Annotated in this window: 108 protein-coding genes and 1 other RNA gene (2 of these 109 cut by a window edge); 67 read left to right on the forward strand and 42 right to left on the reverse strand. The window is 57.2% G+C overall.

The features are described 5' to 3' along the window. Positions 1 to 477, forward strand: the final stretch of a protein-coding gene (locus tag AC8GFP_RS04770; protein WP_506610790.1) for an NAD-dependent epimerase/dehydratase family protein. 477 nt of this gene lie to the left of the window's left edge; only the last 477 of its 954 coding nucleotides appear in the window; its start codon lies beyond the left edge, outside the window; the stop codon is at positions 475 to 477. A 64-nt stretch (positions 478 to 541) separates the two neighbouring features. Here AC8GFP_RS04770 and AC8GFP_RS04775 read toward each other — a convergent pair whose 3' ends face one another. Then, the gene (locus AC8GFP_RS04775) at positions 542 to 913 is read right to left on the reverse strand and encodes a thioredoxin family protein (protein WP_506610793.1); all 372 of its coding nucleotides are present in this window, start codon (positions 911 to 913) and stop codon (positions 542 to 544) included. Between the two features lie 305 nt (positions 914 to 1,218). On the opposite strand from AC8GFP_RS04775, the gene AC8GFP_RS04780 reads away from it, so the two are divergent. From AC8GFP_RS04780 to hisD, 15 genes are all read left to right on the forward strand, one after another. Further along, positions 1,219 to 1,914, forward strand: a complete 696-nt coding sequence (locus AC8GFP_RS04780; protein ID WP_506610795.1) for an REP-associated tyrosine transposase — start codon at positions 1,219 to 1,221, stop codon at positions 1,912 to 1,914. A 119-nt stretch (positions 1,915 to 2,033) separates the two neighbouring features. Further along, the gene (locus AC8GFP_RS04785; protein WP_506610796.1) at positions 2,034 to 6,722 is read left to right on the forward strand and encodes a glutamate synthase-related protein; all 4,689 of its coding nucleotides are present in this window, start codon (positions 2,034 to 2,036) and stop codon (positions 6,720 to 6,722) included. Between the two features lie 18 nt (positions 6,723 to 6,740). After that, a complete protein-coding gene (locus AC8GFP_RS04790; RefSeq protein WP_506610798.1) occupies positions 6,741 to 8,222 on the forward strand; it encodes a glutamate synthase subunit beta in 1,482 nt (493 codons plus the stop codon). Next, the gene (locus tag AC8GFP_RS04795; RefSeq protein ID WP_506610800.1) at positions 8,219 to 9,034 is read left to right on the forward strand and encodes an ABC transporter ATP-binding protein; all 816 of its coding nucleotides are present in this window, start codon (positions 8,219 to 8,221) and stop codon (positions 9,032 to 9,034) included. Before AC8GFP_RS04790 ends, AC8GFP_RS04795 begins: the two co-directional genes overlap by 4 nt. Beyond that, complete coding sequence (gene mlaE, locus AC8GFP_RS04800; RefSeq protein WP_506610802.1) at positions 9,031 to 9,810, forward strand: lipid asymmetry maintenance ABC transporter permease subunit MlaE; 780 nt, start codon at positions 9,031 to 9,033, stop codon at positions 9,808 to 9,810. The genes AC8GFP_RS04795 and mlaE overlap by 4 nt, the downstream gene beginning before the upstream one ends. A gap of 16 nt (positions 9,811 to 9,826) precedes the next feature. Beyond that, entirely contained in the window at positions 9,827 to 10,306 is a 480-nt protein-coding gene (gene mlaD, locus AC8GFP_RS04805) for an outer membrane lipid asymmetry maintenance protein MlaD (RefSeq protein WP_506610804.1), read from the forward strand. A 3-nt stretch (positions 10,307 to 10,309) separates the two neighbouring features. Beyond that, entirely contained in the window at positions 10,310 to 11,062 is a 753-nt protein-coding gene (locus AC8GFP_RS04810; RefSeq protein WP_506610806.1) for an MlaA family lipoprotein, read from the forward strand. Between the two features lie 33 nt (positions 11,063 to 11,095). Next, entirely contained in the window at positions 11,096 to 11,752 is a 657-nt protein-coding gene (locus AC8GFP_RS04815; RefSeq protein WP_506610808.1) for an MlaC/ttg2D family ABC transporter substrate-binding protein, read from the forward strand. Beyond that, entirely contained in the window at positions 11,749 to 12,030 is a 282-nt protein-coding gene (locus tag AC8GFP_RS04820) for an STAS domain-containing protein (RefSeq protein WP_506610810.1), read from the forward strand. Before AC8GFP_RS04815 ends, AC8GFP_RS04820 begins: the two co-directional genes overlap by 4 nt. A gap of 51 nt (positions 12,031 to 12,081) precedes the next feature. Further along, positions 12,082 to 12,987, forward strand: a complete 906-nt coding sequence (locus AC8GFP_RS04825; protein WP_506610812.1) for an ABC transporter ATP-binding protein — start codon at positions 12,082 to 12,084, stop codon at positions 12,985 to 12,987. After that, positions 12,984 to 13,739: an ABC transporter permease gene (locus tag AC8GFP_RS04830; protein WP_506610814.1), complete on the forward strand. Its 756-nt coding sequence runs from the start codon at positions 12,984 to 12,986 to the stop codon at positions 13,737 to 13,739. Before AC8GFP_RS04825 ends, AC8GFP_RS04830 begins: the two co-directional genes overlap by 4 nt. A 3-nt stretch (positions 13,740 to 13,742) precedes the next feature. Beyond that, positions 13,743 to 13,982 carry a BolA family protein gene (locus tag AC8GFP_RS04835; protein WP_506610816.1) on the forward strand — a complete coding sequence of 80 codons (240 nt, stop codon included), beginning with the start codon at positions 13,743 to 13,745 and terminating at the stop codon, positions 13,980 to 13,982. 15 nt (positions 13,983 to 13,997) lie between these two features. Continuing rightward, a complete protein-coding gene (gene murA, locus AC8GFP_RS04840; protein WP_506610818.1) occupies positions 13,998 to 15,275 on the forward strand; it encodes a UDP-N-acetylglucosamine 1-carboxyvinyltransferase in 1,278 nt (425 codons plus the stop codon). Continuing rightward, a complete protein-coding gene (gene hisG, locus AC8GFP_RS04845) occupies positions 15,272 to 15,919 on the forward strand; it encodes an ATP phosphoribosyltransferase (protein ID WP_506610820.1) in 648 nt (215 codons plus the stop codon). The genes murA and hisG overlap by 4 nt, the downstream gene beginning before the upstream one ends. Positions 15,920 to 15,979: 60 nt before the next feature. Next, on the forward strand, positions 15,980 to 17,326 hold the full coding sequence (hisD, locus tag AC8GFP_RS04850; RefSeq protein WP_506610823.1) for a histidinol dehydrogenase: 1,347 nt from the start codon (positions 15,980 to 15,982) through the stop codon (positions 17,324 to 17,326). 423 nt (positions 17,327 to 17,749) lie between these two features. Here the strand turns inward: hisD and AC8GFP_RS04855 are convergent, their stop codons facing one another. Together AC8GFP_RS04855 and AC8GFP_RS04860 are read right to left on the reverse strand one after the other, a co-directional pair. Next, positions 17,750 to 18,022 carry a hypothetical protein gene (locus AC8GFP_RS04855; protein WP_506610825.1) on the reverse strand — a complete coding sequence of 91 codons (273 nt, stop codon included), beginning with the start codon at positions 18,020 to 18,022 and terminating at the stop codon, positions 17,750 to 17,752. Continuing rightward, positions 18,009 to 18,302 carry a hypothetical protein gene (locus tag AC8GFP_RS04860; protein WP_506610827.1) on the reverse strand — a complete coding sequence of 98 codons (294 nt, stop codon included), beginning with the start codon at positions 18,300 to 18,302 and terminating at the stop codon, positions 18,009 to 18,011. Before AC8GFP_RS04860 ends, AC8GFP_RS04855 begins: the two co-directional genes overlap by 14 nt. A 224-nt stretch (positions 18,303 to 18,526) precedes the next feature. On the opposite strand from AC8GFP_RS04860, the gene cfa reads away from it, so the two are divergent. After that, complete coding sequence (gene cfa / locus AC8GFP_RS04865; RefSeq protein ID WP_506610829.1) at positions 18,527 to 19,672, forward strand: cyclopropane fatty acyl phospholipid synthase; 1,146 nt, start codon at positions 18,527 to 18,529, stop codon at positions 19,670 to 19,672. A gap of 275 nt (positions 19,673 to 19,947) precedes the next feature. Here cfa and AC8GFP_RS04870 read toward each other — a convergent pair whose 3' ends face one another. The 13 genes from AC8GFP_RS04870 to gspG are packed head-to-tail and all read right to left on the reverse strand — an operon-like array spanning position 19,948 to position 32,898. Next, a complete protein-coding gene (locus AC8GFP_RS04870; protein ID WP_506610831.1) occupies positions 19,948 to 21,780 on the reverse strand; it encodes an ABC transporter ATP-binding protein/permease in 1,833 nt (610 codons plus the stop codon). Between the two features lie 6 nt (positions 21,781 to 21,786). Continuing rightward, the gene (locus tag AC8GFP_RS04875; protein ID WP_506610833.1) at positions 21,787 to 22,701 is read right to left on the reverse strand and encodes a 5'-nucleotidase; all 915 of its coding nucleotides are present in this window, start codon (positions 22,699 to 22,701) and stop codon (positions 21,787 to 21,789) included. Between the two features lie 8 nt (positions 22,702 to 22,709). Beyond that, on the reverse strand, positions 22,710 to 23,927 hold the full coding sequence (gene gspF / locus AC8GFP_RS04880) for a type II secretion system inner membrane protein GspF (protein ID WP_506610835.1): 1,218 nt from the start codon (positions 23,925 to 23,927) through the stop codon (positions 22,710 to 22,712). Positions 23,928 to 23,932: 5 nt separating this feature from the next. Beyond that, positions 23,933 to 25,321, reverse strand: a complete 1,389-nt coding sequence (locus AC8GFP_RS04885) for a GspE/PulE family protein (RefSeq protein WP_506610837.1) — start codon at positions 25,319 to 25,321, stop codon at positions 23,933 to 23,935. 2 nt (positions 25,322 to 25,323) lie between these two features. Then, complete coding sequence (gene gspD / locus AC8GFP_RS04890; protein WP_506610839.1) at positions 25,324 to 27,345, reverse strand: type II secretion system secretin GspD; 2,022 nt, start codon at positions 27,343 to 27,345, stop codon at positions 25,324 to 25,326. Continuing rightward, positions 27,342 to 28,112: a type II secretion system protein N gene (gene gspN / locus AC8GFP_RS04895; protein ID WP_506610842.1), complete on the reverse strand. Its 771-nt coding sequence runs from the start codon at positions 28,110 to 28,112 to the stop codon at positions 27,342 to 27,344. The genes gspD and gspN overlap by 4 nt, the downstream gene beginning before the upstream one ends. Next, positions 28,109 to 28,579, reverse strand: a complete 471-nt coding sequence (locus AC8GFP_RS04900) for a type II secretion system protein M (RefSeq protein WP_506610844.1) — start codon at positions 28,577 to 28,579, stop codon at positions 28,109 to 28,111. Before AC8GFP_RS04900 ends, gspN begins: the two co-directional genes overlap by 4 nt. Next, positions 28,576 to 29,757, reverse strand: a complete 1,182-nt coding sequence (gene gspL / locus AC8GFP_RS04905; RefSeq protein ID WP_506610846.1) for a type II secretion system protein GspL — start codon at positions 29,755 to 29,757, stop codon at positions 28,576 to 28,578. Before gspL ends, AC8GFP_RS04900 begins: the two co-directional genes overlap by 4 nt. Beyond that, a complete protein-coding gene (gene gspK, locus AC8GFP_RS04910) occupies positions 29,751 to 30,794 on the reverse strand; it encodes a type II secretion system minor pseudopilin GspK (protein WP_506610848.1) in 1,044 nt (347 codons plus the stop codon). The genes gspL and gspK overlap by 7 nt, the downstream gene beginning before the upstream one ends. After that, positions 30,791 to 31,585 carry a PulJ/GspJ family protein gene (locus AC8GFP_RS04915; RefSeq protein WP_506610850.1) on the reverse strand — a complete coding sequence of 265 codons (795 nt, stop codon included), beginning with the start codon at positions 31,583 to 31,585 and terminating at the stop codon, positions 30,791 to 30,793. Before AC8GFP_RS04915 ends, gspK begins: the two co-directional genes overlap by 4 nt. Before the next feature lies 1 nt (position 31,586). Then, positions 31,587 to 32,012, reverse strand: a complete 426-nt coding sequence (gene gspI, locus AC8GFP_RS04920) for a type II secretion system minor pseudopilin GspI (RefSeq protein ID WP_506610852.1) — start codon at positions 32,010 to 32,012, stop codon at positions 31,587 to 31,589. After that, positions 32,009 to 32,422 (reverse strand): pilus assembly FimT family protein, encoded by a 414-nt coding sequence (locus tag AC8GFP_RS04925; protein ID WP_506610854.1) that lies wholly within the window; start codon positions 32,420 to 32,422, stop codon positions 32,009 to 32,011. Before AC8GFP_RS04925 ends, gspI begins: the two co-directional genes overlap by 4 nt. 23 nt (positions 32,423 to 32,445) lie before the next feature. Further along, positions 32,446 to 32,898, reverse strand: coding sequence for a type II secretion system major pseudopilin GspG (gene gspG / locus AC8GFP_RS04930; protein WP_506610856.1), 453 nt, complete (start codon positions 32,896 to 32,898; stop codon positions 32,446 to 32,448). Between the two features lie 44 nt (positions 32,899 to 32,942). On the opposite strand from gspG, the gene AC8GFP_RS04935 reads away from it, so the two are divergent. From AC8GFP_RS04935 to AC8GFP_RS04945, 3 genes are read left to right on the forward strand one after another with little or no spacing between them, the layout of a single operon-like run. Next, the gene (locus tag AC8GFP_RS04935; RefSeq protein ID WP_506610858.1) at positions 32,943 to 33,524 is read left to right on the forward strand and encodes a hypothetical protein; all 582 of its coding nucleotides are present in this window, start codon (positions 32,943 to 32,945) and stop codon (positions 33,522 to 33,524) included. A 48-nt stretch (positions 33,525 to 33,572) separates the two neighbouring features. Beyond that, positions 33,573 to 33,773 carry a type II toxin-antitoxin system VapB family antitoxin gene (locus AC8GFP_RS04940; protein WP_506610860.1) on the forward strand — a complete coding sequence of 67 codons (201 nt, stop codon included), beginning with the start codon at positions 33,573 to 33,575 and terminating at the stop codon, positions 33,771 to 33,773. Further along, on the forward strand, positions 33,770 to 34,147 hold the full coding sequence (locus tag AC8GFP_RS04945) for a type II toxin-antitoxin system VapC family toxin (RefSeq protein ID WP_506610862.1): 378 nt from the start codon (positions 33,770 to 33,772) through the stop codon (positions 34,145 to 34,147). Before AC8GFP_RS04940 ends, AC8GFP_RS04945 begins: the two co-directional genes overlap by 4 nt. Here the strand turns inward: AC8GFP_RS04945 and AC8GFP_RS04950 are convergent. From AC8GFP_RS04950 to AC8GFP_RS04965, 4 genes are all read right to left on the reverse strand, one after another. Continuing rightward, entirely contained in the window at positions 34,100 to 34,450 is a 351-nt protein-coding gene (locus tag AC8GFP_RS04950) for a helix-turn-helix domain-containing protein (protein WP_506610864.1), read from the reverse strand. The genes AC8GFP_RS04945 and AC8GFP_RS04950 overlap by 48 nt on opposite strands. A gap of 12 nt (positions 34,451 to 34,462) precedes the next feature. Beyond that, a complete protein-coding gene (locus AC8GFP_RS04955; RefSeq protein WP_506610866.1) occupies positions 34,463 to 34,633 on the reverse strand; it encodes a hypothetical protein in 171 nt (56 codons plus the stop codon). Positions 34,634 to 34,735: 102 nt separating this feature from the next. Continuing rightward, positions 34,736 to 35,944 carry a porin gene (locus AC8GFP_RS04960; protein ID WP_506610868.1) on the reverse strand — a complete coding sequence of 403 codons (1,209 nt, stop codon included), beginning with the start codon at positions 35,942 to 35,944 and terminating at the stop codon, positions 34,736 to 34,738. 84 nt (positions 35,945 to 36,028) lie between these two features. Further along, positions 36,029 to 36,889, reverse strand: coding sequence for a porin (locus tag AC8GFP_RS04965; RefSeq protein WP_506610869.1), 861 nt, complete (start codon positions 36,887 to 36,889; stop codon positions 36,029 to 36,031). 292 nt (positions 36,890 to 37,181) lie between these two features. Between AC8GFP_RS04965 and AC8GFP_RS04970 the strand changes: the two genes are divergently transcribed. From AC8GFP_RS04970 to AC8GFP_RS04980, 3 genes are all read left to right on the forward strand, one after another. Further along, the gene (locus AC8GFP_RS04970; RefSeq protein ID WP_506610871.1) at positions 37,182 to 38,195 is read left to right on the forward strand and encodes a tyrosine-type recombinase/integrase; all 1,014 of its coding nucleotides are present in this window, start codon (positions 37,182 to 37,184) and stop codon (positions 38,193 to 38,195) included. Between the two features lie 79 nt (positions 38,196 to 38,274). Further along, on the forward strand, positions 38,275 to 38,529 hold the full coding sequence (locus tag AC8GFP_RS04975) for a DUF4160 domain-containing protein (RefSeq protein ID WP_506610873.1): 255 nt from the start codon (positions 38,275 to 38,277) through the stop codon (positions 38,527 to 38,529). 14 nt (positions 38,530 to 38,543) lie between these two features. Further along, a complete protein-coding gene (locus AC8GFP_RS04980; protein WP_506610875.1) occupies positions 38,544 to 38,798 on the forward strand; it encodes a DUF2442 domain-containing protein in 255 nt (84 codons plus the stop codon). Here the strand turns inward: AC8GFP_RS04980 and ilvA are convergent, their stop codons facing one another. Next, the gene (gene ilvA / locus AC8GFP_RS04985) at positions 38,799 to 40,385 is read right to left on the reverse strand and encodes a threonine ammonia-lyase, biosynthetic (RefSeq protein WP_506610877.1); all 1,587 of its coding nucleotides are present in this window, start codon (positions 40,383 to 40,385) and stop codon (positions 38,799 to 38,801) included. Positions 40,386 to 40,642: 257 nt separating this feature from the next. Between ilvA and AC8GFP_RS04990 the strand changes: the two genes are divergently transcribed. Beyond that, positions 40,643 to 41,092: an OsmC family protein gene (locus tag AC8GFP_RS04990; protein ID WP_506610879.1), complete on the forward strand. Its 450-nt coding sequence runs from the start codon at positions 40,643 to 40,645 to the stop codon at positions 41,090 to 41,092. A 51-nt stretch (positions 41,093 to 41,143) separates the two neighbouring features. On the opposite strand, the gene coq7 is transcribed toward AC8GFP_RS04990, so the two are convergent. Next, complete coding sequence (gene coq7, locus AC8GFP_RS04995) at positions 41,144 to 41,764, reverse strand: 2-polyprenyl-3-methyl-6-methoxy-1,4-benzoquinone monooxygenase (protein WP_506610881.1); 621 nt, start codon at positions 41,762 to 41,764, stop codon at positions 41,144 to 41,146. Between the two features lie 121 nt (positions 41,765 to 41,885). Here coq7 and AC8GFP_RS05000 point away from each other — a divergent pair, with 121 nt between their 5' ends. From AC8GFP_RS05000 to htpX, 8 genes are all read left to right on the forward strand, one after another. After that, positions 41,886 to 43,289 carry an OprO/OprP family phosphate-selective porin gene (locus AC8GFP_RS05000; RefSeq protein WP_506610883.1) on the forward strand — a complete coding sequence of 468 codons (1,404 nt, stop codon included), beginning with the start codon at positions 41,886 to 41,888 and terminating at the stop codon, positions 43,287 to 43,289. A gap of 229 nt (positions 43,290 to 43,518) precedes the next feature. Further along, positions 43,519 to 44,703: a porin gene (locus AC8GFP_RS05005; RefSeq protein ID WP_506610885.1), complete on the forward strand. Its 1,185-nt coding sequence runs from the start codon at positions 43,519 to 43,521 to the stop codon at positions 44,701 to 44,703. Between the two features lie 397 nt (positions 44,704 to 45,100). Then, entirely contained in the window at positions 45,101 to 45,928 is an 828-nt protein-coding gene (locus AC8GFP_RS05010; RefSeq protein WP_506610887.1) for a porin, read from the forward strand. A 95-nt stretch (positions 45,929 to 46,023) separates the two neighbouring features. Continuing rightward, complete coding sequence (locus AC8GFP_RS05015; protein ID WP_506610889.1) at positions 46,024 to 47,190, forward strand: porin; 1,167 nt, start codon at positions 46,024 to 46,026, stop codon at positions 47,188 to 47,190. Positions 47,191 to 47,292: 102 nt separating this feature from the next. Then, complete coding sequence (locus AC8GFP_RS05020; protein WP_506610891.1) at positions 47,293 to 47,925, forward strand: acyloxyacyl hydrolase; 633 nt, start codon at positions 47,293 to 47,295, stop codon at positions 47,923 to 47,925. Positions 47,926 to 48,016: 91 nt separating this feature from the next. After that, positions 48,017 to 49,045, forward strand: a complete 1,029-nt coding sequence (pyrC, locus tag AC8GFP_RS05025; protein ID WP_506610893.1) for a dihydroorotase — start codon at positions 48,017 to 48,019, stop codon at positions 49,043 to 49,045. Between the two features lie 9 nt (positions 49,046 to 49,054). After that, entirely contained in the window at positions 49,055 to 49,774 is a 720-nt protein-coding gene (locus AC8GFP_RS05030; RefSeq protein ID WP_506610895.1) for a DUF3025 domain-containing protein, read from the forward strand. 67 nt (positions 49,775 to 49,841) lie between these two features. Next, positions 49,842 to 50,711, forward strand: a complete 870-nt coding sequence (gene htpX, locus AC8GFP_RS05035) for a protease HtpX (protein WP_506610897.1) — start codon at positions 49,842 to 49,844, stop codon at positions 50,709 to 50,711. A gap of 27 nt (positions 50,712 to 50,738) precedes the next feature. Here the strand turns inward: htpX and AC8GFP_RS05040 are convergent, their stop codons facing one another. Beyond that, positions 50,739 to 52,637 (reverse strand): B12-binding domain-containing radical SAM protein, encoded by a 1,899-nt coding sequence (locus tag AC8GFP_RS05040; RefSeq protein WP_506610899.1) that lies wholly within the window; start codon positions 52,635 to 52,637, stop codon positions 50,739 to 50,741. Further along, the gene (locus tag AC8GFP_RS05045; protein ID WP_506610900.1) at positions 52,634 to 54,415 is read right to left on the reverse strand and encodes an NAD(P)/FAD-dependent oxidoreductase; all 1,782 of its coding nucleotides are present in this window, start codon (positions 54,413 to 54,415) and stop codon (positions 52,634 to 52,636) included. The genes AC8GFP_RS05040 and AC8GFP_RS05045 overlap by 4 nt, the downstream gene beginning before the upstream one ends. Positions 54,416 to 54,485: 70 nt before the next feature. Here AC8GFP_RS05045 and rnpB point away from each other — a divergent pair. Beyond that, an RNA gene (gene rnpB / locus AC8GFP_RS05050) (RNase P RNA component class A) lies at positions 54,486 to 54,821 on the forward strand. A 5-nt stretch (positions 54,822 to 54,826) separates the two neighbouring features. On the opposite strand, the gene AC8GFP_RS05055 is transcribed toward rnpB, so the two are convergent. Continuing rightward, a complete protein-coding gene (locus AC8GFP_RS05055; protein WP_506610901.1) occupies positions 54,827 to 56,479 on the reverse strand; it encodes an MBL fold metallo-hydrolase in 1,653 nt (550 codons plus the stop codon). A gap of 43 nt (positions 56,480 to 56,522) precedes the next feature. On the opposite strand from AC8GFP_RS05055, the gene dapF reads away from it, so the two are divergent. The 22 genes from dapF to lpxC all read left to right on the forward strand — a co-directional run bounded on the left by dapF (position 56,523) and on the right by lpxC (position 81,108). Next, positions 56,523 to 57,383 (forward strand): diaminopimelate epimerase, encoded by an 861-nt coding sequence (dapF, locus tag AC8GFP_RS05060; protein WP_506610903.1) that lies wholly within the window; start codon positions 56,523 to 56,525, stop codon positions 57,381 to 57,383. Continuing rightward, a complete protein-coding gene (locus AC8GFP_RS05065; RefSeq protein ID WP_506610905.1) occupies positions 57,380 to 58,102 on the forward strand; it encodes a DUF484 family protein in 723 nt (240 codons plus the stop codon). Before dapF ends, AC8GFP_RS05065 begins: the two co-directional genes overlap by 4 nt. Before the next feature lie 11 nt (positions 58,103 to 58,113). Next, positions 58,114 to 59,052, forward strand: a complete 939-nt coding sequence (xerC, locus tag AC8GFP_RS05070; protein ID WP_506610907.1) for a tyrosine recombinase XerC — start codon at positions 58,114 to 58,116, stop codon at positions 59,050 to 59,052. After that, positions 59,049 to 60,266 carry a class I SAM-dependent rRNA methyltransferase gene (locus AC8GFP_RS05075; protein ID WP_506610909.1) on the forward strand — a complete coding sequence of 406 codons (1,218 nt, stop codon included), beginning with the start codon at positions 59,049 to 59,051 and terminating at the stop codon, positions 60,264 to 60,266. The genes xerC and AC8GFP_RS05075 overlap by 4 nt, the downstream gene beginning before the upstream one ends. 62 nt (positions 60,267 to 60,328) lie before the next feature. Beyond that, a complete protein-coding gene (locus AC8GFP_RS05080; protein ID WP_506610911.1) occupies positions 60,329 to 61,399 on the forward strand; it encodes a CobW family GTP-binding protein in 1,071 nt (356 codons plus the stop codon). 211 nt (positions 61,400 to 61,610) lie between these two features. Then, a complete protein-coding gene (dksA, locus tag AC8GFP_RS05085; RefSeq protein ID WP_506611410.1) occupies positions 61,611 to 62,702 on the forward strand; it encodes an RNA polymerase-binding protein DksA in 1,092 nt (363 codons plus the stop codon). 295 nt (positions 62,703 to 62,997) lie between these two features. Beyond that, entirely contained in the window at positions 62,998 to 63,426 is a 429-nt protein-coding gene (mraZ, locus tag AC8GFP_RS05090; protein ID WP_506610913.1) for a division/cell wall cluster transcriptional repressor MraZ, read from the forward strand. A gap of 6 nt (positions 63,427 to 63,432) precedes the next feature. Next, on the forward strand, positions 63,433 to 64,359 hold the full coding sequence (gene rsmH / locus AC8GFP_RS05095) for a 16S rRNA (cytosine(1402)-N(4))-methyltransferase RsmH (protein ID WP_506610915.1): 927 nt from the start codon (positions 63,433 to 63,435) through the stop codon (positions 64,357 to 64,359). Next, positions 64,356 to 64,667, forward strand: a complete 312-nt coding sequence (ftsL, locus tag AC8GFP_RS05100) for a cell division protein FtsL (protein ID WP_506610918.1) — start codon at positions 64,356 to 64,358, stop codon at positions 64,665 to 64,667. The genes rsmH and ftsL overlap by 4 nt, the downstream gene beginning before the upstream one ends. Next, positions 64,664 to 66,400, forward strand: a complete 1,737-nt coding sequence (locus AC8GFP_RS05105) for a peptidoglycan D,D-transpeptidase FtsI family protein (RefSeq protein WP_506610920.1) — start codon at positions 64,664 to 64,666, stop codon at positions 66,398 to 66,400. Before ftsL ends, AC8GFP_RS05105 begins: the two co-directional genes overlap by 4 nt. Then, on the forward strand, positions 66,400 to 67,902 hold the full coding sequence (locus AC8GFP_RS05110) for a UDP-N-acetylmuramoyl-L-alanyl-D-glutamate--2,6-diaminopimelate ligase (RefSeq protein WP_506610922.1): 1,503 nt from the start codon (positions 66,400 to 66,402) through the stop codon (positions 67,900 to 67,902). Before AC8GFP_RS05105 ends, AC8GFP_RS05110 begins: the two co-directional genes overlap by 1 nt. Beyond that, a complete protein-coding gene (locus AC8GFP_RS05115) occupies positions 67,899 to 69,302 on the forward strand; it encodes a UDP-N-acetylmuramoyl-tripeptide--D-alanyl-D-alanine ligase (protein WP_506610924.1) in 1,404 nt (467 codons plus the stop codon). Before AC8GFP_RS05110 ends, AC8GFP_RS05115 begins: the two co-directional genes overlap by 4 nt. Beyond that, positions 69,293 to 70,471 carry a phospho-N-acetylmuramoyl-pentapeptide-transferase gene (gene mraY, locus AC8GFP_RS05120; RefSeq protein WP_506610926.1) on the forward strand — a complete coding sequence of 393 codons (1,179 nt, stop codon included), beginning with the start codon at positions 69,293 to 69,295 and terminating at the stop codon, positions 70,469 to 70,471. Before AC8GFP_RS05115 ends, mraY begins: the two co-directional genes overlap by 10 nt. A 2-nt stretch (positions 70,472 to 70,473) precedes the next feature. Then, entirely contained in the window at positions 70,474 to 71,964 is a 1,491-nt protein-coding gene (gene murD / locus AC8GFP_RS05125; protein WP_506610928.1) for a UDP-N-acetylmuramoyl-L-alanine--D-glutamate ligase, read from the forward strand. Continuing rightward, a complete protein-coding gene (gene ftsW / locus AC8GFP_RS05130; protein WP_506610930.1) occupies positions 71,961 to 73,229 on the forward strand; it encodes a putative lipid II flippase FtsW in 1,269 nt (422 codons plus the stop codon). Before murD ends, ftsW begins: the two co-directional genes overlap by 4 nt. Next, positions 73,226 to 74,293 (forward strand): undecaprenyldiphospho-muramoylpentapeptide beta-N-acetylglucosaminyltransferase, encoded by a 1,068-nt coding sequence (murG, locus tag AC8GFP_RS05135; protein WP_506610932.1) that lies wholly within the window; start codon positions 73,226 to 73,228, stop codon positions 74,291 to 74,293. Before ftsW ends, murG begins: the two co-directional genes overlap by 4 nt. Continuing rightward, positions 74,290 to 75,720 carry a UDP-N-acetylmuramate--L-alanine ligase gene (gene murC, locus AC8GFP_RS05140; RefSeq protein WP_506610934.1) on the forward strand — a complete coding sequence of 477 codons (1,431 nt, stop codon included), beginning with the start codon at positions 74,290 to 74,292 and terminating at the stop codon, positions 75,718 to 75,720. Before murG ends, murC begins: the two co-directional genes overlap by 4 nt. After that, positions 75,717 to 76,691: a D-alanine--D-alanine ligase gene (locus tag AC8GFP_RS05145; RefSeq protein WP_506610936.1), complete on the forward strand. Its 975-nt coding sequence runs from the start codon at positions 75,717 to 75,719 to the stop codon at positions 76,689 to 76,691. The genes murC and AC8GFP_RS05145 overlap by 4 nt, the downstream gene beginning before the upstream one ends. Further along, on the forward strand, positions 76,688 to 77,497 hold the full coding sequence (locus AC8GFP_RS05150) for a cell division protein FtsQ/DivIB (protein WP_506610938.1): 810 nt from the start codon (positions 76,688 to 76,690) through the stop codon (positions 77,495 to 77,497). Before AC8GFP_RS05145 ends, AC8GFP_RS05150 begins: the two co-directional genes overlap by 4 nt. A 16-nt stretch (positions 77,498 to 77,513) precedes the next feature. Continuing rightward, a complete protein-coding gene (gene ftsA / locus AC8GFP_RS05155; protein WP_506610940.1) occupies positions 77,514 to 78,743 on the forward strand; it encodes a cell division protein FtsA in 1,230 nt (409 codons plus the stop codon). Between the two features lie 171 nt (positions 78,744 to 78,914). Next, positions 78,915 to 80,174 carry a cell division protein FtsZ gene (gene ftsZ / locus AC8GFP_RS05160; protein ID WP_506610942.1) on the forward strand — a complete coding sequence of 420 codons (1,260 nt, stop codon included), beginning with the start codon at positions 78,915 to 78,917 and terminating at the stop codon, positions 80,172 to 80,174. A gap of 10 nt (positions 80,175 to 80,184) precedes the next feature. Beyond that, positions 80,185 to 81,108 carry a UDP-3-O-acyl-N-acetylglucosamine deacetylase gene (gene lpxC / locus AC8GFP_RS05165; RefSeq protein ID WP_506610944.1) on the forward strand — a complete coding sequence of 308 codons (924 nt, stop codon included), beginning with the start codon at positions 80,185 to 80,187 and terminating at the stop codon, positions 81,106 to 81,108. Positions 81,109 to 81,139: 31 nt separating this feature from the next. Here lpxC and ruvC read toward each other — a convergent pair whose 3' ends face one another. The 4 genes from ruvC to AC8GFP_RS05185 are packed head-to-tail and all read right to left on the reverse strand — an operon-like array spanning position 81,140 to position 85,286. Beyond that, entirely contained in the window at positions 81,140 to 81,667 is a 528-nt protein-coding gene (gene ruvC / locus AC8GFP_RS05170; RefSeq protein ID WP_506611412.1) for a crossover junction endodeoxyribonuclease RuvC, read from the reverse strand. A gap of 5 nt (positions 81,668 to 81,672) precedes the next feature. Next, on the reverse strand, positions 81,673 to 82,425 hold the full coding sequence (locus AC8GFP_RS05175) for a transglycosylase domain-containing protein (protein ID WP_506610946.1): 753 nt from the start codon (positions 82,423 to 82,425) through the stop codon (positions 81,673 to 81,675). 3 nt (positions 82,426 to 82,428) lie between these two features. Further along, the gene (locus AC8GFP_RS05180; protein ID WP_506610948.1) at positions 82,429 to 83,247 is read right to left on the reverse strand and encodes an energy transducer TonB; all 819 of its coding nucleotides are present in this window, start codon (positions 83,245 to 83,247) and stop codon (positions 82,429 to 82,431) included. Continuing rightward, positions 83,244 to 85,286 (reverse strand): ribonuclease catalytic domain-containing protein, encoded by a 2,043-nt coding sequence (locus AC8GFP_RS05185; protein ID WP_506610950.1) that lies wholly within the window; start codon positions 85,284 to 85,286, stop codon positions 83,244 to 83,246. Before AC8GFP_RS05185 ends, AC8GFP_RS05180 begins: the two co-directional genes overlap by 4 nt. A 39-nt stretch (positions 85,287 to 85,325) precedes the next feature. On the opposite strand from AC8GFP_RS05185, the gene rodA reads away from it, so the two are divergent. The 3 genes from rodA (at position 85,326) to AC8GFP_RS05200 (ending at position 89,327) form a co-directional block, all read left to right on the forward strand. Beyond that, positions 85,326 to 86,480, forward strand: coding sequence for a rod shape-determining protein RodA (gene rodA / locus AC8GFP_RS05190; protein WP_506610952.1), 1,155 nt, complete (start codon positions 85,326 to 85,328; stop codon positions 86,478 to 86,480). A gap of 54 nt (positions 86,481 to 86,534) precedes the next feature. Next, the gene (tldD, locus tag AC8GFP_RS05195; RefSeq protein ID WP_506610954.1) at positions 86,535 to 87,995 is read left to right on the forward strand and encodes a metalloprotease TldD; all 1,461 of its coding nucleotides are present in this window, start codon (positions 86,535 to 86,537) and stop codon (positions 87,993 to 87,995) included. Positions 87,996 to 88,211: 216 nt separating this feature from the next. Further along, positions 88,212 to 89,327, forward strand: a complete 1,116-nt coding sequence (locus AC8GFP_RS05200) for a 3-deoxy-7-phosphoheptulonate synthase (RefSeq protein ID WP_506610955.1) — start codon at positions 88,212 to 88,214, stop codon at positions 89,325 to 89,327. Positions 89,328 to 89,338: 11 nt separating this feature from the next. Here AC8GFP_RS05200 and mpl read toward each other — a convergent pair whose 3' ends face one another. Continuing rightward, positions 89,339 to 90,745, reverse strand: coding sequence for a UDP-N-acetylmuramate:L-alanyl-gamma-D-glutamyl-meso-diaminopimelate ligase (gene mpl, locus AC8GFP_RS05205; RefSeq protein ID WP_506611414.1), 1,407 nt, complete (start codon positions 90,743 to 90,745; stop codon positions 89,339 to 89,341). A gap of 97 nt (positions 90,746 to 90,842) precedes the next feature. Here mpl and AC8GFP_RS05210 point away from each other — a divergent pair, with 97 nt between their 5' ends. From AC8GFP_RS05210 to AC8GFP_RS05240, 7 genes are all read left to right on the forward strand, one after another. Then, complete coding sequence (locus AC8GFP_RS05210) at positions 90,843 to 91,433, forward strand: hypothetical protein (RefSeq protein WP_506610957.1); 591 nt, start codon at positions 90,843 to 90,845, stop codon at positions 91,431 to 91,433. Beyond that, a complete protein-coding gene (locus AC8GFP_RS05215) occupies positions 91,433 to 91,969 on the forward strand; it encodes a TlpA disulfide reductase family protein (protein ID WP_506610959.1) in 537 nt (178 codons plus the stop codon). The genes AC8GFP_RS05210 and AC8GFP_RS05215 overlap by 1 nt, the downstream gene beginning before the upstream one ends. 86 nt (positions 91,970 to 92,055) lie before the next feature. Next, entirely contained in the window at positions 92,056 to 92,520 is a 465-nt protein-coding gene (gene accB / locus AC8GFP_RS05220; protein WP_506610961.1) for an acetyl-CoA carboxylase biotin carboxyl carrier protein, read from the forward strand. 9 nt (positions 92,521 to 92,529) lie between these two features. Then, positions 92,530 to 93,882: an acetyl-CoA carboxylase biotin carboxylase subunit gene (accC, locus tag AC8GFP_RS05225; RefSeq protein WP_506610963.1), complete on the forward strand. Its 1,353-nt coding sequence runs from the start codon at positions 92,530 to 92,532 to the stop codon at positions 93,880 to 93,882. Continuing rightward, positions 93,882 to 94,766 (forward strand): 50S ribosomal protein L11 methyltransferase, encoded by an 885-nt coding sequence (gene prmA / locus AC8GFP_RS05230; protein WP_506610965.1) that lies wholly within the window; start codon positions 93,882 to 93,884, stop codon positions 94,764 to 94,766. Before accC ends, prmA begins: the two co-directional genes overlap by 1 nt. A gap of 34 nt (positions 94,767 to 94,800) precedes the next feature. After that, entirely contained in the window at positions 94,801 to 95,487 is a 687-nt protein-coding gene (locus tag AC8GFP_RS05235; protein WP_506610966.1) for a zinc-ribbon and DUF3426 domain-containing protein, read from the forward strand. 21 nt (positions 95,488 to 95,508) lie between these two features. Beyond that, positions 95,509 to 96,393: a carbohydrate kinase family protein gene (locus tag AC8GFP_RS05240; RefSeq protein ID WP_506610967.1), complete on the forward strand. Its 885-nt coding sequence runs from the start codon at positions 95,509 to 95,511 to the stop codon at positions 96,391 to 96,393. Positions 96,394 to 96,444: 51 nt separating this feature from the next. Here AC8GFP_RS05240 and AC8GFP_RS05245 read toward each other — a convergent pair whose 3' ends face one another. From AC8GFP_RS05245 to AC8GFP_RS05270, 6 genes are all read right to left on the reverse strand, one after another. Next, a complete protein-coding gene (locus AC8GFP_RS05245; RefSeq protein ID WP_506610968.1) occupies positions 96,445 to 96,948 on the reverse strand; it encodes a histone H1-like DNA-binding protein in 504 nt (167 codons plus the stop codon). A 184-nt stretch (positions 96,949 to 97,132) separates the two neighbouring features. Beyond that, complete coding sequence (locus AC8GFP_RS05250; protein ID WP_506610969.1) at positions 97,133 to 98,338, reverse strand: ribonucleotide-diphosphate reductase subunit beta; 1,206 nt, start codon at positions 98,336 to 98,338, stop codon at positions 97,133 to 97,135. A 125-nt stretch (positions 98,339 to 98,463) separates the two neighbouring features. Then, positions 98,464 to 101,379: a ribonucleoside-diphosphate reductase subunit alpha gene (locus tag AC8GFP_RS05255; RefSeq protein ID WP_506610971.1), complete on the reverse strand. Its 2,916-nt coding sequence runs from the start codon at positions 101,377 to 101,379 to the stop codon at positions 98,464 to 98,466. A gap of 245 nt (positions 101,380 to 101,624) precedes the next feature. After that, positions 101,625 to 102,191, reverse strand: coding sequence for a 1,6-anhydro-N-acetylmuramyl-L-alanine amidase AmpD (ampD, locus tag AC8GFP_RS05260; protein ID WP_506610972.1), 567 nt, complete (start codon positions 102,189 to 102,191; stop codon positions 101,625 to 101,627). Continuing rightward, positions 102,188 to 102,412: a PP0621 family protein gene (locus tag AC8GFP_RS05265; protein WP_506610973.1), complete on the reverse strand. Its 225-nt coding sequence runs from the start codon at positions 102,410 to 102,412 to the stop codon at positions 102,188 to 102,190. The genes ampD and AC8GFP_RS05265 overlap by 4 nt, the downstream gene beginning before the upstream one ends. Further along, on the reverse strand, positions 102,409 to 103,221 hold the full coding sequence (locus AC8GFP_RS05270) for a cytochrome C assembly family protein (RefSeq protein WP_506610975.1): 813 nt from the start codon (positions 103,219 to 103,221) through the stop codon (positions 102,409 to 102,411). The genes AC8GFP_RS05265 and AC8GFP_RS05270 overlap by 4 nt, the downstream gene beginning before the upstream one ends. A 71-nt stretch (positions 103,222 to 103,292) precedes the next feature. Here AC8GFP_RS05270 and ffh point away from each other — a divergent pair, with 71 nt between their 5' ends. Beyond that, on the forward strand, positions 103,293 to 104,678 hold the full coding sequence (ffh, locus tag AC8GFP_RS05275; protein WP_506610977.1) for a signal recognition particle protein: 1,386 nt from the start codon (positions 103,293 to 103,295) through the stop codon (positions 104,676 to 104,678). Between the two features lie 42 nt (positions 104,679 to 104,720). Here ffh and AC8GFP_RS05280 read toward each other — a convergent pair whose 3' ends face one another. From AC8GFP_RS05280 to AC8GFP_RS05295, 4 genes are read right to left on the reverse strand one after another with little or no spacing between them, the layout of a single operon-like run. Continuing rightward, on the reverse strand, positions 104,721 to 106,205 hold the full coding sequence (locus AC8GFP_RS05280; protein ID WP_506610978.1) for an aldehyde dehydrogenase: 1,485 nt from the start codon (positions 106,203 to 106,205) through the stop codon (positions 104,721 to 104,723). 22 nt (positions 106,206 to 106,227) lie between these two features. Next, entirely contained in the window at positions 106,228 to 107,658 is a 1,431-nt protein-coding gene (locus tag AC8GFP_RS05285; RefSeq protein WP_506610979.1) for an aspartate aminotransferase family protein, read from the reverse strand. Positions 107,659 to 107,685: 27 nt separating this feature from the next. After that, positions 107,686 to 109,065, reverse strand: a complete 1,380-nt coding sequence (locus AC8GFP_RS05290; protein WP_506610981.1) for a glutamine synthetase family protein — start codon at positions 109,063 to 109,065, stop codon at positions 107,686 to 107,688. Between the two features lie 27 nt (positions 109,066 to 109,092). Further along, entirely contained in the window at positions 109,093 to 109,887 is a 795-nt protein-coding gene (locus AC8GFP_RS05295; RefSeq protein WP_506610983.1) for a gamma-glutamyl-gamma-aminobutyrate hydrolase family protein, read from the reverse strand. A 144-nt stretch (positions 109,888 to 110,031) separates the two neighbouring features. Between AC8GFP_RS05295 and pdxR the strand changes: the two genes are divergently transcribed. After that, positions 110,032 to 111,528, forward strand: coding sequence for a MocR-like pyridoxine biosynthesis transcription factor PdxR (pdxR, locus tag AC8GFP_RS05300; RefSeq protein WP_506610985.1), 1,497 nt, complete (start codon positions 110,032 to 110,034; stop codon positions 111,526 to 111,528). Between the two features lie 9 nt (positions 111,529 to 111,537). On the opposite strand, the gene AC8GFP_RS05305 is transcribed toward pdxR, so the two are convergent. Both AC8GFP_RS05305 and speB read right to left on the reverse strand, forming a co-directional pair. Then, on the reverse strand, positions 111,538 to 112,845 hold the full coding sequence (locus AC8GFP_RS05305; protein ID WP_506610987.1) for an NAD(P)/FAD-dependent oxidoreductase: 1,308 nt from the start codon (positions 112,843 to 112,845) through the stop codon (positions 111,538 to 111,540). A 10-nt stretch (positions 112,846 to 112,855) separates the two neighbouring features. Further along, a protein-coding gene (speB, locus tag AC8GFP_RS05310) for an agmatinase (protein WP_506610989.1) crosses the window boundary here: on the reverse strand, positions 112,856 to 113,750 show its 3' portion. It continues 32 nt past the right edge of the window; the window shows 895 of its 927 coding nt (coding positions 33-927); its start codon lies off the right edge, out of view; the stop codon is at positions 112,856 to 112,858.

Below are 113,750 nucleotides of genomic sequence, written 5' to 3' on the forward strand. Positions count from 1 at the left end.
CTGTTGCGCGACAGTGGTTTGCAGTGGGCGGTGTTTCGCTTGGCGGCTGCCATTCCCGTGCAGCTGGTGTTTGAGAAAGCCATGTTCTTGATTCCACAACACAACCGATTGGAATTTGTTCACACGCGGGATGTTGGCTACGCACTGGCCAACGCCGTAGACAAACCTAACTTGTGGGGCATGGTCTGGTTGATTGGTGGCGGCTCACGTTGTCAGCTCACCTATGGTTGCATGCTCAACCAAGTCATGGCGCTCATCGGTCAAAAACCATTGCCCTCCAGCATCTTCAGCAAGCTGGACTACAGCGTGGATTGGCTCGACACCCAAGCCAGCCAGCAGTTGTTGCGCTATCAGCAACGCACCTTTGACGACTATGTGAGCGAATTGCACACCCTCTTGGGCGACAAACTCTATTGGCTGCGCTTGTTCCGGCCGCTGGTGCGGCAGGCGTTGTTGCTGCGCTCAGTGTTGCCCTGAAGGTTTTGCTTTGGTCGTGCTGGGCGCGCGCCAAGCCTTCAATGCAAATTCTGGAAGTCGTTATTCAGTGCGCCACGGCAGCCAAAAGGCCAGGCGCCACATTCAACCATTCTTCGTCGGTCACCAATGGCAAGTCACCAGCCAAGGCTGCTTTGCACATGCGCTGCAAAGTCTCCAAGTGCGGCAACACCGTGCCAGCAAACCGCGCTTGTTGTTGCGCGTCGGCAATCAGCAAAGTGGGGAAGTTCTCAATGTCCAAGTCTTGCAGCAGGTCGTCATGCTCTTCCACATCAACCCATATAAACCGGGCTTGCGGCATGTCTGCAGCCAATTGGTTGAACAGCGGCTGGTATTCGCGGCATGTGCCACACCATTCAGCGCAAAGACACAGCACCCAGAGGCTGGGTGGGGTGGTTGTTGCGGCGGCGTTGTTCATCTCGTTCTGATGTTAAGCCACAAAAAATGGCAAGAAATTGGGGTCAGATTCCAATTGTTTCTGAAGTGATGTTCCAGTTTGACCGACGTGTTGGGTCAAACGTGTAGCGAACGTTGCCACGAAGTGGCGGTGAGCGGCGTTTGAGCCCAGCGCGGCGGGCAAGCTTGTCGTGATTTCCAGAACGCGGGCTCACAGAATGATTTGGAATCTGACCCCCATGACGTGCTCAATGGCAATAAGCGTCACTTCCGCCAAAAGTAAGCCGCACTCAACTGCTGACAAACCAAGGGCGATAACATGCCGCCATGGCCCGCCTGCCCCGCCTCACCCTCACCGACCACCCGCACCACGTCATCTTGCGCGGCAACAACCGGCAAGACATTTTTCGCGACACCGCCGACCGCCAACGCATGCTGGGTCTGCTGGAAACCCAGGCCTTGGCGCACCAGGTCGAGGTGCATGCCTATGTGTTGATGAGCAACCACCTGCATTTGCTGGTCACACCTCGCCAAGACAAGGGCTTGCCGCTCATGATGCAAGACGTTGGACGCAGTTATGTGCGTCAATTCAACCAGCGCCACGGTCGCACCGGCACGCTGTGGGAAGGGCGTTACCGCTCGACGCTTATTCAAACCGAGCGCTATTTTTTGGCCTGCATGGTCTATATCGATCTGAACCCGGTGCGCGCGGGCATGGTGACCCAGGCCGCCGACTTCCCTTGGTCCAGCCATGCGCATTACACCGGCACCCGCCAGGACGCTTGGCTCACGCCCCATCCGTTGTACTGGTCGTTGGGCAACACACCCTTCGCCCGTGAACTGGCTTATGCCCAGTTGGTTCAGGCTGGCATTGAGCAATCACAACAGCACGCGCTCACATCAGCCACCCTCAGCGGCTGGGCCTTGGGCGAGGAAAGCTTTGTCTCAGGTTTACAGCGACTCACCCCCAGGCGGGTCAGCAAGGCCGCGGCAGGACGACCGCTCTCATCTGTCCCCAATTAAATAACCAAGTAAAAAATTCAAGAATTAATTGGAATCTGACCCCAATTAATTTCGTTGAAATGGGTGCTGCGGTGCACTATGCTTAGTGCCCTTGATCGAAAAAACGAAGGATTCGCGCCATGCAACAGGCATTTACCGAGGGTTTGTACCAGTCCAACCAAGAGCACGATGCTTGTGGCGTAGGTTTTGTCGCCCATATCAAAGGTAACAAAACCCACGAAATCGTCAGCCAAGCCTTGAAGATTTTGGAGAACCTGGATCACCGTGGCGCGGTCGGTGCCGATGCCTTGATGGGTGATGGCGCAGGTATCTTGATCCAACTGCCAGATGCGCTTTACCGCGAAGACATGGCGCAGCAAGGTGTGCATCTGCCAGCATTTGGCGAATACGGTGTGGGCATGGTCTTCTTGCCCAAAGAAAACGCGTCGCGTTTAGCTTGCGAGCAAGAACTGGAACGCGCCATCCGCGCCGAGGGCCAAGTGCTGTTGGGCTGGCGCGATGTGCCAGTGAACAAAGACATGCCGATGTCACCCACGGTGCGGGCCAAAGAGCCTTTGATGCGCCAAGTGTTCATTGGTCGCGGCAACGATGTCATCGTGCAAGACGCTTTAGAGCGCAAGTTGTATGTGATTCGCAAAACCGCCAGCGCCGCCATTCAACACCTGAACCTGAAGCACGGCAAAGAGTATTACGTGCCCAGCATGTCCAGCCGCACCGTCATTTACAAAGGCCTGTTGTTGGCCGATCAGGTGGGCACCTATTTCAAAGACCTGCAAGACACGCGCTGCACCTCTGCATTGGGCCTGGTGCACCAGCGTTTTTCCACCAACACTTTCCCCGAATGGCCGCTGGCCCATCCCTACCGTTATGTGGCGCACAACGGCGAAATCAACACGGTCAAGGGCAACTACAACTGGATGAAGGCGCGTGAAGGCGTGATGTCATCAGCTGTGTTGGGCGCAGACTTGCAAAAGCTCTACCCGATCAGCTTCGCCGATCAATCCGACACCGCCACCTTTGACAACTGTTTGGAACTGTTGACGATGGCCGGTTACCCTTTGAGCCAAGCGGTGATGATGATGATTCCCGAGCCTTGGGAAAACCACAACACCATGGACCCGCGTCGTCGTGCGTTCTATGAATACCACGCCGCCATGCTCGAGCCTTGGGATGGCCCCGCGTCCATCGTGTTCACCGATGGCCGCCAAATTGGCGCCACCCTCGACCGCAACGGCCTGCGTCCTTCACGCTACTGCATCACCGATGACGACATGGTGATCATGGGTTCCGAGTCCGGTGTGTTGCCCGTGCCCGAGAGCAAAATCGTGCGCAAGTGGCGCTTGCAGCCCGGCAAGATGTTCCTGATCGATCTCGAACAAGGCCGCATGATCGACGATGAAGAATTGAAGTCCGGCCTGGCCAACAGCAAGCCCTACAAACAATGGATTGAAAACCTGCGCATCCGTTTGGACGATGTGGCCGAGCATCCCGTGGGCTCGCCTGAGCGCAGCGATATTTCCTTGTTAGACCGCCAACAAGCCTTTGGCTACACCCAAGAAGATTTCAAATTCCTGATGGCCCCCATGGCGGCCAACGGCGAAGAAGCCTTGGGTTCGATGGGCAACGACAGCCCCTTGGCCGTGTTGAGTGACAAAAACAAACCGCTCTACAACTACTTCAAACAGTTGTTCGCGCAAGTGACCAACCCACCCATCGACCCGATCCGCGAAGCCATCGTCATGTCCTTGGTGTCTTTCGTCGGCCCCAAGCCCAACCTGCTCGACATCAACCAGGTCAACCCACCGATGCGTCTCGAGGTGAGCCAGCCCGTGCTGGACTTCCAAGACATGGCCAAGCTGCGCCACATCGAAAGCATGACCAACGGCAAGTTCAAGAGCGCCACCTTGGACATCACCTACCCGCTCATCTGGGGCCATGAAGGTGTCGAGGCCAAGCTGGCCTCACTCTGCGCCGAAGCCGTAGACCACATCAAGAGTGGCCACAACATCTTGATCATCAGCGACCGCGCCATCACCGCCACCCAAGTCGCCATCCCTGCATTGCTGGCCTTGTCGGCCATCCACCAACACCTGGTGAAAGAAGGCTTGCGCACCACCGCTGGTTTGGTGGTGGAAACCGGCAGCGCCCGCGAAGTGCACCACTTCGCGGTGTTGGCCGGTTATGGTGCAGAAGCTGTGCACCCCTATTTGGCGATGGAGTCTTTGGCGGCGATGCACGCCGAGTTGCCCGGCGATTTATCGGCCGACAAAGCCATCTACAACTATGTCAAAGCGATTGGCAAAGGCCTGTCAAAAATCATGTCCAAGATGGGCGTGTCCACCTACATGTCGTATTGCGGTGCGCAGTTGTTTGAAGCCATCGGCTTGAACAGCGAAACCATTTCCAAGTACTTCACCGGCACACCAAGTCGCGTGGAAGGCATTGGTATTTTTGACATCGCCGAAGAAGCGATTCGCACCCACACCAGTGCCTTCAGCGACGACCCGCTGTTGGCTCAGATGCTCGACGCTGGCGGCGAATACGCTTGGCGCACCCGTGGCGAAGACCACATGTGGACGCCAGACGCGATTGCCAAGTTGCAGCACAGCACCCGTGCCAACAACTTCAGCACCTACAAAGAGTACGCGCAGATCATCAACGACCAAAGCCGCCGTCACATGACTTTGCGTGGCTTGTTCGAATTCAAAATCGATCCAAGCAAAGCCATACCCCTGGACCAAGTCGAGCCCGCCACTGAAATCGTCAAACGCTTTGCAACAGGCGCCATGTCGCTCGGCTCGATCTCCACCGAAGCCCATGCCACCTTGGCTGTGGCCATGAACCGCATCGGCGGCAAGAGCAACACCGGCGAAGGCGGCGAAGACCCGGCGCGTTACCGCAATGAACTCAAAGGCATCCCGATCAAAGCGGGCGAGTCCTTGAAGAGTGTGATTGGCGACAAGCAAGTGGAAGTCGACATGCCTTTGTTGGCAGGCGACTCCTTGCGCTCCAAAATCAAGCAAGTGGCGTCGGGCCGCTTTGGTGTCACCGCCGAGTACCTGTCGTCCTCCGATCAAATCCAGATCAAGATGGCGCAAGGGGCCAAGCCGGGTGAGGGCGGTCAATTGCCCGGCACCAAAGTCTCTGAGTACATCGGTTTCTTGCGTTACTCGGTGCCTGGTGTCGGCCTCATCTCGCCACCACCGCACCACGACATTTATTCCATCGAAGATTTGGCGCAGCTCATCCACGATTTGAAAAACGTGGCACCGCATGCCGACATCAGCGTCAAGCTGGTGTCCGAGGTGGGCGTGGGCACCATCGCTGCGGGTGTGGCCAAGTGCAAGGCCGACCATGTGGTGATTGCGGGACACGACGGCGGCACCGGTGCCTCGCCTTGGTCCTCGATCAAACACGCGGGTAGCCCTTGGGAAATCGGTTTGGCCGAAACCCAACAAACCTTGGTGCTCAATGGTTTGCGCAGCCGCATTCGGGTGCAAACCGACGGTCAAATGAAAACCGGCCGGGATGTCGCCATCGGTGCTTTGTTGGGGGCCGATGAATTTGGTTTCGCCACCGCACCGCTGGTGGTGGAAGGCTGCATCATGATGCGCAAATGCCACTTGAACACCTGCCCTGTGGGCGTGGCCACGCAAGACCCGGTGCTGCGTCAAAAGTTCTCTGGCAAGCCCGAGCATGTCGTCAACTATTTCTTCTTCATCGCCGAAGAAGTGCGCCACATCATGGCGCAACTGGGTATCGCCAAGTTCGATGACCTGATTGGCCGTGCCGATTTGATCGACATGAAAAAAGGCGTGGAACATTGGAAAGCCAAGGGCTTGGACTTCAGCCGTTTGCTGGCCATGCCCGCAGTGCCGCCAGGCACAGCGCTGTTTCACACGCAAACCCAAGACCACGGTTTGGACAAAGCCTTGGACAAGGTGCTGATTGAGAAAAGCCGCGCCGCCATCGACAAGGGCGAGAAGGTGCAGTTCATGGAAGTCGCCCGCAACGTCAACCGTTCCGTGGGTGCCATGTTGTCGGGTGCGCTCACGCAAGTGCGCCCCGAAGGTTTGCCAGACGACACGCTGCGCATCCAACTCGAGGGCACCGGTGGCCAATCCTTTGGTGCGTTCTTGGCCAAAGGCATCACGCTCTATTTGATTGGCGACGCCAACGATTACACCGGCAAAGGTTTGTCGGGCGGGCGCGTCATCGTGCGCCCCAGCATCGACTTGCGTGGCGAGGCCGTGTCCAACATCATTGTCGGCAACACCGTGCTGTATGGCGCCACCAGCGGCGAAGCGTTTTTCAGCGGTGTTGCTGGTGAGCGTTTTGCGGTGCGTTTGTCCGGCGCCACCGCGGTGGTGGAAGGCACGGGCGACCATGGTTGCGAGTACATGACCGGCGGCACTGTGGCCGTGTTGGGCAACACCGGTCGCAATTTCGCTGCGGGCATGAGTGGCGGCATCGCGTATGTGTACAACGAAGACGGTCAGTTTGACAAACGCTGCAACACCGCCATGGTCAACATGGAACCCTTGCTCAGTGAAAAAGAACAAACCGCATCAATGCCCGCCGCGTTGTGGCACCGCGGTCAAAGCGACGAAGCGCAGTTGAAGAAACTGCTGGAAGAACACCACCGCTGGACCGGCTCCAAACGCGCCCGCGCTTTGTTGGACAACTGGGCCGAGGCACGTGGCAAGTTCGTCAAGGTCTTCCCCAACGAATACAAACGGGCGCTTGGCGAGCTGGCAGCCGCCGCCGAGAAACCCGCCAAGGCCAAAAAAGCCACCGTCAAGTCATAAGCAGTCACAGGATCCATCATGGGAAAAATCACCGGCTTCATGGAATTCGAACGGGTCGAAGAGGGCTACAAGCCCGTGCCCGAGCGTTTGAAACATTACAAAGAGTTTGTTGTGGCTTTGTCGCCCGAGCAGGCCAAAACCCAAAGCGCACGCTGCATGGATTGCGGCACACCGTTTTGCAACAGCGGCTGCCCGGTCAACAACATCATCCCTGACTTCAACGACTTGGTGTTCAACAACCAATGGCAAAACGCGCTCACGGTTTTGCACAGCACCAACAACTTCCCAGAGTTCACCGGCCGCATTTGCCCCGCGCCTTGCGAAGCGGCCTGCACCTTGAACGTGAACGATGACGCGGTGGGCATCAAGTCCATCGAGCACGCCATCATCGACAAAGGCTGGTCTGAAGGTTGGGTCAAGCCCCAACTGGCCGCGCACAAAACCGGCAAAAAAGTCGCGGTCATTGGCGCTGGCCCGGCAGGCATGGCGGCGGCCCAACAGCTCGCGCGTGTCGGTCATGCGGTCACGGTGTTCGAAAAGAATGACCGCGTCGGCGGTTTGCTGCGCTATGGCATCCCCGATTTCAAAATGGAAAAATCCCATATCGACCGCCGCGTCGAGCAAATGCAAGCCGAAGGCGTGGTCTTCAAAACAGGCGTCTTGGTCGGCAACTGGCCCAAAGACAGCAAGGTCACCAACTGGGCCAAAGAAAGCATCAGCGCCGAACAGCTGAAAAAAGAATTCGATGCCGTGCTGCTGACCGGCGGCTCTGAAGTCTCGCGTGACTTGCCTGTCCCAGGCCGAGACTTGAACGGTGTGCATTTCGCCATGGAGTTTTTGCCGCAGCAAAACAAAGTGAACGCAGGCGACAAGATCAAAGACCAATTGCGTGCCGATGGCAAACACGTGATCGTCATCGGTGGTGGCGATACTGGCTCCGATTGTGTGGGTACCAGTACCCGCCACGGGGCTGTCAGCGTCGAACAATTCGAGGTCATGCCCATGCCCCCCGAGCAGGAAAACAAACCGCTGGTGTGGCCGTATTGGCCGCTGAAAATGCGCACCAGCTCCAGCCACGAAGAGGGTGCGGAAAAAGGCGTGCTCAAACGCGAGTTCGCCATCTCCACCAAAGAGTTCGTGGGTGAAAAAGGCAAACTCACTGGTTTGAAAACCGTGCGGGTTGAAATGAAAGACGGCAAGCTCACCGAAGTGCCTGGCACCGAAGAAATCCACAAAGCCGACATGGTGTTGTTGGCCATGGGCTTCACCAACCCGGTGGCCTCGGTGCTGGAAGCCTTTGGCGTGGACAAAGACGCCCGAGGCAATGCCAAGGCCCACACCGAGGAGGGCAGTGGCTACATCACCAACGTGCCCAAGGTGTTTGCCGCCGGTGACATTCGACGGGGCCAGTCTTTGGTGGTCTGGGCCATTCGCGAAGGCCGACAGGCCGCCCGCACCATTGACCAATTCTTGATGGGCGACAGTACACTGCCAAGATGACCACGTCCGCCAACCTCGTTGAACTGCGCGATATCCACTTTGGCTATGGCGACAGACCGGTGTTGGAGGGTGTCAGTTTGCAAGTGCCGCGTGGCAAGGTCACCGCGCTGATGGGCGCTTCGGGCGGCGGCAAAACCACGGTGCTGCGCCTGATTGGCGGCCAGCACCGAGCACAGTCGGGCGCGGTACTGTTTGAGCAACAAGACATTGGGCGCTTGAACAAAGATGAGCTTTACCAAGCGCGGCGTCGCATGGGCATGTTGTTCCAGTTCGGCGCCTTGTTCACCGACATGAGCGTGTTTGACAACGTGGCCTTTCACTTGCGTGAACATGCGCATTTGCCTGAAACCATGGTGCGCGACATCGTCTTGATGAAACTCGAAGCTGTGGGTTTGCGTGGCGCGCGGGATTTGTTCCCCAGTGAAATTTCCGGTGGCATGGCGCGACGCGTGGCCTTGGCCCGCGCCGTGGCGCTCGACCCCGAACTCATGATGTACGACGAGCCCTTCGCGGGCCTGGACCCGATTTCCTTGGGCACGGCGGCGCGTTTGATTCGCCAACTGAACGACGCGCTGGGCCTGACCAGCATCGTGGTGTCGCACGACTTGGAAGAAACCTTTCGCATCGCCGACAAGGTGGTCATCCTGGCCAATGGCCGCATCGCCGCGCAAGGCACGCCCGAAGAAGTGCGCCACAGCACCGACCCGCTGGTGCACCAGTTTGTCAGCGCTGCACCCGAAGGCCCGGTGCGTTTCCATTACCCCGCCCAAGCTGCTGCGCAAGACTATGGCGTGGCCAAGGAGCACGCATGATCAACTTGGCAGCTCGCATTGGGGCGGCCTTCCGTGCGTGGTTGGCCGATGTGGGTCACGCCACCGCTTTGTTTGTGCGGCTCATCTTGTTGGCACCTGCTTGCTTGCGCCGTTTTGGTTTGGTGCGCGACCACATGCATTTCTTGGGCAACTACTCCTTGGCCATCATCTCGGTGTCGGGTTTGTTTGTTGGCTTTGTGTTGGCTTTGCAGGGCTACAACACCTTGCAGCGTTTTGGTTCGGCCTCGGCGCTGGGTTTGTTGGTGGCCCTCAGTCTGGTGCGCGAACTCGGTCCTGTCATCTCGGCCTTGTTGTTCACAGGCCGCGCTGGCACCTCGCTCACCGCTGAAATTGGTTTGATGAAGGCCGGTGAGCAACTCAGTGCCATGGAGATGATGGCCATCGACCCGGTGCAGCGCATCTTGGCGCCACGCTTTTGGGCCGGTGTCTTGGTCATGCCCATCTTGGGCGCGATTTTCAGCGCGGTCGGCATCATCGGCGGCTGGTTGGTCGGCGTGGTCATGATCGGCGTCGATGCCGGTTCGTTTTGGGGTCAAATGCGCGATGGCGTGGATGTTTGGGCCGATGTCGGCAACGGTGTCATCAAAACCTTGGTGTTTGGTTTCACCGTCAGCTTCATCGCGCTGCGCCAAGGCTTTGAAGCCCAGCCCACACCCGATGGTGTGGCGCGGGCCACCACACGCACCGTGGTGATGGCCTCGCTGGCCGTGCTAGCGCTAGACTTTGTATTGACCGCGCTGATGTTCAAGTTGTGAAGAAGGAAGACTAACGATGCAACGCTCGACAACCGATGTGTGGGTGGGTTTCTTGGTGCTGCTGGGTGCGGCAGCACTGCTGTTTTTGGCCCTGCAATCGGCCAATTTGCTCAGCTTCAGCTGGCAAAAAACCTATGCGGTCAGCGCCTTGTTTGACAACATTGGGGGCTTGAAAAAACAAGCGCCGGTGAAAAGCGCGGGGGTGGTGGTGGGCCGGGTACAAGACATCCGGTTTGACGACAAGCGCTTTCAGGCCGAGGTGATTTTGGCCCTGGACCAACAGTACCAATTTCCCAAAGACAGCTCCTTGAAAATCCTCACCAGCGGTTTGTTGGGTGAGCAATACATTGGCATTGAGGCCGGTGCTGATACCGCCAATTTGAAAGCCGGTGACCGTTTGCAAGCCACCCAATCGGCGGTGGTGTTGGAAAACCTGATCAGCCGCTTTTTGTACGACAAAGCTGCGGCTCCTGCCGATCCAACCAGCGGGCAATGAAACATGAATGAGCGTTTGATCCACGGTATGGTGTTGGCAAGTCTGACCGTCTTCTCGGTCGGTTGTGCAAGCCTGCCCGATCAAGGCTTGAACCCGCACGACCCGTTTGAAACCACCAACCGCCGCGTCAGCGATTTCAATGACAGCCTGGACCGCAGCCTGCTCAGGCCGGTGGCGGTGCAATACCAGCAAGTAGCCCCCGAGTTGCTGCGCGATGGAGTTGGTAATTTCTTTGGCAACCTGGCCGATATTTGGTCCACGGCCAACAACGCGCTCCAACTCAAGCCGATTGAAACCGCCGAAACCGGTATGCGCGTCGCCGTCAATTCGGTGTTTGGCATCTATGGCTTGATCGATTGGGGCACCCGATTGGGGCTGCAACGCCACAACGCCGACTTTGGCCAAACCTTGGGCTACTGGGGCGTGCCCGCTGGCCCGTATGTGGTGCTTCCCATTTTTGGCCCGTCCAATGTGCGCGACACGGTGGGTTTGGTGGTGGACATGGATCAAAACCTCTGGGCCAACGTCGATCCCACAGCCACCCGCTACAGCGGCACGGCGCTGCGGGTCATCGACAAACGCGCCGAGTTTTTGGGCATTGACAAGCAGCTCGACCAGGTGGCGCTGGACAAATACGCCTTCATTCGTGACGCCTACATGCAGCGACGCAAGGCGCAAACCCGGCGTGGCGCAGCCGACAGGGACGACGGCAACGGTGCCGGAGACAGCGGCAAGGAGGAGCGCTACGACCAGTAGCCACTGCCACTTTTATACTAAACTTGTCTGACCATGCGAACCAACTCCACCTCTGTACTCTTTTCGTTTCAACAATTGTTGAGCGTGATTTGCGGTTTGGGCTTGGCCTGGGCCCTGCAATCGCCAGCGCTGGCCCAAGAAGCCCCCGACGTCTTCATGCAGCGTTTGTCCAGCGACATGTTGGACACAGTCCGCAAAGACCCGGCCCTCAAAGCGGGTGACTTGCAAAAAATCGCGGCCTTGGTGGACACCCGATTGGTCGAGCACATCAACTTCAGACGCATGACCGCCTCTGCGGTCGGTCCGGCGTGGCGACAAGCCACGCCCGAGCAGCAAAAGCGCCTGATTGAAGAATTCAAAGTGCTCCTGATGCGTTCTTACTCGGGTGCTTTGTCCCAAGTGAAGGACAGCTACACCATCGTGGTCAAACCCTTGCGCACACCTGCCACCGACGCCGAGGTGGTGATTCGCTCCGAGTTGCGCGGCGGCAACGAACCCGTGGCCATCGACTACCGCTTGGAAAAAACCCCAGACACCGCCTCCGGCTGGCGCATCTACAACTTCAATTTGCTGGGCGTGTGGTTGGTCGACAACTACCGCACCCAGTTCTCGCAAGAAATCAATGCCAAGGGCATTGACGGCCTGATTGCCACCTTGACCGAACGCAACAAGGCCAACAACCGCAAATGACCTGCTTCAGCTTGCCTGCTGTCTTGACCCATGCCCAAGCCTCGGCCACGGCGCAGGCCTTGGTGACGGCTGTCAAAGCCCAGCCCCAGTTGACGATCGATGCGTCGGCCTTGCAGCAATTCGACTCTTCTGCACTGGCGGTTTTGCTGGCCGGTATGCGACAAGCGCAAGCCTTGGGTGGCCAACTCCAAGTGCATGGCTTGCCAGCGCGGGCCCGCAGCTTGGTGCAGGTGTATGGCCTGACCGACGTGCTGCAATTGCCACCCGTGCCCGCCTGAAGCCTTCTTCAGGGGAGCAAACACCCCAGGTCGTAGAATGCAAGGCTTCCTATGACCGCTATTTCCTTCCAATCCGTCAGCAAATCCTTCAGCAATGCCCGTGGCACGTTCACCGCACTGGACGGTGTGTCGTTCGACATTCAAGCGGGTGAATTTTTCGGCTTGCTGGGCCCCAATGGCGCTGGCAAAACCACCCTGATCAGCATCTTGGCGGGCCTCATGCAGGCCAGCAGTGGCCGCATTCAGGTGCATGGCCTGGATGTGCAAACCCAATCAGCCAAAGTGCGCAAGATTTTGGGCGTGGTGCCGCAAGAGTTGGTGTTCGATCCGTTCTTCACGGTGCGCGAAGCCCTGCGGTTTCAATCGGGCTATTTCGGCATCACCAACAACAGCGATTGGTTGGATGAACTCCTCGAATGTTTGGGCCTGGCCGACAAGGCCAACCACAACATGCGCCAACTCTCCGGCGGCATGAAGCGCCGCGTCTTGGTGGCGCAAGCCCTGGTGCACAAACCACCGGTCATCGTGCTCGATGAACCCACGGCTGGTGTCGATGTCGAGCTGCGTCAAACCCTGTGGCAATTCATCGCGCGTTTGAACCGCGAAGGCCACACCGTGTTGCTGACCACGCATTATTTGGAAGAGGCCGAGGCTTTGTGCTCGCGCATCGCCATGTTGAAGCAAGGCAAAGTGGTGGCCTTGGACAACACCAGCACCCTGCTTAAAAACGCGTCCAGCAATGTGCTGCGTTTCAAACTCGACGAACAATTGCCCCCCGACTTGGCCGCGCAAGCCCGCATCACCGGGCGCATCGTGCAGTTCCCAGCCAACGACGCGGCGCAAATTGAACACTACTTGGCCGCCGTGCGCAGCGCCGGTTTGCAAGCGCAAGACGTGGAAATCCGCAAAGCCGATTTGGAAGATGTGTTTCTCGATGTGATGGGAGCCACACCATGATGGGATGGCAAGCCCTGTTTTACAAAGAAGTGCTGCGCTTTTGGAAAGTCAGCGCTCAAACCATCGCCGCACCGGTGCTCACCGCGCTTTTGTACATGTTGATTTTTGGGCACTTGCTCGAAGGCCGTGTCACGGTCTATGACAGCGTCAGCTACACCGCATTTTTGGTGCCTGGTTTGGTGATGATGAGCTTGTTGCAAAACGCGTTTGCCAACAGTTCGTCCTCCATGGTGCAAAGCAAGATGATGGGCAACCTGGTGTTCATTTTGCTCACCCCCTTGGGCCCGCTCAGTTGGTTTGCCGCCTATGTGTTGGCGGCGGTGGTGCGCGGTTTGGTGGTGGGCTTGGGCGTGTTGCTGGTCACCATGTGGTTTGCGCCCATCAGTTTCGTGGCGCCCTTGTGGATTCTGGTGTTTGCCTTGTTGGGTGCGGCCATGCTCGGTACCTTGGGCCTCATTGCGGGTTTGTGGGCCGACAAGTTCGACCAAATGTCGTCCTTTCAAAACTTCCTGATCACGCCCATGACATTTCTGAGCGGCGTGTTCTATTCCATCCATTCGCTGCCACCGTTTTGGCAACAGGTCAGCCACCTCAACCCGTTTTTCTACATGATCGACGGCTTTCGCTACGGCTTCTTCGGCCAAAGCGATGTGTCACCGTGGCTCAGCCTGGGGCTGGTGGGCGGTGCCTATGTGCTGGTGGCCGCACTGGCCCTTCAACTGCTGCGCAGCGGCTACAAAATTCGAGGTTGAACCATGACCGCTGACCAAATTGAAACCATGATCGCCACCGGCTTGCCCTGCGACCACGTGCACGTCGAGGGCGATGGTCGCCATTGGTATGCCACCGTGGTCACCACCGCTTTCGAGGGCTTGCGCCCCATTCAACGGCACCAAAAGGTCTATGCCACCTTGGGCGAGAAAATGGCCAACGACGAAGTGCATGCTTTGTCGATGAAAACCTTCACCCCTGCCGAATGGAAGGCCCAGGCCTGAACGGCCTGACACGCTATGGACAAATTGCTGATCCGCGGCGGTCGTTCCTTGAACGGCAACGTCGCCATTGCGGGCGCTAAAAACGCGGCGCTGCCCGAACTCTGCGCCGCGCTCTTGACGGCCGACACACTCACCCTGTCGAACGTGCCGCGTTTGCAGGACGTGTCCACCATGGTCAAGCTGATTCGCCACATGGGTGTCAGCGCCGAGCGCAACGAGGCCGGTGACATGGTGATGAACGCAGGCAGTTTGCACACCCCCGAAGCGCCCTACGAGTTGGTGAAAACCATGCGGGCCTCGGTGCTGGCGCTGGGCCCGTTGTTGGCCCGTTTTGGCCATGCCAAGGTGTCCTTGCCCGGTGGTTGCGCCATTGGCACCCGCCCCGTCGACCAGCACATCAAAGGCTTGCAAGCCATGGGCGCGGTCATTGACGTGGAGCAAGGCTACATGGTGGCGCGATTGAAAGACGGTCGCAGCCGCTTGAAAGGTGCGCGCATCGCCACCGACATGGTGACCGTCACTGGCACCGAAAATTTCCTCATGGCCGCGGCCTTGGCCCAGGGCGAAACCGTGTTGGAAAACGCCGCGCAAGAACCCGAAATTCCCGACTTGGCCGAGTTGCTGATCGCCATGGGCGCGAAGATTGAAGGCCACGGCACCAGCCGCATCCACATCCAAGGCGTCGATGCCTTGCACGGCGCACACCACCACGTGGTGGCCGATCGAATCGAAGCGGGCACTTTTTTGTGCGCGGTCGCGGCCACCGGTGGCGACGTGGTGTTGCAGCATGCGCGTGGCGACCATTTGGAAGCCGTCATCGACAAGCTGATGGAGGCAGGTGCTCAGATTGAAGCCGTGCCTGGTGGCTTGCGTGTGCTTGCCGATGGCCCCGCGTTTGCACACCTGAAAGCGCAAAGTTTTCGCACCACCGAATACCCGGGGTTCCCCACCGACATGCAAGCCCAGTTCATGGTGCTCAACGCCGTGTCGCAAGGCAGCGCCAAAGTCACCGAAACGATTTTTGAAAACCGCTTCATGCATGTGAACGAGTTGCTGCGCTTGGGTGCCCACATTCAAATTGACGGCAAGGTGGCGATGGTGGAAGGCGTGGCCAAGCTCTCGGGCGCGACCGTCATGGCCACCGATTTACGCGCCTCGGCCTCCTTGGTGATTGCCGGTTTGGTGGCCAGTGGCGAGACCACGGTGGACCGGATTTACCATCTGGACCGAGGCTATGACCGCATGGAAGACAAACTCCGCGCCCTGGGCGCAGACATCGAAAGAATCCGATGAGCATCACCCTGGCTTTGTCCAAAGGACGCATTTTTGACGAGACCTTGCCGCTGCTGCGGGCCGCTGGCATCGAGGTGTTGGAAGACCCCGAGAAGTCGCGCAAACTCATTCTGCCCACCAACCAAGACAGCCTGCGCGTGGTCTTGGTGCGGGCCTCGGATGTGCCCACCTATGTGGAATACGGCGGCGCGGACATGGGCGTGGCCGGTTTGGACACGCTGATCGAGCACGGCAGTGCAGGCCTTTATCAGCCATTGGATTTGAAAATTGCGCGTTGCCGCATGAGCGTGGCGGTGCCACAAGGTTTTGACTACGCGGCTGCGGTCAAGCAAGGCGCGCGACTGCGCGTGGCCACCAAGTACGTGGCCATCGCCCGTGATTTCTTCGCCGCCAAAGGCGTGCACGTGGATTTGGTGAAGCTGTATGGCAGCATGGAACTGGCACCCCTCACCGGCATGGCTGACGCCATCGTTGATTTGGTGTCCACCGGCAGCACCTTGAAAGCCAATCACCTGATCGAGGTGGAACGCATCATGGACATCAGCTCGCGCTTGGTGGTGAACCAGGCCTCGCTGAAACTCAAAACCGCGGCCATTCGGCATTTGATTGACACCTTTGACCGCGCCACGTCCAAAGCGGCTTGACCGCCCGCCCACGTCGTTTGTCCACCCAAGATTGTTGATTTCTTCGATCCCTTCACAGCCATGACCGCCCGCCCACTTCGTTTGTCCACCGCCCAAGCCGATTTTGAAACCCTGTTTCAACAGCGCTTGCATTGGTCGGCCGACACCGACGCCGCCATCGAGCAGCGCGTGGCCGACATCTTGGCGGACGTGAAGCAGCGCGGTGACCCTGCGGTGCTCGAGTACACCGCGCGTTTTGATGGTTTGCAAGCCGACAGCATGGCGGCGCTGGAACTCACCCAAGCCGAGTTGAAAGCCGCTTTCGAAGGCTTGCCCGCCGCGCAAAAAACCGCCTTGCAAGACGCCGCCGCCCGGGTGCGCAGCTACCACGAGGCGCAGAAAAAAGCCTCGGGCGAGAGCTGGCAATACCGCGACGCCGATGGTTCTTTGCTGGGCCAAAAAGTCACGCCGCTGGACCGCGTCGGCATTTACGTGCCCGGCGGCAAAGCCGCCTACCCCTCCAGCGTCCTGATGAACGCCATCCCCGCCCACGTGGCCGGGGTGGCAGAAATCATCATGGTCGTGCCCACGCCCGCCAAAGACCGCAGCGCAGCGGGCGCGTCACACGGCGAGAAAAACCCCTTGGTGTTGGCCGCCGCCTATGTGGCCGGTGTCAGCCGCGCCTTCACCATCGGCGGCGCACAGGCCGTGGCCGCGCTGGCCTATGGCACCGCCACCGTGCCCGCGGTCGACAAAATCACCGGCCCCGGCAACGCCTATGTGGCCGCGGCCAAGCGCCGCGTGTTTGGCACGGTGGGCATCGACATGATTGCCGGGCCGTCCGAAATTTTGGTGTTGGCTGATGGCACGACGCCCGCCGACTGGGTGGCGATGGACTTGTTCAGCCAGGCCGAGCACGACGAGCTGGCGCAAAGCATTTTGTTGTGCCCCGACGCCGCCTACATCGACGCGGTGCAAGCTGCCATCGACCGGCTGCTGCCCGAGATGCCGCGCCAAGACATCATCCGCGCGTCCTTGAACGGGCGCGGTGCGCTCATCCACACCCGCAGCATGGAAGAGGCTTGCGCCATCAGCAACCGGATTGCGCCCGAGCACCTGGAGGTGTCGAGCAACGACCCGCACCGCTGGGAGCCGCTGCTGCGCCATGCAGGCGCGATCTTTTTGGGTGCCTTCACCAGCGAGAGCTTGGGCGACTATTGCGCCGGTCCGAACCACGTGCTGCCCACCTCGGGCACGGCGCGGTTTTCATCGCCACTGGGCGTGTACGACTTCCAAAAGCGCAGCAGCTTGATCGAGGTGTCCGAGGCAGGTGCGCAGGTGCTGGGCCTGACCGCCTCGGTGCTGGCGCACGGCGAGGGCCTGCAAGCCCATGCCCGGGCGGCGGAAATGCGGCTCAAACCCCGGTAATTGGTAATTGGGGTCAGATTCCAATATTGGGGGTCAGATTCCAATTAATTCACGCGTCTTGCCGACCACGGTGGGCTCGTCCGCCGCTCACCGCCACTTCGTGGCAACGAACGCTTAAGCGTTCCGACCCACCATGTTCGGCCAGCTGAAGTGGCTTGGTTGGCTGCCCTCAATTGTTCAACGCCAAAACAATTGGAATCTGACCCCAATTGATTTTGGCAGGCCAATTTCTCGACAGCGAGTGATACAAGAAAACGGCAAAACTTTGAATTTATGTATCATAAAAACGCCTGCAAGCCACGCCCCTGCTGACCACACCCTCAAAACAAGGCGTTTTGAGCATCTCCAAAAACGGCCTCTTTTGCACGACTTCAACATGAAAACAATTGGAATCTGACCCCAATTACCTTCAGGGTTGCCAGCTCAAAACTTGGTATCGGACAAGCGACCCGTAACGTATTTGTGCAGCACGCTGGCAATCAAGGTTTGATAGGGCACACCCTCTTGCAAGGCCCTGATCTGGATGTCGCTCAGGTCACCTGAAGACAGGCGGATATTGACCCGCTTGTCTTTGACGGCGGTGCTGCGGGCCGCCGCTTTGAACTTGGCCAATTCTGCTTTGCTGGCCACGGATGTGAGCGCCCCAGCCTCGTAGGCGTTGAGGATGCTTTGTTCTTCGACATCAAGTTTTTTCATCGGTCGTTCCTGGGTTCAAGTAGTCGCGTGTGGCTTTGCGGCTGGGGATGATGGTTTTGAGAAAGAAATAGTCTGCCTCTTCCACCACGGGCACCAAAAAAACGTAGCCATCGTGGGCCACGACCAGCATTTTTTGATGGGGGTATTTGGACGGGTTGGGATGCGACAGCACATCCAACAAACCATGGGCTTCGATGGCGACCACCATGGCTTCAAAACACACTTGTCGATCTTTCAACAGCGTCTCGTTTTTAGCGGGGTTCCAGCGAAAAGGCTTCATGGGGGAGATTCTAGGTTGATGTGTGCCTTTTGTCTTCAGTGGGCGCAAGAAATTCACGCCTGCTTGCCCACCATGTTCGGGCGGCTTAAGCGTGACTTCAACGCCAAAACAATTGGAATCTGACCCCAATTACCAAAAAATAACTCTAAATGACGGTATTAATGAAATTAAATGAGTAATTTATTGGTAATATCTGGCTCCATTTGTCACAGGGAGCCCGGACCATGTCCACCGTCATCAGCACGCTACCGCGCGCCAAGCCAAGCGCCGGTCAAACCAGCGGTCCTTGGTTTGCGCAGTTGCTGGCCTCAGCCGATATCCATCTCAATGGCAGCCGCCCTTGGGACATCCAAATCAAACACCCGCACACCCTGAGCCGCATCATGCGCGAAGGCAGCCTGGGCCTGGGCGAAAGCTACATGGACGGCTGGTGGGAATGCCCAGCCATCGATCAAATGATGACCCGCATGATGCGTGCCCGCCTGCACGAGCACTTGGGCACGCCGCGTGCACATCTGCACAGCTGGTTGGCGCAATGGACCAAGCGCCTGCCGGTGGGCCATTCGCGCATCGTGGGCCGGGCCCAGTACGCCTTTTCCAACCAATTGTTCGCCGCCATGCTCGACACCGGCATGAACCACGGCAGCGCTTGCTGGGACGAGGGTGCAAGCTCACTCAAAGAAGCCCAAGAAGCCAAGATGGCGCAAATTTGCCGCAAATTGAAACTGCAACCCGGTATGCGCTTGCTCGACATCGGCTGTGGCTGGGGCAGTTTCCTGCGCTACGCCGCCAAGCACCATGGCGTGCAAGCCGTGGGCCTCACCCACTCGCCAGCGCAAATGCATTCCGGTCAAAGCTTGAGCCAAAGCCTGCCGGTGCAAATTGAGGTCGCCGACTTTCGGCATTTCAACGCCGATGGCCGCAGCCGCTTTGATGTGGTGGTGTCATTGGGCCTGTTGAATACATCTGTGCAGTCCAACAACACCGCCTTTTTTGCGGCTGCGCGACGCAGCCTGAAAAAAGACGGTGTGCTGCTGTTGGAGACCATGGGCAAGAACCAGCATGGCCAATTGCTGCAAGCTTGGCTGGAAAAACACATTTTGGGACAAGCGCCTTTGCCCAGTTTGGGGGAACTCTCCGAACATGCGCAACCGCACTTTGTCATTGAAGATGTGCACAACATGGGCATCGACCATGACACCACGCTATTGGCCTGGCATCAACGGTTTGAAGCAGCCTGGCCGCAGCTGCGGTTGGCGTATGACGAACGTTTTTACAGGATGTGGCGCTACCACCTGTTGGCCAGTGCAGGCAGTTTCCGCGCACGCAGCACGCAGATTTGGCAAATGTGCATGACGCCCAAAGGCTAGGCAAGCAAAGGGGTTGATTCCATCCCAGCAAAAAAAGGCGACCGTCCCCGGCGCACAAGGCGCGCCCTTCAAACCAGGGCTATGAGCGAGGACGGTCTGAAACTGGCTATCACTTCCCTCGCCCAAAGAGTATCGGGTGCTGAGCCAGTTTCTTGAATCACTCACTTGCAGCACATGGCTCTTGATGCTGCCCTGCGACACGTTCACAGCATGCCTAGTGGCTCACTTGCAGCACACGGCGCTTGACGCTGCCCTGCGACACGTTCACAGCATGCCTAGTGGCTCACTTGCAGCACATGGCTCTTGATGCTGCCCTCAGACACGTTCACCAGTTGCCACAAGCGCTGGTGGTAGACCGCCACGCTGGGTCGGTGCGCAACAGACACCAAGGCACCGCCTTGGCGCATCACCATCAGCAGCAGGCGTTCGTAAATCACCTTCTCGGTCACCTCGTCCAAGGCACTGGTGGCCTCGTCGGCAAACACCCAACTGGGTTGCTTCAAAAACACCCGCGCCATGGCCAAGCGCTGGGCCTCGCCGCCGGACAGTTGCTGGCTCCATTGCCCCACTTGGTCAAGCTGACTGGCCAGGTTGGGCAACAAGGCTTGAACCAGGGCTTCCTTCATTTGCTCATCGGTGTAACTGCCCTCGGGATTGGGGTAGCACAGCGCATTGCGCAAATTGCCTTCGGGGAAGTAGGGCCGCTGGGGAATGAAAACCGCATTGGCGGGCAGGGCAATCGCCTCAGAAATGGCCAAGGGCTGGTGCTGCGGATCCCAGCCGCGCACATACGGCCAAATACCGGCCAGCACCCGCAGCAAGGTGGATTTGCCGCTGCCAGACGGCCCGCGAATCAAGACCGAGTCACCGGCACGCACTTGCAGCACCACATCGTCCAGCAGCACGGTGCGGTCGGGCAGGGTGATGGTGAGGGCGGCGGTTTTCAGATCGGTGGGGGTTGGCTCGTCGGCGCTGGGCGGCTGCACCACGGCGAACGAGATGGCCCGCAAGGTTTCCATTTGGGTGAAGAACACGCTCAAACGGTGGGTGGTGGCCGACCAAGCAGCCAAGCGGCTGTAGTTGTTGACGATCCAACTGAGGGACTCTTGAACTTGGCTGAAGGCCGAGGAAATTTGGATCAGCTCACCCAGTTGAATCGTGCCAGCAAAGTAGCGGGGTGCAGCCACCAAAATGGGGAACACCACCGCGGCTTGGCCATAGGCCGAGCTGAACCAGGTGTAGCGCTTTTGCACTTTCAACAGGCTCATGAAATTGCCCACCACCGCTTTGAAGCGGTGTTGCAAAGACTGGTTCTCAAATTCGGCACCGCGGTCCATGGCAATGGCTTCGCTGTATTCGCGCACCCGAATCAGGTGATGGCGGAAATGCGCTTCCAAACGCTGTTGGTTGAAATTCAAAGGCGCCATGCTGCGACCAATGAAATGACCCAAGATGCTGCCGCAAAGTGCATAAAGCACGGCCATCCAAACCATGAAGCCAGGGATGTCGATCACATAGCCCTCGGTCTCAAAGCTGAAGCCACCCGACAACATCCACAAGATACCGACAAAACTGGCCAGCGTCACCACCGCGTCCAGCAGGCCCAAACTCAGTCCCACGGTGTCCGAGGTGAATTGTTTGATGTCTTCCTGTATCCGTTGGTCCGGGTTGTCCGAGCCGTTCATGCTGTCGTGGTTTTGCAGCGATTGGCGCAACTCGATTTGGTAAAAAATATGGTGCGTGGTCCAGCGTTGCAGAAAATCTTTGGTCATCCAAGCACGCCAACGAATTTCCAGCAGTTGGGTCAGGTAAAAACGGTAGACCGCCACCACGATGAAGGCGCCCGCCAGCATGGCAAACATCTTCAACTGTTCCCAAAACACCAACTCGTCGCGGTTTTGCAAGGCGTTGTAGAAAACACGGTTCCAGTCATTGAGCATGACCAGCACATAGACCATGCCCAGGTTCAAGCCGATGCAAGCCACCAACAAGGCCCGCGCCGACCAGCGCTCTTCCGAGCGGAAATACGGCAGGGACAAAAACCACACATTGCGCAAATGGACGCGGGTTTTGCGCCACATGGCGCGGATCGGGTTGAACAATCGCATGAAGACTTAAGTTGGGTCGGGTAGGGGGGTATTTTGCACCCCGCTGGCCACATGGCCTGCTGGCACGTGCCGGGCCGCCGATTCGATGTGGCCGGTTTGGTCATCGAAGAAAAAATCGGGCTCAAACTCGCGCAAAAACTCACCCTTGGCCAAGCCGCCCAAAAACATGGCTTCGTCCACCTGGATGTTCCATTGCATCAAGGTGCGGATGGCGCGTTCATGGGCCGGGGCGCTGCGGGCCGTCACCAAGGCGGTGCGGATGCGAATGGCCGGGGTGCCCTCGGCTTGCAAGCGGTGCAAGGCCACCAGCAAGGGCTTGAACGGACCGGCCGACAGCGGTTGGCTGGCCTTGTCTTTCTCGTGCTGTTGAAACGCGCTCAGGCCTTGGGACTGAAACACCCGCTCTGCTTCATCGGAGAACAAAACGGCGTCGCCGTCAAACGCGATCCGCACTTCGTTCGGGTGCGCCTCGGAGGCATGGGCTGAATGCGGATACACCTGCGCGGCCGGTACACCCGCGTCCAGCGCGGCCCGCACATCGCTCAGGTGGGCCGATAAAAACAAATTCGCGTTCAAGGGCTTGAGATAACGCCAAGGCGGCTGCCCACGGGTGAACGAGCCCCGCTGGATGTCCAAGCCATAGTGCTGCGCCGAGCGAAACACCCGCATGCCACTGACCGGGTCGTTGCGCGACAGGATGACCACCTCGACCCGCGCCGCGCCTGGCTGGTTGAAGGCCAAGAGTTTTTTCACCAAAGAAAACGCCACACCGGGTTTGGCCGGTTCTTCCAAACGGCCAAGCTGCAAGTCCATGTAGGCGCGGTCGTCGTTTTGCTCGAAGACCTGGTTTTCTTCCTCGAAGTCGAACAGGGCGCGAGAGGAAATCGCCACTACCAATTTGCCGTCCAAGGTGCTTGCCATAGCTGCTTTCAGCGAACGAACTGGTTGAGTTGAATGATGGGCAACATGACCGCCAAGACGATCAGCATGACCACCAAGCCCATGACGACGATGAGCAAAGGTTCGAGCACCGTGGCCAATTGCATGGCGCGGCGTTGCACCTCGTTGCCCAGGTGCTCGGCGGCGTGTTGCAGCATTTGCGGCAACTGCCCGGTTTGCTCGCCCAATCGGGCGAACATGGGCAGCAAGCTGGGCAGGCGTTTGTGTTGCGCCAAGGCCGAGGCCAGTGGTGCGCCTTCGCGCACGAGTTCAATCGCCTGCATCGCGTCGTCCCGCAGCGCCATGTTCGAGAGCGTTTGCGCGGCGGTTTGCAAGGCTTTCAGCATGGGCACACCTGCGCCCACCAAGAGCGCCAAGGTGCTGGCAAAGCGGGCTGCGTTGTAGCCCAAGCTCAAGCGACCCACCAGCGGCAAGCGCAACCAAGCGTTGTCAAACTGTTGGCGAAACGTGGGCTGGCGCAAGGCCAGGCGCAACACCACCGTGCCTGCCACGATCAACAACAGCAGCCACAGCCACAGCGCTTGCACCCATTGGCTGATGGCCAGCATGGCCACGGTCAGCCACGGCAGGCTGCGCTGGGTGCTGGTGAACACCTCGGCCACTTGCGGCACCACATAGGCGAGCAAAAACAGCACGATGAGCAAGGCCACGCCACTCACAATGGCCGGGTAGAGCGATGCCGCCAACAACTTGCTGCGCATGGTGTGCGCAGCTTCCATGTCGTTGGCCAATTGCGCCAACACCTGGCTCAAGCGGCCGCTTTGCTCACCCGAGGCAATCACCGCCACATAGAGCGCGTCGAACTCGCGCGGGTGCATGGCCAGCGCTTGGGCCAGCGGCGCACCCGCGTTCACCTCGGCTCGCAGCTGCGCCACCAAATCGCGTTGGGCGGGTGTGGCGGCTTCTTCGCTGAGCGCAGTGAGGGCGCGTTCCAGTGGCAAACCAGCGGCCACCAAACTGGCCAGCTGGCGCGTCCAGACCACCACATCGGTGCGGCTGAACACACGGGCAGTCCACAGCACGATGTCGCCCGGGCGAGCTTTGGGTGCCGCCACCGGCAACACTTTCAAAGGCACCAAGGCTTGGCTGCGCAACTGGCTGCGGGCCGCGCGTTCCGAATCGGCTTCCACCACACCTTGCTCGGTGTGGCCTTGGGCGTTGAGGGCGGCGTAGCTGTAGGCGGGCATGTCGCTCAGTCGCGCGTCACGCGCAACAACTCTTCAGCCGAGGTGATACCCGCATCCACCAAGCGCTGGCCATCGTCACGCAAGCTGCGCATGCCGTTGCCTTGCGCCGCGTCTCGCAGTGCGGCCTCGCTGGCCTTGTCATGAATCAGACTGCGCAGGCTGTCATTCGTGCTGAGCAATTCAAAAATACCGGTGCGACCTTGGTAGCCGGTTTGGCCGCAGTGGCTGCAGCCTTTTCCTTGGCAATGCCCACACCGCTTGCGCACCAAGCGCTGCGCCAACACGCCAAGCAGTGACGAGCTGAGCAAGAAGGGTTCGATGCCCATGTCGGTGAGTCGGGTGACCGCGCTCACCGCGTCGTTGGTGTGCAAGGTGGCCAAGACCAAATGCCCGGTCAGCGACGCTTGGATGGCGATTTGCGCGGTTTCGTGGTCCCGAATTTCGCCAATCATGATGATGTCCGGGTCTTGCCGCAGGATGGCCCGCAGGGCTTTGGCAAAGTCCAGGTCAATCTTGGGGTTCACTTGGGTTTGGCCAATGCCCGACAACTCGTACTCGATGGGGTCTTCCACCGTCATGATGTTGAAGCGGGCGGCGTCCAGCTGTTGCAGCGCGGCGTACAGCGTGGTGGTTTTGCCCGAGCCGGTGGGGCCGGTGACCAAGACAATGCCGTGTGGCTGCGACAGCAACTGCGTGAAGCCTTGTAGCGTGTGGCCTTGCATGCCCACGGCTTCCAAGGTGAGGCGGCTTTCGCTTTTGTCCAGCAAGCGCAGCACCGCACGTTCGCCGTGGGCGCTGGGCAAGGTGGACACCCGCACATCAATCGCGCGTTGCCCCAAACGCAAAGAAATGCGGCCGTCTTGCGGCAAACGCTTTTCGGCGATGTCAAGGTCGGCCATGATTTTCAAACGCGAAATCAGCGCGGCGTGCAAAGCGCGGTTTGGGCTGACCACTTCGCGCAGCGTGCCATCGATGCGAAAACGCACACTGCTGTGGCGCTCGTAGGGCTCGATGTGGATGTCGCTGGCGCCGTCTCGCGCGGCTTGCATCAGCAAGGCATTGAGCATGCGGATGATGGGCGCGTCTGCCGAGGCTTCCAGCAAATCTTCCACGGCGGGCAGCTCTTGCATCATGCGGCTCAGGTCGGCTTCGCCTTCCACCTCGCTCATCACCAAGGCCGCGCTCGATTCCGCGCCTGCATAACTGGCCCCAATGCGTTGCAGCAGCGTGGCCGCGTCCACATGGGCGAAGCGGTCCACCGGGTGGCAGCGCAGCACCTCGCTCCAAGCCCCGGCGTGCGGCGCGTCCGCATGCCAAAGCGTCAGGTGCCGACCATCGTCCTCCAGCAACAACTGGTGGGCGCGGGCGAAGGCGTAGGGCAGCGGGTGGCGCATGGTCAGTTGGCCGGTGCGCTGTCTTTGCGCGGGAAGGGCGGCAGCACCTGGTCGTTGGGCACCGGCAGCACCGGTGTTTCAGGTTTGTCAGCGTCTTTTTGCAGGCCTTGCATTTGCTCGTAGCGGCCGCTGCTCAGGACTTCTGCGCTGTTGTCGTCGCGCACCACCACCGGGCGCAAGAAGATCATCAGGTTGGTTTTGTTGCGGCTGCGGCTTTCATTGCGAAACAAATTGCCAAAGAAGGGCATGTCGCCCAAGCCGGGCACTTGCTGGCGGCTGTCTTCGTAGTTGTCAGAGAGCAAACCACCCAGCACCACCACCGCGCCATCGGCGACCAAGATGTTGGATTCGATGGAGCGTTTGTTGGTGACCAGCCCGTCGATGTCTTTGCGCGAGCTGTTGACGCTGGACACCTCTTGGTAAATGGTCAGCTTCACCGTGCCGGTATCGCTGATTTGCGGTTTCACTTTCAGAGTCAAGCCCACGTCTTTGCGCTCCACGGTTTGAAACGGATTGACCGAGCCGCTGTTGCTGTTGTTGCTGGTGTATTGGCCGGTGACGAAGGGCACGTTTTGACCGACAACGATCTTGGCTTCTTCGTTGTCCAAGGTCAGCAAAGAGGGCCGCGACAAGATGTTGCTGCCGCCATTGGTTTGCAAGAAGTTGGCCAGCGAGGTCATGATGTACCTGCCGTCAATTTTGCGGGCGCTGCCAATGTTGAGACCTTGCGACACACCGGCTGTGCTGGGGTTGCTGCTGAGCGACAGCAAATTGTTGGTGGCGAAATTGGTGCCCAACACACCCACATTGGCGGCGCTGCTGCTGCCCATCAGGTTTTGCCACTGAATGCCAAATTGAGATTCTTTCGCCGAGTCCACTTCCACAATCAAACTCTCCACCAGCACTTGGGCACGGCGTTGATCGAGCGAATCGATAACCGCCCGCAGCTGGCGGTATTGCGGCTCGGGGGCGGAAATGATGAGCGAGTTGGTGGCGGCATCGGCCTGGATTTGCCCGCCGGTGCTGGGCAGGTTGGACAAAGTGCTGGCGCTGGCGCTGGCGTTGCCACCAGTGGGGGCTGCTGTGGGTGTGGGTGTGAGGCTGCTACTGCCCGTGTTGGCGCTCATGGCAGCGCGCAAGGTGTTGGCCAGCTTGGTGGCGTCGGCATTTTTCAAATACACCACATGGATGTTGCCGTTGGCCAGTTCGCTGCCCGGGCGGTCCAATTTTTCAATCAAAGAGCGCACTTGCGCTTGCTTGGCCGGGTTGGCCGAGCGCACGATGATGGCGTTGCTGCGGGCCTCGGCCAAGATGCTGGTTTTGTAGCCGGTGTCGGCTTGGCCTGCCGCAGCGGCTGCGCCACCCGTCTCCACCAAACGGGACAGCAGCGCGGCCATGTCACTGGCGATGGCGTGTTTGAGGGGTATCACTTCCACATCGGTGGCATTGGCCACGTCCAGCGCCGCGATGATTTTGCCCAAGCGTTGCAGGTTGTCGGCGTAGTCGGTGATGACCAGTGCGTTCGAACCTGGCGTCACATTGATGGTGTTGTTCGGGCTGATGAGCGGGCGCAACACGGCAACCAAATTGTTGGCGTTCTCGTGGTTGAGCTTGAAGATTTGCGTCATCACCTGCGCGTTGTTCGGTGTGCCTTTGGCCACCACCGCGTCTTGGCCGCCTTGCAATTTCGCTTCGGCCTCGGGCACCACCTTGAACAAGCCCTGGGTTTCAATCACCGCAAAGCCCTGCAAACGCAGCACCGCTAAAAATTGGTTCCAGGCCACTTGCGCCGACACCGGTTTCTCGGTGCTGAGGGTGATGGTGCCTTTCACACGCGGGTCAACCACCAAGCTGCGCTTGGTCAAACCGGCCAAGGTGCGGGCCACGGCTTCAATCTCGGCATTCACAAAATTCAAGGTGATGGGCGCTGCGGCTGGTTTGGTTTGCGCCCAAACGGGGGCGCTCAAACCCATGCTGGCCATCAGCAAACAAGCGATCGTGGTGTGTCGGTTCAACATGCTCATCCCCATCTCAAAACAGTGCGGTTGCCCACGCGCTGACCCAGCACGCCCAGCAAATTGGCCAGCGCGGTTTCATGGCCGGTGTTGGCCCGCGCTTCGCCTTCAAAAGAAAAACCGCGTGCGCCAAAAGCGCCGCGTCCTTGCATCAACAACTGGCCTTCGGTGGTGGCCAGCACCAAGCTGGGCTGCGCCCCGCCTTGCAAACGCAGGCTGTAACTGCCCAAGGGCTTGACCGTGGACAAGCCCGACGACAAGCCTTGCAGTTGCAATTGGGCGCTGCCTTCCAACACCGCTTGGGGCTGCTGACCGCGCCAAGTCCAACTGAGTTGTTGGCTTTGCAACTGCAACACGCCGTTCAAGGCCAAGGTGTTCCAAGGCGCTCCCAAGCCCGACAGCCATTGTGCAGGCCAGACACTGCGCGGCGACACCAGCGACACCTGCAGGCCCAGCCAGACCGGTTGCAACTGCAACAACACCGGCTGTGGTGTGCAGCAAGCTGCGTTCAGCCTGAGTTGCAAGCCGTTCCACTGCGGGCGCAGTTGCCAATGCAAACGCTGGGGCAAGGCCAAGGCGTCTTGACCACCGGGCCCACTGGTCAGCACCCATTGGGCGTGGCCCTGCCACACCGTGCCTTGCGCGTCGCGCAGCTGCACATGGCCACGGCTGGCGGCGTTCACACCGCTTGCCAGCCATTGCGCGGGCGCGTGCAAGACCACCGCCAGCAGCAAGCCCAGCGCCATGCCCCAGGAGGAAAAGCGGGCGGTCTTCATGGTTTGTTGGGCAGTGCGAACACCAACTGCCCCTCCCAGCCTGCGGGTTTGAAATGCGTGTGCGCCTCTTGCACTTTGGCATGGGCTTGGCTGCGGGCCTGCGTCAGCAGCTCAGCCAAAGCCTGTGGGCTGAGGGCTTTGAAGTCGAGCGTGACACGTTCGCCTTGGCGGTTGAATTTGACTTGGCCGCCCAAGGCTTGGGCCATTTGTTGCAGGCTTTGCGCGGCTTGCTCGGGGCTGATGCGGGTTTGCTGGCGCAGTTGCTGGGCTTGTTGTTGCAAGGCTTGCATCTGCGCGGTTTGTTGCGCCAAGCGAGCACGTTGCGCGTCACTCGAGCGCAGCACCTGCAATGCAGGCGACACCGCCCATTGCCACACGACAAACACCAACACCAAACCCAGCGCCCATTGGATGCCGATTTGTTCGCGCGGGCTGCGTTGTGACAACCAAGTGTGCCAGGCGTTCATGGCTTGGCCTCGGTGCGCAACACGGCTTGGTTGCCGTCCATGCGGAATTGGTAGCCCAACTCGGGCCAAGGCACTTGCGACAGTGTTTGCAAGGTGTTGGCAGGCACATCGGTCAGGCGCAACTCACCCAAGCGGTAGTCGAGTTTGGCGGGGGGCGTGTGGTCGGGCCAATGCGCCGACAAGGTTTGCAACATGGCATCCAGGTCGGCGGTTTGCGGCAGGCCTGCGCCTTGTTGCAGTGCCTGCACCTCGCGTTGCATTTGCAGCGGGGCATCCACCACCACCGTCACTTTGGGGAAGCTGTCTTTCAAAATGTGCGTCAATGCCGCTTGTTGTTGGCTGAGGGCGGCTTGCTCGCGCCAAGCCCACGCATTCAAGCCGACGAGTTGCACCAGCACCAAGGCTAAGAAACCACGCCGAACGCTGTGCCATTCGGGGCCGTGCCACAGGCTGCGCCAAGCGTGTTGCAACCAGCGTTGGCCGCGCAAGCGGCTGTTTTGCGCCCACTCGCCTTGCGCCATGTTCCATTCCGAAGACGCGGCTTGCAACCAGCGTTGCTGCACGGTTTGAAGCTGGGCAGGCTGTTCGCTCCAGCGGTTGGCGTGTTCGGCCACCGAGGGCTCGGCCCACACAGTGGCATTGGAGAAATTGGCCACTGGGGTCGCAGCCGTGGCTTGGGGCGGCAAACGCCACACCGTGTCGGCTTGAGAAAGCAGGGCTTGCAGCTGGCCGTTGTCGTTCAGCAAATGCAAAGCAGGCGCATCGCTGGTTTGCAATTCAGGCACCAAGCGTTGCACCCGCACACCAGCGGCTTGCAAGGACGCCAGCGCTTGGCGCAACCAGCTTTTGGCACAGGCTAACACCAACACTTGGCCACCTTGGCGCAGGGCTTTGCCCGAAGCCGGCGACAACACCAAATGCATGTCTTGTGGGTCTTGCAGCAACTGTTCTTCCAACAGGCTTTCCAACACGGCGTTGCTGCGTTGGCCGACGCTGGGTGGCAGGTTCACTGTGTGCCAAGAAAGCACTTGCCAAGGCACCACGGCCACCACCTCGCCGCTGCTGTGCGGCAGTTGTGGGGCCGAGGCTTGGCCACTGCCCGACACACTCAAGCCATCGGCGCTGACCACAAACTCGAAAGTGGTGTTTGGATGGGGGGGCAAGTGGATGATCAGCATGGCGGCTCGATTGTAGAGAGGCACCCTGGTTCGCCCAGCAATGGCCGCACTTCGCGCCAAACCGTTTTGGTCTCCACGCCATCGCGCACCACCAAGGCGCGTTGCAGCACGCTCACTTCGTTTTGCCGCAACTGGCCCACCACCTCGAAATAGCGGGTGTTGACACTGTGTCGGCTGTCGCTCAAACCGAGTGTGTCTGCACCCATGCGGCTGCGCAGGTTTTCCAAATTCTCAAACGGTTGCTTGTTGCGCTCGCGCACCCAGTTTTGCGCGGCGGCCAAGTTCAAACCCGGCACACTGGCCGACAGCACCTCGGCGCTGGCGGTGTTGATGTTCACCGGCGTGGCGCTGGGCAAGACCGTGATGTAGGGCGACAAACGCGCCAAACTGCGCGGGCTGATGCCCAGCCAGCCGAGTTGTTCCAAGCGCTGAGGTGGCAGCGGCGCATTCAGCTTGGGGGTGGTTTGCAGCGCCGCCTCCAAAGCCTTGGCCCAAGCCAGCAACTCGGCCTCGGGCAGGTTCAAGAGTTGGTACAGCCGCGCAAAACTGCGCAACTCTGCGCTGTTCAAGCTGCCGCCTGTCACCAAATTGGCCACATTCAAACGCGCTTGCATGTCGCTGATGCGCCCCGACAAAAACACCTGCTCGGCCAAGCCATCGCGCAGCGTGAGCGTGCCGCCCGGTGCAGCGGCCAAAAAACTCGACAAACGCGCTTCGCGCAAAGGCGTGGCCCACGGCTCGGCCAAGTGGTCGGTGTTGCCGGATCGGCCGTCTTCGCGCAGCACCACCCGCGACCAATCTTGAGCACCCACCAACAGCCAATGCGCTTGTTGCGCGTCGCGTTCGGCGGTTTCCACCGACAGGGTGCGCCACTGTTGCCACAGCGCAGACGAGGCCAGCACGGCAATCAAGGCCACCGTGAGCAAAGCCATCAGCAGGGCTGCACCCTTTTGCGTGCGCGTTCGATTCGCAGGCTGTCCCTGGGTCGCAGCCGATGGCTTGGACCTGCATGAGATGGCTGGCAGGGTGGGCTTCATCTATTGCCTGCCCCACCCCGATTCGGGTTGAAGTCGGGCCGCACCCAGTCGAGGGTGAGGGCCCCTTGATCCATGCTGTTGTTGGTGTTCGCCTTGTTTGTGTTGCTGTTGCCGGTGTCGAGTTGCAGCACCATGCGAATCGCGTCGGGTGTTTTCAGCAGCGCTTGGGTTTGTTGGCCATCGCTGCTGAGCGGGTTGGCCCAAGCGTTGTCCCGCAAATAAAACACCTGCCAACTGCCCGCGGGCATCAGCTTGGCCTCTTGTTGCAGGGCTTGGCTGCTGGGGTTTTGGCCCCATTGCGCGGCCTCGCTCCAGGCTTGATCGATTTGTGCGCGGTTGCCCAAATCAGCTGATTGCCAGCGACGCCATTGGCCATCCCGCACGGTCCACGCCGTCACTTGCAAGCCCGCATCTTGGCCCTGCGGCAGCGGCGTGCTGCTGCGACGCAGCAAGCGCATCAACCGGCCGTCCCAAGACAGCGAACTGCCTCCCAAGACACCGGGCAGGGTTTGCATGGCTAGCAAATCGGCACGCCATTGCGACAAACCCATTTGCGCGGCAGCCACGCTGTCGATGCGGGCCTGGGTGCTGTCGCGGGTGCGCATCATGGTGTCCAGGCCGCGCCAACTCAGCACCGCCAGCACCGCCATCAAGGCCAAACCAACCAAGAGTTCCACCAAGGTGAAGCCGGATTGTTTGAAAGAAGCGTTGCTGGGCTTTGCCGCCAACGCCCATGCGGCTGGCTTGTTGGCGCATGCTGGGGGCTGTGGGTTTGAAGGGGGCTTGTGCATCTTAAAAACGCCCTAGCACCGTGGTGATGCGCAGCACCGGGGTTTGCGCGTCCATCACTTGCGCATCCACGCGCCTGAATGAAGGGTTGGGCGTGGTCGCCACCGTGAGCACCACCTTGAATTTGAATTGCGCTTGCGTGCAGTCCAGGCTTTGCTCGCCCACGTTGGCGAACTGCGGCGAAACGCGCAACTGGTGCAAGGCGTTGTCGGCACACACCTGCGCCAACAACACCTGCCATTGGCGCTGGGCATTGCCGGTCATGCTGGAAGCGGCCCGCAGACCCGCCATCAGGCTGATGGACAAAATGGCCAGCGCCACCAACACCTCGATCAGCGTGAAGCCCCAAGTCTGCACGCTTGAGGTGAGAGGGCGCAGGCCTCTTCCATGGCGCGCCGCTGGTGGCATGACGCGAGCTTGCGGGGTCATGGTTGCACCTTGAAGGCTTGCACACCATCGCTTTTCAGCAGCAAGCTGCTGCCATTGAGCATCAGCTGAAACTGCATGGCCGCTTGCACCGGCTCGGCGCTGATCACCCATTCGGCGGGCTGCACCTGGGTGCCGGGGTGCAGCCAGGTCATGGTTTGCTGCGGCGGGCCTTGCAGCGGCAGGCTGCGCAGCGTGAAGCCTTGCGCATCACTGCGCCACACCATGGGCGTGCTGCGGCTGCGGGCTTGGGCTTTGGCGTTTTCCAACACCGCCACCAAGCGGTCGGCTTCTTGGTTGAGTTTTTGTTGCGGGGTATCGCGCAAGCTCAGCACCACCAAGCTGCTGCCAATGGCCACCAAGGCCATCACCACCAGCAACTCGATCAGCGTGAAGCCTTGTTGGCGGCGCATGAAGCGTCAGCGCAAGGGCCGTGTCATTCCCAGCTGCCGATATCGGCGTTTTTGCCTTCGCCACCGGCTTGGCCATCCGCGCCAAAGGACAGCACATCCACCTCGCCTTTGAGGCCTGGGTTCATGAACTGGTAGGGGCGGCCCCAGGGGTCGTTGGGCAGTTTGTCTAGATAGGGCTTCCAATTGGTGGGGATGGTGTCCACGGTGGGCTTGGCCACCAACGCCGCCAGGCCTTGCTCTGCGCTGGGGTACTGCTGGTTGTCCAAGCGGTACAGCTTCAAGGCTTGCATCAGGTTGTTCACATCGGTGCGGGCGGCGGTGGCGCGGGCATCATCGGCGCGGTTCAACACATTCGGCACGATCAGCGCAGCCAAGACGCCAATGATGACCAGCACCACCATCAACTCGATCAGCGTGAAGCCGCGCTGAAGCGTCGTGATGCGTGGTTTGGAAGTGGCTTGAGCGGCGTGGGTCATGGTGTTTTTCGCATGAGAGAGACAGCCTGCATGATAATGCGCCGATGCGTCAATCCATCGCCTCTTCCCACTCTTCAGCGCTGCCCGTTTGGGCTGCGCCCGCTGCAAGTTTTTTGGTGTGGGCGGCTGCCACCGCCTCTTTGGTGGCCTGGGGTTTGGCGTTTTGGCCGGGCGATGGCCGACCCTTGGCCAACAGTGTGTCCATGGAGACCGCCAGCAACCGAACAGGTGTCAGCAACGCGAACATGCCAGCAGCTGGCAAGGGCATAGCGGCAAACACATCCAGCTTGGGTTCCGCTAACAGCAGTGCAGACACATCAACAGCAGATTTAGGCAAGGTTTTGGGAGCCAGCACCGCAGTCCAAGTAGAACCCGCCGCCCCCAGCTTGGTCAGTCGCTTGGCCTTGCTGGGCATTGCCAAACGCGGCAAAGAATTTTCAGCACTCATCGCCGTGGACGGCCAAGCCGCCAAGCCCTTTGCCAAAGGCGCCGAAGTGTTGCCCGGCTTGGTCTTGCAAAACGTGAGCTTGCAACAAGCCAGCTTGGGCGCCAGCATCAGCAGCCCAGCACAAATTCAGTTGGACATGCCCAAGCGGGCCGAGCCTGCCAGGGGTATGGTGCAGTGATGCGATCTTTGATGCAAAATTGCATCAAATAAGCAGCAGGAGGACCCCATGCGAACCACTGTCACGATTGATGATGCGCTCTATGAACAAGCGCTGGCGTTGGCTGACCCATCAATGAACAAGGCAGATTTGCTGAAAGAAGCCATCCATACGTTCATACGGGTTCAGGCCGCCAAACGCTTGGCCGCACTGGGCGCTACCAGTCCTGAGATCAAGGACATCCCTCGCCGCAAATCACGGCCCTCATGACATTCGTTTTGGTGGACACCTCTGTTTGGGTGGATCACTTTCGCTCCGGTCATTCCCATTTGGCGCATTTGCTGGCGCAAGATCAGGTTTTGATGCATCCGATGGTGCTGGGCGAAATAGCTTGTGGCACCCCGCCTGATCGACTTTTGACGCTCAAAAACCTTTCGCTTTTGCGACCAATGCAGGTGGCCACGGCGGATGAAGCCATTCGGTTCGTGGAAACCGAGCAACTCTTTGGACAGGGATGTGGTTTGGTGGATATGTTGCTGCTGGCCTCCACGATCATCACCCCCGGTGCGCAACTCTGGAGTTTGGATAAGCGCTTGTCAGCGTTGGCTGAGCGGTTTGGTGTGATCTACCAGCCTGATTTGTAGTTTTTTCCCGCAGGCTTGGGCGTAACGGCGCAGTGTTTTCAAGGAAGGCGAATAGTCCTCTTTGATCAAACTCGATTCAATGCGAGCCAACACGGGTTGGCTCACGCCCATGCGCAAAGCGACATCTGCTTGCGTCAATCCAGCCTCTTTTCTGGCAGCCAATAACGCCTTGAGTTGATCAAACTCTTCCGCAAGATCAGCGTAGGTTTGTTTGAACTCCGGATCCTTCGCGGACTTCTTGGCGGCTGATTTCTGAGGGCTGAAGGGAATCGGCTTGAATGTGCTGTCTTTAGAAGTTTTCATCTTGCACTACTTTCAGTCTACAAACAGTCCGCGTCCCATGGCTCGTGTGTATGGCAAGCCAAGATCAGGGCCAGAAATTTGCATTTGCTCGGTGATCCTCAAAAAACTGGCATAAATGCCTTTGGGCCAGGCCTCAATGGTTTTCTGAACTTTTTGATTAAAGAAGAAAAGTTTGTATTGCAAATTATAGCCTCTAAGCTATGGCTGTTGTGTTTAAAAAACCCACCTCGTTGCCGAGGTGGGTTCGCGTTTCAAACCTCAAACTGGCTGGTGCCAGCCACGAGATTAGAAGTTGTGGCGCAGTCCCAAGGCGCTGATGGCTGAACTGAACTCGTTACCAGCATCTGTGCCGCCATCGAGCTTTTGTTTGCCATAAGCCACATAGGCGGTGGTGCGTTTGCTCAGGTCATAGGTGAGCAGCAATTTTTGGCCTGAAATATTGAAATTATTTTTATGTTTAAGGGATGAAACAACAATACTTGGATCTCTCGTGTGCTCTGCTTTGGAATACAGATACCCCACATTAACTTGTTCAACGATAGGTACTTTGACGCCAATCACGCTCATTTCGAGCTTGGCTTTGGTGTCTTTCACTTTTTCGGTGGCCATCCCGCCCACAAGTTTGAAAATACCAAAGTTGTAGGAGCCTGCCAAAGCGCTTGAATCACGTGTCTCGCCCCCGTTTGCACTTCGGTAAAGAATGTGGTTCAAACCGTTGATCCCACCAACAGTAAGCTGTGCGGATGTGCCTTTGATTGTTGGTGACAACGTAAAGATTGTTTTGTCAATTCCATTTGTGCCAGTGGCACTGGCTGCAAAAATTCCAGATGCGAGCATCTTTTCTGAGTGCATTGCATAACTGACAAAGAATTTCTGACCATCGGTGAAGATGGCGTGTGCACCTTGGCTTTCGCCTTGTGTACTGTCAGAAAAACCTTTTTGCACCTGAATGAACAAGCCAGGGGTCAGGCTGGGCAGGCTGTAAGTGATGGTGTTGTTGTTGGGTTCAGGTGCCAGGCCGGACAAGCCTGTGCCACTTCGCCCAGCACCTGCAAAACCAGGTGTGGCAGACAACTGTGTGGGATCGATGGCCGCCACGGCAGTGAACAAGGGACGCCATTGGCGACCCAGCTTGACTTTGCCAAATGCGCCTTCCAAGCCGACATGAGAAAGGTAATTGACAGGGGTGCTCGAATCTGAATCTGGCCCGACATATTTCAATGACATCTCGTATGTGGCCTTGAGGCCATCTTCTAAATCTTCTGACCCGGAAAATGACAATGAACTGTAATTGGACAGCGTCGAGGCCGCTCTGTTCACGCTGTCAGTACCTGAAATAGGGGCGGTTGCTGACTTGGGGTTGGTTTTGGTTTCAAACTTCTCGTAGGACTGATCCACCGTGCCTTTGATCAGTACCTGGGCAGAAGCAGTGGCACAAAACGCAGACAGTGCCAGCAATGCGATGCTGTTTTTTTTGAATTTAGATTGACTCATGTTGATCTCCAAGAAAAAAACCCACCAAGTTGCCGAGGTGGGTTTGTGATGAACTAACTTGATCTGGTTTGACTCAGACTGGGTTTAAAAGTCGTGGCGAATGCCAATGGAATTGACCGAGACAGAAGCCGCCGTTTTGTTTTCGTCAGTCACTTTGTTTTGGAAGTAAGCCATGGTGCGCTTGCTCAGGTTGTATTTGGCTGTCAACTCATAAGCTGATGCATCGCCTTTTTCAGAATAGCTGGCGATCAATGTGGCTGCACCCAGCGGAGCGCTGATACCAAAGCCAGTGGCATCTTTTTCGCCAGATTGCGTCAATGAGCTGATGAACACCTTGGCCATGCCAAAGTCATAGGAAGCCCCCAAGCCGTTGACAGCTTTATCCCCTTTGTTTGTGTTTGATGCATAAGAGGCACTGAATGCACCTGTGGTGTAGCTCAGGCTGTAACCGGAAGATATGCCCCAATTCTTTTTGAGTGTGCCGTCTTCTTTGTTTTCACGGGTTGTTTGGTCATTGGCTTGCAACGACACTGTGACGCCAGAGAAATTGGGTGAGGTGTAGGTCACCGAACCATTTGCCTGCAAGCCTGAGCCATTGGCCAGGTTGGAAGAATTGGCCGCGCCGCCAGCTGCGTCGTTGCCCCAAGTGGCCAAAGCCAAGGGGGTGAATTGCTTGCCAATTTTCAAAGTGCCAAAGTCGCCACCCAGTCCAACGTAAGAGTTGTAATTGGTCAATCCGGTGCCGCCGGTGTTGTGGTCTTGCAAGAATGCATAGTTGAAATCGGCTTTCAGACCATTGCCTAAGTCTTCCACACCGCCCAAACGAAACTCGGAACCACCGTTGGTTCCGCCACCAAGACCTTTTTTGGCACCGTCCATGGTGTAGGTGGATTCCATCACGCCGGTGAGTGTCACTTGAGCGAAAGTGACGCCAAATGACAACAAAGATGCTACTGCAACGAGGGTTTTTTAATTATTATGAATCATTAATGTTAATATTTATTGACTTTCAAAATCTTTGACCACCTTTGGATATAAGACCATGCAGCCTCAAACCGTTAACTATTCAATTAAACATATTCAAGCATCTGTGCCTATAAATACCCCAAACTTGGCCGCCGATGTATTCAATTGGATGCCTGGGCCATTTAAAAGTGCGAAAGTACATATTCCATCTAAAGAATTTAATTTAAATAAATCTTTATTCAAAGACCATGTAGCCTTAAATAACTCTAATATGGACAACACCCTGCCGGGTGAATTTGTGGGCATTCAAGAGGTCATTTCCATCATCTTGGCGCAAGAAAAGCACAAGGTTTCGCGCAACGAGGTGACCGAAGGCACCTACCGCATGACCAAAGTGAGGCTAGAAACCAACATTGCCGAATTTTTTGCATTCACCGATTTGCGTCGCATCAACACCGCCAGCATCCAGCAGTTCATCGATTTTTTGTCCGACAAGGAGCTGTCCACCCCCACCATCGTCGGCTACATCGCGCAGCTGCGCAAAGTGCTGCGCTATTTGGTGGAGAAAGACATCATCCAGCAGATGCCCTTGTTCCCCAAAATGAAGGTGACGCAAAAGCCGCGCGGCGCCTTCACCGTCACCGAGTACGCCGCCGTGCTGCGCCAGGCCAAGGTGCTGCGTAACCATGTGTTTGTGTGGAACAAGCCCGACACCCGGTTTCACATCAAGCCGATCTACCGCAGAATGCCGCTCGAGATGAACTGGCTGATTCGCTTCATGGTCTACACGTTTTTGCGCCCCGGCGACATTCGACAGCTGAAAAACAAACACATCGAAATCATCTCCGGCAAGTTCAACTACCTGCGGCTCACACCGCCTGAAATCAAACGCCACAAGGCACCCACGGTCAGCCTGCCGCAGGCGGTGAACATTTACAAAACCGTGCTGAAACACCACACCGCGCAAGGCTTTGGCGGCCCCGAGGACTATGTGTTTTTTCCGGAAGAAAAAAACCGTTTGCGCGCCCTGAACACCATCGGCTGGCTGTTCAACTGGATCATGAATTCCCTGGGTTTGAAGGCCGGGCCGCATGGCGCGGACCGCAGCTTTTACAGCCTGCGCCACACTGCCATCACCTTCCGCCTCATCTTCGGCGGCAACATCGACCTGCTGACACTGGCCCGCAACGCCCGTACCTCGGTGGAAATGATCGAGAAGTTCTACGCCTCCACCTTGTCCGCCGAAATGAACATTCAGTTGCTGCACAGCAAAAGAAGGTCTTAGCGCACATGGAATGAGTGCAGGGGTCACACCCTGAATCGCCCCCAAATTTCAACAATCAATCTCCAAACGGAGATTGACCATGCCCACCATCAGCAGCTTTTACGGCATCCTGATCAGGATGTATTTCAATGACCACGAGCCCGCGCATTTCCATGTCCAATATGCAGAATTCAAGGCCACGGTGCACATCCAAAGCTTGACCGTCGCCACCGGCGAATTGCCCCGCAGGGCCGAGGAGTTGGTGTTAGATTGGGCAGAATTGCACGCGATGCCTTGCTTCAAAATTGGAAAAGATGCCAAAGCAAACTGGCACCCCAAGCCATTCCGCCCTTGAAATGAAAGCCTGCCATGGAACCAGATGTCATTCACGTTCAAGCCTTGCCGCACTGGGCCTTGCAGGTCGAGTTTGCTGACGGCACTTCGGGTAATGTGCAATTCCAGAAAAGTCACTTCACGGGTGTGTTTAAAGCCTTGTTAGACCCGGAAATTTTCAACCGCGTCCATGTTGAAGGTGGCGCGGTCACGTGGCCCGGCAACGTGGATTTGGCCCCAGACGCCATGTACCAAGCCATCAAAACCCACGGCGAGTGGGTTCTGAGTTAATCATTGCCGCAAAAACAGCTTGTAAACCGGGTTGTCAGTCTCATCCACGTGGGGGTAGCCCACGGTTTGCAAAAACTTCTCGAAGCTGGCGTTGTCTTTCTCTGGCACTTGCAGGCCCACCAAAATCCGGCCGTAGTCGGCGCCTTGGTTGCGGTAGTGGAACAAGCTGATGTTCCAGCCGGGGCGCATGGCCGATAAAAACTTCATCAAGGCGCCGGGCCGCTCGGGGAACACGAAGCGCAGCAAGCGTTCGTTGTGCGCCAGTGCAGAATGCCCGCCCACCATGTGCCGCATGTGCTCTTGCGCCAAATCGTCGTGCGTCAAGTCCAGCGCTTCAAAACCATGTTTTTTCAAGTGCAAGGCGATCTTGCTGCTTTGCCCCGGGCCGCTGGTGGTCATGCCGACAAACACATGGGCTTTGGCTGAATCACTGATGCGGTAATTGAACTCGGTGATCGAGCGCGGGGACTTGCTGCCGCCAAAGGTGGGCAAGTCGCCCAACAACCCGCAAAACCGTTTGAAGCTGCCGCGCTCTTCGGGGATGGTGACGGCAAACAAAGCCTCGCGTTCTTCGCCCACTTCGGCACGCTCGGCCACAAAGCGCAGCCGGTCGAAATTCATGTTCGCGCCACACAAAATGGCCGCATAAGTTTCGCCATGGGTTTTGTGTTGCGCCACATATTTCTTCAGGGCGGCCACGGCCATGGCCCCCGAGGGCTCGACGATGCTGCGGGTATCGACAAACACGTCTTTGATGGCCGCGCACACGGCGTCGGTATCGACGCTGATGTACTCGTCCACCAGGTGCTTGGCCACGCGGAAGGTTTCCTCGCCCACCAATTTCACGGCGGTGCCATCGGCGAACAAACCCACATCAGACAAGGCCACGCGTTTGCCCGCTGTCACCGACTGCAGCATGGCGTCGGAGTCGTCCATTTGCACGCCAATCACTTTGATGTCGGGGCGCACCGCCTTGATGTAATTGGCCACGCCGCTGATGAGGCCGCCGCCGCCAATCGCCACGAACACGGCGTGCAGAGGGCCTTGGTGCTGCCTGAGCATTTCCATGGCGATGGTGCCTTGGCCCGCAATCACCTCGGGGTCGTCAAACGGGTGGATGAAGCTCAGGCCTTGCTTGTTGCCCAGCTTCACCGCGTGGGCGTAGGCATCGGAATAGCTGTCGCCGTGCAACACCACCTCGCCACCCAGCGCCTTCACCGCGTCGATTTTCAAAGCGGGTGTGGTGACCGGCATGACGATGATGGCGCGTGTGCCCAGCTTGCGCGCGCCCAGCGCCACGCCTTGCGCATGGTTGCCAGCAGACGCACAAATGACGCCTTTGTGCAGTTGCGCGGCGCTCAGTTGCGCCATCTTGTTGTAGGCCCCGCGCAGCTTGAAGCTGAACACCGGTTGCTGGTCTTCGCGCTTCAACAGCACCTGGTTTTTCAGGCGTTTGCTGAGGATGGGCGCGACATCCAAATCGGTTTCCTTGGCCACGTCATAGACCTTGGCGGTCAGGATTTTCTTCAGGTAGTCGGCGGGTTTCAGGTGCACTTTGCGGGCAGGGCGGGCGGAAGAGGCGGTCATGGCGGGCTTGGGGGCTGGCGGAATGGGGGCAGCGTTCGGGCGGAAAGCTGAGACAAGCGCCATTGTCCCGCATGTGACGAGGCGAAAAAAAAGCCCCGCAACTTGCATTGCGGGGCTGTGAATCCACCTTTTCAGAGGGTGGAGGAGACAAAAGCTGCTTTGGATCAAAGCACGGGAAAATGATAGCTTGAAAATTGGTGCAGTGCAATATTCGTTGCGCTGACAATCTCACCCAGACAACAGCCTAGGAGAAAAACATGGAATGCACCGTCAGTTGGACCGGCGCGAGCGGCACCCGCTCGGCCATGGGCTTTGTGGCCGAAACCGGCAGCGGCCACATCGTCAATATGGATGGTGCGCCCGACCCCGACAAGCCCGACCAAAGCGGGCAAAACCTGGCGGCGCGACCCATGGAGCTGCTGCTGGCTGGCGCGGGCGGCTGTACCGCTTATGACGTGGTGCTGATATTGAAACGCGGGCGGCATCAAATCTCTGGTTGCACCGTGAAGCTGAGCAGCGAACGCGCCACCACCGACCCCAAGGTGTTCACCCGCATCAACATGCATTTCACGGTGCGCGGCAAGGGCGTCCCGCCCGCTGTGGTGGAACGCGCCATCGCCATGAGCCACGACAAATACTGCTCGGCCAGCATCATGCTGGGCAAAACCGCTGAAATCACCACCAGCTTTGAGGTGATTGAGGCTTGAAGGTTTTCTGTGTCAAAGCCTGATGGAAAGGCTTTGCGCACCAAGACGGACTTAAATGCGATGCGCGATGGTGGTCATCACCTTGGCGGCCATTCGCATGGCGTCGGGGATGGGGCTGGGCAGCGCGGTGGCCCCGGCTTTTTGTGCCTCGGCGGCGTGTTGCGCTTCGTCCGCCTTCATTTGCGCCACCACAGCGCGTGACGCCAAGTCGGCCTGCGGCAGGCTTTCCAAGTGCGATTGCAAATGCGCTTCCACCTGGCGTTCGGTTTCCACCACAAACCCCAAGCTGACCGCGTCGCCGCCCAACTTGCCGGCGATGAAACCCAAACCAAAAGCACCCGCATACCAAAGCGGGTTCAACAGGCTGGGCCGAGCGCCCAAGTCGTTCAAGCGGGCTTCCGTCCAGGCCAGGTGATCGGTTTCTTCGGCGCTGGCTGCCAAAAAATGCGCCTTGAGCTGCGGGTTCTTGGTGGCCAAGGCTTGCGAGGCATACAGCGCTTGGGCACACACCTCGCCCACATGGTTCACACGCATCAGCGCACCGGCTTGTTTGCGCTCGGCGTCCGTCATTTGCACCGTGGCCACACCCGCTGCCGGGTTGGGCCGCGAGGCGTGGTGCGGCGCAAACACAGTGCGCAAGGCTTGGTCGAGGGTGTTGATGAAGGGGTTCATGGTTGTCACAGAACTGTCATGTGTTGTTTTGCAGCCATGTCATGGAATTGAAACATGCGCTTTGGATGATGGCGGGGTAGCAACAAGGCTATCTCATTTCTATCAACCAGGAGTTACGTTCATGAAGAAAACCTCAGCATTCTCAGCCAGCAGCGTCGCATTGGCCGTTGCTGCATTGTGCGCCAGCATGCCCTCATTCGCGCAAGTACAAGCCAAAGTCACTGGCCGTGTACAGTTTGATGTTCGCGACCAGTCAAACGGATTTACTGATTCCGCTGACAGAGACACAGCTTCTGCTGCTGACAATTTCGAGATCCGCCGTGCACGCATTGGCGTTTCTGGCACGATTAACAAAGACATTTCCTACGAAGTAGTTGGTAATGCCGTTGGCAGCAGCACCAATTTCGTTGACACTGCTTTTGCGAATTACGGCTTCAATAAAGCCGCTCAATTTCGTGCTGGCCGCTTCAAACAGCCCTTCAGCTTGGAAGAATTGACCAGCTCCAACAACATCGACTTCATGGAGCGCTCATACGGCAATCAAATGGTTCCTGGAAAGCGCTTGGGCTTGATGTTGCACGGCGAAGCCACAAAAGGTTTGAACTACGGCGTGTCACTTTTTCAAGACAACTTTACCGAGTCGAGCAACTCTAGCAATGCCGGCAGCAACTATGCCGCGCGGGTGGCATTCAACGGTGCTGAATTCGGAAAGATTGATAAAACTGTTTTGCACTTTGGATATGGCATCACATCTGGTACAGCGCAAACTGTGCCCACCACCTCTGGGAACACGCAAAATGCAGCTGAGGCCACTACTCGTGCCACCATCGTTGCATTGCGCTCCGAAAACCGCGGGTTGTCTAACGTCTACCGCGCTCAAATCGGTGGCGATAGGATCGGCCAAGCACAATATGGTGCATCAGCCAACAACGTCATCAACATCGACAAAGACCTGACCGGTCTTGAACTGGCATTGGCCAGAGGTCCATTTAAATTTCAAATGGAAGACTTTGACACAAAGTACACGGCCTCTGGAATTTCCAAAGCTTATTCTGTTGTTTCACCTGCGACTTCACTTGCAGCCGACAATACTGTTGGATACGATGTTCGCGTGAAAGCTCAGTACGTTGAATTGATGTACAACATCACTGGTGAAGAGTGGTCCAAGGCATACAAAGGCGGCGCATTCTCAGGCATTTCACCCGAATCTGTGTTCATGAAAGATTACGGTGGCGTGGTTGGTAACGGCATTGGTGCGTGGCAGGTTGGTGTACGTCAATCCACCTACAAAGCGACAGCATCCAATAGCGATGCTGGAAATGGCGGAAGCAACCGCACTCAAAATTCAGACAAGGCAACGACCACCACCTACGCCTTGAATTGGATTTTGAACAACAATGCGCGTGTCATGCTCAACTACGCCGAGACAAAATTCGGAACCAAGGTTGAGGCGCTTGATGGCGGCACAGGTAAAGTCATGGATAAAGAACAAATAATCTCCCTGCGTACCCAAATCAACTTCTGATCAGTTGACGAGTTAGCAACCCCTCCAAGGGTGACACTTGAAACCCGCTGTGGCAACACAGCGGGTTTTTTTCTGTTCATTCTTGCCAAGGTCGGTTTTGCCAATTCGGTGTCGGCACGAAAGCAGGCCGCCTGTTCGTGGCTAAAAAAGTGCAAAGCGCTAAAGAATTGATAATTCATGTCGAATACCGATTTACAGCGCTGTCTGCTGTTTTCATCTGGAGATGTACATGAATAAAAACGTATTTATTTTGGCTGCCCTGGCCGCTGCCAGCGCCCATGCCGACGTGGAGGTCGCCGCTGGTTTCAAACTGTATGGCGTGCTTGATCAGGCTTACACCACGCAATCAGTGTCCAGCGCCAAATCCACCCCCAAGATCTACAAAAACACAGGTTTTTTTGCTGCGGCATCCACCAGCAAATTTGGCGTCAAGGGTGAGCGGGATTTGGGCAATGCGGTCAAAGCCGTGATTCAGTTCGAACAAGAACTGGCTCCTGATGAAGCCACACTCATGCCAGCCAAAAACCGCACGGCCTTTGTTGGGCTTGAAAACAAAACCATGGGCGGCGTGCGATTGGGCACCCAAGAAACACCTGCTTATGTGTTGTTTGGCTCAGATGCCAATGGACGTGTCGAGTACAAACCTCAGTTGTGGCGCTTCTTGGCGGCTGATGCCATGCAAGACCGTGCCAACAACGCTGTCAAACTCATCTCTCCAAAATTTGGCCCGGTGAATGTGGAATTCATGCGTGGCTTCAGTGAAGTGAATGTGGGTGGAACCACCCCGAAATCCAAGGACTTCACATCATTGGGACTGAATTTTCAAGAGGGCCAGTTGACTGCCAAGGTCGTTTGGGATTCTTTGACCAACACCGATCTCAAGTACGCACTGCCAGGCGAGCCCTATGCAGGCGTGATCTCCTACTCATCGGACAAAACAAATGGCATGACGCAAAACAAAACCAAAATGATTTCCGCCAGCACCAGCAAGCCGCTTCAACGTGCTTTTGCTGCTGTGTCCTATGACATGGGGGTGGCCAAAGTCAATTACATCTTCGGTGGTGCTTACACCGAAGGCAAAGGCCAAGTCATCACCAACACCTTTGGCATCAGGGTGCCGATGGACCAATGGACCGTGGCCTTGAGCACAGGCATGGGCAATTACACCAATGCTGCGGGCAACAGTGGCACGGCCACCATCGCGGGCAAGCTTAGTGACACCACATTGGGTGTGTTTTACAACTTTGACAAGTCCACCACGGCTTATCTTTTGACCAGCATGGGAAGACACACGCCCTCGACCAGCAGTACCTCAACCCAAAACGGTATCGATACTCTTGGAAATCCGGTGTTCACATCCGGCGTGACTGGCGAATCCCAAACCACCGCCGTGGGCTTGCGCTACAACTATTAGAGAGCGTTGCAGTCACACCAAGAGGGCTGTGCGCTTTTTCAATTGCAAAGCGTTTTGCAGTCACACCAACCCCGCTGCTCGAAAGACAGCGGGGTTTTTTCATGCCTGAACCCCTGCGGCAAGCCTTGGCCGGTTCAAAGCCACGAAACAAAGCTATCGAAACTATCAAAAACAACTTTAAGTACTCAATTAATGTGTTCGTGAGTATCAAAGAAAACAGCTATCGCAATATTTGAAACATCGGCTGTTGTCGCATGACAACGTGATGACCCTTTATTCATTGAAAAGCATGGCGACACCCCATGTGCTCTGGTCAAATAGTCTCAGCTTCCTAATTGGAGGTTGGCCCTGGGTTCCATATCCGGAGCCCTTTGTTAAACCCTTGGAGAATTTTGAAATGAAAAAAACCCTCGTTGCAGTTGCAGCCCTCGTCGCCACTGGCGCATTCGCTCAAGTTTCTATCACTGGCTTGTTGGAATCCACCTACAACCTGAACGGTGCCAAAAAAGGCATGCAGCCTGGTTTGAAAGGCAATTCTGAATTCCGTTTGGGCGGTTCTGAAGACCTGGGCAATGGCATGAAAGCTAATTTCCTGCATACCTTCGTGCAAAACCACAATGTTGGCGGAACACCAGCCAGCTACCAGTCTTTTGTAGGCTTGTCTGGTGACTTTGGAACGGTTCGTTTAGGTCAAGTTTGGGCCCCATTGACATTGGTTACATTTACATATGATGCAATGGGCGGAGCAGCAACAACTGGCAACTTAGCAGTTGATGTGACTCAAAATGCAAACTCAATCACATATGACAGTCCCAGCATTGCGGGCGTGAGCCTGTCGGTGCAAGGAAGCAATCAAACTGCAGCTACTGAGTCAACTGGTTACAGCTTGACATATTCTGCTGGCGGCTTCAGTGCTGGTTATGGTTCACACACTATTGGTACCGCCAAAGCCATCAATGGCATGGGCGCTTCTTACGACTTCGGCATGGCCAAGGTCTTTGTCAGCAGCTTGACACAATCAGGTGCTACAGATGCCACCGGTTATGGCGTGAGCGTGCCTATGGGCGCTGCTACTTTGATTGCCAGTGCTTCCTCTAAAGGTACAGCTGACAACTACACACTGGTTGCCAAGTACAACTTGAGCAAGCGCACGATGACTTATTTCCAAAATGCCAGCGCAAGCAAAGCAATTACCAACTCTATTGGTATTCAACACGCTTTCTAATCTGACGCTGACGTCAGTCAGTTGAAGATTTAAAAAGTCTAGAAAACCCACCTCGGCAACTTGGTGGGTTTTTTTTAATCAAACGGAGACACGACATGGTTCAAAATAAATTCATAAAAAGCAGCATCGGTTTGTTATGTTTATCGGGCGTGTTATCAAGCGCCATGGCCGAGGTCAAAATCAGCGGCACGGTGGACCAGTCGCTTGAGCGATTCGTCACCAAATCAAACCCAGGCGCTTTGACCGGCACCGACAACGTGGTGCGGGTGGCATCCACATTGGCCAATTACAACTATTTCTCCTTGGCCGGCAATGAAGATCTGGGCAACGGCATGAAAGCCACTTACGAGTTTTCATTCAAAAATATTGGTCCGGTCAGTGAAGGTGTGGCGCCAGTCAACTACTTGTCCCATGTGGGCTTGGAAGGCGGATTTGGCAAACTCAAGCTTGGCCGCCAATGGCGCCCCTTGTTCACTGCTGTGGCGGCCATTGACCCCACTCAACTCGCAGCCACTCCTGGTTTTGCAGGCGCGGGCAAGAGTGGCACGGGTTTGTCAGGCTTGGCCCCAGAGCCCAACAGCAACACCATCACCTACAACCTGCCCAGCTTGATGCCCGGCTTGTTTGTGCAAGTGCAAAAGGGTTTTGCTAACGAAACCCAAGGTGAGAACGCTGGCGGCTTTGTGATCTTGACAGATGGTCAGAAATTCTTTGCCACCTACGCCAAGCACACCGAAAAAATGATTGCAGGCAATTACTTTGCCGCCAGTGCCACGGGCACCAACGGCATCAGTACCGCGAAAATCCCCGGCACGGGTGCCACCTTGGCCCAACTGACAGTGGCTGGCTTAACCGGTTTGCCCCATATTTTGTATGGCGGCAGCACCTACGCCGGTGGCGATACCCGCGAATCTGATGGTGTGGCTGGTTATTACAACTTTGGCTCTTTCAAGCTGGTTGGTGGCTTCGTGACGGAAAAGGTCAATGGCACCAAAGCGAAGCTTGAAATGGATGTGATCGGTGTCAAGGTGCCTTTGGGCTCTAGTGTCAACTTTGGATATTTGTATTCGAAAGCAAGCCACACCCGTTCAGCAGGCACGAAATTCAATATTTCTGGCGACAAGTTTTTATTGACCTATGACTTCAGCAAGCGCACCACGGCCTATTACGCCTTGGGTAAACAGCAGCTTGAAGGCGGAACGGCGGCTGGCAATGAGTTCAGCTCGCAAATCAATGCGATTGGTATTCAGCACAAGTTTTAATCTGACACTGGCTTAGCCAGTTCAAGATTGAAAAGGTAAAAACCCACCCTGGCAACGGGGTGGGTGTTTTCAAGGGCGATTTAGCGCTTATATTCACCCACCATGAAATCAACGTATTTTGTGGCCGCAGCCCTTTTATGCACTGCCAGTTCGGCCCAGGCCGTGGACAACAATGCACTTAAAAACACGGTCATATTGACCGGCCTGATCACCAACAGTTTTGCCATCAGCCAGCGCCATCGCTTCAAACCATGCGAAACCGACTGGCGTGTGGGCTTCCAAGAAGGTTCAGAGCGCGACATGCACGCCCAAACACTGCGGCTGAGCCCGCTGGCCTGTGAACTCGCAGCCCCAGACGTATTGCCCGCAGGCATCAGCTTCACCGTCATTCCCACAGGCTTGGTGTCCATGTGGCGTGCCAACAGCGGGCCACACGCCCGCAACAATGAAGAAATTGCTTTGGTGCCGGTGGGCCAATTTGCTTGGCACCTTGGCTCGGTGGTGTTGGATGCCAGTTTTGGTTTTGGCCCTTCATTGATTTCAAAAACCGAATTCGGTATCAAAAGCAAATCCACGCATTTGCAATTCTCGGATGAAATGGGCCTTGGTATTTCCGACCCCAAGCAACGCTTTCGGCTGGATTTCACCTACCGCCATGTCAGCAATGCGGATATCAAATTGCCCAATAACGGCATGAATTTCATTGGGTTTGGATTGACTTACCGCTTGAATTGAGAAGTTTTACGCCTCCACCTTGTCCGCCGAAATGAACATCAGCCTGCTGCACAGTAAACGACAATGAGGGCAAGAACCACAGCCCTCAGACATGCAAACCCTGACCCTGACCCAACCCGACGACTGGCACGTGCACCTGCGTGACGGCAACGCCTTGAACACCGTGGTGCCACACACCGCTGCCCAGTTTGCCCGCGCCATCGTCATGCCCAACCTGAAGCCGCCGGTCACCACCACCGCCATGGCGCTGGCCTACAAGCAACGCATCTTGGCCGCGCTGCCCGAGGGCGTGTCTTTCGAGCCCTTGATGACGCTTTACCTGACCGACGACATGCCTGCCGATGAAATCCACCGCGCCCATGAAGCAGGCGTGGCAGCGGTCAAGCTCTACCCCGCTGGAGCCACCACCAACAGCAGTGCGGGTGTCACCGACATTCGCCACACCCACGCCACTTTGGACGCCATGCAGCGTGTGGGCATGCCGCTGTTGGTGCACGGCGAAGTGACCGACAACGAGGTGGATTTGTTCGACCGCGAAGCCGTGTTCATAGAGAGGCATTTGCAGCCGCTGCGCCGTGATTTCCCCGAACTGAAAATCGTCTTCGAGCACATCACCACCCAAGAAGCCGCGCAGTATGTGGCGCAAGCAGGTGCTTTCACAGCGGCCACCATCACTGCGCACCACCTGCTGTACAACCGCAACGCCATCTTCTTGGGCGGCGTGCGGCCGCACTATTACTGCTTGCCGGTGTTAAAGCGTGAAGTGCATCGCCAAGCCTTGGTGCAAGCGGCCACATCGGGCAGCGATCGGTTCTTTTTGGGCACCGACAGCGCACCGCACCCCGCACACCTGAAAGAACACGCCAGCGGTTGTGCCGGTTGTTACACCGCCTTGTCTGCTTTGGAGTTGTATGCCGAGGCATTTGACAGCGTGGGGGCACTCGGGCAACTCGAAGGTTTTGCCAGCTTCCATGGCCCCGACTTTTACGGCCTGCCGCGCAACAGCGGCAGCGTCACTTTGAAGCGCCAAGCCTGGACCGTGCCCGAGAGCCTGGCTTTTGGTGAAGCCAGCTTGAAGCCCCTGCGCGGCGGCGAAGAACTGCAGTGGCAACTGGTGTAAGCCACGGCTGTGTTGCAAATTGATTGGGCCACGCCTTGGTTTGCGCCTTGGGCCAAGCAGGGTGCGAAGGTGCTGCATGCTTGGCAGCAGTGGGGTGATTTGCCAAGCGCTTTGAATGCCCAGCAAGCCGTCGTTGAGTTTGTGCCGCAAGCCACACTGCCTGCTGGCACCGCTTACGAGGCGTTCATTTTTGACAATGCCCAAGTGCCCACCCGAGAGAACGTGCACGATTTTTTCAACGGTCTGTGCTGGCTGCGCTTTCCCCACACCAAGCGCCGCTTGAACCAATTGCAAGCGCAAGCGATTGCGCGTGATGGTGTGCAAGCCCAGCGCGGCCCCTTGCGCGATGCCCTCACTTTGTTTGATGAAAACGCCGCCTTGCTGTTGGCCACGCCAGCCATTTGGCAAGCCTTGCAAGCCAAAGATTGGCAGGCTTTGTTTGTGACCCACCGCGCCGATTGGGCGCAAGCGCAATTGGTGTTGTTTGGCCATGCGTCCTTGGAAAAACTGATGCAAGCCTACAAATGCATCACGGTGCATGTGTTGAATGCACCCCTGCCCACACCCATGGGTGACGTTGAGATTGACAGTTGGTTGTGTCAGTTGCTGCATGAAGACTGGTTGCAAACCAAGCCTTTCATGCCCTTGCCTGTGTTGGGGGTGCCGGGATGGTGGTCAGCCAACGAAAACCCTGATTTCTACACGGACAAAACCGTCTTCAGGACTTGAATTCCGATCGATCGCCCTTACCATTCGAGCCATCTGACCCACGGGTGGGTCGGTTTCAAAGGAACACATGAAACGTATTTTTCTGTTGATCGTCACCAACCTGGCTGTGATGCTGGTGCTGGGCGTGGTGGCCTCTTTGTTGGGCGTCAACCGCTTTTTGACGGCCAATGGCTTGAACTTGGGCGCACTGCTGGGCTTTGCCATGATCATGGGCTTTGGCGGCGCCTTCATCTCGTTGTTGATCAGCAAACCGATGGCCAAGTGGACCACCGGTGCGCAAGTCATCACGCAACCGCAAAACGCAGACGAAGCCTGGATTGTCGATACGGTGCGCCGACTTTCTGAACGTGCAGGATTGCAAATGCCCGAGGTGGCCATCTACCAAGGCGAGCCGAATGCCTTTGCCACCGGTGCTTTCAAAAATTCCGCCTTGGTGGCGGTGTCCACCGGTTTGCTGCAAGGCATGACCCGCGAAGAAGTGGAAGCCGTGTTGGCCCACGAGGTGGCGCACATTGCCAATGGCGACATGGTCACGCTCACCTTGGTGCAAGGCGTGCTCAACACCTTCGTGGTGTTCCTGAGCCGTGTCATTGGCTATGCCGTGGACAGCTTCTTGCGCAAAGGCGACAGCGAAAATACCGGCCCCGGGATGGCCTACTACATCACCAGCATCGTGCTCGACATCGTCTTGGGTATTGCCGCCAGCATCGTGGTGGCCTGGTTCAGCCGCCAGCGCGAATTCCGCGCCGATGCCGGTGCATCAGAACTGATGGGCCGCAAGCAACCCATGATCAATGCGCTCACCCGTTTGCAGCACATGCAGTCCGAAGGTTTGCCACCCAGCTTGCAAGCCATGGGCATCAATGGCGGCTTGGGCAAGATGTTCTCATCACACCCGCCGCTGGAAGAGCGGATTGCCGCGTTGCAATCGGCTTAACTATGGACGCCGCTATAAGCGGCAACTTCAACGCGATGCGCCCAGGGCTTGGGCAATCGCGTTTTTTTTCACCTGCGGTTTCGGGCAAGCGCCCTTGGGCAGTTCAAACCAACTTCGCACATCCTCTTCCAAACCCACGCCGTGCATGAAGTTGTAAATGGCTTTTTTCAATCCGCGCCCCAGCAGATCGTGGTCGGTGCCGGTCGGGTCGATGAAGCCGACATCGTTTTGCGCAAACCCGCCAGGCGCCAAGGGCAGCAGTTGCACGCCATAAGCCGCAGGGTCTTGACCCACAGGTGAATGCACGGTGCAGGCAAAGCGGTGAAAGAAACCGCTTTGGATGCAACCGTTTTCAAACAACTGCCGCACATATTCCAGCGCGTCCACCGTGTCTTGCAAAGTTTGCGTGGGAAAGCCATACATCAGGTAGGCATGCACCAACACACCGGCTTCTGAAAAACCTTTGGTGACCCGCGCCACCTGCGCCACCGACACGCCTTTTTGCATCAGGTTCAACAAGCGGTCTGAAGCGACTTCCAAACCGCCCGACACGGCAATGCAACCACTCTCGGCCAACAACTCGGACAGCTCGGGTGTGAAGGTTTTTTCGAACCGAATGTTGCCCCACCAAGTCACTTGCAGTTGACGGCGCACAATTTCTTCGGCCATGGCTTTCAAGGACTTGGGCGGCGCGGCCTCGTCCACCAAATGAAAACCGGTTTGCCCGGTTTCTTCCACGATGCGTTGCATGCGGTCCACCAAGGTGCTGGCACTGGCCGCGTCATAGCGCGAGATGTAATCGAGGGACACATCACAAAAACTGCATTTCTTCCAGTAGCAACCATGGGCCACGGTGAGTTTGTTCCAGCGACCATCGCTCCACAAACGGTGCATCGGGTTGAGCATGTCGAGCAACGACAAATACTTGTGGAGTGGCAAGCCATCCCAAGTGGGTGTGCCCACATCCTCGAAGGCCACATCAGGCTCGGACCAGTTGATGTAGTTAACCGCACCATCCACCCGAACAAAACTGCGCACCAAGCGCTGTTGCGAGCGTTGTCCTTGCAGGTGCTCAATGAGCGCCAACAAGGGGCGTTCACCTGCATCCAAAGACACCACATCGACATGGTCGAACAAGCGGGGCTCGCTGAGTTGCCGCAACTCAGTGTTGGCATAGCCGCCACCCAGCGCAATGCAAATCTGCGGTGCCTGGGCTTTGATAGTTTGGGCGATGCGCAGCGCCGCGTACATGGCACCGGGAAAAGGTACCGACAACACCACCAAAGCGGGTTGGTGTGTTTCAAGGGCTTGCAGGGTGCGCTGTTTCAGCAAGTCGTCCAGCAACGTGGGTGCTGATGCCAAGGCTTGCGCCAACGGGTCGAAGCTGGCTTGGCTGCTGGCCAAGGATTCACCGTAGCGCACAAACTCAAAGCGTTCGTCCACGGCATCCCGCACCACATCCGCGATGTCGTTCAAGTAGAGCGTGGCCAAATGCCGTGCGCGGTCTTGTTGCCCCAATGCGCCAAAGGCCCAGCCCAAAGGGTCACCGCCGTCGTCTTCGAACACATCGAGCGCAGCAAAGCGTGGGCCTTCAGGCAAGAAGCCGCGACCACTGATGCGGTGGCACAACGTGGCGTCTTGCCCTTGCAGAAAAGCAATCGTGGGCGCGATGCTGTGTTCGTAACGGTTGAAGTGGTCGAGGAAAAAATTGACGCAAGCACTGCGGTCTTCCAGCGGCAGTTGCAAGGCTTTGTCGCGCACTTGGCGCAACGCATCAGGCGTCAACAAGTCCAGCACCAATGACAGCGCCAAATCTGCTTGCACCGCGTCCACACCTTGGCTGCGCAAAAAACCCGTGAGGTAGGCGGTGGAAGGGTAGGGCGTGTTGAGTTGCGTCATTGGCGGGATGAGGCTGAGCACTTTCATACAGCAGCTCCTTGCGCGAAGGCGGGCGCTTGCAACAGTTGCACGGCCACAGCTTCACCCAATTTGATGCCGTCCACCGCCGCCGACAAAATGCCACCGGCATAACCCGCACCTTCACCACCTGGGTAGAGCCCGCGCATGTTCGGGCTTTGCAAGTCTTTGTCGCGATCAATGCGCAGTGGCGAGGACGTGCGGGTCTCCACACCTGTGAGCACCGCATCTGGCAAATCAAAGCCTTTGATCTTTTGACCAAACACGGGCAGCGCTTCGCGCATGGCGAACACCGCATAGCTTGGCAACACCTGGTTCAGGTGCGTCATGTGCACGCCGGGTTTGTAGGACGGCTCAACGCTGCCAAGTTGCGTGGACGCGCGGTCGGCCAACAAGTCGCCCACCAACTGCGCGGGGGCGTGGTAGTTGCTGCCACCGGCCACATAGGCCAGGCTTTCAAGCTGTCGTTGCAACACCATGCCGGCCAAGGGATGAAAACCATCCGTGGTGTCTTGGGTGTCCAGGCGCACTGCATTTCCCAACTCTTGGCCCAGTGCGTCTTCAAAGGCTTTTGCATCCGTGGGGTAGTCCGAGAGGTCGATGCCGACCACGATGCCTGCATTCGCATTGCGCTCGTTGCGCGAATACTGGCTCATGCCATTGGTCACCACGCGGCCTGCTTCGCTGGTGGCCGCCACCACGGTGCCACCCGGGCACATGCAAAAGCTGTACACCGCGCGGCCATTGGCGGCGTGGTGCACCAACTTGTAATCAGCCGCACCCAACATCGGGTGGCCTGCATGCATCCCCCACCGTGCGCGGTCAATCAGGCTTTGAGGATGCTCGATGCGCACGCCGATGGAAAATGGTTTGGCTTGCATCGCCACCTGATGGCGGTGCAACATGGTGAAGGTGTCGCGGGCGCTGTGGCCCAGCGCCATCACCACCTGTTGGGCGGGCAAGGCATAGCGCTCACCCGTGTCTTGCTTCAAGATGTGCAGGGCTTGCAACTGCCGATGTGCGTCGTAAGCGATGTCGACCACGCGTTGTTCAAAACGCACCTCGCCGCCTAAGCGAATGATGTCTTCGCGCAAACCTTCCACCACCTTGACCAACTTGAAGGTGCCGATGTGGGGATGCGCCGCCCACAAAATATCTTCGGGTGCGCCAAAGCGCACAAACTCTTGCATCACTTTGCGTCCCAAATGACGCGGGTCTTTGATTTGGCTGTAGAGCTTGCCATCCGAAAAAGTGCCCGCACCGCCTTCGCCAAACTGCACATTGCTCTCGGGCTTTAGCACCGATTGACGCCACAAACCCCAGGTGTCTTTGGTGCGTTGGCGCACCGCCGGGCCGCGCTCGATGACGATGGGCTTCAAACCCATTTGCGCCAACACGAGTGCCGCAAACATGCCGCAAGGGCCAAAGCCCACCACCACGGGGCGCGGCGTGTCTCGGCCCCAATCCGCAGGCGCTTGCACGGGCGGCTGCCATTGCATGTCGGGTGTGGCTTGGATGTGCGGGTTGCCAGCGTGTTGCTTCAGCAGGGCGGCTTCTTGCTGCGGGTTGTGCAAGTTCACATCGACGATGTAGACCACCAGCAGTTTTTTGCGTGCATCAAAGCTGCGTTTGAACACCTGCCAGTGCGCGATGTCTTGCAACGTCACGCCCAAGGTTTGCGCAATCAGCGGTGCAAGCGCCGGTGTGAACAAGGGCGGCGTGGCGGATGCGTCGGGGGGATCGAAGGCTGCGTCTAAGGGCAGCTTGAGTTCAGAGAGGCGGATCATGACAAGCGGTCCGTGGCGATCGGACAAGAGCTGGTAGATGGCGGTGATTATCAACCGATAATGAAAGCGTGAAGCACGCCAGGCCGTCGCTGGTGCAAGGACAGAAATGTCGCACTGGAGGAACGTCCGGACTGCACAGGACAGCGTAGGAGGTAACACCTCTCCACCGCGAGGTGAGGATCAGAGCAACAGAGACGAGTCAAGCGCAACGCTTCGGTGTTGGGTTTGGGTGAAACGGGCAATCTCTACGCGCAGCAATACCAAGTAGGCCAACGTTGATGTGGTTCCGCAGAGTTGGCGGGTAGGTAGCACCGAGCCGGGTGGGCGACCCTCGGCCCAGAGGAATGACGGTCACGTGTTGGGCAACCAACATGCACAAAATCCGGCGTATCGGCGGGCTTCACACTTTCTTCAAGCACCACGGATGTGTTGCACATGCGCCTCTAGCGAGCGCATGGCCACCGGCCAAATGGCCTGGGGCACATCGTCATACACCAGCGCCAACCAATCGTTCATGCTGCCATCAGGCAAGGCTTGCATGGCGTTCAAGACTTTGCGTTCACGCGCCAAGCGGTGGTTTTTCAAACGGTTCATGCAGTCGATGGCGCTGTAAGCCTCGCCCCAGACATTGCCCAGCACATGGCCGTGTGCAGGCAAGATGAACTCCACTTGAAATTCTTGGCCCAAGGCCATCAGTTTGTCCAAGGACGCCAAATAGTCGCCCATGTGGCCATCGGGCGGGTCGATGACGGTGGTGCTGCCGTTGAGCACATGGTCGCCGCTGAACAACAAGCCGTCTTCTTCCAAGATGAAACACACATGGTTGGCAGCGTGTCCTGGTGTGTGCACCACGCGCAAGCTGTGACGGTGCTCGCCAGACTGCAACACCAAGCGCTCGCCATCTTTCAATTCGCGGTCGGGCACAAAGTCGCTGTGGGCGCGTGCGGTGGGCAAGGACGCCATGCCCAAGATGTGCACTTGAACGCCATGCTGGGCGCACAAGGCTTGAAGCAGTGCTGCACCCGGCGAGTGGTCGGGGTGGGAATGGGTGCAAACGATGGCTTGAATCTGACCTTGTGTGATGTCCCACAAACGCTGCACATGGGCTGCATCTGGCGGGCCGGGGTCGATGACGATGAAGCCGCTACCTGCATCGCCCACCACATAGCTGTTGGTGCCGGGGCCGGTCATGATGCTGGGGTTGGGTGCGGTCAGGCGTTGCACATGCTCAAGCAAACGAACCGGTTGCTTGGTTTGCCAATCGAGGTGGTGCACGATCTGCCCATCGCGACAGGTGAGGGCCAGTTCGCCATAAGGCGCATCGTGTTCCATGAACCGCGCCTCTTGGGCATTCAAAAAACCAGCGCGTGGGCAACTGGTGAACCAAGGTTGCTCGTTGGCGCAGGCTTGCAGCACGCTGTCCACCGTGTCGTGCGCTTGCATGCGCTCCAGTGTGCGGATGGTGGGAAAGATGATGAAGAAATCTTCTTCGCGGTGACGTCGCAGCGCTTCAGCAGGGCGAATCCACACCGGCTCAAACTGCTCTTGTTCGTCGGCCGCAGGTGTTTGGTGGTCGGGCATGCGGGCCACCAAGAAAGGCACGTCAAAGCGGCGTTTCAAATCCCGGTCGGTGATCCAATGTGCCAACACAAACACTTGGTCGGCGGCCAATGTCAAGCCCAGTTCTTCGCATTGCGTGTGCAGGGCTTGGCTGCGGTCCAGCTTGGCGATGTCTTGCATGTTGGCCATGCGGCCTTGCGCATCCGTGGCCAGCAACACGCCCAGCTCTTCAAAGCTTTCGCGGATGGCGGCCACCGCTTGCGTCAAGCGGGTGTCGTCTTGCGTTGGGCGGCGTTTCACCAGGTGGTGAATCTCGGCGTCACGGGCATCGATGCCGCCGCCTGGAAACACATAAGCCCCCGGCGCAAAACTCGCACTCATCGAGCGGCGTGTCATCAACACCTCCAAGCCTTGTTCACCATCGCGCAGCAGCAACACCGTGGCAGCAGGCAGGGGCGTGGCGGGTGTGCGTTCGGGGTGGATTTGCAGCTGGGGGCGGACCATGGTGTGAGGGCAGGGGTGGGGGTGGAGGGATGATAATCGGCACATGCGGATTCGATTTACCAAAATGCAAGGCGCGGGCAATGACTTCGTGGTGCTCGATGAGACCCACGGCCTCTTGGGTTTGCGCCCCGACCAATACCAATTCATTGCCCACCGACACTTTGGTGTCGGTGCCGATCAAATTCTCAGTGTGCGACCCGCGCCCCAAGCCGATGTGGACTTTGAGTATGTGATTCACAACGCCGATGGCGGCGAGGTGGAAAACTGCGGCAACGGTGCGCGTTGCTTTGTGCGCTATGTGCGCAGCCACGGCCTCACCGACAAAACCACGGTGCGTGTGAAAGTGCACGGCGGCGTCATCTCTTTGCATGAACTGCCCGATGGTCAAGTGCAAGTGGACATGGGCCCACCGGTGTTTGACTTGCCCCAAGTCCCTTTCAACACAGCGCAAGCAAAAGCTTTGGACGGCACTGATGGTTTGCGTTGGCAATTGGCGTTAAACGCGAACCACCACGCCGATGTGGCCGTGCTGTCCATGGGCAACCCGCATGCGGTGTTGCGTGTGGACGATGTCGACCTGGCGCCGGTAGCCAGTTGGGGCCGCTTGATTGAAAACCACGCAGCCTTTCCCAAGCGCGTGAACGCCGGGTTTTTACAAGTGCTGTCCCGCACTCAAGTGAAGTTGCGCGTGTTCGAGCGCGGTACGGGCGAAACCTTGGCCTGTGGCACCGGCGCTTGCGCAGCTGTGGTGGCCGGTATTCGGCAAGGCTGGCTCGACGACGAAGTTCAGGTGCACACCCGCGGTGGTGTGCTCACGATTCAATGGCATGGCGCAGGTTCATCGGTGATGATGACGGGCCCGGCCACCACGGTATTCACAGGCGAGATGGAGATTCCCAAATGAGCAACCCGATCACACCGATCACCGAAGACGACATTGCCAATTTTCTGGTGAACACGCCTGATTTTTTCGAGCGCCACGCCGCGCTCTTGTCCACCGTGCGGTTCGTCAGTCCGCATGGCCAACGGGCGGTCAGTTTGCAAGAACGTCAAGCCGACATGCTGCGCGAAAAGATTCGCGCCTTGGAACACCGCATGATGGACATGATCCGCAACGGCAGCGACAACGCGGTGCTGTCTGACCGCTTGCACCGTTGGTCGCAAAGCCTCTTGAACACCCAACAACCCGGCAACCTGCCCAACGTCATCGTCGATGAGATTCAGCACCATTTCATGGTGCCGCAGGTGGCCATCCGGGTGTGGAACGTGGACCAAGCCTATGAAATTGAGCCCTTCACCCATGGCGTCAGCGACGAGGTAAAAGCGTTCGCCGCGGGCTTGAGAGCGCCCTATTGCGGTGCCAACGCCGAGTTTGAAGCCGTGAATTGGTTGGCGCATCCTCATGAAGCCCAATCGGTGGCGCTGCTGGCTTTGCGCAGCACCAACACCCCGTGGTCCACCGATGTGCCGATGGACCCCGAAGCCAAACTGCCTGACCATGAGCTCATCGGTTTGTTGGTCTTGGCTTCGCCCGATCCGCAGCGATTTCAGCCGTCGATGGCCACCGACTTGTTGGCCCGCATTGGCGAATTGGCCAGCGCCGCCCTGACACGCTTGCGCTGACAAAAAACGGCATGTCCGACAAACCCGCTTTGGTTGAACGCTATTTGGCGCATGCGCAGTTTGAAAAACGCTTGGCCGAGCGCACCGTGGCCTTGTACACCGAAGACTTGAAACGTTTGCAAGCCTTGGCACAAGAAGCTGGTGTGTCGCTTGAACAAGTGCAAGCCCACCATGTGCGACGCTGGATGGCGCAGATGCACAGCGGCGGTCGAACACCGCGTGGCATCGCGCTCATCGTCTCGGGCTGGCGCGGTTTTTACACCTGGCTGGGCCGCGAAGGCTTGGTCAGCAGCAACCCCTTGGCTGGTTTGCGTGCCCCCAAAGCTGCCAAGCCCTTGCCCAAAGCACTCAATGTGGACGATGCGGTGCAACTCACCGAACACCGCAACGACGACCAAGATCCGTGGTTGCAGGCGCGTGACATCGCCATGGTGGAGTTGCTCTACAGCAGCGGTTTGCGCGTGGCCGAGCTCACCGGCTTGGATGTGCAGGCCAGCGCCCAAGCCCGTGGTTGGATTGACATGGACGGTGCCGAAGCCCATGTGCTGGGCAAAGGCGCCAAGCGCCGCAGTGTGCCCGTGGGTCAACAAGCCCTGCAGGCTTTGCAAGCCTGGTTGGCCATCCGCAGCCAGGGCTTGCCCGTGCAAGCACAAACCCAAACTGCTTTGTTTGTTGGGCAGCGTGGCACAAGGCTGAGTTCACAAGCCATTTGGCAACGCTTGCGCCAACGGGGTGTGCAAGCGGGCATGAGCACGGCACTGCATCCGCACATGTTGCGGCATTCGTTCGCCAGCCATGTGCTGCAGTCCAGTGGCGACTTGCGGGCGGTGCAAGAGTTGTTGGGCCACGCCAACATCAGCACAACCCAGGTCTACACCCGACTCGACTACCAACATTTGGCCAAGGCCTATGACGCGGCGCATCCACGCGCCCGCAGAAAACAAGCATGAAAACCATCACCCTCAAAGCAGGTAAAGAGCGCTCGGCCCTGCGCTTTCACCCTTGGGTGTTTGATTCGGCCGTTGCCAAGGGCGGTGGCGACGCTGGTGAAACCGTGCGGGTCGAATCGCAAACCGGCCAATTTTTAGGCTGGGCGTCGTTCAGCCCCACCTCCAAAATTCGCGCTCGCATTTGGAGTTTTCAAAGTGACGAGCGGATTGACAGTGCGTTTTTTGAACGCCAAGTGGCCGCTGCCGTGGCCATGCGGGCCCGCTTGCAAGTGCCCAGCAATGGCGTGCGGTTGATTCACGGCGAAGCCGATGGCTTGCCGGGCTTGATCGTCGATCGGTATGACGATACCTTGGTGGCGCAGTTTTTATCGGCGGGGACCGAACGTTTCAAGGCCGACATTGTGAAAGCCTTGGTGCTGCACACCGATGCCAAGCGGGTGTTTGAACGGTCTGATTCGGGTGTGCGTGGTTTGGAAGGTTTGCCCGCGGTCACCGGTTGGCTGCACCGCGCCGAGGGTGCGAATGACGACACCGCCATCGTCATCCAAGAACACGACTGGTCCTTGCAACTCGACATCGCTGAAGGCCACAAAACAGGTTTTTACTTGGACCAACGCGACAGCCGTTTGAAGTTTGCAGAATATGCACGGCGTTTGAATTTACGGCAGGTGCTCAATTGCTATGGCTACACCGGTGGCTTCAGTGTGGCGGCGCTCAGTGGCATGCGCCAAAGCGGTGCTTTGGGCGCGGGCGCAGAAGTGATCACGGTGGACTCCTCCGGCCCGGCCATTGCCAAAGCGCAGGCGAATGTGCAGCGCAATGGATTCACGACCGACAACGCCAGCTTCATGGACGCCGATGTGAACGCCACTTTGCGCAGCTTGCACAAAGAAGGGCGTCAGTTTGATGGCATCGTGCTCGATCCGCCCAAGTTCGCGCCCAGCGCCGCCCATGCCGACCGCGCGGCCCGCGCTTACAAAGACATCAACCGCTGGGCCTTCAAGCTTTTGGCACCCGGCGGTGTGTTGTTCACCTACAGCTGCTCGGGCGGCATTCCGCCGGAGTTGTTCCACAAAATCGTGGCCTCCGCTGGCACTGATTCGGGCATCGACGCCTACATCTTGGAGCGGGTGCAAGCCGCGCCAGACCACCCCATGACGGTCAATTTCCCCGAAGGCGAATACCTCAAAGGTTTGATTTTGATGAAGAAATAGCCCGCACCCTTGAATGCTGGCTACACTGCCCCACCTTGTATGTTTCGTTGAAAGTCCTGCCCATGTTGATCCCCGCCACCGTTCTCACAGGTTTCTTAGGCTCTGGCAAAACCACCTTGCTCAAACGCGTGTTGTCCGAGTCGCATGGTTTGAAAATCGCCATCATTGAAAACGAGTTTGGCGAAGAAAACATTGATAACGAGATTTTGGTGGCCGACACCAAAGAACACATTGTGCAAATGAGCAATGGCTGCGTGTGTTGCACCATCCGAGAAGACCTGCGCACCACTTTGCAAGACTTGGCCGAGAAAAAACGCAAAGGTGAGCTCGACTTTGAACGCGTGGTGATTGAAACCACTGGCTTGGCCGACCCCGGCCCGGTGGCGCAAACTTTTTTCATGGACGACGAAATCGCCGAGAGTTTTTTACTCGACTCGATCCTCACCTTGGTGGATGCCAAGCACGCGGCACAAACCCTGAACGACCGCCAAGAAGCGCGTCGCCAGGTGGGCTTTGCCGATCAAATTTTCATCAGCAAAAGCGATTTGGTGAGTGCTGAAGAACTCGATGCCTTGCAACACCGTTTGAAACACATGAACCCCCGTGCACCGCAACAAACAGTGCACTTTGGCGAGGTGCCGATCAGCAAGGTGTTTGATTTGCGTGGTTTCAACCTGAACACCACATTGGAAATCGACCCCGACTTTTTGAACGAAGGCCATGACCACCATCACCATGATGGCGAGCATTGCGACCATCCCTCACACCAACACGACCACCACGGTGACCATGACCATGCGCATGGACACGGTCATGGCCACCACCATCACCACGATGACGATGTGAAAAGCTTTGTCTTCAAGGCAGATCGACCCTTGGACCCGGCGAAATTGGAAGATTTCTTGGGTGCCATCGTCAATATTTACGGCCCACGCATGCTGCGTTACAAAGGCGTTTTGCACATGAAAGGCACGGAGCGCAAAGTGATTTTCCAAGGCGTTCACCAGCTCATGGGCAGTGATTTGGGCCAGCCTTGGGAGCCGCAAGAGAAGCGAATGAGCAAAATGGTATTCATTGGCATCGATTTGCCGCGCGATATTTTCTTGCAAGGCCTGCAACAGTGTGTATCCTGAGTACAATCCGCGCGCCATTGACCTGGGTACTCAAAGCCCCCTGTCATCAAGGCATCAAGATGGACCAGTACAACAAACCGCAGCCGGGGTAGGGTGTTCAAGCACCTGACGCCAAACTGTCAGGAGACTTGCAGTGAAAACGACAAAGCATTCCAACAAGACCAAAGCAAAGCCCCAGGCGGCTGCGAAAAAACCAGCGGCCAAAGCGGCTGTGAAAAAACCATTGGCGAAAAAAGCAGTGGCCAAGAAGGCTGTGGTGAAAAAGCCGGCAGCTGTGAAAAAGCCAGTCGCTAAAAAGCCAGTCGCTAAAAAGCCAGTCGCTCAAAAAGGGGTGGCCAAGAAGGCCGTTGTGAAGAAAGTAGCCTCCAAGAAAGTAGCCGCCAAGAAAGTCGTTGCAAAGAAGCTTGTTGCCAAGAAAGCTGTGGTGAAAAAACCGGTTGCCAAGAAAGTTGTTGCGAAAAAACCTGTTGCCAAGAAAGTTGTCGCCAAAAAAGCAGTAGCCACTAAAAAAACAGTCCCTCCAAAAGCGGTTCCGTCCAAGGCCAAAGCCAAGGCGCCGCCCATTGCCAAGAAACCCTCACCTGCGCCCTCTGCTGCCAAATCCGTGTCCACTGCCACCAAGTCCAAATCTGCCAAACCGGCTGCCGTGAAAACCGCCGCCGTCAAACCCGTCACCACAGTCACCACGCCACCTGCTGCCGAGGTCGCCAAGAAGTCCCCGCGTGCCGCCAAAGCCATGGCCATGATGCCGCCCCCGCCTGGGCAAAGTGTGGCCTCGACCACCGCCAAGTCCAGCTATGGTCCCATTTCTGTGCCCTCATTGCCTGCCGTGGTCCCCATGATTCCCGTCAAAGATCCCAAGTTGGCCAACAACTGGAAATCCAAAACAGCTGAAACCATTTCTGAAGCTGAAGTCATGGCCATGTCGGATGACGTTTACATGAATGCATTTCAGTTGGCCTACTTTCGCCACAAGTTGGTGCAACTGAAAAACGACATCTTGGTGAATGCTGGCGAAACCACCGAGCATTTGCGCGAAGACACCGTCATCGTGCCCGATCCTGCTGACCGCGCCACCATTGAAGAGGAGCATGCCCTAGAGTTGCGCACACGCGACCGCGAGCGCAAGTTGCTGAAGAAAATCGAGCAATCCATCACCCGCATTGACAGCGGCGACTATGGGTATTGCGATGAAACCGGCGAGCCCATCGGGGTGGGCCGTTTGATCGCCCGTCCCACCGCCACCTTGTCTTTGGAAGCCCAGCAGCGTCGCGAACTCAAGCAGAAAATGTTTGGCGACTGATTTGTCTGCCTGAAGACAACAGCAGCAGGCCCTGGTGGCCTGCTTTTTTTGCCCCTTTTTCTGCTTATAAGCCACTTTTAATATAGCTTCTAAGTGCTTATTTCATATGGATTTTTACCTCAAACAAGCTTTCAAAACACCACTCTAAGTTGTTGATTTCATTTACAAAATAGCCTATCAGGGACTTGTCATCTCTGGAATCTCTGGTAAAGTGCAAACAAGTGGTATTTAGTGGAAGAATGTGAAATTCTGAGCCACTCAAGCCAGTGTTTTGTCACAAAAGGGGTAACTTGCCGTGTTTCAGGGTGCGTCGTCGCTGAGTTTGGATGCCAAAGGCCGTTTGTCGGTGCCCACACGGCACCGCGATGTGCTGAGCGCCACTGCGGGCGGACAACTCACCATCACCCGCCACCCGCATGGCTGCCTCATGATTTTTCCGCGCACCGAGTGGGAAAAATTTCGTGATCGAGTCGCTGCCTTGCCGATGACGGCGCAATGGTGGAAACGTATTTTTTTGGGCAACGCCATGGATGTCGACATGGACAACACCGGCCGCGTGTTGGTGTCGCCCGAGTTGCGCACTGCCGCCCACATCAGCAAAGAAGCCGTTCTGCTGGGCATGGGCACGCATTTCGAGTTGTGGGACAAGACCACCTATGACGCTCAGGAAGCCGAAGCCATGCAGGGCGAGATGCCCGATGTGTTCCGGGATTTTTCGATTTAACGTGGAATGGCAACGACTGAATGGGCACACACCACCGTCATGTTGAAGGAGGCGGTCGAGGCGCTGGACGTCCAGGCCGAAGCCACTTATGTCGACACAACCTTTGGCCGCGGCGGGCATGCAAAGCGCATCTTGGAACAGCTCGGTCCGCAGGGGCGCTTGATCGCCTTCGACAAAGACCCGCAAGCAGTGGCCACGGCCCAAGCGATCAACGACCACAGGCTGACGATCCGGCACCAGGGCTTTGCAGCCCTGAACCAACTCCCAAACAACAGCGTCGCAGGCGTGCTGATGGACCTGGGGGTGAGCTCCCCGCAAATCGACAACCCGCTGCGCGGCTTCTCCTTTCGACAGGACGGCCCGCTGGACATGCGGATGGACACAAGCCAAGGCCCAAGCGTGTACGAGTGGCTGGGCGAGGCAAAAACCGAACAGATCGCACAGGTGATTCGTGACTATGGTGAAGAACGATTTGCCAATGGCATTGCCAAAGCCATCGTTGCCAAGCGCGATGCGGGACAACTGCCCGCCACCACATTGGGCATGGCCGCTTTGGTCGCCGACATTGTCAAAACCCGCGAGCCTGGTCAAAACCCGGCTACCCGCACCTTTCAAGCCTTTCGCATGTTCATCAACCGCGAGTTGGATGAATTGCAGCAGGCCTTGGACGCCAGCATGGATGTTTTGCAAGACGGAGGGCGCTTGGTGGTGATCAGTTTCCATTCGCTGGAAGACCGCATGGTCAAGCAATTCATCGCCAAACATTCGCGCGAGGTCTACGATCGCCGTGCGCCATTCGCTGCAGCACCCAACTTGGGCCTCAAGGCGCTCGGGCGTCAGCGCCCTAGCGTCGAAGAGGTCAAGGCCAATCCGCGCAGTCGCAGCGCCATCATGCGCGTGGCCCAACGCGTTCAAGCTGGGGCGTTGGCATGACCCGGGTCAGCGCGTTGCTGTTGGTCGCGGTCATGTGCAGTGCCTTGTATTTGGTGCACACGCAGTATGAATCGCGCCGTTTGTACACCGAGTTAGATCGTGCCAAGGCGCAGGCCCAGCGTTTGGAAACTGAGCATGATCGCTTGGACGTGGAGCGCGGCGCACAGGCCACCCCCTTGCGGGTGGAAAAATTAGCGCGAGAGCAATTGCGCATGCAAACCATCTCGCCAGCCATCAGCCAATACGTTGCGCCGCATGCTGCTGCCGTTGAAAGTGCTGCTGCAGCTGCTGGCAAGGAGCAGCCATGAGCAGCCGCAGCGTGCAATACGCCAGCAACCCGCTATTGGCCAGCAAAACGCCCATTTGGCGCAGCCAACTCATCGTGGCCTGCATCGCCTTGGGTTTCATTGGCTTGGTGTTCCGAGCCGCCTATGTGCAGGTGGTGGGCAACGCTTTTTTCCGCAAACAGGGCACGGTGCGGTTTGAGCGTCAGCTGGAAATTCCGGCCAATCGTGGACGCATCCTCGACCGACATGGTCTGATCTTGGCGTCGAGTGTCCCCATGCCCAGCATCTGGGCCTCGCCAGAAGAACTCGAGGACGATCCGGTCAAGCTCAAAGCCTTGGCCCAATTGCTCAACATGCCTCTGGGCGAATTGCAAAACAAAGTCAAAAACAAAAAGAAGAGTTTTGTCTGGCTCAGGCGGCAGTTGGACATGGCCACCGGCAAAAAAGTGACCGACTTGAAATTCGCCGGTGTCTACACCCGCATGGAATACAAGCGCATGTACCCGCAAGGGGAAGCCGCCGCGCATGTGGTGGGCTTCACCAACATTGAAAACACCGGCCAAGAGGGCGTGGAGTTGGCATTCAACACCCATCTGGGGGGCAAGAGTGGCTCCAGGCGGGTCATCAAAGATGGCCAAGGCCAAGTGATTGAAGGCATTGGCGACATGATCCCGCCCGAGGAAGGTCGGGATTTGCAATTGAGTATTGACAGCAAGGTGCAGTACTTTGCCTACCAACGGTTGCGGGAAGCGGTGTTGGACAACAAGGCTGCAGCAGGCAGTGTGGTGGTGCTGGATGCGCAAACCGGCGATGTGCTGGCGCTGGCCAATTACCCCAGTTATTCGCCCGACAAGCGCAGCAACTTGAGTGGCGCACAGTTGCGCAACCGCGCCTTGACCGATACCTTTGAACCGGGCTCGACCATGAAGCCGTTCGTGGTGGGTTTGGCCATGGAGAAAGGCTTGATCAAGCCCGAGACCATGATCGACACCGCTCCTGGCAAGCTCAACATGTACGGCATGACAGTCACCGATGCGCATCCCCACGGCATGCTCAGTGTCAACGAGGTGATTCAAAAATCCAGCAACGTGGGCACGGTGAAAATTGCCATGCGCATGCCGCCCAAAGACATGTGGGAGATGTACACCCAAGTCGGCTTTGGTCAAAAACCCCAAGTGCCTTTTCCTGGTGCCGTGGCGGGCCGTTTGCGCGCTTACAAAACTTGGCGTCCGATGGAGCAAGCCACCATGAGTTATGGCTATGGCTTGTCCACCAGTTTGTTTCAACTCGCCCAGGCCTACACCGTGTTTGCCCGCGATGGGGAAGTCGCCCCGGTCAGCTTGCTCAAGCGACAAGACAAGGTGGCTGGCGTGCGGGTCATGAATGCCCAAAACGCAGCCTCGGTGCGCCACATGCTGCACATGGTCACGGGGCCGGGGGGCACGGCGCCGAAAGCCCAAACCATGGGGTATTCGGTGGGCGGAAAAACCGGAACCGCGCATAAATTGGATGGCAAAACCTACGCCGCCAAAAAGTACCGTGGCTTCTTTGTGGGCTTGGCACCGATTGACAACCCACGCATCGTGGTGGCCGTCATGATTGATGAACCCACTGCAGGACGCTATTACGGCGGTGATGTGGCGGCACCGGTTTTCAGTCAAACCGTGCAGCAAACTTTGCGCATGCTCGAAGTGCAGCCTGACATGGCGGTCAAACCTCAGGTCGTGGCCAAAGCCGAGGCGGAGTCTTTCTGATGCAGCATTTGCACACCCCCGAACAAGCCGCACAGTGGTTGCGCGGTTTGGTGCATGGCCATTTGCAATCGGACAGCCGCGCTGTTCGCGAAGGCGATGGTTTTTTGGCATGGGTGGGGCAGACGACCGATGCACGCCAACATGTGGTGCAAGCTTGGCAACAAGGTGCTGCAGCCTGCTTGGTAGAAGCGCAGGGCATTGAGGCCTTTGAAGCCGTCAATGACTTGGCCATGCACGATGTACCGATTGCCTGCATACCGCAACTCAAGGCCCGGTGTGGTCTGATCGCTGACGCCTACCATGCGTCGCCCAGTCAACAATTGAAGATGCTGGCCGTGACCGGTACCAATGGCAAAACCTCCACTGTCTGGTGGTTGGCACAAGCCTTGAACCGGTTGAACGAAGCTTGCACCGTGGTGGGCACCCTGGGTTTGGGTCGACCCGGCGAGATGCACAGCACGGGCCTCACCACCCCCAATCCTTTGCAGTTGCACCAACAGTTGCGCCATTGGATACAGCAAGGCGTGCGTGCATGCGCCATCGAAGCCTCATCGATCGGCTTGGCCGAGCATCGATTGGAAGGCTTGCAATTTCGCACCGCCATCTTCACCAATTTCAGCCAAGACCATCTGGACTACCACGCAGACATGAACCAGTACTGGGCTGCCAAACAACGCTTGTTTGACTGGCCCCATTTGCGCTCTGCAGTGGTCAATCTGGACGATCCGGTGGCGGCCGTTTTGTTGGCGCATCTGAAACTGCGCCCCGAGGTGAAGGTGTGGACGGTGTCCATGCAAACTCAGGCAGACATCCATGCAGAGCAGTTGCAAACAACGGCCGAGGGTGTTGGCTTTGAAGTCGTTGAAGGCGAGCAACGCCTAACCGTACAAAGTCCTGCCTTGGGCGACTTCAATGTCTTGAATTTATTGGGTGTCATCGCTGCGCTGCGTGACTTGGGGTACAGCTTGCCATCAGCCGTGCAGGCCTGCCAAGGTTTGCAAGCCGTCCCGGGGCGCATGCAGCGCGTGGGCAGGCCGCAGCAGCCTGCTGTGGTGGTGGACTACGCCCATACACCGGATGCGGTGGACAAGGCGCTGCGTGCGCTGCGACCCTGGGCGCATGCGCGAGGCGGTCGATTGGTTTGCATCCTGGGTTGTGGCGGCAACCGCGACAGCAGCAAACGTGCACCCATGGCGCGCATGGCCGAGCAAACTGCCGATCTGGTGTGTTTGACCAGCGACAACCCGCGCAACGAAGACCCGCAAGAAATCATGGCGCAAATGTGTCAGGGCTTGACCCGACCACAAGCCGCCTGGCAATGGGTGGACCGTGGGCAAGCGATTGCCCATGTGATTGCCCAGGCGCGTGCTGAAGACATTGTCTTGATCGCGGGCAAAGGACATGAAACCTACCAAGAAATTCAAGGTGTGAAACATGGGTTTTCGGATGTGGACCATGCCGAATTGGCCTTGCACAAATGGGGGGTGGGATGCACAGCATGAACCTCAGCTTGGCGCAAATTCAGCAATGGTTGCCCGGCAGTCGATTGGTGGGTGACTCCGATTTGAAGGTGGCGCGTGTGCACACCGACAGCCGCACTGTGCTGGCAGATGATGTGTTTGTGGCGTTGCGAGGTGAGCGTTTTGATGCCCACGACTACTTGCTTCAACTGCCCGCCGCCGGTGTCAAAGCAGCCATCGCTCAACAGGGCTTGGCGCAAGCGGGCTTGATGGGCTTAGAAGTGGCCGATACCAAGCAAGCACTGGGTCAATTAGCACAAGCATGGCGAGCGCAATTCAAGCTGCCACTGATTGCGGTGACGGGCAGCAATGGCAAAACCACGGTCACGCAAATGGTTGCCAGCATCCTGCATGCTTGGCTAGGCGAGGCTGCGCTCGCTACCCAAGGTAATTTCAACAATGACATCGGATTGCCACTGACTTTGCTGCGCTTGCGTGAAACACACCGCGCCGCTGTGGTCGAGTTGGGCATGAACCACCCGGGTGAAATAGCCCAGTTGGCTGCATGGGCTGCACCCACGGTCGCGGTGGTCAACAACGCGCAGCGCGAGCACCAAGAATTCATGCAAAGTGTGGAAGCGGTGGCGTTGGAAAACGGTGCTGTTTTACAAGCCTTGCCAGTGGATGGGTGGGCGGTTTTTCCTGCCAGCGATGCGCATCAATCAGTTTGGCGCAACATGGCTGCCAAGCACCGTGTGATGGACTTCGGCACGGAAAAAGCAAGTGTGAAAGTGCTAGGAGCCGATTGGCAAACAAACCGTTGGCTGCTGCGTTTGCAAACACCGCAGGGTGTGGTGGATTGCAGTTTGAACTTGCCCGGTTTGCACAATGTGCACAACGCCATGGCGGCTTGTGCCAGCGCCTTGGCTGCAGGTGCACCTTTGCCAGCCATTGCCAAGGGCTTGTCCAATTTTGAAGCGGTTGGCGGCCGATCCCGCAGTGGGGTCTTGCAATCGGCTGGCCACAGCTATACCTTGATTGACGACACCTACAACGCCAACCCCGATTCAGTGCGTGCGGCCATTGATTTGTTGGCGCTCGCGCCAAGCCCTCGGTTGTTGGTGTTGGGCGACATGGGCGAAGTGGGTGAGCAAGGACCCCAGTTCCATCACGAAGTCGGTGCCTATGCCAAGTCTTGCGGCGTCGATCAATTGTTCACTTTGGGTGAACTGTCGCAACACAGCGCACACGCTTTTCAAGGAGCGCGGCATTTCGACAGCATGGATGCTTTGCAACAACAGATGAACACCTCCACAAAAGAAATGGCCACTGTGCTGGTCAAAGGTTCGCGCTTCATGCGCATGGAGCGCGTGGTGCAAGCCCTGCAAGCGGCTCATCCAACGGCAGCAGCGCTGCCCCACAAGGAGGCATCATGCTGCTGAGCTTGGCCCAATGGTTGCAGTCACTCTCCCCCGACTATGGCTATTTGCGCGTTTTCCAATACCTGACGTTCCGTGCCGTGATGGCGGCGATGACAGCGTTGTTGATCGGTTTGGTTGCAGGGCCCGCAGTGATTCGCAAACTCACCGCCTTGAAAATCGGTCAGCCCATACGCGGTTATGGCATTGAAGCCCACTTGAGCAAATCGGGCACACCCACCATGGGTGGTGTGTTGATCTTGCTGTCGATTTCTTTTTCCACCTTGATGTGGGTCGATCTGTCCAACCGATTTGTTTGGATCGTGTTGTTGGTCACGCTGGCATTTGGCGCCATTGGCTGGGTGGACGATTGGCGCAAAGTGGTCAACAAAGACCCTGAGGGCATGCCTTCGCGTGAGAAATACCTGTGGCAATCCCTGGTTGGTTTGTTGGCGGCTTTGTATTTGGTGTTCAGTATTTCAGAGGTCAGCAACCTCAAGGTGTTGGAGCTGTTCTTCAGCTGGGTGCGCTCGGGATTTGATGTCAACTTGCCACCCAAAGCCGGTTTGATGGTGCCCTTTTTCAAAGAAATCAGTTATCCATTGGGTGTCTTGGGCTTTGTGATCCTCACCTATTTGGTCATCGTGGGTTCGAGCAATGCCGTGAATTTGACCGATGGTCTTGATGGCTTGGCCATCATGCCGGTGGTCATGGTTGGCTCGGCCTTGGGGGTGTTCGCCTACGTCGCAGGCAGTGCGGTGTATTCCAAATATTTGTTCTTCCCGCACATCCCCGGCACCGGCGAGTTGCTGGTGTTTTGTGCCGCTATTGCCGGTGCAGGTTTGGCCTTTTTGTGGTTCAACACCCATCCCGCACAGGTTTTCATGGGTGACGTGGGAGCGCTGGGTTTGGGGGCTGCCTTGGGCACCATCGCCGTCATCGTGCGTCAAGAAATCGTGTTGGCCATCATGGGCGGTATTTTTGTGGCAGAAGCTTTGTCAGTGATGCTGCAAGTCAGTTATTTCAAATACACCAAACGCAAATATGGTGAAGGGCGGCGCATCTTGAAGATGGCGCCGTTGCACCATCACTTTGAAAAATCCGGATGGAAAGAAACCCAAGTGGTGGTCCGCTTTTGGATCATCACCATGTTGTTGTGTTTGGTGGGCTTGTCCACCTTGAAGCTGCGTTGACCATGAACATGTTGCAAAACCTTCACATCTTGGTGCTCGGTCTGGGTGACTCGGGCTTGGCCATGGTGCGTTGGTGTGTCTTGCAAGGTGCCCAGGTCACGGTGGTCGACAACCGTGCGCAACCACCAGGTCTGCTGGAGTTGCAAGCACAGGGCCTGAATGTCAACTTCAAAGCCCAAGCCTTCAGCGCCGACTTGGTGACAGAGGATGTGAAGGCCGTGTTCAAAAGTCCAGGCTTGAGTCCGGCGCAAACAGGTCCGGTCTGGCAGGCCGCGCAGGCACGTGGCTTGTGGGTAGGGACCGAGCTGAGTTTGTTTGCCCATGCATTGCAACAACTGAAAGAGACCCAAGCCTATCAACCGCAGGTGCTGGCCATCACCGGAACCAACGGCAAAACCACGGTCACCAGCCTGACCGGATTGTTGGTGGCACGTGCTGGACGCAAAGTGGCGGTGGCTGGCAACATCGGCCCCACCCTGTTGGACACCTTGCGAGAACAACTGAGCGACTTGCCTGAGGTGTGGGTGTTGGAGTTGTCCAGCTTCCAACTTGATGGCGTGGACAACTTTGAACCCACTGCTGCCACTATTTTGAACTTGACGCAAGACCATTTGGATTGGCATGACGACATGGCCGCCTATGGTCAAGCCAAAGCCCGTATTTGGGGTCCGCGTTCAGTCGGCGTGTTGCCGCGCAATGATGCTGTGGTGATGGCCTTGTGGCCCAAAGACAGCAGCGATAAAAAAGTGCCGCCGCGCTTGCGCTTGTGCTTTGGCGCTGATTTGCCGCAAGCCCCCGGTGACTTTGGTTTGTCGCTTGAAAACGGCATGCGTTGGCTGGTGCGAGCGGCACCCACCGAAGAACCTGTGGGCAAGCGTGGCCGTGTTCAAGATGAGGCATTGCACATCCAGCGCCTGATGCCTGCCGATGCCTTGCGTATTCGTGGTGAGCACAACGCATTGAACGCCTTGGCTGCGTTGGCCTTGGCCAGCACCTGTTGCAACAGCTTGGCCCCCTTGCTGCATGGTCTGCGTGAATACACCGGTGAAGCGCACCGCATGTCCACCGTGGCCATCGTCAACGACATCACGTATGTGGACGACAGCAAAGGCACCAATGTCGGTGCCACGGTGGCCGCTATCAACAGCTTGGGTGCCGATGGTCAGTTGGTGGTCATCTTGGGCGGAGACGGCAAAGGCCAAGACTTTGCACCGTTGATTCAGCCCGTTGCAGAGCATGTGCGTGCCGTCGTCTTGATCGGCCAAGATGCCGAACGCTTGGCGCAAGCCTTGGCGAGCACTGGCGTGCCACAGCACCGCGCCAGCGACATGGCCCAAGCCGTGGCCCTGGCGACCGATGCGGGGCAAACCGGCGACATCGTTTTGTTGTCACCAGCGTGTGCCAGCTTGGACATGTACAGCAACTATGTGGCGCGCGCGCAAGCGTTTACAGAAGCGGTGGAGTCCCTCAGCATGATGGCGGATCAAGCATGAGTCAAACCCAGATCAGTTGGATAGAGCGCATTGGGCTTTGGTTTGGCAACCAACCCAAAGACAGCATGGATGCCCTGCCGGTGCGTGTGCATGGGCAGCAATTCACCAGCACTGGCGCAGCACCAGGCAGTGTCAAGGCTTTTGACCAATCCTTGATTTGGGCCATTGGGGGTTTGTTGATGTGGGGCTTGGTGATGGTGTACTCGGCGTCGATTGCCTTGAACGACAACGCCCAGTCCACGGGCTTATCCCAGACCCAATATCTGGTTCGACACACCTTCTCTTTGAGCGTGGGCTTTATTGCTGCGCTGTTGGTGTTTCAAATTTCCATGGACACCTGGGAGAAATTGGCGCCGTGGGTGTTCATCGCGTCGATTGTTTTGCTGATTCTGGTGTTGCTGCCCTTTGTGGGTAAAAGCGTCAATGGTGCACGCCGGTGGATCAGTCTGGGTGTGTTGAATTTTCAGCCCTCAGAATTGGCCAAGCTGGGCACCTTGCTCTATGCCGCCGATTACATGGTGCGCAAGATGGATGTGAAGGAAAAGTTTTTCAAAGCCGTCACACCCATGGGTATCGCGATTGGCATTGTCGGATTGTTGTTGCTGGCCGAGCCTGACATGGGCGCCTTTTTGGTGATTGCTGTGATCGCCATGGGCATCTTGTTTTTAGGCGGTGTCAATGCCCGCATGTTTTTGCTCATCAGCAGCATCTTGGTGGTGGCATTTGGCTTCATGATTGCGCTGTCACCGTGGCGGCGTGAGCGCATCTTCGCCTACCTCGATCCGTTTGGCGCTGAACACGCCTTGGGCAAAGGATTTCAACTCTCACATTCATTGATTGCATTTGGACGGGGCGAAATTTTTGGTGTCGGTTTGGGCGGCAGTGTGGAGAAGCTGCATTGGTTGCCTGAGGCTCACACCGATTTCTTGCTCGCTGTGATTGGTGAGGAATTTGGCTTGGTCGGCGTGGTCATCGTCATCGGTGTCTTCATGTGGTTGACCCGCCGCATCATGTTCATTGGGCGCAATGCGATCGCCATGGACCGGGTGTTCTCAGGCTTGGTGGCGCAAGGCGTGGGTATTTGGGTGGGCTTTCAAGCCTTCATCAACATGGGCGTGAACCTGGGCGCTTTGCCCACCAAGGGCCTGACTCTGCCGCTCATGAGTTATGGGGGGTCGGCCATCTTGCTGAATTTGGTGGCACTGGCCATTGTGCTCAGGGTTGATTATGAAAACCGTTTGCTCTCGCATGGAGGCCGTGTATGAATACCCGCACGGCCTTGGTGATGGCCGGTGGCACCGGTGGTCACATCTTCCCCGGTTTGGCGGTGGCAGAAGTTTTGCGCAGCCAAGGCTGGCATGTGCATTGGTTGGGCGCCCCTGCGCCCAGCATGGAAAGCCAGTTGGTGCCCGCCAAAGGTTTTGCGTTTGAAGCCGTGCGCTTTGGTGGTGTGCGTGGCAAGGGTCTTCTCACTTTGGCCTTGTTGCCCATGCGTTTGCTGCAAGCCTTCTGGCAAAGCCTGCAAGTCATCCGCCGTTTGCGGCCCGATGTCTTGGTGGGCTTGGGCGGATACATCACATTTCCGGGCGGCATGATGGGGGTGTTGATGGGCAAGCCCTTGGTGTTGCACGAACAAAATTCAGTGGCTGGCATGGCCAACAAAGTGCTGGCCCATGTGGCGGATCGGGTGCTCTGCACCTTTCCCAAGGTGTTGCCCAAGGCGCAATGGGTGGGCAATCCGATGCGCGATGGCTTTCTCAATCAAGCACCACCAGAAGCGCGCTTTGCCCAACGCAACGGTCCGTTGCGCGTGGTCGTGGTGGGCGGCAGCTTGGGGGCGCAAGCATTGAACAGTGGCGTCCCCCAAGCGCTGGCCTTGATGCCAAGGGATCAACGCCCGCAAGTGTTGCATCAAGGTGGCGTCAAACATTTGAAAACACTGCAAGACAACTACGCACAAGCTGGTGTGGATGCCGAGCTGGTGCCCTTCATCGACGACACGGCCAGTGCATTTGCCCAAGCCGATTTGGTGATTTGCCGCGCCGGTGCCAGCACCGTGAGTGAATTGGCTGCCGTGGGCGTTGCTGCACTGCTGGTGCCCTTCCCGCATGCGGTGGATGATCACCAAACAGTGAATGCTCAATTTTTGAGCAACCAAGACGCCGGGTGGTTGATGCCGCAAACTGAATTGACGCCCGAGCACTTGGCCGCCTTTTTAAGCCGCTTAGACCGAGCGCAGTTGCTGCATGCGGCCAAGCAAGCCTATGCAGTTCGCAAGACAACGGCAGCGGCTGATGTGGTGCAGGCTTGTGCGGAGGTGTTGTCATGAAGCACGCCATCAGCCATGTGCACTTCGTCGGCATCGGTGGTGCAGGCATGAGTGGCATCGCCGAAATTTTGCACAACCTCGGCTACACCGTGTCAGGCTCCGACATCGCTGATGGTCCAGTCCTTCGACGCTTGCAAGCCATGGGGATTCGCACCCAAGTCGGTCATGATGCGGCGCACATTGCCGGTGCTGGCGCGGTGGTCACATCCACGGCCGTGCAAGCGGACAACCCGGAAGTGGTGGCGGCCCATCAAAAACTCGTGCCTGTGGTGCCTCGCGCCGTGATGTTGGCCGAGTTGATGCGTTTGAAACAAGGCATTGCCATTGCAGGTACGCATGGCAAAACCACCACCACCAGTTTGGTCGCCAGTGTGTTGGCAGCAGCCAATCTCGACCCCACTTTCGTGATTGGCGGGCGACTCATCAGTGCTGGTGCGAATGCCAAACTCGGTTCCGGTGACTACATCGTGGTGGAGGCTGATGAATCGGATGCATCGTTTTTGAACTTGAATCCGATCATGTCGGTGGTGACCAATATCGATGCCGACCACATGGACACCTATGGCCATGATTTCAACAAACTCAAAGGCGCTTTCATTGAGTTTTTGCACCGCATGCCCTTTTATGGTGCTGCCGTCTTGTGTGTGGATGATCCGGTGCTGCATGGCATCTTTGCCGATGTGTCACGCCCGATCACCAGTTATGGTTTGTCCGAGCAAGCGCAGGTGCGTGCGATGGATGTCAAAGCCGTGGGGTCACGCATGCAATTCAAGGTCACGCGCAGCAATGGCATCACCTTGCCGCCGATGCAGATTGATTTGAATTTGCCAGGCCTTCACAATGTGCGCAACGCCTTGGCAGCCATTGCTGTGGCTGTGGAATTGAATGTGCCAGATGAGGCCGTGGTGCAAGCCTTGGCAGATTTCAAAGGCGTGGGACGTCGATTTCAAAATCATGGCGAGCAAGCGGCGGCCGGTGGCGGCCGTTACACCTTGATTGAGGACTATGGCCACCATCCCGTGGAATTGGCGGCCACCATCGAGGCAGCCCGCGGGGCTTACCCAGGACGGCGTTTGGTGCTGGCTTTCCAACCGCACCGTTACACCCGCACGCGCGATTGTTTTGAAGATTTTGTCCAAGTGCTGCGTTTGGCCGATGTGGTTTGGCTGACCGAGGTGTATGCCGCTGGCGAAGAACCGATCGTGGCGGCCGATGGCCGTGCCCTGGCGCATGCATTGCGCGTGGCCGGACAACAAGCATTGGTGTTTGCACAAGACTTGACACAGTTGGAGGCGTTGCTGCGGCAGCACACACAAGATGGCGATGTGGTGATGTGCATGGGGGCGGGCACGATTGGCCAGTTGCCAGCTCGCATCGCTGGCAACAGCCCAGCGCAGGGGCCGAAATTGAAAGTTGTTCGACCATGAAACCCTTTGACATCCACACAGCCAAAGTCGCTGTCCTCATGGGCGGGCATTCTGCCGAGCGAGACATTTCATTGATGTCGGGACAGGGCGTGTTGAAGGCGTTGCAATCACTGGGCGTGAATGCCCATGCGTTTGATCCTGCCAGCCAAGCTTTGCATCTTTTGCGAGATCAAGGTTTCAGCCATGCCTTTATCTGCTTGCACGGACGCCATGGTGAAGATGGCACGGTGCAAGGTGCACTGGAATTGCTGGGCATGGCCTACACAGGATCGGGTGTGATGGCCTCGGCCATCGCCATGGACAAGCAAATGACCAAGCGCTTGTGGGCGGCAGAAAGTTTGGCCACACCCCCTGGCGTTTGGCTGCCGCCGCACCAACAAACGCCTGACCGCATCGCCCGTATTCCCGAAGAATTGGGCTTGCCCCTGATCGTCAAACCACCGCATGAAGGCTCCTCCATTGGTGTGACCAAGGTGTTGGAAGCGAGTGATTTGAAACAGGCCGTGGCCTTGGCAACCCAATACGACCCCGATTTGCTGTGTGAAGCCTTCATTGACGGTGAAGAGGTCACCTGCCCGGTGTTGGGTGAGGGTCCTGCCGCTCAAGCCTTGCCCGTGGTGCGCATCGCAGCACCTGAAGGTGCCTATGACTACCAAAACAAATACTTCACCGATGACGTCAAGTACCACTGCCCAAGCGGCTTGCCCGCTGCAGAAGAGGCAGCGATTCAAGCGCTGAGTGTTGCTGCTTATCGGTCCTTGGGTTGTCGTGGCTGGGGACGGGCTGACGTGATGATTCGCGCATCTGACCGCAAAGCCTTTTTGTTGGAAATGAACACCAGCCCTGGCATGACCGATCACTCTCTGTTGCCCATGTCAGCACGCGCTGCAGGTATCAGTTATCCCGACTTGTGCATGCGAATTTTGCAAAGCGCACGATTGGATACCAAGATGGGGGCACTGAAAGCATGAACATGCGACGCAGCACCATGCCCGCAGAAACTGCACCAGTTCTGGCTCTGGACATCCGCCTCATGAACATCACCAGCATGCTGTTGATCACAGGCTTGGTGGTGGCCAGCGTTGGCGTTGTTTTGTGGTGGATGCTGCGACATCCGGTGTTTGCCATTTCGGCCATCAGTGTGCGTGGCGATATACGCCACAACAACGAAGTCACCTTGCGAGCCAATGTGGTGCCCCGATTACAGGGTAGTTTCTTCACGGTGGACTTGGATCAAGCGCGCCGCACTTTCGAAAATGTGCCTTGGGTGCGACAAGCCTTGGTCCGGCGTGAATTTCCAAATCGTTTGCAGGTTGAATTGTTCGAACATGAGCCGGTGGCGTATTGGGGCCAGGAGTCGGAGTCACGTTTGCTCAATCGGCAAGGCGAGGTCTTCAGCGCCAATTTTGGCGAGTTGGAAAACGAAAACATGCCGCATTTGTCAGGGCCGGATGCCGAGTCGGTTCGCGTGCTGCAGATGTATGCGAAGTTGTCACCCGAGCTTGAAAAGTTGGCATTGCCATTGCAGTCTTTGGAATTGACCGCGCGGGGCAGTTGGCGCGCTCAGATGAAAAATGGCGCCTCGCTCGAATTGGGGCGTGGCAATGAAAGCGAAGTGATGGCCCGGGTGCAACGACTGACGCAAACCTTGGCCCAAGTCAGTCAACGTTATGGACGGCAGACCCAATCACTGGAATCGGCAGATTTAAGACACATCAATGGCTATGCCTTGCGCTTGCGGGGTGTGGGCACATTTGATTCGACGACAACAAGGTAAGCACAAAGAGGTTTCCATGGCAAAAGAATACAAAGACTTGGTGGTGGGGTTGGACATTGGCACCAGCAAGGTCATGGTGGTGGTGGCCGAGGTGTTGCCCGGCGCCGAACTCAAGTTGGCGGGATTGGGCATTGCGCCCAGCAGTGGTTTGAAACGCGGCGTGGTGGTCAATATTGACGCCACGGTGCAAAGCATTCAACAGGCGTTGAAAGAAGCTGAGTTGATGGCCGATTGCAAAATCACACGGGTTTACACCGGCATCACCGGCAGCCATATTCGCGGCATGAATTCGCATGGCATGGTGGCGGTGAAAGACCGCGAAGTCACCGCCGCTGACGTGGCCCGGGTGGTGGAAACAGCCAAGGCTGTCAACATCTCCACCGATCAACGCTTGTTGCTGGTCGAGCCGCAAGAATTCATCATTGATGGCCAAGACGTGAAGCAACCGATTGGCATGAGCGGCATACGCTTGGAAGCCAAGGTGCACATCGTCACTGGTGCGCAAACCGCTGCTGAAAACATCATCAAGTGTGTGCGACGCTGCGGTTTGGATGTGGACCACCTGATGCTCAACCCCTTGGCATCCAGTTTGTCGGTGTTGACCGATGACGAGCGTGAGTTGGGTGTGGCATTGGTGGACATTGGTGCAGGCAGCACCGACATCGCCATCTTCACGGGTGGTGCGATTCGGCACACGGCGGTCATCCCGATCGCAGGCGACTTGATCACCAGCGACATCGCCATGGCTTTGCGCACGCCCACCAAAGACGCTGAAGACATCAAGGTGGAGTCGGGCTTTGCCAAACAACTGCTGGCTGATCCGAACGTGCAGGTGGAGGTTCCGGGCTTGGGTGACCGCGGACCGCGCATGCTCAGCCGTCAAAACTTGGCCGGTGTGATCGAGCCACGCATTGAAGAAATTTTCTCGCTGGTGCAGCAGGTGTTGCGCGACTCCGGCTACGAAGAAGTGCTGTCATCGGGCATTGTGCTGACAGGCGGCAGCGCCATGATGCCCGGCATGATTGAACTGGGTGAAGACATTTTCTTGAAAGCGGTGCGCCGTGGTGTGCCGCGCTACAGCAGCGCTTTGTCCGACATGGTGTCGCACCCGCGTGCGGCCACCGTCATGGGCTTGTTGGAAGAAGCCCGCATGGCGCGTTTGCGAGGATTTCGCGTGGCGCAAAAAAATGGTTCTGTGAAAACCGCCATGGGGCGGGTCAAGGACTGGTTTGTGGGGAACTTTTGATCATGAACAAACAACATCTTCAGACCGTGGTCCGCAGCTTTGCGCACATTCAAACGCACCGACGATGGCGACCTTGCATTCGCGGCGCACCCCCAGGTTGAACGCTGATTTCAAAGACTTTCAAAATTTAAACAACACAGGCAACTGCATCAACTGATTCGGAGAAACAAAATGAACATTGAAATGATTGAAAAAAATGAATTCAACCCAGACACCCAAATCCGCGTGATCGGCGTGGGCGGTGGTGGTGGCAATGCGGTGGAACACATGATTGCCAGCGGTGTGCGCGGCGTTGAATTCATCTGCGCCAACACCGATGCCCAGGCCTTGAAGGTCAGCTCGGCCAGCCGCGTCATTCAGTTGGGCGACAACGGCTTGGGCGCGGGCAGCAAACCCGAACGTGGTCAAGCCGCCGCTGAAGCGGCCATCGACAGCATTCGTGAAGTGCTGCAAGGCTCCAACATGGTGTTCATCACCGCGGGCATGGGTGGCGGCACCGGCACGGGTGCCGCTCCTGTGGTGGCCCGCGTTGCACGCGAAATGGGCATCCTCACCGTCGGCGTGGTGACCAAACCTTTTGATTGGGAAGGTGGTCGTCGCATGACGAATGCCGAAGCTGGCTTGGCCGAACTTGAAGCCAATGTGGATTCACTGATCGTGGTGTTGAATGAAAAATTGCTGGAAGTGTTGGGAGACGATGTCAGCCAAGACCAAGCGTTTTCATTTGCCAATGATGTGTTGAAAAACTCGGTCGGTGGCATTGCCGAGATCATCAATGTGGAAGCCTTGGTGAACGTCGACTTTGAAGACGTGCGCACCGTCATGAGCGAGCAAGGCAAGGCCATGATGGGCACCGCCACCGCCAGCGGCCCAGACCGCGCCCGCATCGCTGCTGAACAAGCCGTGGCCTGCCCCCTGCTGGAAGGCGTGGACATGACGGGCGCCAAAGGCGTGTTGGTCCTGATCACGGCCGCCAAAGGTGCGTTGAAATTGGCCGAATCTCGCGAGGCCATGAACACCATCCGTGCTTTTGCATCATCAGAAGCGCATGTGATTTATGGCACGGCCTACGACGAATCCTTGGGTGACCAAATTCGGGTCACGGTGGTGGCCACAGGTTTGGCTCAAGCAGGTCGTCGGGTTGCACCGCCTTTGTCGGTCATTCGCACCGGCACAGACAACGTGGCCTATCCCACCAACCCCAGCATGGTGCCCACAGCCAGTATCAGCAGCCATACGCCGACCATGTCAACTGGGACAGACAGCCTGCCCACGCAACTGGCCTCACCTTTGAGCACGGGTAATGTGAATGTTCCCAGCGTCTGGCGCACCCGCGACCGCACGCAAGCAGCAGCCAAGGTGGACGCCATGTCCTCGGGCGGCATGGACAATTACGAAATCCCAGCCTTCTTGCGCAAGCAAGCTGACTAAAATCGCGCCCGTGCTGAAACAACGAACCCTTCAAACCATCACCCGCGCCGTGGGCGTGGGGCTGCACAGCGGGCAGCGTGTGGAGTTGACATTGCGTCCGGCACCGCCGGACACGGGGGTGGTGTTTCGCCGGGTTGATTTGGCGCATCCTGTTGACATTCCTGTCAGTGCCACCGCTGTCACGGATACCCGCATGGCGTCCACCATCTCGGCGCAGGGTGCCAAAGTGCACACGGTGGAGCATTTGATGTCGGCCTGTGCAGGTTTGGGCTTGGACAATCTGTATGTGGACATCACCGCTGAAGAAGTACCTATCCTTGATGGGTCATCTGCCTCGTTTGTGTTCTTGCTGCAAAGCGCGGGCATTGAATTGCAAAACACCCCCAAGCGTTTTATTCGGGTCTTGAAACCGGTGCAGGTGCAAGAGGGTGAGGGTGACAACATCAAGTGGGCGCGACTGACGCCGCACCACGGCTACAAGCTCAGCTTTGAAATTGATTTTCAACACCCCGCGGTGGACTCCACCGGTCAACGCGTCGAGTTCGATACCGAAACCGGTAATTATGTGAAAGACATTGCACGGGCCCGCACCTTTGGTTTCACCAAGGACGTGGAGATGATGCGAGCCAATGGCTTGGCTTTGGGTGGCGGTTTGGACAACGCCATCGTCATGGACGATTACAAGGTGCTCAACAGCGAAGGCCTGCGCTATGACGATGAGTTTGTGAAACACAAAATCCTCGATGCGATGGGCGATTTGTTTTTATTGGGTCGACCCTTGTTGGCCGCTTACAGTGCGTTTCGCTCGGGACACGCCATGAACAACCGCTTGCTGCGCGAATTGCTCAGCCATGCCGACGCTTATGAACTGGTGAGTTTTACGGACGAGCGCCAAGCACCGCGCGGATTGGCCAAGCTAGCCCCGGCTTGGTAGCCAGCCCCGATGGCGGTTGACAGGCTGGGGGTCAACTGACTTTTCCAACACCCATTGAAACGGCTGCTGTTTGCAGGCGCATGTGGTGCAGTCTGGCATGGGCATGGGTGATGGCCAGACCGAGGGCATCTGCTGCATCAGGTCCGGGCAAGCCGGGCAATGTCAACAAGCGTTTCACCATTTCTTGCACCTGCGCTTTGGCCGCCTTGCCATGCCCTGCGATGGCTTTTTTCATCTGCAAAGCGGTGTACTCCGCCACCGGCAAGCCGCTGTGAACCAGAGAAGTGAGGCAGGCCCCCCGAGCTTGCCCCAACAACAAACTGGCTTGCGGGTTCATGTTGACAAACACAATTTCCACCACCGATTCTTGCGGACCATAGCGCGTTGCCACCTCGCCAATGCCCTCAAAAATGACTTTCAATCGAGCAGGTAAATCACTGCGGGGCAAGTGCGTGGTGGTGATGGTGCCGCTGGCCACGTAATGCAACTGGCTGCCTTGGCTGTCAATCACACCAAAACCTGTGCATTGCAAACCCGGGTCAATGCCCAAGATACGCACGGTGCTCATGGCAAATCCACTTGCGGCATGCGACCCAATATGACTTGTGCACGGTTGGCCAAATAGGGTGAGCGCGCATATTTTTCAAAATACTTGGGGCGCGGCAACATGACCGACAAACGAGCGCACTCCCAAGCAGAGAGTTGCGAAGCGGGTCGCCGAAAATAGTGTTGCGCCGCGGCCTCAATGCCAAACACGCCTTGACCCCATTCCACATGGTTCAGGTAAAGCGTCAAGATGCGTTCTTTGCTTAGCAACTGCTCTAGTGCCAAGGTCAGCACCAACTCTTGGGCCTTGCGAAAAAGCGTTCGTTCACCGCTCAAAAACAAATTTTTCGCCAACTGCTGGGTGATGGTGGAACCACCCACCAACTTGGCAGGCTTGGGATTGCTAGCCTGGGCTTGCGCTCTGGCTTGCGCACGTGCCAAGGCTCGCGCATTGCGGCTCCAAGCTCTTTCCAAGGCTTCCCATTGCACGCCGCCATGCGAGGCAAACACATCGTCTTCAGAGGCAATGACGGCACGTCGCATGTTTTTCGGATGTTGGGTGGCAGGCACCCATTCATGTCGCCATCGCAAGCGATCGGTGGTGCGCACAATCCGCCATGCTTCCGAGCGCTGAAAAGCAGTGGACTCCGGATCAATGAAACGCATGCTGGCGATGCGCGCGATGAAAAAAAACTGCAAACCCAAGCCGCACAGAAAGACCAGCATCAACCAACGACCCAGGGGTTTGAACAGGAGGCGGGCATGGCGCATGGTTCAGCGGGCTTGTAAGCTGGTTTGCAGACTGTTGCTGCGGTCAAATTGAAAGCGCGTGACCAAGGCCAGTTGGTCCATCTCTTGGCGCATGTCCTCGGTGAAGGCGCCAAAGGGACCGGCACCTTTGGCAATCGCCTTGGCCTGCATGTCAAGCGTGGGGTTGCCAGATCCAGTGATGACCTCGGCACTCACCAACTGGCCACTGGTGCCAATCGTGATGACCATGATCAAACTGCCATAGAGTTTTTGACCCTGTGATTCAGGAAAAAGCAAGGTGCCGCGTGCTTCGATTTTGCGTCGCAGTTGGTCATAGTAGAGGGCGTAGCTGCTTTCCTGAGTGCTGGGGCTGATGTAACGTTTGCGAGGACGCGCATTTTCTTCTTGAATGCGTCTTTCTATTTGCGCCAGCATGTTCAATAACTCTTGCCGTTGACGCTCCAGCGCGGGGTCGGCTTGGCGGGCTTGCTTGGCGGTCAAAGTGGCCAAGCTGCGTTTGGTTTGTGCCAACAATTCGTTTTGTTCAATTTCGCGTTGGGTGAGTTTGCTTTGTCGTTGGTCATCGGCTTGGCCGCTTTGGGTGATCGGGGCATTCATGAGCGGTGACGTGGCGCGACCTTGCGCGGCTTGGCCGCCACCTGCCAAATTGGTTTGCGCCAGTGCGCGCGCTTTGCTGGGTTTTTTCTCGTCGGTTTGGGTGTTGACCAAGATCACTTCCAAACCGTTGTCGCGTACCAAACGGTCTATCGCCGCTGGCGCACCCAAATGGACAAACAGCAATGCTGCATGCAGCGCCAACGACAAACCCAGCGCCCAACTCATGCCTGCGGTTCCTCTGTGGTGGTCTCCGATAAATCGACCGCGATATGCAAGGGCCCGGCCGCCACCTCTTCCTCATCATCGGCTTCATTCACCAGATCGCTGGCATCCAAGCTTTGCAGGAACTGGGCATGCACATCCAAGGCGATCAAATCCATGGCGGTGATGCGCACCCGCACTTGGGCACCGCGCTCAAGCGGCGGCGCACCCGACACACTGAACACCAAGGGCAGGTTGTTGGCGCGGGCCATGGGCGGTTCGCCTGGAAAGGACTTGAAGACGTTGGCATCCAATTCGGTGATGGCTTGCTGCTGCAAATGCTGCATCGTCCAGAAACGCTCCATGCTCGACTGGTGCGTGTTGTAAGCGGTGTAGGCGGTTTCAAAACCAGAGATGATGCCAAAGAGTTCGGCGTCTTTGGGTTTGAAAGGTGCCACCAAGGCAGCGGTGGCGCCATGGCGGGCACAGGCGATGAGTTGCCATTGGTTCACCAAGTCGGTGTAACGGCGCAGTGGTGAGGTGCTCCAGGCATAACTGGGCACACCAATGCCTGCGTGCGGCAAGGCTTTGGTCCCCATCCGAACTTTGATGCCAGGTGCCAAGCTGGCCTGACTGCGGTAAATGGCAGGCACGCCCAAACTGGCCATCCACTGGCCCCAGGTGCTGTTGGCCAGGATCATGGCTTCAGCCACGATCAGGTCCAAAGGGGCACCGCGTTGTCGCACCGAAATTTGAACCGTCTCGTCGCCTTGCGGACCGGCCTCGGGGGTGTTGACCAAGCGGAAGTTGTAGTCGGGGCGGTTGAAACTTTCGGGTTTGCCGCGCACCACCTCACGCGCAGCTTTCAGGTGCTGCGCCAAGCGGAACAAGAAAGCCAACTCGCCCTGCGGCATGGCCGGGTCTTGCGAGCTGGCTGCGGGCGAGGGGTTGCTCAGCCAAGCTTCGGTGACCACAGCGTCGAGTTGGTCATGACGCAAATTGGCGGCGATGGGCACTTGTTCCAGACGCGTTTCGCTGTGCTGTACTTCCAAACTCTGGGCATCAAAGCGCACATACAAAGACAAGGCAGGGCAGGCGCGGCCTTCTTGCAAGGTGTAGCTTTGCACAATGCTGTCGGGCAGCATGGTGATTTTGTGGCCCGGCATGTAAACCGTAGAGAAGCGCGTGCGACCAACCGAGTCGATGGCATCCCCGGGAAGCACCGCCAAACCAGGGGCTGCGATGTGAATCCCCACGGTGATGCTGTCGCTGCCCAATCCTTGCACCGACAAGGCGTCGTCAATTTCAGTGGTTTGCGAGTCGTCGATCGAATAGGCCTGCACAGCTGCCAAGGGCAAGTCGGCCAAGATGGCCGGTGCTTGCAAGGCAGGGAAGGCCGTGCCTTTGGGGAAGTTTTCAAACAAAAACCGCTGCCAATGAAAGTCGTAGGCCGAGCGAATCGCGCCGGCTTGTTGCAGCAAAGCCAAGGGTGGCGTGTTGCTGCCCCGAGCCGCTTCCACGACTGCTTTGTATTCAGGGGCGTTTTTATCGGGCTTGAATAAAATTTTGTAAAGCTGGCGTTCGACCGCTTCTGGACAAACACCTTGCATCAATTGCGCCGCCCAATCGGTGATTTGCACCTGCACTTGTTTTTTCTTGTCGATGGCCACCAGGGCTTGCTGAATCACTTCGGCGCTGGCCTTGCGAAACCGCCCTTTACCGGCACGGCGGAAATAGTGGGGAGCCTCGAACAAGCGCAGCAACATGCCCAATTGCTGCGCAGGGGTGGCGTCTTTGCTGAAATAGTCTTGGGCCAATGCCACAAAGCCAAACTCTTCGTCGGGTGCAAATTCCCAGGCCATGTCGGTTTCAATCTCTGCGGCCACGGCTTGACCCGCTTTCATGAACTCGGCGGGGTTGGGCTTGTCAAACGTCATCAGCACATGGGCGGATTTCACTTTCATGCGCTTGCCGCTGTCGAGTTCAATCTGGGCGGACGCTTCGGCCTCAGACAGGACCCGTCCGGTCATGAATTTGCCACTGTCTTCAAAGAGTGCATACATAGCGCTGATTCTCCCATGATGCTCCGATAAACTTGCAGCATGGCAACCCAACTTGGCAAATACAGTGTGTTTCAACGCATCACCCCGATGGTGTTGGGCTTTGACGCCGTTTTGGGTTTTGCAGTCTTGGCCTTGGCGCTGACGGGTTTGGTATCGATTTTTTCCTCGGGCTATTCTGACGGCCAGCGTTTTTGGGACCATGGCCGAAATATGCTGTTGGCATGCATCATCATGGTGGTGGTCGCGCAAATTCCACCGCAACGCATGATGGCCTTGGCCGTGCCGGTCTACACGGTGGGCCTGGCCTTGTTGGTGGCCGTGGCCTTGTTTGGTCTGACCAAAAAAGGGGCGCAACGATGGCTGAATGTCGGCATCGTGATTCAACCCAGTGAGATCATGAAAATTGGCATGCCTCTGATGCTGGCTTGGTGGTTCCAAAAACGCGAAGGGCAACTGCGTTCATTGGATTTTTTCGTGGCCGGGTTGATTTTGTTCGTTCCAGTCGCCTTGATCTTTAAACAACCTGACTTGGGTACCGCCATTTTGGTGATGTCTGCAGGTTTGTACGTCTTGTTTTTCGCTGGCCTGAGCTGGTGGCTGATCATTCCCCCCTTGCTGCTGGGCATGATTGGTGTGTCCTTGCTCGTGTTTTTCGAACCCAGATTGTGTGTGGACGGTATGGACTGGCCTTTCCTGCTCGACTACCAGCAGCAGCGTGTTTGCACTTTGCTTGATCCTGGCCGCGACCCTTTGGGCAAAGGTTTTCACATCATTCAGGGCATGATTGCCATTGGTTCGGGCGGTTTTTGGGGCAAGGGCTTCATGCAGGGCACCCAATCCCACTTGGATTTCATTCCTGAACGCACCACCGACTTTGTCTTTGCTGCTTATTCGGAAGAGTTTGGTTTGATTGGCAACATCTTTTTGATCGGCAGTTTCTTGGTCTTGGTGTTTCGCGGCTTGGCCATCGCCACAGAAGGGCCAACCCTGTTTTCCAGGCTGCTGGCCGGCAGCATCACGCTGATTTTTTTCACTTATGCCTTTGTCAACATGGGCATGGTCAGCGGCATGTTGCCAGTGGTGGGCGTGCCGCTGCCCTTCATCAGTTATGGCGGCACCGCCATGGTCACCTTGGGTTTTGGCATTGGCATCTTGTTGTCGGTGGCCAAAGCCAAGCAGTTGGTGCAGTCTTAAAAGCCTGACAACCCGCGCTGCGCGGGGTTGTTGACCCCCTCCTACAATGCGGTCATGATTTCACGCGAACCCACCCTCGAACGTTTGTCCTTGGCGCAAAGCCTCTTGCTCACCCCTTACGGACTGGACGAATCCCACCTCACCCAAGCCTTGTCGGCCATCCGCGCCCACCAAGTGGACGATGCTGATTTGTACTTTCAGTACACCCGCTCGGAGGGTTGGAGCTTGGAAGAGGGGATTGTGAAAACTGGCTCGTTCAGTATTGATCAGGGTGTGGGTGTACGGGCCGTTAGCGGAGAGAAAACCGCGTTTGCCTATTCGGACGATATCTCCATGGCCTCGCTCATGGATGCCGCCCACACGGTGCGCAGCATCGCTGCTGCCGGTTTGAACGCCCGCACCAAGGTCCCCAGTCGCGTCATCGCCCCCAGCCGCCAGCTCTACCATGGTGAAGACCCGATTGGCAGCTTGGACAGCACCGCCAAAGTGCAGTTGCTCGAGCGTTTGGAGCAGCAAGCCCGCGCCAAAGACCCGCGCGTGGTGCAGGTCATGGCCGGTTTGGCCAGTGAATACGATGTGGTCATGGTGGCGCGTGCCGATGGCACCCTGGCTGCCGATGTGCGCCCTTTGGTGCGCTTGTCTTTGTCGGTCATCGTCGAGCAAAACGGTCGCCGCGAAAGCGGTTCAGCCGGTGGCGGCGGTCGCTTTGGTTTGGGTCATTTCGATGCGGCATGCCTCACGCGCTATGTGGAAGAAGCCGTCGGCTCGGCCCTCACCAACTTGGAGGCCCGTCCAGCACCCGCTGGTGAAATGACCGTGGTGTTGGGCTCGGGTTGGCCCGGCATCTTGTTGCATGAAGCCATTGGCCACGGTTTGGAAGGCGATTTCAACCGCAAAGGCTCCAGTGCCTTCAGTGGCCGCATTGGACAACGCGTGGCTGCCAAAGGTGTCACGGTGCTGGACGATGGCACCATTGCCGATCGCCGTGGCTCGCTCAACGTGGACGACGAAGGCCACGCCAGCCAGAAAAATGTCTTGATTGAAGACGGCATCTTGGTCGGCTACATCCAAGACAGCATGAACGCCCGCTTGATGGGTGTGGCTCCCACGGGCAATGGTCGCCGCGAAAGCTACGCCCATGTGCCGATGCCGCGCATGACCAACACCTACATGTTGGGTGGCGATAAACACCCCGAGGAAATCGTGGCCAGCATCAAAAAAGGCCTTTACGCCACCAACTTTGGTGGTGGTCAAGTGGACATCACCTCGGGCAAGTTTGTGTTCTCGGCCAGTCAAGCCTATTGGGTGGAAAACGGCAAGATCCAATACCCCGTCAAAGGCGGTACCTTGGTCGGCAATGGCCCGGATGCCTTGACACGGGTGAGCATGATTGGCAACGACATGGCGCTGGACCCGGGTGTGGGCACCTGCGGCAAAGAAGGCCAAAGCGTGCCGGTGGGTGTGGGCCAGCCCACGCTGCGCATCGACGGTCTGACCGTGGGCGGTACCGCTTAAAGACCATTGAAATTCACCAAAACAGCCTGTGGTACAGTCATTCTCATGATTTCAGTTAAATTTCACTTTGCCTATTTCTGGTTCTCACGCCCCACCGGCGGTCGAGAGGTCTGAACGCAAACAACGCGCTGAACTCCAAAACCAACCGCCGAAGCCCGGCGGTTTTTTTTTGCCACTTTCACTTTGTGCCTCGTTAAACGCCTTCAAGGAACTGCCATGAAAACCCCCAAGCATGATGCTTATGCGCCGACCAACGATCAGACCAGCCAAACCGACAACCAACGCATCAAGGACATCACCGTGCTGCCGCCCCCAGAACACCTGATTCGCTTTTTCCCGATTGCAGGGACTGCGGTTGAAACCCTGATCGCCAAAACCCGTCAGCGCATCCACAAAATCATGGCGGGCAAAGACGACCGCTTGCTGGTGGTCATCGGTCCGTGCTCCATCCATGACCCGGCCGCCGCACTCGACTATGCCCGTCGATTGAAAGCCGAGCGTGAGAAGTACGCCGACACCTTGGAAATCGTGATGCGTGTTTATTTTGAAAAGCCCCGCACCACCGTGGGCTGGAAGGGCTTGATCAACGACCCCTACTTGGACGAGAGCTTTCGCATCGACGAAGGCCTGCGCATTGCCCGCCAGTTGCTGATTGAAATCAACCGCCAAGGCGTGCCTGCGGGCAGCGAGTTTTTGGACGTGATTTCCCCGCAATACATCGGCGACCTGATCAGCTGGGGCGCCATCGGTGCCCGCACGACGGAGAGCCAGGTGCACCGTGAACTGGCTTCTGGTTTGTCGGCACCGATTGGCTTCAAAAACGGGACGGACGGCAACATCAAAATCGCTACCGACGCCATCCAAGCCGCAGCCCGCGGTCACCACTTTTTGTCAGTGCACAAAAATGGCCAAGTGGCGATTGTGCAAACCCAAGGCAACCCCGATTGCCACGTCATCTTGCGCGGCGGCAAAGCACCCAACTATGACGCTGACAGCGTTGCAACTGCTTGCCAAGAGTTGGAAGCCGCCAAACTGCCCGCCAGCTTGATGGTTGATTGCAGCCATGCCAACAGCAGCAAACAACATGAGCGCCAATTGGTGGTGGCCAAAGACATAGCGACGCAAATCGCCAGTGGATCAAACCGTGTGTTTGGCGTGATGGTGGAAAGCCACTTGAAGCCTGGCGCCCAAAAATTCAAACCTGGCAAAGACAAGGTAGAAGCTTTGGAATATGGTCAAAGCATCACAGATGCATGCTTGTCTTGGGATGACTCTTTGCAAGCTTTGGAGGCTTTGTCGCAAGGCGTCAGAACACGCCGCAACAACAAGTAATCTGCTCAGGTTTAGAGGGTTTGCAACAGTTTGGCGTGAACCCCGCCAAAACCGCCATTGCTCATGCACAGCACATGGTCGCCTGGCTGGGCGGCGGCCTTGACTTGTGCCACCAGCACATCGATGTTGTCAGCGGTGTGTGCCCGCGCACCCATGCTGGCCAACGCTTCTGCCGCATCCCAGTCCAAACCAGCGGTGTGGCAAAACGCCAAATCGGTTTGCTCTAGGCTCCAAGGCAACTGCGACTTCATGGCCCCCAACTTCATGGTGTTGCTGCGGGGTTCGAACACTGCCAAGATGCGGGCTTGACCCACTTGGCGGCGCAAACCATCCACGGTGGTGCGGATGGCGGTCGGGTGGTGGGCGAAGTCGTCATACACCGTGATGGCCTGCGTGCCGGTGCCGATGGTGCCGCGCACTTCCATGCGGCGACGCACATTTTCAAACGTAGACAAGGCCTGGCAGGCCTGCGCCACGCCCACACCCACATGTTGCGCAGCGATGATGGCGGCCAAGGCATTCATTTGGTTGTGCACCCCACCCAAAAGCCATTGCACCCGCCCTTTCACTGCGCCTTGGCGCAACACCTCAAAGTCAGAAGGCTCGCCGCGCACCTGCCAATCGGCTTGGGCTGTTTCACCAAAACCTGCCACTTCGCTCCATTGGCCCATGGCTAAAACTCGTTGCAAGCTGTCTTGGTCCGCGTTCACCACCAAGCGCCCGCCAGACGGCACGGTGCGCACCAGGTGGTGAAACTGTCGTTCGATGGCGGCCAGGTCTGGGAAGATGTCGGCGTGGTCGAATTCCAGGTTGTTCAATATGGCCGTGCGTGGTCGGTAATGCACAAACTTGCTGCGCTTGTCAAAGAAGGCCGTGTCGTACTCATCGGCTTCAATCACAAACAGTGGGCGGCTTTGCCCCTTGGCCAAGCCCCCCAAGCGGGCGGACACGCCAAAGTTCAGCGGCACACCGCCAATCAAAAAGCCGGGCGTCAAACCGGCTTGTTCCAACACCCAACTGAGCATGGCGGTGGTGGTGGTTTTGCCGTGGGTACCTGCCACAGCCAGCACGTGCCGCGCTTGTCCAGGGGCATGCAGCACATGGTCGCTCAGCCATTGCGGGCCACTGGTGTAGGGCAGACCGGTTTCTAGGATGGCTTCCATCAAGGGGTAGCGGGGGGTGCCATCGGGCAAACGCGCACGGGACACAACGTTGCCCACCACAAACATATCGGGTTTCAAGCCCAGTTGGTCTGCGCTGTAGCCCTCGATCAACTCGATGCCCAAGGCCCGCAATTGGTCGCTCATGGGCGGGTAAACGCCGGTATCGCAACCGGTGACCCGGTGACCGGCTTCGCGGGCGAGGGCAGCCAAACCGCCCATGAAGGTGCCGCAGACACCTAATATATGAATGTGCATGGGCTGGGATTGTAGAAGCGGCACATAGCCTGGCCGAGACGGCACATAGTCTGGCCGAGGCGGCACATAGTCTGGCCGAGGCGGCACAATGGCGGCCATGTCTCAGGAAGTCAAAGCAGCCATTGCCGCCACCGCCGCCCGCTTGGTGGTGGAAGAAGGCCTGGAATACGGACCCGCCAAACGCAGAGCCTTGCGTGAATTGGGTTTGCCCAGCCGCAGCCCACTGCCCGGCAACGACATGTTGGAAGACGAGGTGTTTGATTACCTGAACCTGTTTTGCACAGACACCCAGCCGCAAGAGTTGCGGGCGCTTCGGGAGCTGGCGCTGACTTGGATGGAGCGCTTGCAAGTTTTTCGCCCGCACCTGAGTGGTGCGGTGTGGCGTGGCAGCGCCACCCGACTGTCCGATATTTACATCCAATTGTTTTGTGACGATGCCAAGTCGGCCGAGTTGATGCTGATCGACCAAGGCGTGCGCTACGAGGTCCAAGTCATCAAGGGTTTCAAAGGTGAAGAGGTGGACGCTTTGAGCATCCACAGCCTTTGCACGGCACTGAATGAAGACATTGGTGTGCATTTGATGGTCTATGACTATGACGACTTGCGCGGGGCCTTGCAGCCTGATGAGCGTGGGCTTGCGGTTCGTGGGGATTTGGCCAGCTTGCGCCAGTTGTTGGACAATGCCTGATGGACTCCAATCAGACTGACTCACCATCCTCTTCCAAACGCAACTTGTTGGTGGTGGCTGCCGCCGCCTTGGCCGCGGGCATCGGCGTCAACTGGTGGCGTCACAGCCCAAAAACACTGGCGGACCCGAGTTTGCAAGCCCTCTGGCTTGCCAGTTTTGAACAAGCGGACGGCACCCCTTTGAAGCTGGCCGACTTCCAGGGGAAGCCATTGGTGTTGAATTTTTGGGCCACTTGGTGCACCCCTTGTGTTGAAGAAATGCCGCTATTGAACGCCTTCTTCCTCGAAAACAAGTCTAAAAGCTGGCAAATGATTGGATTGGCAATAGACCAGCCCAGTGCGGTGAAGCGGTTTTTAGGGCAATATCCGGTAGAATACGCCATCGGCATGGCCGGCTTGGAAGGCACCGAGTTGATGAAAAACTTGGGCAATGCCACGGGTGGTTTGCCCTTCACCTTGGTGTTGAATGCGCAAGGCGAGGTGCAGATGCGAAAGTTGGGCAAGCTCACTGAAAGTGACATACGGTCTTGGGTTTGACCGAGGCGCGCCGATCCAGCTGTCAGGTCGGTTTTTTGAAATGGTGTAAATTACACCCTCTTTAACAGCAGAAGACTGCCAGATCCATGGATTTAAGAAAACTCAAAACCCTGATCGACCTGGTGTCGGAGTCCAATGTCTCCGAACTTGAGATCACAGAAGCCGAAGGCAAGGTCCGCATCGTCAAAGGCCCAGTTGGCGCACCAGTGGTCATGGCGGCACCTGTGTCTGTCGCACCACCCGTCTCCTCAGCCCCCGCCACGGCTGCCCCAGCAGCGCCCGCACTGACTGCAGTGGCAGAAGCTGCGGTGGAAACCGGGCACACGGTCAAGTCCCCCATGGTTGGCACCTATTACAGTGCATCTGGCCCGGAGGCCAAACCTTTCGTCCAAGTGGGCAGCGTGGTCCAGGCGGGTGACACCATTTGCATCATTGAGGCCATGAAGATCCTCAATGAAATCGAAGCCGATCACAGCGGCACCGTCAGCAAAATTCTGGTCAGTAACGGCCAAGCCGTGGAATACGGCCAGCCCATGTTCATCATCGACTGAGCGGGCTGCATGTTTAAAAAGATTCTGATCGCCAACCGAGGCGAAATCGCGCTGCGCATCCAGCGGGCCTGTAAAGAGCTCGGGGTCGAAGCTGTGGTGGTTTATTCTGAGGCTGACCGTGAGGCCAAATATGTCAAATTGGCAGAAGAGGCGGTTTGCATTGGCCCCGCCGCTTCTTCGCTGAGTTACTTAAACATGCCTGCCATCATTTCGGCGGCCGAAGTCACCGATGCACAGGCGATCCATCCAGGCTATGGTTTCTTGAGCGAAAACGCCGACTTTGCCGAACGGGTTGAGAAAAGCGGTTTTGTGTTCATAGGCCCCACGCCCGAGTCCATCCGCATGATGGGCGACAAGGTGTCGGCCAAGCAAGCCATGATCAAGGCCGGTGTGCCTTGTGTGCCAGGCTCTGAAGGCGAACTGCCAGATGACCCCGCACAAATTCGCCGTATCGCCAAAGCGGTGGGCTACCCGGTCATCATCAAAGCGGCGGGCGGCGGCGGCGGTCGGGGCATGCGCGTGGTGCACAACGAAGCCGCGCTCATCCATGCTGTGCAAACCACCAAGACCGAAGCAGGCTCAGCCTTTGGCAATCCAGCGGTGTACATGGAAAAGTTTTTGCAAAACCCGCGCCATATTGAAATTCAAATCTTGGCGGACAACTACAAAAATGCCATTTACCTGGGTGAGCGTGATTGTTCGATGCAACGTCGGCACCAAAAGGTGATTGAAGAGGCACCGGCACCAGGCATTGCTCGCAAGCTGATCGAGCGCATTGGCGAGCGATGCGTGACGGCCTGTAAAAAGATGGGCTACCGGGGCGCTGGCACCTTTGAGTTCTTGTATGAAAACGGCGAGTTTTACTTCATTGAAATGAACACCCGGGTGCAAGTGGAGCATCCTGTCACCGAGTTCATCACCGGTGTGGATATCGTCAAAACTCAAATCATGACCGCAGCTGGTCAAAAACTGCCCTACACCCAGCGCCAAATCGAAATCAAAGGGCATGCGATTGAATGCCGCATCAATGCAGAAGATCCATTCAAGTTCACACCATCCCCGGGTCGTGTCACCATGTGGCATCCGCCTGGGGGGCCAGGTGTGCGGGTCGACTCGCATATTTATACCAACTACTTCGTACCCTCTCACTACGACTCCATGATTGGGAAAATCATTGTGCATGGGGACAACCGTGAACATGCTTTGGCCCGAATGCGAACCGCTTTAGGTGAAACCGTGGTTGAAGGAATTCAAACCAACATCGCCTTGCATCGTGTGTTGATGAGCGATCCGGGTTTCATGGCAGGTGGCACCAACATCCACTATTTGGAAGAGTGGCTGGCAGTTAGACAAGCCCCCTGATGGTAGAACTTCGGCTGCATTGTCCGCAAGATCAGGTGGAATTGATCAGCGATGCCTTGATGGCATTGGATGCGCTGAGCGTGTCTGTGGAAGACGCCGATGCACACACTGATCAAGAGCAAGCTTTGTTTGGCGAACCCAACATGCCAGCGCCTGCAGCAGGTTGGCTGCGCTCGCACCTGATTGCCTTGTTTGCCGATGAAGCCCTCGCCAGGGACGCGGCCAAACTCTTGGCCTTGCAACCCTTCTTTGAAAACAGCACCCTGCTCAATATCAACGCTGTGCCTGAGCAAGACTGGGTGCGATTGACCCAATCGCAGTTCGAGCCTGTGCCCATCACCCCCACTTTTTGGGTGGTGCCAAGCTGGCATGAACCGCCTGCTGGTGCGCAATGGGTGTTGCGTCTAGATCCTGGTTTGGCCTTTGGTACAGGCACCCATCCCACCACGCGCATGTGTTTGAAATGGATTGCCCAGCACCCGCCCAAGGGTCAGCGGGTGTTGGATTACGGTTGTGGTTCAGGCATTTTGGCCATTGGTGCAGCCATGTTGGGTGCGGCATCTGTAGATGCAGTGGACATTGACCCCGATGCAGTGACTGCTGCACAAGCCAATGCGCTGGCCAATCAGGTTGACTTGAATTTAGGATTGCCCGAAGTCGCGGTGGGTGTTTATCCTTTGGTGGTGGCCAATATCTTGGCGGCTCCCTTGAAAGTACTGGCACCCTTGTTGTGCAGTCATGTCGAGACGGGCGGTAGTTTGTTGTTGGCGGGTATCTTGGAGCGTCAAACCATGGACATTCAAGCGGCGTATCAACCATATATGAACTTACAAGTCGCCGATACCCAAGAGGGTTGGGTACTGATGCATGGGCAGGCTGTTTGATAAGCTTTGGTTTTTCATAGACTCTCACTCGGCCATGGCCATCGTCACCCTTTGCCCTCAGTGTCAAACTGCTTTTGCTATTCAAGCCGAGCATTACAGCGCGGCTGATGCCTGGGTTCGATGCGGTCGTTGTGCGCATGTCTTTGAGGTGGACCAACATCTGTACGAGCTGGACGACAACAAACCTGCGAATCAACCGGTTGAATTGCCACTGGCTTTGCGAGTTGCACCCTCATTACCGGCTGCGCAAACCCTGATACAGCCTTGGCTTTGGTCCAGCTTGTCAATCCTGTTGGCGTTGCTTTTTTGCTTTCAAGCCATGTTGTTTCATCGCCATCAGTGGCGAGCCCAGGTGCCTGAATTAACCCCTGTCTTGCTCGCTGTGTGTCAAAGCCTTGGCTGTGAACTGCAGTGGCCGATGGAGCCCAATCAAGTATCCATTGAAACGGGCGGCTTCAAAGCTTTGGGCAACCATGAATATGTCTTTAGCGGCAGTATCAAAAACCAATCCGATTGGGCTTTGGCCACGCCCATGTTGGAGCTGAGTTTGATGGACGACGTTGATACGGCCGTGGTGCGCAAAGTGTTTGCGCCACAAGCACTTGGGCTGAATGATGTTTTGCGATCCCGTCGGGCACAATCGTTCGAATTGCGGTTTAGCTTGGATCCAAGCTTCAGCCCTTTGGTTCAAGGCTACCGAGCTTTTCTTTTTTATCCCTGACTTTTTTAAATAGGACTCACCATGGCTGTGCTGATTTGCGGATCATTGGCGTTTGACACCATCATGCATTTCGAGGGGCGCTTCAAAGAGCAAATCCTCCCAGAACAACTGCATATTTTGAATGTGTCTTTTTTGGTGCCGCAATTACAGCGCGACTACGGAGGATGTGCTGGCAACGTGGCCTACGGCTTGAAATTACTGGGTGGTGCGCCACTGCCCATGGCCACCTTGGGCAATGATGGTGAAAGCTACATGAACCGCTTGAAGCATTTGGGCATTGCCACAGACTTCGTCAAGATGGTCAGTGACAACTACACCGCGCAAGCCATGATCATGACCGACTTGGACAACAACCAAATCACGGCGTTCCACCCAGGCGCCATGATGCAAGCGCACACCACTCAAGTTCAGAAGCGATCCGACATCAGCTTAGGAATCGTCTCCCCTGACGGGCGTGACGCCATGATTCAACATGCCGAACAATTTGCGGCGGCAGGCATTCCATTCGTGTTCGATCCTGGTCAAGGTTTGCCCATGTTTGATGGCGACAGCTTGCGCCACTTCATCACCCAAGCCACATGGGTGACAGTGAACGACTATGAAGGCAAGATGTTGACCGAGCGCACCGGCTGGGATGCAGCAGAGATCTCCAGCAAAGTCAAAGGCTTGGTCATCACTTTGGGAGCCCATGGTTGTGAAGTCTGGCAAGACCGCCAGAAAACTTTGGTCGCACCAGTCAAACCCACTGCTGTTGTCGATCCCACAGGCTGCGGTGATGCTTGGCGCAGCGCCTTGCTGTTTGGTTTGGACCAAGGTTGGGACTTGGTGCGGTGCGCAGAGCTGGGTAACAAAATGGGCGCGTTGAAAATCGCCAGCCGCGGCCCGCAAAACTATGTGTTGGCATGAAAAAACCCGGTGTGGTTAAACACCGGGTTGTAGGCAAATACCGTTTGAAGCTCAGGGCTTGCTGGCTGTTGGAAACGGCCAAGCAGCTTGAGGATTCAATGTGGTTTGCGCCACATGGTGAACTGCCGGAGCAGCCGCCTTGTGGGGTTTGGCTGCTGGTTTTTTAGCGGCTACTGGCTTTTTTTTTACAGCTGGTTTTTTGGCCGCAGCTTTTTTAGCTGCCGGCTTTTTAGCTGCAACCTTTTTCTTGGCTGCAGGCTTTTTAGCTGCTGCTTTTTTAGCGGCGGGCTTCTTAGCTGCAACCTTTTTCTTGGCTACGGGCTTTTTAGCTGCTGCTTTTTTAGCGGCGGGCTTCTTGGCTGCAACCTTTTTCTTGGCTACAGGCTTTTTAGCTGCTGCTTTTTTAGCGGCGGGCTTCTTAGCTGCAACCTTTTTCTTGGCTACGGGCTTTTTAGCTGCTGCTTTTTTAGCGACAGGTTTCTTAGCAGCAGCTTTTTTTGCTGCTGGTTTTTTTGCTGCTGGTTTTTTTGCAGCGGATTTTTTTGCAGTTGCCATTAGATACTCCTAGATCAAGATCTTAGATCGTTGGTTCAAAACACTTGGCCCCTTCTCCTGCAGCCAAGTGATTCATGGTGCTGAACCGAGGTTCAACACCATGAACAGGGGTTGTTGTTGACAGACTCAACGCCGAATGACTCAGCGTTTGTGTTTGCCAAAAACAGAATGCTTCCATGCTCGTTCAGTCCCAGGACAGAGCGCCACCAGTTTGGTACTCGATGACGCGGGTTTCAAAGAAATTGCGTTCTTTTTTCAGGTCGATCATCTCGCTCATCCAAGGGAAGGGGTTCTCTTCGTTGGGGAACAAGGCGTCCAATCCAATTTGTGTGGCCCGACGGTTGGCGATGTAACGCAGATAGCCTTTGAACATAGAGGCATTCATGCCCAGAACACCGCGCGGCATGGTGTCCTCGGCATAACGGTACTCGAGCTCAACCGCTTTGTGGAACAGTTCGTTGATGTCGGCTTTGAATTCGGATGTCCACAAATGGGGGTTTTCTAACTTGATTTGGTTGATGAGGTCGATGCCGAAATTGCAGTGCATCGACTCATCTCGCAGGATGTATTGGTATTGCTCAGCAGCACCTGTCATTTTGTTTTGACGTCCCAAAGCCAAAATTTGGGTGAAACCCACATAGAAGAACAAACCTTCCATGAGGCACGCAAACACGATCAAAGATTTCAAAAGTGTTTGGTCAGTTTCGGGTGTGCCTGTGTGGAAATGGGGGTTCATGATCGCGTCGATGAACGGGATCAAAAACTCGTCCTTGTCGCGGATGGACTGAACTTCTTGGTAGGCATTGAAAATTTCAGCTTCGTTCAAGCCCAATGATTCGACGATGTACTGGTAGGCGTGGGTGTGAATGGCTTCTTCAAAGGCTTGGCGCAGCAAGAACTGGCGGCATTCTGGCGCGGTGATGTGACGGTAAGTGCCCAACACGATGTTGTTGGCGGCCAAAGAATCGGCTGTGACAAAAAAGCCCAGATTGCGTTTGATGATGCGCCGCTCGTCTTCGGTCAGACCGTTGGGGTCTTTCCACAAAGCGATGTCACGGGTCATGTTCACTTCTTGCGGCATCCAGTGGTTGGCGCAGGTGGCCAGGTATTTCTCCCAGGCCCACTTGTATTTGAAAGGCACCAACTGGTTGACATCGGTTCGACCATTGATGATGCGCTTGTCAGCGGCATTGACACGGCGAGCCGAAGCATTGGAAACAATGGAGGGCGCATCTACAACGGGCGTGTTCACAACAGCGCCGTCATTGAGCACACGGGGTGCTACAGGCAAGGAGGATTCAGTGAGGGGTGACTGATTCGGGTGACTGTGAAAGCCACCTTGGGTTGCGCTTGGCGCTTGGGGGATTGCTTCTTCTTCCCAGGTCAACATGACGATGATTCCATTCTTCTGATTATGGTTGCTTAAAGCTAAAACGCAAAGTGTTCATTCACATCAATGGCTTAGCGTGTTGCTGATTTGCATCGAATACACCAGGGGCTGGGCCCCTGATGTTCTCATTGGCAAGCTTCGCAGGTCGGATCGTCAACGCCACAGAACTTCACATCGGTGGCCGGCGTGCTGGCCATTTGTGCGCGTGCTGCGGCAGCGGCCATTTCCATAGCGCTCAGGTTGGCTGTTCCACCGGAAGACACTGCATTGTGAGAGCCGGATTGAACCGTGGACTTCTCCACTTGGGTGGCACTGGTGGTGCGCAGGTAGTAAGTGGTTTTCAAGCCGCGCAACCAAGCCAATTTGTAGGTGTCGTCGAGTTTTTTACCAGAGGCGCCAGCCATGTAAATGTTCAGGGACTGGGCTTGGTCGATCCATTTCTGGCGACGAGCGGCTGCTTCAACCAACCATTTGGTTTCCACCTCAAAAGCTGTGGCGTACATGTCTTTCAGGGCCTGCGGTACCCGATCAATAGGGCGCAGGGAACCATCGAAGTGTTTCAGGTCCATGACCATCACGTCGTCCCACAGACCCAGACGTTTCAAGTCGCGCACCAAGTAGGAGTTGATGATGGTGAATTCGCCCGACAAGTTGGACTTGACAGAGAGATTGCCAAAGCAGGGCTCGATCGAGGCGTCCACACCCACAATATTGGAGATGGTGGCGGTTGGTGCAATGGCCACGCAGTTGGAGTTGCGCATGCCGTCAGCAGCGATTTTTTGACGAAGGGCTTGCCAGTCCAAGGTGGCACTGCGGTCGACTTCGATGTGGCCGCCTCGCGCTTTTTCCAGCAGGTTCAAGGTGTCCAAAGGCAAGATGCCTTGGTCCCACAAAGAACCTTTGTAAGTGGAGTAGCGGCCACGCTCACGCGCGAGTTCGGTGGATGCCCAGTAGGCGTAATAGCAAATCGCTTCCATGGAGCGGTCGGCAAATTCAACAGCCGCTTGCGAAGCGTAAGGAATTTGCTGCTCATACAAACTGTCTTGGAAGGCCATGATGCCCATGCCCACAGGGCGGTGCGCCAGGTTGGAGTCGCGTGCTTTTTTGACCGCGTAGTAGTTGATGTCGATCACGTTATCCAACATGCGCATAGCCGTGTTGATGGTGCGCTTGAGTTTGTCGTGGTCGAGTTCGGGGCCATTGGCGCCGGTTTTCAGATGGCGTACAAGGTTGATTGAACCCAAGTTACACACTGCTGTCTCTGTGTCGCTGGTGTTGAGCGTGATTTCAGTGCACAGATTGGAGGAGTGCACCACGCCGACGTGTTGTTGGGGGGAGCGCACATTGCAGGCGTCTTTGAATGTGATCCAAGGATGACCGGTTTCAAACAGCATGGTCAACATCTTGCGCCACAGGTCAGTGGCCTGCAAAGTTTTGGCTGGCTTGATCAGGCCTTGTTTGGCTTTCGCTTCATAAGCGGTGTAGGCCTGTTCGAAATCGGTGCCGAATTTGTCGTGCAAGTCGGGCGTGTTGGAGGGTGAGAACAAGGTCCACTCACCGTTTTCCATGACGCGTCGCATGAACAGGTCTGGAATCCAATTCGCAGTGTTCATGTCATGGGTGCGGCGGCGGTCGTCACCCGTGTTTTTGCGCAGTTCTAGGAATTCTTCGATGTCCAAGTGCCATGTTTCAAGGTAAGTGCAAACCGCACCCTTGCGTTTACCGCCTTGATTCACCGCCACAGCGGTGTCATTCACCACCTTGAGGAAGGGCACCACGCCTTGTGATTCGCCATTGGTGCCTTTGATGTGGCTGCCCAAAGCGCGTACACGGGTCCAGTCATTGCCCAAGCCGCCAGCAAATTTGGACAACAAAGCGTTTTCTTTGATGGATTCGTAGATGCCGTCTAAGTCGTCGGGCACGGTGGTCAAGTAGCAGCTGGACAGCTGTGGACGTGTTGTGCCGCTGTTGAACAAAGTGGGCGTGCTTGACATGAAGTCGAATGAAGACAGAACTTCATAGAACTCGATGGCACGTTCTTCGCGGTTGACTTCGTTGAGGGACAAGCCCATGGCCACGCGCATGAAGAAAGATTGGGGCAACTCGATGCGTTGCTTGCGCACGTGCAAGAAGTAGCGGTCGTACAGCGTTTGCAGGCCCAAATAGTCGAATTGGAAGTCGCGTTCGGGCTTGAGGGCCTTGGCCAAGCGAGGCAGGTCAAACTGCAACAAACGGGGATCGAGCAGCTCGTTGTCCACGCCTTTTTTCAGGAAAGAGGCGAAGGTTTCTTGATAGTGGTTGCCCATTTCTGCCTGGGTTGCTTCCTTGCCCAACACTTCTTTGGCGATGGAGTACATCAGCAAGCGGGCGGTGGCATAGGTATAGGAAGGTTCTTTTTCAATCAAAGTACGAGCAGCGAGCACGGACGCTTTGTGGACCTCTTCCATGGGGATGCCGTCGTACAGATTGCGCATGGTTTCGGTGAGGATCGGTGCGGCTTGCACGTCTTGACCCAAACCGGCGCAAGCAGCTTCGACCAAGAATTTCAAACGCGCCGTGTCCAAGGCCACACGCTGCCCTTGGTCAATAACGTGCAACACAGGCTCGTTGGTGACTTGTTGCTCTTTGTGGGTGGCACGTTCTTGGGTGCGGCGTTCGCGGTAGAGCACATAGGCACGGGCCACCTCGTGATGGCTGCCACGCATGAGACCCAACTCCACTTGGTCTTGCACATCTTCAATGTGGAAAGTGCCGCCGCCTGGACGTGAGCGCAACAAAGCGCGCACCACGGCTTGGGTCAGTTGATCGACGGTTTCACGGACACTGGCTGAAGCCGCGCCCTGTGTACCGTGCACAGCCAAAAAGGCTTTCATCATGGCCACAGCAATTTTGGCGGGCTCAAAAGGCACGACCGCGCCGTTGCGGCGGATGATTTGATAATGACTGAGACTGGCATTCAAAACCGCAGTCTTGGCAGGATCGTTGGCGTAAGAGGGGTCGGCGTAGGTCGTGGAGACGGAAGAGGGGGTGGCGATTTGCATCTTTTTATAGGTCCTGTTGGGCTTGAATGCTTTTGTTAACTTCTTTTTGACCGAGGTCCATCTTCAATGTTTGACCGCGGGCAATGTGCAAGGGTCACACTATATATGGGGTCTAAACTCTTTTCAACACACTAGCCGTAGTGTTTGGCAATTTTTTTACAAAATCGACTTCAAAGGCAAACAGTTGGTGAAGACTGTCTGATTTGTTGAGATTTGACGCGCCTATTTCGGATGCTGTGGATAACTCATTCGGGAAAATCAGGATGATCCCAACCCAGTCCATGTTGCAAAAAACCCCACGAAAAACCCGGCCCCGGGTCTTTTTTACGATCAGGTGCGATGTGCTCATGGCCAACTGTGTGTTTCAGTGGGTAATGCATGGCCAAAACAGGCAGCAACGAAATCAAACTTTCGTACTGTTCTGGCGTGAAAGTATCGCCATCCAATCCCTCAAGCTCTATACCGATTGAAAAGTCATTGCAATTGGATCGTCCGGCGTGCTGAGATTCGCCTGCATGCCATGCACGTTGATCGCAACTCACGAATTGAATCAATTCACCACCGCGGCGAATGAAAAAATGCGCAGACACTTGAACGCCGCGCAAGTGATTGAAATAAGGGTGCCGATCAAAAGCCAATTGATTGGTGAAAAAATCTTGCACATCATGGCCGCCGTAGACACCGGGCGGCAGGCTGATGGCATGAATTACCACCAAATCAATGGTTGTATCGACTGGGCGCGGGCCAAAGTTGGGTGATTCCAAACGGTGTGCGAAACGGTACCAACCCTGATGCCAGAACGGGGTCTTCAAGCGTCCCTGCTTTCTTGCAAGTCACGATGTTCCAAGCTGCAGTAGGCGCCTTTCTCGGTGTGAACCGCATCCGGGCTGGGCAGATGCAGATCACAATGCAAGCAACGCACCATGGGTTCGGGTTCAGGCTTCGTGGCGTTGGACGTGTTGTCGATGCGGCGGCCACGCTTGAACCACCATATCAGCCCGATCACGATGCCCAATATCAGCAGGTATTTCATAAGGTGCGTTGCAAAAGAACTTCCATGACGAAACGAGATCCTGCATAGGCCAGTAACAACAAGGCTGAGCCCATATAGAGTGTGCGCACAGCCAAGGGGCCGCGCCAACCACGTGCATGTCGACCCCAAATCAAGAGCAAAAACACCACCCAAGCCATGACCGACAAAATGGTTTTATGGTCCCAACGCATGGTTTTGTCAGACCCATAGAGTTGTTCCCCAAACCACCAACCAGCGATCAAGGTGGCAGACAACAAAAGGAAGCCCAAATGCACAAAACGAAATGTCAGCCGTTCCAGTGTCAACAAGGGCAATCCAGTTGGATCTGTGGCGGCCAGACGCATTTGTCGTTCAGCCCGGCTCATCAAACTCGCATGCACCACGGCCGCGGCAAACATCGCATAGCAGGCCAAACCCAGCAACCAGTGCAAGGGCAACCAAGCCGAAGCCGAGCTGTGTAGTACTTGTCCGGGAAAGACCAAGGGCACAAGCACAGTCACCAAGCCAATGGATGACAGCATCCAGCGGGTGCGCATTTGCGGGAACCAATGGTGTTCAGCGGTGTACACCAACAGGACCAGCCAGGTCGTGGCGGACAGGGCGGGGCCGAAACCGAAGCGGGCGGCTTCGTCAGGGGCTGGTACCAAGGTGGCCACGACACTCAACCCATGGAACAGGGAGATCACCCACAAGTAATGGCGACTTTGCTGCAGTGACAGTCGGCCACCAAACAACGCACCCAAGGTGTAGGCGATCGCAGCGATGAAGCCCCAAAGCAAACTGAAGGAAGATGCGGCCAATACAATCATGCTGTCAGTTTAGCGTCTTGCACAAGAAGCTGACGTCTATTCCTCGCAACATCCAAACCCTCAGGGAAACCATGGCAACCACCCTCGGCGACAAACTCTCCAAGTTGGTCAAGCAAATCAGTGGCCAAGCCCGCATCACCGAAGCGAATGTGGCCGACATGCTGCGCGAAGTCCGCATGGCTTTGCTCGAAGCCGACGTGGCACTGCCGGTGGTGCGCGATTTCATCGCCCGCGTGAAAGACAAAGCCCTGGGGCAAGAAGTCATCAACTCGCTCACGCCTGGCCAAGTCTTGGTCAGCATCGTGCAAAAAGAGTTGGCCGCCACCATGGGCGAGGGCGTTTCGGACATCAACCTGGCCGCCCAACCGCCGGCTGTCATCCTGATGGCGGGTTTGCAAGGCGCTGGCAAGACCACCACCACCGCCAAACTCGCCAAGCACCTGATCACCAAGCGAAAGAAAAAAGTCCTGACGGTGTCGGCTGACGTGTACCGCCCCGCCGCCATTGAGCAATTGAAGTCGGTGACGGCCCAGGCTGGCGCCGAATGGTTCCCCAGCGACCCGAGTCAAAAGCCGGTGGACATCGTGTTGGCCGCGCTGGACTATGCCCGCAAACATTACATCGACGTGCTGTTGGTCGACACCGCTGGCCGCTTGGCGATTGATGAAGCGCTGATGCAAGAAATCAAGGCTTTGCATGCCGCGGTGAACCCGGTGGAAACCTTGTTCGTGGTGGACGCCATGCTGGGTCAAGACGCGGTCAACACGGCGAAAGCCTTCAAAGAAGCCTTGCCTCTCACCGGCATTGTGCTGACCAAGACCGATGGCGATTCACGCGGTGGCGCGGCCTTGTCGGTGCGGCAGGTCACCGGCGCACCCATCAAATTCGCGGGCACCAGCGAAAAAATCGATGGCTTGGAAGCCTTTGACGCCGATCGCCATGCGGGTCGGATTTTGGGTATGGGCGACATCTTGGCTTTGGTGGAGCAAGTCACTGCCAATGTGGACATGGACGCGGCGCAAAAAATGGCGGCCAAGTTCAAAAGCGGCGATGGTTTTGATCTGAATGATTTCTTGGCGCAAATCCAGCAGATGAAGCAAATGGGCGGTTTGTCCAGCCTGATGGACAAGATGCCCTCGCAGTTGGCGTCCAAGGCCAAAGACGTGGACTTGAACCGCGCTGAAAAAGACATGATGAAAAAGCAGGGCATCATCCACAGCATGACGCCCCTGGAGCGGGCCAAGCCCGACTTGATCAAGGCCACCCGCAAACGCCGCATCGCAGCAGGCGCAGGCGTGCAAGTTCAAGAGGTCAACCGCATGCTCAAAGAGTTTGAGCAGATGCAAGACATGATGAAAAAAATGCGCGGCGGCGGCTTGATGAAGATGATGAAAAAGCTCGGCGGCATGAAAGGCATGCCTGGCATGGGCGGCGGTTTTCCGGGCCTGCCGCGCTGAGCCGCGCTTTCTGAAGCTGACACCCCCAACACTGCGACAGCTTCAAACTGGGCTGTCGATGCGAATCCAGGTGGTTTTGAGTTCGGTGTATTTGTCGAAAGCGTGCAAAGATTTGTCGCGCCCCACACCGCTTTGCTTGTAGCCGCCAAAAGGCACCGTGATGTCATCCTCGTCGTATTGATTGACATGCACCGTGCCCGCCCGCAGTGCGCGGGCCACGCCATGGGCGCAGTTGATGTCCCGTGTCCAAATGGACGCTTGCAAACCATAGACATGGTCGTTGGCCAATTGCACCGCCTCTTGCACATCGTTGAAGGCCATCACACTCAGCACCGGCCCAAAAATCTCTTCGCGGGCAATCGTCATGTGCGGGTTGACGCCATCGAAGATGGCCGGTTGCACATAAAAACCTCCGCTGTCCACACGCGCCACCTCGCCACCGGCGAGCAAAGCCGCACCTTCTTGGCGGCCCTTGGCGATGTAGCCCAACACGGTGTCAAGTTGGGTGCGGTCAACGATGGCGCCCATCACCGTGTCGTGCTGCAACGGGTCGGCCGGTTGGTACTGGGGCAGCAATTGCAAGGCACGCTCGACAAACGCGTCTTTGATGTGGCAGTGAAGCAGCAAGCGTGAAGGCGCATTGCAGCTTTCTCCTTGGTTGAAAAAAATGCTGCCCACAGCGGTTTGCACGGCGCGTTCCAAGTCGGGACAGTCGTCCATCACGATGAAGGGGGACTTGCCACCCAATTCGGTCCACGCGCGTTTCAGATTGCTTTGGCCGGCCATGACGTGGACCTGTTTGCCCACACGGGTCGAGCCGGTGAAGCCAATGCAGTCGACGTCCATGTGCATCGCCAGGGGTGTGCCCGCTTCGGTCCCAAAACCGGGCACCACGTTCAACACACCGGCTGGCAAGCCCGCTTCCATGGCCAACTCCGCCAAAAGCAAAGCGGTGAGTGGGGATTTTTCGCTGGGCTTGAGCACCACCGAGTTGCCGCAGGCCAAAGCAGGCGCGATCTTCCATGCCGCCATGATCATCGGGTAATTCCAAGGGACGATGGCACCCACCACGCCCATGGGTTCGCGGGTGATCAAGGCCAGCGCTTTCGCAGGTGTGGGAGCGATTTCATCGTAAACCTTGTCGATCGCTTCGCCATACCAGCGGATGCAGTTGGCGGTGCTGTTGACATCCACTTGGGTGGCGTATTGGATGGGCTTGCCCATGTCCAAGGTTTCCAGGAGGGCCAACTCAGAGGCGTTCGCCAAGATCAGATCGGCCCACTTGATCAGCACCCGTTTGCGCACAGCTGGGGCCAAACCGCTCCAGCGTTTGTCTGCAAAGGCACGTCGGGCTGCTTGCACCGCCAGATCGATGTCGGCTGCATCTGCCCGCGCCACCTCGCACAGCACTTGTCCGTGGACGGGTGAGATGTTGTCAAAGCGGGCACCCGCTTGAGCCCAGCAACGCTGGCCGTTGATGAAGGCACGGCCATCCGGGGTGGGCGGGTAGGGTGTGGTGGGATTCATGGTTTCAAACAGTGTTGTGTATTCAACACCATCCCTTGTGTTGAGCTTCTTTCAAGGTCAGGTCCAGGCAACGCAGAATCAACGCCATCATGGTGTCGATGTCTTGGCGGGTCATCACCAAGGGTGGCGCGATGATCATGCGGTCGCCAACAGCACGCATGATCAAGCCGTTGCCAAAACAATGGGCGCGGCAGGCCATGCCCACGCTCAGCTCGGATGGAAACATTTCCCGCGTGGTTTTGTTTTTCATCAGCACCAAGCCTGCCATCATGCCGTGGGTGCGGGCTTCGCCAACCAAAGGATGAGACAGCAAGGCGGTAAAACGCTCGGCCAAATAGGGCGCGATGTCATCGCGCACCCGCTCGACCACCCGCTGTTTTTCCATCCATTCCAAATTCGCCAAGGCGACTTGGCAGGCCACGGGGTGACCACTGTAGGTATAGCCATGGTTGAATTCACCACCTTGGTTGACGATGACCTCGGCCACCCGGTTGCCCACCAGCACGCCACCCAAGGGCATGTAGCCACTGGTGACGCCTTTGGCAAAGGTCACCAAATCGGGCTTGTAGCCCATTTGCTCGTAGGCGAACCATGCGCCCAAACGGCCAAAGGCGCAAATCACCTCGTCGCTGATCAGCAAGATGCCGTATTGGTCGACGATGCGTTGAATCTCGGGCCAATAGCTGGCTGGCGGGATGATGACGCCGCCCGCGCCTTGCACCGGTTCGCCAATGAAGGCGGCCACTTTGTCGGCGCCAATATCGAGAATTTTGGCCTCGAGTTGGCGTGCCATGCGGATACCGAAATCATGCTCTGATTCACCCGGCAAGGCATTGGCCAGGTGGTAGGGTTGGTCGATGTGCACGATGCCGGGAATGGGCAGGTCGCCTTGCTCGTGCATCCCTTTCATGCCACCTAAAGAGGCGCCGCCAATGGTGGAGCCGTGGTAGCCGTTGTGACGGGAGATGATGACTTTGCGCTGCGGTTGGCCCAAACTGGCCCAGTAGTGGCGCACCATGCGGATGTTGGTGTCGTTGCTTTCCGAGCCCGAACTGGAAAAGAACACGTGCGTGAAACTGCGGTCCGCCACCTTGGGGGCCAAGGCACACAGTTTGGTGGCCAGTTTCACGGCCGGCACGTTGGTGGTGTTGAAAAAGCTGTTGTAGTAGGGCAGCTCCATCATTTGCAGATAGGCCGCTTGGGCCAGCTCTTGCCGACCGTAGCCAATGTTGACGCACCACAAGCCACTCATGGCGTCGAGGATTTTCTGGCCCTCCGAGTCCCAGATGTAAATGCCCTCGCCCCGGGTGATGACACGTGCACCGCGCTGCGCCAGCGCGTGGGTGTCGGTGAAGGGGTGCAGGTAGTGGGCGCTGTCGAGTTGCTGAATCTGGGCGGTATGGACTTGGCGCCGCTCCATTTGGGCCACGTTGATCAGAGGTTTGAATGTCATGTTGTGAGGTCCTTTTGCCAGCTCAGATCAAACGTGCAGCAGCAAATGCTCACGTTCCCATGGAGAAATCACTTCCATGAATTCTTCAAACTCGGTTTCTTTGATCTCGGTGTAGACGGTGACGAACTCATCGCCCAGCACCTCGCGCAAATCATCATCGCGGCGCAACCACTCGAGGGCCTCGCCCAAGCTGCGCGGCAAGGCGTAGGGGGCCAAATAGGCATCGCCTTTCATTTCCGCTTTGGCGGGCAATTTGTTTTTCAAGCCAAGGTAGCCGCAGGCCAAGGTCATGGCCAAGGCCACATAAGGATTGGCATCGGCGCCAATAACGCGGTTTTCGATGCGACGCGCCTCGGGCGTGGACAAAGGTGAGCGGAATCCCACCGAGCGGTTGTCTTCGCCCCATTCAATGTTGATGGGTGCGGCCGTGTGGCGGGCCAGACGGCGGTAACTATTGACATAGGGGGCGACCAAAGCCATGGCCGAGGGGACGTGTTTTTGCAAACCACCGATGTAGTTGTAGAACTCCTCGGAGGGCGACCCATCGGTGTTGCTGAAAATATTGCGCCTGGTTTGTTTGTCCACAATGCTTTGGTGGATGTGCATGGCGCTGCCCGGTTCACCAGCAATAGGTTTGGCCATGAAGGTGGCGTACATGTTGTGCCGCATGGCGGCTTCGCGCACCGTGCGTTTGAAGAAAAACACTTCGTCGGCCAAACCCAGCGGGTGGTCGTGGAAGAAATTGATTTCCATTTGGCCAGCACCCACTTCGTGGATCAAGGTGTCCACGTTCAGGCCCATTTTTTCGCAGTAGTCGTAAATTTCTTCGAACAAAGGGTCGAATTCGTTCACCGCGTCAATGCTGTAGGCCTGCCTGGAGGTCTCGGCGCGGCCACTGCGGCCAATGGGGGGATGCAGCAAAGAATTGGGGTCGGGGTTGCGAGCTACCAAATAGAACTCGAGTTCCGGGGCGACCACGGGCTCCAGGCCCATCTCGGTGTACAGATCGCAAACCCGGCGCAACACGCTGCGTGGCGCGAAGGGGATCAATTTACCGTAGCGGTCATAACAGTCGTGGATGACTTGGGCCGTTGGGTCCGAGGCCCAGGGCACGATGCGCACCGTGCTGGGGTCAGGCTGCAAGTGCATGTCACGGTCGTTCGGGTTGATGACGTCGTAGTAGGGGCCGGATTTTGGAAATTCACCAGTCACGCCCAGCGCCACCACCACCTCGGGCAGGCGCATGCCCCGGTCTTCGGTGAATTTGACGCGCGGCAGGATTTTTCCGCGGGCCACCCCGGTCAAGTCGGGGGCCAGGCATTCCACTTCAGTGACGCGGTGAACATTCAGCCAATTTTCCAATTCGCTGAAGTTGGTGGGTGTGGGCAGGGGGTGGTTATCAGTCATGAGCAGTTACCAGGTTGGAAGCAGCCATCAGGAGGCCGTGGCTGTGAATGGTGTTGACGCAAGTGTCGATCGATGGGCTTGGCGCAATCGGCACGCTTGGCCAAAGGCTTGAAAAATGCGCAGGTAAAAAGGGTTGTCTTGGCAGCGCCATTCGGGGTGCCACTGAACCGCATACGCAAAAGCGGTGGCAGAGCGCACTTGAACCGCTTCCACCAAACCATCGGGGGCGAAAGCCATGGGGACCAAGTCGTCGGCCAAGCGGGCAATGCCCTGGCCGTGCAAGGAATTCACCATGGCGGTGTCGCCACCCGCCCATTCAGACAAGACCGTGTTGGGCAAGATGCGGATCGGGTGACGCGGGGCGTACTGGTCGGCGTAAGAGGCCTCAGCGGGTTCGCGGTGGTCTTGCATGCCTGCAACTTCTTGCACCTGTTGGTGCAAACTGCCGCCCAAGGCGACATTGATTTCTTGAAAGCCGCGGCAAATACCCAGCATCGGCACGCCCTGGTCAATGCAGGCGCGAATCAATGGCAGGGTGAGGGCGTCGCGCTGTGGGTCCAGCGGTAATTCGGGGCGCAGCACCTCTTGTTGGAAATGGCTGGGATGCACATTAGAGGGCGAACCAGTGAACAGCACGCCATCGCAGTGGGCCAGCAAGGCAGGAATTTGAGATGCGCTGGCCGTGGGCAGGGTGAAGGGTTCGGCTTGCGCCCCCAGCTTGATGGCCGTGGCGTATTTGTCACCCAGCACCGTGAAGGGCGAGCGGTGGTCACCGTGGCCCAAAAGACGGTGATCGTGTGTGACCCAAACCCAAGGCTGCATGTTCATTTCCTTTTGTCAGTTAATCCATTCTGTTACATTTTGATGCAGATCAAAGGTGCCAGTTCGGGTTTTCCAATGGTGCCAATTCAGACCTCAGCATACATGCCTGAGGCCACCACGACGATGCTTGGAAGCCCCTTTGCCATGCTCACTGAATTCTTGGGTCAACAACTGCAGATCCAGCCTGCTGAGGCAGGACAACCTGCCTTGGCCTTGAACCGCCAACTTTATCTGTTGTTGAAAAAAGCCATGCTTGACCAGGTTTTGCGGCATGGTGAGCGCTTGCCCTCCAGCCGCGTCATGGCCGCATCCCTGCATGTGGCCCGCAACACCGTCCTGAGCGCCTTGTCCCAATTGGAAGCCGAAGGTTTTTTAGAAACCCGACAAGGCAGTGGCACCTTTGTGCGGTTCAAGCGTCCGGCGATGAGCAGCCCTTCAGCCAGCCCCAAGCTGACGGGAGTCCAGCGTGGGCGTGCCCAGCAGGTGTCCGCACGCGGGCAAAGGCTGCTCAAACAAGACACGGCCAACGAATTGGAAGTGCAGCCGTTCACCCAAGGGTTTCCAGATTTTTCACCTTTCCCGGTGGGCGTGTGGCAAAAACTATTGGCCAAACACTGGCGCTTGTCCTATGCCAGCATGCTTGATTACAACGACACTGGTGGCTTCAAACCCCTCAAGCGGGCGATTGCCCAGTACCTGCGCTTGTTTCGCGGCATGCGTTTGGAGGAGGAACAGGTGTTGGTGACCACAGGCACCCAACAATCCTTGGGCTTGTGCGCCATCTTGCTGGCCGACCCGGGCGACACGGTGTGGGTGGAAGACCCTTTGTATTGGGGTGCGGCACAAATGTTTCGAGCCAGTGGGCTGCGCATGCATGGCATACCCACCGATGCCCAAGGCCTGAACTTGGCGTTGTCGGACCAAGCGCCAGCTGCACGCATGGTCTACATCACGCCTTCGCACCAATACCCCACGGGCGGTGTGCTGACCCCAGAGCGGCGCTTGGATTTGCTGCGACGTTGTCGCGACATGAACGCCTGGGCCTTGGAAGACGACTATGACAGCGAGTTCCGTTTTGCCGGCCCACAGCAGCCTTCTTTGCATGCGCTGGACTTGCAAGACCGCGTGTTTTACATGGGGACTTTTTCCAAAACCTTGTACCCCGGCATCAAGATGGCGTATGTGGTGGTGCCCCCAGACTGGGTGTCGGCGTTCAAACGCACCCATTACGACTTGAACCGTCCTGGCTTGCTGCATCAACAAGTGGCGATGGCTGAATTCATCGAGCTCGGTCATTTCCAAAGCACCATCCGTCAAGCCCGCGCCACGTATGCACAGCGCCGACAGGCATTGCTGCAAGCCTTGGCCCCATGTCTGGGTTTACAAGCCCATATCAGTGGAACAGAACAAGGCTTGCATTTGTGTTTGCATTTGCCGCACAACCTGGATGATGTGGCGCTGGCACAGCAAGCACAAGACCATGGTTTGACGGTGCGGGCGTTGTCGCGCTACGCCATCGCTCGCAAAGACTTGCGCGGCTTGGTGATTGGCTATGGTTATGCGCCCTTGGAGGCGATTCAGAAAGACGGACCGGTGTTGGCGCAATTGGTGTTGCGTGCCTTGCGGCATCGCCACGCTTGAGCCGGGCACTCAGCCCAGCCAATCGCGCAAACGGTAATAGCTGGTGCCCAACAACAGCAAGGGAATGCGCAAGGCCGCACCGCCGGGAAACGGGCTTTGCCGAATGCGTTCGAACAAACCCAAGGCATGGCGATCGCCCAACAGGGCTTGGCGAATGACACGGCCTGCCAAGGTGGTGGCCGCCAGGCCGTGGCCGCTGAAGCCTTGCATGAAAAACACACCAGGCGCCAACTGCCCCCAGTCGGGTGCGCGTTCGCGTGAAATATCGACAAAACCGCCCCAGGTGTGGTCGATGCGGGTGTGTTGCAAGCTTGGAAAAACACGCAGCATGCGCTTTTGCATGGTGTGCGTGAGCTGCGAAGGTGTGGCGGCTGTGTAGCTGACCCGACCGCCAAACAACATGCGCCGCTCGCCACTCAAGCGAAAGTAATCGAGCACAAAATTGTTATCACACACGGCAGCGTTGCTGGGCAACAGCGTGTCGGCTTGGAAGGGGGGCAAGGCTTCGGTGGCGATGATGTAGGTGCCCACCGGCATGGTTCGGGCATGCAAGCGGGTGGCCAATCTGGGGGACTGCCAACGCAAACCGCTGTTGCCGGCCAGCACCACTTGCCGCGCCCGCACTTGGCCCTGTGCTGTGCGCACAAGCCAATCGCTGCCCACTTTGTCCATGGACAGCGCCGGGCTGTGTTCATGCAAACGTGCACCAGCTGCTTGCGCGGCTTGGGCAATGCCCAGGCCATAGCGCAGCGGGTTGAGGTGCCCCGATGCGGGGTCGCGCAAACCGGCCACATACTGGTCGCTTGCAATGTGCTGGCGCAGTTCAGCACCTTCGACCCAATGCATCTGGTGGCCATGGTGTTGTTGCATGTAGGCCTGTTCCTCGCGCAGTGCCCGGGCTTTGCGCGGACGGTCGGCAACCGTGATGTAAGACCACACCGGTTGGCAATCGATGTTGAAGCGCTGGATGCGTTCTTGCATCAACTGCACACTGGCCAAGGAGAGTTTCCACAGTTGCTGGCCCGCAGCCAAACCCAAGTGGGCATCCAACCAAGCTTGGCCACAGGCATAGCCACTGATGGCTTGCCCGCCATTGCGCCCCGAGGCATGTCCACATAAACGTTCGGCTTCGAGGAGGATGACGCTTTGGCCACTTTCAGCCAGTTCGAGTGCCGTGGACAAACCCGCCAAGCCACCGCCGACCACCACCACATCAGCCTCGCTGTCTTGTTGCAGACTCGACCAAGCAGGCCGGTTCACGGTGGTCTCATAAAAGCAGTCTTGTCCCAAATCAAGGTTGACGGCGGCGAGATTCATGGCGAGTCTTTCAAGCTGCAGTTTGCAAGCGCCGTGCTTGACCGCTCAAGTAGGCCCAGACCAAGGTGCAAGCCGCCAAGCTGCTGAGTTCGGCGTGGTCAAAAGGCGGGCAGACCTCGACACAGTCCATGCCCACCCAATTCAAATCGGCCAAGCCTTCCACCCAATACAGCACTTGGCTCATGCTCAGGCCACCGGCTTCGGGCGTGCCGGTGCCGGGCGCGAAGGCCGGGTCCAAGCAGTCAATGTCCAAGCTCAGGTAAATGGGACGTTGACCAATGCGCTCTCGCACGGTTTGCAACAAGGGTGCAAGTTGGGGGCCTTCGCAGCCCCACAGATCGCGGGCGTGATAGATGAGGCCGCCGCGGTCACGCACGTATTCACGCGCCGACCGTTCGGCCGCCGAGCGCAGACCCACTTGCACCGTGTGGTGCGCACTCACCAAGCCCTCTTCAATCGCTTCGCGGGTCCAGGTGCCATGTCCCGAGGGTTCGCCAAAATGGTCTGCCCAGGTGTCGCAATGGGCGTCGAAATGCAGCAAGGCCAGCGGGCCGTGTTGTTTTGTCAGGGCCCGCAACAAGGGCAGGGTGATGGCATGGTCGCCGCCTAAAAACACGCAGTGGTGTCCTTGCATCAAGGGGGCGGCTTGGGCTTGAATCGCCGCACGTGCAGCCTCCAAACCACTGGCGTTGGGCAGGCGCAGATTGCCGCCATCGCCCAACCACGGCAGCGGGCTGATGTCAAACACGGGATGGGTGGCGTCACACAAGCTTTGGCTGACCGCGCGGATGCTTTGCGGGGCCATGCGTGCACCTGGGCGGTTGGTGACACTGCCGTCCCACGGCACCCCGATCAACGCCAAGGGCTGGTCTTGCAAGGCAGCGCAATTGGCAAAGTGGCCACTG

Source organism: Limnohabitans simekii (SeqCode), assembly GCF_965234735.1.
Classification (GTDB): domain Bacteria; phylum Pseudomonadota; class Gammaproteobacteria; order Burkholderiales; family Burkholderiaceae_C; genus Limnohabitans; species Limnohabitans simekii.

Bases quoted from the DNA above. Each gene is read 5' to 3' on its own strand.
- AC8GFP_RS04775 (WP_506610793.1), bottom strand. From the start codon at position 913: ATGAACAACGCCGCCGCAACAACCACCCCACCCAGCCTCTGGGTGCTG.
- AC8GFP_RS04780 (WP_506610795.1), top strand. From the start codon at position 1,219: ATGGCCCGCCTGCCCCGCCTCACCCTCACCGACCACCCGCACCACGTC.
- AC8GFP_RS04785 (WP_506610796.1), top strand. From the start codon at position 2,034: ATGCAACAGGCATTTACCGAGGGTTTGTACCAGTCCAACCAAGAGCAC.
- AC8GFP_RS04790 (WP_506610798.1), top strand. From the start codon at position 6,741: ATGGGAAAAATCACCGGCTTCATGGAATTCGAACGGGTCGAAGAGGGC.
- AC8GFP_RS04795 (WP_506610800.1), top strand. From the start codon at position 8,219: ATGACCACGTCCGCCAACCTCGTTGAACTGCGCGATATCCACTTTGGC.
- mlaE (WP_506610802.1), top strand. From the start codon at position 9,031: ATGATCAACTTGGCAGCTCGCATTGGGGCGGCCTTCCGTGCGTGGTTG.
- mlaD (WP_506610804.1), top strand. From the start codon at position 9,827: ATGCAACGCTCGACAACCGATGTGTGGGTGGGTTTCTTGGTGCTGCTG.
- AC8GFP_RS04810 (WP_506610806.1), top strand. From the start codon at position 10,310: ATGAATGAGCGTTTGATCCACGGTATGGTGTTGGCAAGTCTGACCGTC.
- AC8GFP_RS04815 (WP_506610808.1), top strand. From the start codon at position 11,096: ATGCGAACCAACTCCACCTCTGTACTCTTTTCGTTTCAACAATTGTTG.
- AC8GFP_RS04820 (WP_506610810.1), top strand. From the start codon at position 11,749: ATGACCTGCTTCAGCTTGCCTGCTGTCTTGACCCATGCCCAAGCCTCG.
- AC8GFP_RS04825 (WP_506610812.1), top strand. From the start codon at position 12,082: ATGACCGCTATTTCCTTCCAATCCGTCAGCAAATCCTTCAGCAATGCC.
- AC8GFP_RS04830 (WP_506610814.1), top strand. From the start codon at position 12,984: ATGATGGGATGGCAAGCCCTGTTTTACAAAGAAGTGCTGCGCTTTTGG.
- AC8GFP_RS04835 (WP_506610816.1), top strand. From the start codon at position 13,743: ATGACCGCTGACCAAATTGAAACCATGATCGCCACCGGCTTGCCCTGC.
- murA (WP_506610818.1), top strand. From the start codon at position 13,998: ATGGACAAATTGCTGATCCGCGGCGGTCGTTCCTTGAACGGCAACGTC.
- hisG (WP_506610820.1), top strand. From the start codon at position 15,272: ATGAGCATCACCCTGGCTTTGTCCAAAGGACGCATTTTTGACGAGACC.
- hisD (WP_506610823.1), top strand. From the start codon at position 15,980: ATGACCGCCCGCCCACTTCGTTTGTCCACCGCCCAAGCCGATTTTGAA.
- AC8GFP_RS04855 (WP_506610825.1), bottom strand. From the start codon at position 18,022: ATGAAAAAACTTGATGTCGAAGAACAAAGCATCCTCAACGCCTACGAG.
- AC8GFP_RS04860 (WP_506610827.1), bottom strand. From the start codon at position 18,302: ATGAAGCCTTTTCGCTGGAACCCCGCTAAAAACGAGACGCTGTTGAAA.
- cfa (WP_506610829.1), top strand. From the start codon at position 18,527: ATGTCCACCGTCATCAGCACGCTACCGCGCGCCAAGCCAAGCGCCGGT.
- AC8GFP_RS04870 (WP_506610831.1), bottom strand. From the start codon at position 21,780: ATGCGATTGTTCAACCCGATCCGCGCCATGTGGCGCAAAACCCGCGTC.
- AC8GFP_RS04875 (WP_506610833.1), bottom strand. From the start codon at position 22,701: ATGGCAAGCACCTTGGACGGCAAATTGGTAGTGGCGATTTCCTCTCGC.
- gspF (WP_506610835.1), bottom strand. From the start codon at position 23,927: ATGCCCGCCTACAGCTACGCCGCCCTCAACGCCCAAGGCCACACCGAG.
- AC8GFP_RS04885 (WP_506610837.1), bottom strand. From the start codon at position 25,321: ATGCGCCACCCGCTGCCCTACGCCTTCGCCCGCGCCCACCAGTTGTTG.
- gspD (WP_506610839.1), bottom strand. From the start codon at position 27,345: ATGAGCATGTTGAACCGACACACCACGATCGCTTGTTTGCTGATGGCC.
- gspN (WP_506610842.1), bottom strand. From the start codon at position 28,112: ATGAAGACCGCCCGCTTTTCCTCCTGGGGCATGGCGCTGGGCTTGCTG.
- AC8GFP_RS04900 (WP_506610844.1), bottom strand. From the start codon at position 28,579: ATGAACGCCTGGCACACTTGGTTGTCACAACGCAGCCCGCGCGAACAA.
- gspL (WP_506610846.1), bottom strand. From the start codon at position 29,757: ATGCTGATCATCCACTTGCCCCCCCATCCAAACACCACTTTCGAGTTT.
- gspK (WP_506610848.1), bottom strand. From the start codon at position 30,794: ATGAAGCCCACCCTGCCAGCCATCTCATGCAGGTCCAAGCCATCGGCT.
- AC8GFP_RS04915 (WP_506610850.1), bottom strand. From the start codon at position 31,585: ATGCACAAGCCCCCTTCAAACCCACAGCCCCCAGCATGCGCCAACAAG.
- gspI (WP_506610852.1), bottom strand. From the start codon at position 32,012: ATGACCCCGCAAGCTCGCGTCATGCCACCAGCGGCGCGCCATGGAAGA.
- AC8GFP_RS04925 (WP_506610854.1), bottom strand. From the start codon at position 32,422: ATGCGCCGCCAACAAGGCTTCACGCTGATCGAGTTGCTGGTGGTGATG.
- gspG (WP_506610856.1), bottom strand. From the start codon at position 32,898: ATGACCCACGCCGCTCAAGCCACTTCCAAACCACGCATCACGACGCTT.
- AC8GFP_RS04935 (WP_506610858.1), top strand. From the start codon at position 32,943: ATGCGTCAATCCATCGCCTCTTCCCACTCTTCAGCGCTGCCCGTTTGG.
- AC8GFP_RS04940 (WP_506610860.1), top strand. From the start codon at position 33,573: ATGCGAACCACTGTCACGATTGATGATGCGCTCTATGAACAAGCGCTG.
- AC8GFP_RS04945 (WP_506610862.1), top strand. From the start codon at position 33,770: ATGACATTCGTTTTGGTGGACACCTCTGTTTGGGTGGATCACTTTCGC.
- AC8GFP_RS04950 (WP_506610864.1), bottom strand. From the start codon at position 34,450: ATGAAAACTTCTAAAGACAGCACATTCAAGCCGATTCCCTTCAGCCCT.
- AC8GFP_RS04960 (WP_506610868.1), bottom strand. From the start codon at position 35,944: ATGAGTCAATCTAAATTCAAAAAAAACAGCATCGCATTGCTGGCACTG.
- AC8GFP_RS04970 (WP_506610871.1), top strand. From the start codon at position 37,182: ATGGACAACACCCTGCCGGGTGAATTTGTGGGCATTCAAGAGGTCATT.
- AC8GFP_RS04975 (WP_506610873.1), top strand. From the start codon at position 38,275: ATGCCCACCATCAGCAGCTTTTACGGCATCCTGATCAGGATGTATTTC.
- AC8GFP_RS04980 (WP_506610875.1), top strand. From the start codon at position 38,544: ATGGAACCAGATGTCATTCACGTTCAAGCCTTGCCGCACTGGGCCTTG.
- ilvA (WP_506610877.1), bottom strand. From the start codon at position 40,385: ATGACCGCCTCTTCCGCCCGCCCTGCCCGCAAAGTGCACCTGAAACCC.
- AC8GFP_RS04990 (WP_506610879.1), top strand. From the start codon at position 40,643: ATGGAATGCACCGTCAGTTGGACCGGCGCGAGCGGCACCCGCTCGGCC.
- coq7 (WP_506610881.1), bottom strand. From the start codon at position 41,764: ATGAACCCCTTCATCAACACCCTCGACCAAGCCTTGCGCACTGTGTTT.
- AC8GFP_RS05000 (WP_506610883.1), top strand. From the start codon at position 41,886: ATGAAGAAAACCTCAGCATTCTCAGCCAGCAGCGTCGCATTGGCCGTT.
- AC8GFP_RS05005 (WP_506610885.1), top strand. From the start codon at position 43,519: ATGAATAAAAACGTATTTATTTTGGCTGCCCTGGCCGCTGCCAGCGCC.
- AC8GFP_RS05010 (WP_506610887.1), top strand. From the start codon at position 45,101: ATGAAAAAAACCCTCGTTGCAGTTGCAGCCCTCGTCGCCACTGGCGCA.
- AC8GFP_RS05015 (WP_506610889.1), top strand. From the start codon at position 46,024: ATGGTTCAAAATAAATTCATAAAAAGCAGCATCGGTTTGTTATGTTTA.
- AC8GFP_RS05020 (WP_506610891.1), top strand. From the start codon at position 47,293: ATGAAATCAACGTATTTTGTGGCCGCAGCCCTTTTATGCACTGCCAGT.
- pyrC (WP_506610893.1), top strand. From the start codon at position 48,017: ATGCAAACCCTGACCCTGACCCAACCCGACGACTGGCACGTGCACCTG.
- htpX (WP_506610897.1), top strand. From the start codon at position 49,842: ATGAAACGTATTTTTCTGTTGATCGTCACCAACCTGGCTGTGATGCTG.
- AC8GFP_RS05040 (WP_506610899.1), bottom strand. From the start codon at position 52,637: ATGAAAGTGCTCAGCCTCATCCCGCCAATGACGCAACTCAACACGCCC.
- AC8GFP_RS05045 (WP_506610900.1), bottom strand. From the start codon at position 54,415: ATGATCCGCCTCTCTGAACTCAAGCTGCCCTTAGACGCAGCCTTCGAT.
- AC8GFP_RS05055 (WP_506610901.1), bottom strand. From the start codon at position 56,479: ATGGTCCGCCCCCAGCTGCAAATCCACCCCGAACGCACACCCGCCACG.
- dapF (WP_506610903.1), top strand. From the start codon at position 56,523: ATGCGGATTCGATTTACCAAAATGCAAGGCGCGGGCAATGACTTCGTG.
- AC8GFP_RS05065 (WP_506610905.1), top strand. From the start codon at position 57,380: ATGAGCAACCCGATCACACCGATCACCGAAGACGACATTGCCAATTTT.
- xerC (WP_506610907.1), top strand. From the start codon at position 58,114: ATGTCCGACAAACCCGCTTTGGTTGAACGCTATTTGGCGCATGCGCAG.
- AC8GFP_RS05075 (WP_506610909.1), top strand. From the start codon at position 59,049: ATGAAAACCATCACCCTCAAAGCAGGTAAAGAGCGCTCGGCCCTGCGC.
- AC8GFP_RS05080 (WP_506610911.1), top strand. From the start codon at position 60,329: ATGTTGATCCCCGCCACCGTTCTCACAGGTTTCTTAGGCTCTGGCAAA.
- rsmH (WP_506610915.1), top strand. From the start codon at position 63,433: ATGGCAACGACTGAATGGGCACACACCACCGTCATGTTGAAGGAGGCG.
- ftsL (WP_506610918.1), top strand. From the start codon at position 64,356: ATGACCCGGGTCAGCGCGTTGCTGTTGGTCGCGGTCATGTGCAGTGCC.
- AC8GFP_RS05105 (WP_506610920.1), top strand. From the start codon at position 64,664: ATGAGCAGCCGCAGCGTGCAATACGCCAGCAACCCGCTATTGGCCAGC.
- AC8GFP_RS05110 (WP_506610922.1), top strand. From the start codon at position 66,400: ATGCAGCATTTGCACACCCCCGAACAAGCCGCACAGTGGTTGCGCGGT.
- AC8GFP_RS05115 (WP_506610924.1), top strand. From the start codon at position 67,899: ATGAACCTCAGCTTGGCGCAAATTCAGCAATGGTTGCCCGGCAGTCGA.
- mraY (WP_506610926.1), top strand. From the start codon at position 69,293: ATGCTGCTGAGCTTGGCCCAATGGTTGCAGTCACTCTCCCCCGACTAT.
- murD (WP_506610928.1), top strand. From the start codon at position 70,474: ATGAACATGTTGCAAAACCTTCACATCTTGGTGCTCGGTCTGGGTGAC.
- ftsW (WP_506610930.1), top strand. From the start codon at position 71,961: ATGAGTCAAACCCAGATCAGTTGGATAGAGCGCATTGGGCTTTGGTTT.
- murG (WP_506610932.1), top strand. From the start codon at position 73,226: ATGAATACCCGCACGGCCTTGGTGATGGCCGGTGGCACCGGTGGTCAC.
- murC (WP_506610934.1), top strand. From the start codon at position 74,290: ATGAAGCACGCCATCAGCCATGTGCACTTCGTCGGCATCGGTGGTGCA.
- AC8GFP_RS05145 (WP_506610936.1), top strand. From the start codon at position 75,717: ATGAAACCCTTTGACATCCACACAGCCAAAGTCGCTGTCCTCATGGGC.
- AC8GFP_RS05150 (WP_506610938.1), top strand. From the start codon at position 76,688: ATGAACATGCGACGCAGCACCATGCCCGCAGAAACTGCACCAGTTCTG.
- ftsA (WP_506610940.1), top strand. From the start codon at position 77,514: ATGGCAAAAGAATACAAAGACTTGGTGGTGGGGTTGGACATTGGCACC.
- ftsZ (WP_506610942.1), top strand. From the start codon at position 78,915: ATGAACATTGAAATGATTGAAAAAAATGAATTCAACCCAGACACCCAA.
- AC8GFP_RS05175 (WP_506610946.1), bottom strand. From the start codon at position 82,425: ATGCGCCATGCCCGCCTCCTGTTCAAACCCCTGGGTCGTTGGTTGATG.
- AC8GFP_RS05180 (WP_506610948.1), bottom strand. From the start codon at position 83,247: ATGAGTTGGGCGCTGGGTTTGTCGTTGGCGCTGCATGCAGCATTGCTG.
- AC8GFP_RS05185 (WP_506610950.1), bottom strand. From the start codon at position 85,286: ATGTATGCACTCTTTGAAGACAGTGGCAAATTCATGACCGGACGGGTC.
- rodA (WP_506610952.1), top strand. From the start codon at position 85,326: ATGGCAACCCAACTTGGCAAATACAGTGTGTTTCAACGCATCACCCCG.
- tldD (WP_506610954.1), top strand. From the start codon at position 86,535: ATGATTTCACGCGAACCCACCCTCGAACGTTTGTCCTTGGCGCAAAGC.
- AC8GFP_RS05200 (WP_506610955.1), top strand. From the start codon at position 88,212: ATGAAAACCCCCAAGCATGATGCTTATGCGCCGACCAACGATCAGACC.
- mpl (WP_506611414.1), bottom strand. From the start codon at position 90,745: ATGCACATTCATATATTAGGTGTCTGCGGCACCTTCATGGGCGGTTTG.
- AC8GFP_RS05210 (WP_506610957.1), top strand. From the start codon at position 90,843: ATGTCTCAGGAAGTCAAAGCAGCCATTGCCGCCACCGCCGCCCGCTTG.
- AC8GFP_RS05215 (WP_506610959.1), top strand. From the start codon at position 91,433: ATGGACTCCAATCAGACTGACTCACCATCCTCTTCCAAACGCAACTTG.
- accB (WP_506610961.1), top strand. From the start codon at position 92,056: ATGGATTTAAGAAAACTCAAAACCCTGATCGACCTGGTGTCGGAGTCC.
- accC (WP_506610963.1), top strand. From the start codon at position 92,530: ATGTTTAAAAAGATTCTGATCGCCAACCGAGGCGAAATCGCGCTGCGC.
- prmA (WP_506610965.1), top strand. From the start codon at position 93,882: ATGGTAGAACTTCGGCTGCATTGTCCGCAAGATCAGGTGGAATTGATC.
- AC8GFP_RS05235 (WP_506610966.1), top strand. From the start codon at position 94,801: ATGGCCATCGTCACCCTTTGCCCTCAGTGTCAAACTGCTTTTGCTATT.
- AC8GFP_RS05240 (WP_506610967.1), top strand. From the start codon at position 95,509: ATGGCTGTGCTGATTTGCGGATCATTGGCGTTTGACACCATCATGCAT.
- AC8GFP_RS05245 (WP_506610968.1), bottom strand. From the start codon at position 96,948: ATGGCAACTGCAAAAAAATCCGCTGCAAAAAAACCAGCAGCAAAAAAA.
- AC8GFP_RS05250 (WP_506610969.1), bottom strand. From the start codon at position 98,338: ATGTTGACCTGGGAAGAAGAAGCAATCCCCCAAGCGCCAAGCGCAACC.
- AC8GFP_RS05255 (WP_506610971.1), bottom strand. From the start codon at position 101,379: ATGCAAATCGCCACCCCCTCTTCCGTCTCCACGACCTACGCCGACCCC.
- AC8GFP_RS05265 (WP_506610973.1), bottom strand. From the start codon at position 102,412: ATGAAATACCTGCTGATATTGGGCATCGTGATCGGGCTGATATGGTGG.
- AC8GFP_RS05270 (WP_506610975.1), bottom strand. From the start codon at position 103,221: ATGATTGTATTGGCCGCATCTTCCTTCAGTTTGCTTTGGGGCTTCATC.
- ffh (WP_506610977.1), top strand. From the start codon at position 103,293: ATGGCAACCACCCTCGGCGACAAACTCTCCAAGTTGGTCAAGCAAATC.
- AC8GFP_RS05280 (WP_506610978.1), bottom strand. From the start codon at position 106,205: ATGAATCCCACCACACCCTACCCGCCCACCCCGGATGGCCGTGCCTTC.
- AC8GFP_RS05285 (WP_506610979.1), bottom strand. From the start codon at position 107,658: ATGACATTCAAACCTCTGATCAACGTGGCCCAAATGGAGCGGCGCCAA.
- AC8GFP_RS05290 (WP_506610981.1), bottom strand. From the start codon at position 109,065: ATGACTGATAACCACCCCCTGCCCACACCCACCAACTTCAGCGAATTG.
- AC8GFP_RS05295 (WP_506610983.1), bottom strand. From the start codon at position 109,887: ATGCAGCCTTGGGTTTGGGTCACACACGATCACCGTCTTTTGGGCCAC.
- pdxR (WP_506610985.1), top strand. From the start codon at position 110,032: ATGCTCACTGAATTCTTGGGTCAACAACTGCAGATCCAGCCTGCTGAG.
- AC8GFP_RS05305 (WP_506610987.1), bottom strand. From the start codon at position 112,845: ATGAATCTCGCCGCCGTCAACCTTGATTTGGGACAAGACTGCTTTTAT.